Here is a 95,357-nt window from a genome sequence, read left to right as displayed (position 1 = left end):
GGCGGGTCCTTGTCGGGGGCGGGCCGGCCGACAACTACACTGATGTGTGCCTTCACCGGCAGACCGGAGACCACGTGTGTCCCGGTGACCCCCGAAAGGAGCATGGTGCACGCAGTCGGCATTGACATCGGCGGGACCAAGATCGCCGGAGCCGTCATCGACGAGGACGGTGCGATCCTCGACCAGAGGCGCACGCCGACCCCCGCGGGGGACGCGGCGGCCGTCGAGGACGCCGTCGTCGAGATGATCGAGTCGCTGCGCGTGTCGACGCCGGTCAGCTCCGTGGGGATCGCGGCGGCCGGGTTCGTCGACGCCGCCAGGTCGAGCGTGTACTACGCCCCCAACATCAGCTGGCGCAACGAGCCGATCGCCGACCGCGTCGAGGCGCGGACCGGGCTGCCCGTCGTCGTCGAGAACGATGCGAACGCGGCCGGCTGGGCGGAGTTCCGTTTCGGCGCGGGCCAGCTCGTCAGCGACATGGTCATGGTCACCATCGGCACGGGCGTCGGCGGTGCCATCATCACCGAGGACCGGCTCTTCCGCGGCGGCTTCGGCGCGGCGGCGGAGATCGGCCACATGCGGGTCGTGCCGGGCGGACTGCCCTGCGGCTGCGGCCGCTTCGGCTGCTTCGAGCAGTACGGATCCGGGCGGGCCCTGCAACGCTACGCAGAGCAGATCGCGGCCGAGCCGGGCGAGGACGGCCGTGGCTTCCGCGCGGCGATCGAGGCGAACGGCTCGCTGAACGGCGGTCTGATCGCACAGCTCACCTCGGCGGGCGACCCGGGCGCGATCCGGGCTCTCCGGGAGCTCGGCACGTGGATCGGCGAGGGCTGCGCGAGCCTGAGCGCGGTGCTCGACCCGCAGATGTTCGTCATCGGAGGGGGAGTGGCGCAGTCGGACGCCCTCCTGCTCGGCCCGATCGTCGAGGCCTTCGAGGCGAGCCTGCCGGCGCGGGGCCACCACCCGGAGCCGCGCTTCGAGATCGCGCAGCTCGTCAACGACGCCGGCGTGGTGGGGGCGGCCGACCTGGCGCGCTCGCGCGGGACCGGGCGCGGCTGAACGGCCGAACGGCCGAACAGCGAAGAGGAGGGGAGGGCGCGAGTGTTCTACTGGTTGATGAAGTACGTGGTCGCCGGACCGCTGGTCAAGGCGCTGTTCCGCGTCTGGGTGGTCGGCGCGGACCGGGTCCCCGAGCGGGGCGCGGTGATCCTGGCGAGCAACCACCTCTCCTTCATTGACTCGGTCATCCTGCCGCTGTACCTGCGGCGTCGGGTGTCCTTCCTCGCCAAGAGCGAGTACTACTCGGGCACGGGTCTCAAGGGGTGGGCCACGAAGGCGTTCATGACCGCCACGGGGCAGCTGCCCATCGACCGCTCGGGCGGCAAGGCCTCGGAGGCGTCGCTCAACACCGCGCTGCAGGTGCTGGGGCGCAACGAGGTCCTCGGCATCTACCCCGAGGGCACCAGGAGCCCCGACGGCCGGCTCTACCGCGGCCGCACGGGGATCGCCCGTATGGCGCTCGAGTCGGGGGCGACCGTCGTCCCCGTGGCGATGGTCGACACGGAGAAGGTCATGCCCCTCGGCAGCAGGCTCCCGCGGATCCGCCGGATGGGGATCGTCTTCGGCGAGCCGATCGAGTTCAGCCGCTTCGCCGGCATGGAGAACGACCGCTTCATCCTCCGGGCCATCACCGACGAGATCATCCACGATCTGCAGGACCTCGGTGCACAGGAGTACGTGGACGTCTACGCCTCGAGCGTCCGGCATCTGCGCCCGGTGGGACTCCGCTAGGCTGGTTTTCGGTTGGGCCCGGAGCGGGCCTCGAGGGTGAAGGAATCTCCGTGTCTCACAATGCACCGCTGTCCGACGTGCCCCTGTCCGACGTGCTTGCCGGACTCGACGAGTGGATGTCCCTCCCGATCAAGCAGCAGCCGAACTGGCCCGACCCCGTCCGCGTCGCCCGCGTCCGGCAGGAGCTGGCCACGCAGCCGCCCCTGGTGTTCGCCGGTGAGGTCGATCAGCTCAGGGAGCGTCTCGCGGCCGCGGCCGCGGGCAAGGCGTTCGTCCTCCAGGGCGGTGACTGCGCGGAGACGTTCGAGGGCGCCACGGCGGACAACATCCGCAACCGGGTGAAGACGATCCTGCAGATGGCCGTGATCCTCACCTACGGAGCATCGACGCCCGTCGTGAAGATGGGCCGCATGGCCGGTCAGTTCGCGAAGCCGCGATCCAGCGACTCCGAGACGCGCGACGGCGTGACGCTGCCCGCGTACCGCGGCGACATCGTGAACGGCTACGACTTCACCGAGCAGTCCCGCACCCCCGACCCGCAGCGCATCCTCGACGGCTACCACATGGCCTCGTCCACGCTCAACCTGGTGCGTGCGTTCACGCAGGGCGGCTTCGCCGATCTGCGCGAGGTGCACAGTTGGAACTCCGGTTTCGCCGCGACCCCGGCCAACCAGCGCTACGAGCGGGTGGCGAAGGAGATCGACAGGGCCATCAAGTTCATGGAGGCGGCCGGCGCCGACTTCGACGCGCTCAAGCGCGTGGAGTTCTACACCGGTCACGAGGCCCTGCTGATGGACTACGAGCGCCCGATGACGCGCGTCGACTCGCGCACGCACCAGCCGTACAACACCTCGTCGCACTTCCTCTGGATCGGCGAGCGGACCCGCGACCTGGACGGCGCGCACGTGGACTTCCTGTCCAGGGTGCGGAACCCGATCGGCGTCAAGCTCGGCCCGAGCACCACTCCCGACACGATGCGCGAGCTCGTCGAGCGCCTCGACCCGCACCGCGAGCCGGGAAGGCTCACGTTCATCACCCGGATGGGCGCAGGGAAGATCCGCGACGCCCTGCCCCCGCTGCTCGAGGCGGCCGCCGGTCTGGAGTCGACCCCGCTGTGGGTCACGGACCCGATGCACGGCAACGGCATCACCACGCCGAGCGGCTACAAGACCCGACGCTTCGACGACGTCGTCGACGAGGTCACCGGGTTCTTCGAGTCGCACCGCGCGGCCGGAACTCACCCGGGTGGCATCCACGTGGAGCTGACCGGAGACGACGTCACGGAGTGCCTCGGCGGCTCCGAGCACATCGACGAGGAGACGCTGTCCACGCGCTACGAGTCGCTCTGCGACCCGCGCCTCAACCACAAGCAGTCGCTCGAGCTCGCGTTCCTCGTCGCGGAGCAGCTGAGCGCCTGAGGCGTCGGCGGCGCGACCGCGCCGTCGGGATCAGATGTTGGCGGTCAGCGTGATCGTGGACCCGGTCGGCGCGTCCTCTCCGGCGTCGGGGCTCATCTTCTCGACGGTCAGCCGCGCCACGTCCCAGAAGGACTGGGGAAGCGCCGAGTCGATGCTCACCGTGAAGCCGGCGTCCTCGAGCGTCTTCTTCGCATCGGAGATCGTGTCACCGACGACGTCGGGCACCTCGACCGGCTCGGGCCCGATCGACACGATCAGCGTCACGCTGTCCCCCGGCTTGAGCACGAGGGAGTCGTCGTCGATGAGCTCAGAGATCCCGATGACCTCTCCGTCCGCGCGCGTGTCGCTGTACCAGCGCTTGACGTCGTCGTTGACGGTGAGCCCCGCCTCGGTCAGCCGGGCCCTGGCGTCGTCGGTGGGCAGCGCGACGACGGAGGGGAGTGCGCCGGCGGACAGCGTGAGGTCGATGCTGTCGCCCTCGTGCGCCGTGCCGCCGTCCGTGACGGTGTCGTCCCCGAAGCGCGCCGACACCACACTGTCCACAGAGACGGAGTCGTCGAACGCCCGGTCGACCGTGCCTTCGACCAGGCCCGCCTTCGTCAAGGCCGCGGTCGCGTCGGAGTGGCTGCGTCCGCCGAGCGCGGGGATGTCGACGGGGCGTGCGCCCTGTGAGACGACGAGGGTGACGGACGAGCCGGCCGGTAGATGGCTGCCGGTGTCAGGCGATGTCGCCATGACCACGCCCTCGGCGACCTCGCTGCTGTAGTCCTCGTCGACGTCGGCGCGCAGGCCCAGCGAGGCCAGCTGCTCCTCGGCCGCGGACTGCTCGAGTCCCGTGAGCTCGGGCAGCGCCACCTGGGCGCCGGGGCCGAAGCCGAAGTACCAGCCCGTGCCGGCGGCGATGCCGCCGAGTGCGAGCACGAGCGCGAGGAGCAGCCCCCCGCGCCGTCTGCGACGGTTGGCCGTCGCGGTCAGGGTGGTGACGGCGTCGTCCGGGTCGATCTCCTCGGTCGCGCCGGTCCGTGGGGTGAGGATCTGCGTCTCGTCGCCGGCGTGCTGACGCACCTCGGGCGGGAGGGCGACGGTGTGCCTGCTCGCCGCAGAGGTGAGCCCGAGCATCTGCTCGATCTCGCGCAACCGGTCGAGCAGAACGGTCGCATCGGCGGGGCGCTCGTCGGGCTCACGCTCCGTCGTCCACAGCACGAGGTCGTCGAGCGAGTCGGGGATGGACGGCACCGTGGCGCTCGGGCGGGGGACGGACTCGTTGGCGTGCTGGTAGGCGATCTGCATCGGCTGCTCGCCACGGAACGGCTGAACGCCGGTCATCATCTCGTACATCATGATGCCGAGCGCGTAGATGTCGCTGCGCGCGTCGGCGACACCGCGGGTGACGAGCTCGGGGGAGAGGTAGGCGATGGTGCCCAGCAGCGCCTGGCCCGTGGACGTGTGCGCACTGGCCGCACGGGCCAGCCCGAAGTCGCCGATCTTGATCCTGCCGTCGTCGGCGAGGAGGACGTTCTCCGGCTTCAGGTCCCTGTGCACGATGCCGGCCCGGTGCGCAGCGGCGAGTCCGCTGGTGACGGCGTCCATGATGTCGACCACCTGCGTCGGCGTGAGCCGGCCGTGGTCCCGGATGAGCTCCCTCAGTGTGATGCCGGGGAGGTACTCCATGACCAGGTAGGCGATGTCGTCGTCCTGCCCCTGGTCGAAGACGCTGACCACGTTGGGGTGCGCCAGCCGCGCGGCCGAGCGGGCCTCCTGGATGAACCGCGTGGTGAAGGTGGAGTCGTCGGAGAGGTGGCCGTGCATGACCTTGATCGCGACCCGTCGCTCCAGGCGGATGTCCGTGGCCAGGTAGACCGTGGCCATGCCACCGCGCGCGATGCGCGAGCGCACCTCGTAGCGGTCGTCGATGAGCCGACCGATGACGGGGTCGCCTGAGGAGGTGCTGGTCACGCTAGCGAGTCTATGGTCGGCGGTGCGGCTGGACGCGGCAAAACACCGTGAACGCGGCGATGTTCCCGGTCGCGCGAGGTCGCCGTCTCCGGAGCCGACGTGCCATCATTGACGGGTGAGTGATTCTTCTGATGCCCCCGTCCGCTGGTTGACCGTTCCCGAGATCGCCGACCTGCTCGGCGAGAGCGTGTCCCGTGTTCGTCGGCTGATCGAGGACCGTCAGTTCATCGGTGTCAAGCGCGACGGTGTCTTCGCCGTGCCGGAGCTGTTCTTCCTCGACGGTGAACCGCTGTCGGCACTGCGGGGCACCATCATCGTGCTCTCCGACGTCGGCTTCTCCGACGAGGAGGCCGTCGAGTGGCTGCTGAGCGTCGAGGACAGCGTCGGGGACACCCCGATCGCGGCGATCCGTGCGGGGCGCAAGACGGAGATTCGCCGGATCGCCCAGGCCCTGGCGTGACGGGCTGCCGGTAGCTCGGCCGTCCCCGGCTCCGTCGGCGTCGGCGGGTGCCGGCGGGAACGCTCGGCGATCAGCGGCCGTGCCGCGCCCGCCGGGCAGGCGGTCGCCGCTCGGCTCCGCAGAACGCGGGGAGCTCAGGCCTCGCGACGCGTAGCCTCGTGGGCGAGCTCGGTGAGCCAGAGCGCGCTCGACCTGTGCGTGGTCGCTCGCGGCACGGCGGCCAGGGCGGTGTCCAGCTCGTCGGCGATCATGGTCTCGACGTCGGAGGCGGCGCCGGTGGAGCGGATGAGCTGCGTGAGCTCGGCGACGGCAGCGTCGTCGAGAGACCGGTCGCCGAGCGCCGTGTTCAGTCGCGACCGCGTCGCGGCGTCGCCCTGCTCGATGGCCCGTGCGATGAGCACCGTGCGCTTTCCCTCCGTGAGGTCGTCGCCGCTCGGCTTGCCCGTCAGCGCACTGTCGCCGAACACACCGAGCTGGTCGTCCCTGAGCTGGAAGGCGATGCCGAGCGGGAGCGCGTAGTCCCGGAGCGCCGTTACCTGTGAATCCTCCGCGCCCGCGGCGAGTGCGCCGAGAACCAGCGGGTGCTCGATGCTGTACCTGGCGGACTTGTGGGTGAGGACGTCGAGCGCCCGGGGCACGCGTTCCCCATCGACGCGTGTGGGCCAGGCCTGCTCCTCGACGATGTCGAGGTACTGCCCCAGGGTGACGCCCTGGCGCATGGTCGAGTACTCCTCGCGGACGGAGGTGGCGCGGACCGCGCCGAGCGTGCTCGCGGCGGCATCAAGGGCGTCGTTGCTCCACGCCAGGATCACGTCGCCGAGGAGCAGGGCGGCCGAGCGGCCGAAGGCGTTCGCGTCCCCGGCCCAGCCCCGAGCCCTGTGCTCGTCGGCGAGCTGAACGTGCGCGGCGGGGTGGCCTCGGCGGGTGTCCGAGTTGTCGATGAGGTCGTCGTGAACCAGGGCGGCGGCGTGGAAGAGCTCCAGGGCAGCGGCGAGCTGGTCGAGGACTCTGCCCTCCGGGGTGCCCGCCTCGGGGACGTCGCCGGTGACGGCCTCCCAGCCGCGGTAGCAGAACAGGGCGCGCAGCCTCTTGCCACCGCTGAGAAAGCGCAGGGAAACGGCGGACACGGCGTCGAGTTCGTCGCTCATCGCGCGGAGAATGGGGGTGCGCGCGTCGATCAGTTCGGTGATGGTCGAGTCGACGCGCTGGCGGAGGAGGCTGCTTTCGGTCACGTGGCTAGCCTAGCCTCCGGCGGGAACGGTAGAATTGGTGCGATCGGCACGGACCGCATCGGGAAGAGGGAGACCATGCCACTGTCAGAGCAGGAGCAGCGACTTCTGAACGAGATGGAGCGCAACTTCTACAGCAGCGACGCCGACGTCGTCTCTCCGATGGGCTCGGGACGCGGTCGGCCCAGCTACCGCAACATCGTCATCGGCGCTCTCATCGTCCTCGTCGGCATCGGCGGGCTCATCGCCGGTGTCGGGCTCTCCAGCCCCATCATCGGGATCGTCGCCTTCGTCCTCATGCTCGGCGGTGTGCTCTTCGCCATCACCCCCTCGAAGTCGTCGTCGTCGACGCCGGCACAGTCGGAGAAGCCGCGCGCCGCCGCTCGGGCCGCATCGTCGGCCACCTTCATGGACCGGATGAACGACCGCTGGGACCGCCGCAACGAGCGCTGATCCCGAACCCCACCTCTGAGACGGGCCCGCTTCGGCGGGCCCGTTTTTTCTGCCCGGACGGCGGTGCCGCCGTTCCAACGGGCCTACCTCCCGGTGCGGACGCCGCCGCTCCCGCCGGTCCGACTTCCGGTGCGGACGCCGCCGAGGCCGCTGGCCCCGTGGACTGTCGCTGACCGCGCTCGGTGCGGTGCAGGCCGCTCCGCTCGTCGCGCGAGCTCCTCCACTGCGCTCCACCGCGCCGTCCTCCACTGCGCTCCACGGCGGTCGGCGCCGGGCGCGGCAAAGACTCCGTTCGCCCCGGCGGTGGAGCGATCGACGGTCGTCGTCGCCGTGATCCGCGATTTCTGCGGCCGGAACCGGGCCGCCGCGGCACCGACCCTCGGCGCGGCGCGGCGTCGAGTGGTGGAGGCTGCTTTTTCACTCCACTTATCTCCACCGGCATTCTCGCCCGTAAATACAGCGATCATGATCGGACGGCTCGCGTTTTTCTGCGCGTTTGTCGAGCTTTTTCCCATGAGGTGGAGTAAAGTGGAGCCAACGGGAAGCTTGGTGGAGCGAGAGGGGTGGACATGCTGCTCGGCACGTACTCGCCCAAGCTCGACGAGAAGGGGCGCATCATCCTTCCCGCCAAGTTCCGTGACGAGTTGGCTGGGGGAGTGGTGATGACGCGAGGGCAGGAGAACTGCATCTACGTGTTCAGCCAGCGCGAGTTCGAGCAGATGCACGAGAAGATCCGCCAGGCGCCCGTCACGAGCAAGCAGGCACGCGACTACCTGCGCGTGTTCCTTTCCGGTGCGCACTCCGAGAGCCCCGACAAGCAGAACCGGATCACCGTCCCCTCCGCCCTGCGCGGCTACGCCGGGCTCGACCGCGAACTGACCGTGATCGGGGCGGGCAACCGCGCCGAGATCTGGGACAGCGAGGCATGGGACACCTACCTGGCCGCCCAGGAGGCGGCGTTCTCCAACACCGATGAGGAGGTGATCCCCGGACTGTTCTGATCTGGACTCAGACGCCCAGCCATACGCCCTGGCACTCTTCCCCGATGCCAGGTCGGGATGGATGGGGATCTGGGACCAGATCGGTCCGAACGACCATGGCTCTCTCAGACATCCACATCCCCGTCATGCTCGAGCGCTGCATCGAGCTCCTCGCCCCCGCGATCGGGCACGAGGGCGCCGTCGTCGTCGACGCCACGCTCGGCATGGGCGGTCACACCGAGGTGCTGCTCGAGCGTTTCCCCTCGCTCCGGGTCGTCGGCCTCGACCGGGACACGGACGCGCTCGACATCGCCTCGCGGCGTCTGGAGCGCTTCGGCGACCGGCTGATCCCCGTGCACACGGTGTACGACGGCATCGACGAGGCACTCGAGGTCGCCGGCGTCGGCGAGGCCGACGGGTACCTCTTCGACCTCGGCGTCTCCTCCTTCCAGCTCGACGAGGACGGCAGAGGGTTCTCCTACTCCCGGAACGCGCCGTTGGACATGCGCATGGACCGCACGGCCGAGCTCACCGCCCACGAGGTGGTCAACGGCTACGACGAGCACGAGTTGCGGCGCATCTTCTACGAGTACGGCGAGGAGAAGCTCGCCCCGCGCTACGCCAGGGCGATCGTCTCCGCGCGTCGTACCGCTCCCATTGCGGACTCGGCGGCGCTCGTCGACATCATCCAGAACGCCACCCCTCGCGCCGTTCAGCGTGCGGGGCACCCGGCGAAGCGGGTGTTCCAGGCGGTGCGCATCGAGGTGAACCGCGAGCTCGAGGTCCTCGAGACCGCCATCCCGCTCGCGCTCGAGCGGACCGTGCTCGGCGGCCGGGTGGTCGTCATGTCGTACCAGTCCCTCGAGGACCGGATCGTCAAGCGGGCCTTCGCGGCCGCGACGGCCTCGACGGGACCGCGCGACCTCCCAGTGGAGCTTCCCGAGCACGCGCCCCGGTTCCGGGCGCTGGTCAGAGGAGCCGAGCTGGCCGATCAGGACGAGCAGGACAGGAACCCACGATCGAAGCCGGTGCGCCTGCGCGCCGTCGAACGAGTCAGGAAGGACCGCGCATGAGCGCCACATCCACCGCTCTCGCACCCGAGCTGCTTCCCGGCGGGCTTCCGGTCGACAACCCCGCGCCCGAACGGCACATCACCGCCGTGCCCGACGCGCCCGGCTCACGCCGACGGCCCCGGCTCACCGCGACGCTGACCGCGCTCGGCGGGCTCGGACTGATCATCGTCGCGCAGCTCGTGCTCGGGACGGCGCTCAGCCACGGGGCCTACGAGATCTCCGCGCTGCAGACGCAGGAGCGCAACCTGGGCTGGACGCTGCAAGACCTCAACGAGGACGTTCAGACGATCTCCTCGCCGCAGAACATCGCCAGGCAGGCCCAGGAGATGGGCATGATCGTCGACGGCTCTCCCGCCTACCTCCGCCTGAGCGACAGCGCGGTGCTCGGCGTGCCCGGAGCGGCGACCGACGACGCCGCCGTGCCGTTCGGTGACGCCGGCATGGTCGGCAACTCCCTCCTCGACGCCGAGGATTCGGCGAAGACGGCGCCGGTCGACGGCTCGTCGTCGACGGCCACCGCCAGCGGAGACGTATCGTTGGACGACGGTCTGCCCACTCCCGTCACGCGCTGATCAGCGCGATCGAGGGCAGGGGGAGGAAGGTACCGCCATGGCACGATCCGCGCTCGTCACCGCCAGGCGCCGGGGATTCCTGATCATCGCCGGCGTGATGGCGATGATCCTCGTGTTCTCGTTCCGGCTGTTCGACCTGCAGGTGGTCAGGGCCGACGCGCTGGTCGCGGCAGCCCACGAGAAGACGACCGGGGTGACAAGGATCCAAGCGCACAGGGGCGACATCGTGGACACGAACGGCGAGGTGCTCGCCGAGTCGGTGACCCAGTTCAGCCTGACCACCTCGCCCAAGGACGTCGCCGACCAGAAGGTGCGCAACGCCGACGGCACCACGACGACGGTGACCGTCGACGAGATGCTCGACTCGGTCGCCGAGATCACGGGCACCTCTGCGTCCGACATGCGGGACACGATCGACGCGGCGCTGGAGAAGGACCCCGCGTCGAACTACGCCGTCCTGGCGACGGGCCTCGACTCCGAGCAACGGCTCGCGCTGCCCGAGCTGGGAATCCCGTGGCTGTACTACGAGCAGGCCGACAAGCGCGTCTACCCCGACGGGGCGGTGGCGGGGAACGTGGTGGGGTTCCGCTCGGGTGACAACGAGGAGTCCCTCGCCGGGGTCGAACTCATGGCCGACTCCTGCCTGTCGGGGACCAACGGCCAGACCAGCTTCCAGCGCACGACCGACAACGTCGCCCTGCCGGGCACCACGCAGATCGACCACGAGCCGGTCGATGGCGGAACGGTCACGCTGACCATCGATAGCGACCTCAACTGGTACATGCAGCAGCTGGTGTCCTCGCAGGTCGAGCAGACGAAGGCCGAGTACGGCATCATCGTCGTCACCGAGGCGAAGACGGGCAAGGTCAGGGCCATCGCCGAGTCGAGTGCCGTCGACCCCAACGACTTCACCGCCACGGACAGCAAGTACCAGGGCTCGCTGGCCTTCCAAGGCACCTTCGAGCCCGGCTCCGTGTTCAAGGCGCTGACGGCGGCATCGCTGGTCGACGCCGGCGTGGCCGACCACAGCTCCCGCGTCGTGGCCGACTACTGGTACCACGCCCCCAACGGCGCGAACATCAAGGACGCGCTGCCGCACGATCCGGAGAACCTCACGCTCGCCGGCGTGCTCCAGCAGTCCTCGAACACGGGGCTCAGCCAGCTCGGTGAGAAGCTCAGCCCGGAGAAGCGCTACGAGTACCTGACGAAGTTCGGCTTCGGCCAGCCGACGGCGATCGGATTCCCCGGTGAGGCCTCGGGGATCCTCCGGCCCGTCTCCGAGTGGACGGGGCAGAGCTACTACACTCCGATGTTCGGGCAGGGCGTCTCGACGTCGGCGATGCAGGTGGCGAACGCCTTCCAGGCCGTCGCCAACGACGGCGTCAAGCTGCCCCTGCAGCTCATCGAGGGCTGCGAGACGGCCGACGGTGAGACGAGCATGACCACGGACGACTCCGACGGCGAGCGGGTCATCTCCGCGGCGGCCGCGCAGGAGACCCGCAAGATGATGGAGACGGTGGTTACTGACGGGTTCCTCGCCGACGACCTGACGCTTCCCGGCTACCGTGTCGCCGCCAAGTCGGGGACCGGCGAGCAGTTCGACGAGGCCGGTACCCTGAAGACGACGTTCTTCGCCTCGATGGCGGGCATGGTCCCCGCCGACGATCCGGAGTACGTGGTCACGGTTCACCTCAAAGACCCCCTCACCCTGCTGTCCTCCGCGGCGGCGGCGCCCGTGTTCAAGCAGGCCGTGACCCAGGTGATCAAGCACTACGAGATCCCGCCCTCGACCACCCCGGGATCTGACTATCCCGGCTATTGGAAATAGCATGATGAGCGGGCGGACCACAGCACCGCCCCTGACGTCCGGGCGCGCACGGCGCACCGGACGGGAAGAACGGAAATGATACAACTGAGCATCGCCGAGATCGCCGAGATCGTCGGCGGAACCCTCGTCACCAGTGAGAGCACCCTCCCTGCGGACGCCGTCGTCGACGGGGTCGTGGACACCGACTCCCGGCTCATGCGGCCCGGGGGGATCTTCGTCGCCAAGCCGGGGGAGGAGACCGACGGTCACCTGTTCGTCGGCGCCGCCCGCGAGGCCGGCGCCGTGCTCGCGATCGTCGAACGCGAGCTGGACGAGGAGATCGCGCAGATCGTCGTCGCCGACGTCGTGCTCGCGCTCGGCGAGTTCGCCCGGGCGGTCGTCGCCAGGGTGCACGCGGGGGGTGCGCTCCGCGTCGTGGGGATCACCGGGTCGAACGGCAAGACCACGACGAAGAACATGCTCGCCGCGATCCTCGAGCGCCACGGCGAGACCGTGGCCGCGAAGGCCTCGTTCAACAACTGGGTCGGCGCACCCCTGACGATGCTGCGCATCACCGAGTCGACCCGCTACCTCGTCGCCGAGATGGGGGCGAGCGCACCGGGCGAGATCGCGAAGCTCGTGCGGATGGCCGTCCCCGACATCGGAGTCGTGCTCAAGGTCGGCCTGGCCCACGCCGGCGGCTTCGGCGGCATCGAGGCGACGGCGAAGGCGAAGACCGAGATGGTGGCCGACCTGGCTGAGGACGCGGTCGCCGTCCTCAACGCCGACGACCGCCGCGTTCTGGCGATGCGTGACGCCACCTCGGCACGCGTGCGCCTGTTCGGGCTCGGCGCCGACGCCTCTGTGCGAGCGGAGGACGTCGTCTCGGGCAGGGACGGCACCCGTTTCACGCTCGTGATCGATGACCAGACCGCACCCGTCCACCTGCGGGTGCTCGGCGAGCACCACGTCTACAACGCCATCGCGGCGGCGGCGGCGGCAACCGAGCTCGGGGTTCCCACCGCCGACATCGCGGCGACCCTGTCCGAGATCACCCGAGCCGAACGCTGGCGGATGGAGGTGCTCGGCGGGGGCGCCGACGGCGTCACCGTCATCAACGACGCGTACAACGCGAGCCCCGACTCGATGGCCGCCGCCCTGCGCACGCTCGCGCAGATCACCGGGCCCGACCGCCGCAGCATCGCCGTGCTCGGCGTGATGAGCGAGCTCGGCGAGTTCTCCGGCGAGGAGCACGACCGCGTCGCGCTCCAGCTCGTCCGTCTCGGAATCGACCAGCTCGTGGTCGTCGGACCCGAGGCTCGCCGACTGCATATCACGGCCATCAACGAGGGTTCGTGGGATGGTGAGTCGGTGTACACAGACACTCAGGACGAGGCCTTCGAGCTGCTCCGACGCATCCTCCGCCCCGGCGACACCGTGCTGGTGAAGTCGTCCAACTCCGCCGGGCTCCGTTTCCTCGGTGACCGGCTCGGGGAGGCGTTCGCGTGATCGCACTGCTCACCGCCGCCGGGCTCGCGCTGCTGTTCACGCTGACGCTCACCCCGGTGTTCATCAATCTGTTCCACAAGCTGCAGTGGGGCCAGTTCATCCGCTCCGACGGCCCCAAGTCGCACTACTCCAAGCGGGGCACCGCCACGATGGGCGGCATCGTCGTCATCCTGGCCTCCATCTTCGGCTACGTCGCGGCGATCCTCATCACCGGCGACTCGTTCACGGTGTCCGCCCTGCTCGTGCTCCTGATGATGGTCGGACTCGGTCTCGTCGGCTTCATCGACGACTTCATGAAGACGCGCAAGCAGCAGAGCCTCGGTCTCGGCGGCTGGGCGAAGATCGTCGGGCAGGTGCTCGTGGCGGTCGTCTTCGGTTTGCTCGCGATCAACTTCCCCAACGCTCAGGGCGCGACACCGGTCAGCGGGGCGATCTCGTTCACCCGCGACCTCGACCTCAACCTGCTCCTGATCAGCCCGATCGCGATCGGCATCGTCGTCTACCTGCTTTGGACGACCCTGCTCGTGACGGCCACCTCGAACGCGGTCAACCTGACCGACGGGCTCGACGGCCTCGCGACCGGCGCGTCGATCCTCGCGGTCGGCTCCTACGTGATCATCGGGTTCTGGCAGTACAACCAGTCGTGCTTCTCGCCCGCCCTCGCCGAGGAGCTGGCGTACAAGTGCTACGACGTCCGCGACCCGCTCTCCGTCGCCGTCGTCGCCGCGGCCATCTGCGGCGCCCTCGTCGGCTTCCTGTGGTGGAACACCTCTCCCGCCCAGATCTTCCTCGGCGACACCGGCTCGATGGCCCTCGGCGGCGCGGTGGTGGCGCTGGCGATGGTGACCCGCACCGAGCTGCTGCTGCTGCTCATCGGCGGACTGTTCATCATCGAGGCCGGATCGGTCATCGTGCAGCGGGCGTACTTCAAGGTCACCCACGGCAAGCGCATCTTCCGCATGAGCCCGATCCACCACCACTTCGAGCTGAAGGGCTGGGCCGAGGTCACCGTCGTCGTGCGGTTCTGGATCGTCGCCGGGCTGTTCGTCTGCGCCGGTGTCGGAGCCTTCTACGTCGAGTGGATCTCCCGATGAGCCGCGACCTCGGCGCGCTCGATAGCTGGCACGCCGACTGGTCGGGTCTGCGGGTCGGCGTGATCGGCCTCGGCGTGACCGGTTTCTCGGTCGCCGACACCCTGACCGAGCTGGGTGCCGAGGTGCTGGTCGTCGCCCCCGAGGGCGAGTCGGAGCGTGCGCGCCTCGTACCGGTGATTGGGGCGGAGCTGCTCGTCGACCCGCTCGGCGACGTCGTGCCGGCCGGGCTCATCGACTTCGCGCCCGAGGTCCTCGTCGTCAGCCCCGGCTTCACCCCGCGGCACGGGGTCGTGCGCTGGGCGGCGGAGTCGGGTGTGCCCGTCTGGGGCGACATCGAGCTGGCCTGGCGGGTGCGCGACAAGCATGGAGACCCCGCCGAGTGGATCCTCGTCACCGGCACGAACGGCAAGACCTCGACGACCGAGCTGACGGCGAGCATGATCGCCGCGGCGGGACTGCGCCCGGCGCCGTGCGGCAACATCGGCGTCCCCGTGCTCGACGCGGTGCGCGACCCGGCAGGCTTCGACGTCTTCGTCGTCGAGCTCTCCAGTCACCAGCTGCACTACCTGGGCAGCTCGCCGAGCGCGATCGCCGTGACGCCGCTGGCCTCCGTCTGCCTCAACCTCGCCGACGACCACCTCGAGTGGCACGGCGGCGCGGCCGCCTATCGCGACGCCAAAGCCCTCGTGTACCGCAACACCCGCGTCGCGTGCGTCTACAACCGTGCCGACGCGGCGACCGAGCGGATGGTCGCCGAGGCGGACGTGGTCGAGGGGGCGAGGGCGATCGGATTCGGCCTCGACGTCCCCGGCCCGAGCGGCATGGGACTGGTCGACGGCATCCTCGTCGATCGGGCGTTCCTCGACGACAGGCGCACGAGTGCGCTGGAGATCACCACCCTGGCGGAGCTCGACAGGCTCGGCCTCGCCGCGCCCCATATCGTCGCCAACATCCTCGCCGCCAGCGCCCTGGCACGGGCCGCGGGCGTGCCGGTGCAGGCGATCGCCCAGGCACTGGAGACGTTCCGGCTCGACCCGCACCGCATCGAGCTCGTCGCCGACGCGGACGGCGTCCGCTGGGTGGATGATTCCAAGGCGACGAACCCCCACGCCGCGCACGCCTCGCTGTCGGCCTACCCCTCGGTGGTGTGGGTGCTCGGCGGTCTGCTCAAGGGCGTGGAACTGGACGAGCTCATCGCCCGGCACCGCTCCCGGCTGAAGGGCGCGGTCGTCATCGGCATCGAGCGGGACGGGATCCTGCGCGCCTTCGCGGACAACGCGCCGGGCGTTCCCGTCGCCGAGGTCATCGGCGCCGACGGCGTCGACGTGATGGCGGAGGCGGTCTCGATCGCATCGGGTCTGGCCGCGCCGGGCGACGTCGTTCTCCTGGCGCCCTCGGCCGCGTCCATGGACCAGTTCCGCGACTACGCAGACCGGGGCGAGCGCTTCGCCGACGCCGTGCGGTCGCGCACGCGGAAGGACGGCGATGACCGAGCAGCAGACGACCTCTAAGCGCAGCGTCGCCTCGGCGGTGAAGGTCCGGGTCGACCGGCTGTTCCGGGTTCAGTCGGTCGACTTCTACCTGCTGCTCGGCGTGACCGGCCTGCTGCTGGTGATCGGCCTGATCATGGGGATCTCGGCGAGCACCGGCCGCAGCTACGGCAACACGGGCGGCTTCGTCTTGACCATCGTCAGGCAGATCGCGTTCGTGGTCGGCGCACTCATCGTCCTCGTCGTCTCCTCGCTGGCCCCTGTCCGCTTCTGGAAGCGCATCGCGTGGCCGATGCTCGGATTCGCCCTCCTGCTCCAGCTGCTCGTTTTCACGCCGCTCGGCGAGGAGATCGACGGCAACAGGGCCTGGATCACGATCGGCGACTCCTTCAGCCTGCAGCCGGCCGAGCTGGTCAAAGTCGCTCTCGCCGTCTGGATCGGAGCGGTCCTCGCGGCGAAGCAGCCGTTGATCGGGCAGTTCCGGCACGTGCTCATCCCCGTCGTTCCGGTCGCGGCCCTCGCGCTCGGTCTCGTCCTGGCCGGGCACGACCTCGGCACGGTGATCGTCATGACGTTCGTGGTGTTCGGTTGTCTGATCTTCGCCGGGGTCAAGGTCAGGCACCTGCTCATCCCCGTCGTCCTCGGCGGCATTGTCGCGGCGTATTTCGTGATGACCAGCCCCAACCGCCTCAACCGCATCAGCACCTTCCTGCAGGAGGGGTGCTCCGACTACACGAACCTCTGCTTCCAGCCGCTGCACGGGACCTGGGCGCTGGCCAGCGGGGGAGTGTTCGGCCTGGGGCTGGGCAACTCGCGCGAGAAGTACTGGCTGCCCGCGATCCACAACGACTACATCTTCGCGCTGATCGGCGAGGAACTCGGCCTGATCGGGGCGGTCGCCGTGCTGCTGCTGTTCGGCCTGCTCGCCGTCGTCTTCATGCGCATCATCACGCGGTCGTCCGACCCGTTCGTCCGGATCGTGACCGGCGGCGTGTCCGTGTGGCTGCTGAGTCAGGCGGCGGTGAACATCGCCGTCGTGCTCGGTTTGCTGCCGGTCCTCGGCGTCCCGCTGCCGCTATTGTCGTCGGGTGGGACCGCGCTGCTGACGACGGCGCTGGCCATCGGGATCGTGCTCTCGTTCACCAGGGAGAGATCGACGCCCGACCACGACACGATCACCGTCACGTCGACGACACGGAAGGCCACCGAGTGACCAGATACCTCCTCGCGGGCGGCGGAACTGCCGGCCACGTCAACCCCCTCCTCGCCACGGCCGACGAGCTGATGCGCAGGGAGCCGGGTGCGGAGGTCGTGGTGCTCGGGACGGCGGAGGGCCTCGAGGCGCGACTCGTCCCCGAGCGGGGCTACGAGCTGGCGACGATTCCCAAGCTGCCGTTCCCCCGCAGGCTGAACGGAGACGCCCTGCGTTTCCCCGGTCGTTACCGGCGGGCGGTGGCGACCGTCTCCGCACTGATCCGCGATCGCGGGATCGACGCGGTCGCCGGGTTCGGCGGCTACGCCGCCGTTCCGGCGTACGCCGCCGCCAAACGCACGGGCGTCCCGCTGAGCATCCACGAGGCCAACGCGAAGCCCGGCCTCGGCAACAAGCTGGGGCAGCGGTACACGCCCTTCGTCGGCGTGGCCTTCCGCGGCACGCCTCTGCGCAACGCCCGCTTCGTCGGGATGCCGCTCCGTCCGGAGATCACCGGTCTCGATCGTGCGTCGGTGCGCGGAGAGGCGGCCGCGGCCTTCGGCCTCGATCCGTCGCGACCCGTCGTGCTTGTCACCGGGGGCTCACTGGGCGCGCGCAGCGTCAACTCCACGGTGTTCACCGGGCGGGGCGATCTGATGGCGGCCGGATATCAGGTGCTGCACATCGTGGGCGGGCGCAGCGACATCCGCCAGCCGGAGGGGGATGACGACTACCGCGTCCTGTCGTACTGCGATCGCATGGACCTCGCCCTGGCCCTCGCCGACCTGGTGATCTCGCGGGCGGGGGCGTCGACGGTGAGCGAGCTGTCGGCCCTCGGCATCCCCGCGGTCTACATCCCGTACCCCGTCGGCAACGGCGAGCAGCGGTTCAACGCGGCGGAGTCGGTTGCCGCGGGCGGCGCGGTGCTCGTCGACGACGCCAACTTCACTCCGGAGTGGCTGCGCGGGACGGTCGTCCCGATGCTGACCGACCCCGACCGTCTCCGAGTGATGGGGGAGAGGGCTGCCTCGACCGGCACACGGCACGGGTCGGAGCTCATGGCCGATCTGATCGCAGACAGTATCGCCGGCCGCTGAGCGAACGGGGCTCCCAGACCCGCGTAATACCCTGGGACACAACGGCGACGAGCACGAGCAGAGAGCTAGACCATGATCAAACCAGACCTTGAGATGACGATCCCCGACGATCTCGGACGTGTGCACTTCGCCGGTATCGGCGGGTCGGGGATGAGCGGCATCGCGCAGATGTTCCATCGCGCGGGCATCGTCGTCACCGGCTCCGACACCCGCGACTCCGCGGCGGTTCAGGCGCTGCGCGCCGACGGCGTTCCGGTTGCGATCGGGCACGCGACCGAGAACCTCGGCGACGCCGACACCCTGGTCGTCACCGGGGCCCTCTGGCTGGACAACCCCGAGTACGTGGAGGCGCTTCGCCGCGGGATCCCCGTGCTGCACCGCTCGCAGGCGCTCGCCTGGCTCATCGGCCGCACCCGGCTGGTCTCCGTCGCCGGCGCCCACGGCAAGACGACATCGACGGGGATGATCGTGACCGGGCTGCTCGGTCTCGGTGCCTCGCCCAGCTTCGTCAACGGCGGCGTGATCGAGTCGCTCGGGGTGTCCAGCGGCGCCGGAACCGACCCGCTCTATGTGATCGAGGCCGACGAGTCGGACGGCTCGTTCCTGCTCTACCACACCGCGATCGCGTTGATCACGAACGTGGACGCCGACCACCTGGACCACTACGGCACGCGCGAGGCGTTCGACGACGCCTTCGTCCGTTTCGCCGACCACGCGAGCGAGCTCGTGGTGATCTCCGCGGATGACGCGGGGGCCACGCGTGTGCGCGAGCGGCTCACGCACCGCAACGTGGTCACCTTCGGCGAGGCGGAGGGGGCAGACGTGCGCCTCGTCGAGGTCGCTGACTCCGGCCTGGCGTCCTTCACGGTGGAGATCGGCGGTCGCCGGCTGAGCGCGACACTCCGTGTGCCTGGCCGTCACAATGCGGTGAACGCCGTCGGTGCGCTGGCGGTTCTCGTCGGTCTCGGCTTCGACGCCGAGCCCGCACTCGAGGCGATCGCCGGTTTCGGCGGCACCAAGCGGCGTTTCGAGCTCCACGGTGTCCGCCGAGGGGTCAGCGTCTACGACGATTACGCCCACCACCCGACCGAGGTCGCGGCCGCGCTGTCCGCCGCACGGGACGTGATCGGCTCGGGACGGATCATCGCGGTGCACCAGCCGCATACCTACTCGCGCACGCAGGCGATGTCCGCGGAGTTCGCGGAGGTGCTCGAGCGCTACGCCGACCACACGATCGTTCTCGACGTCTACGGTGCCAGGGAGGACCCGGTGCCCGGAGTGACGGGCCGCCTGGTGTCCGAGCGTTTCGTCGACCAGGACCGGGTCTCCTTCGTCCCCGACTGGGACGAGGCGGCGGTCCGTACCGCCGAGGTCGCCGGGGACGGCGACTTCGTGATCACCCTCGGCTGCGGTGACGTCTACCGCATCGTGCCTCAGCTGCTGCAGGCCCTCGGCACCGACGGGGCCTGATCGGTGAAGCGTCCCCCCGGTTTCGGACCCCGCCCCGGCGACGAGCCCGGTGACGAGGAGCAGAGTGCACCCTCCGGGTCGGCGCCGGATCAGGCGCCTGAGCAGGCGCCGGTCGACCTGCTCTCGGCCAGGGCCAGGTCACGACGTGCGGCGTCGGCGATCCCGACCGTTCCGACGTCGCCCGATGCCGACCGGTCGCCGGGGGCGTCCGGCTCGACGAGCGACGCGTCTGCCCGCTTGCCGCGGGGAGAGTCGCCGTCCGGAACGCGTATCGGGCGGAGTGAACCGACCACCGATCCGATCGTCGTCGACGCGGGTCGGGGGCACACCGCGGATGAGCGGTTCAGCGGGCCCACGGACGCGCCCCGCCTTCCCCGGAGGCGCCGTGCGTCTCGTGCGCCGCGCCCGGTCCGCCGGGAGGCGCGACGGTTCACCTCGCGGTCGAGGGGCCCGCGCCGCTGGTGGCTGGTGGGTGCCGCTGCCGTCGCGGGGGTCGGCGCGCTGGCGCTGGCGCTCAGCTACACGCCGATCTTCTCGGTGCGCGAGGTCAGTGTCATCGGCGCGGACCGTGTCGACGTCTCGCGAGTCGAGGCAGCGCTGTCGGACCAGCTCGGTCGCCCCTTCCCGTTCGTGGACGAGGCCGAGGTGAAGGCCGCGCTCATCTCCTTCCCCCTGATCGAGACCTACCAGTTGGAGGCCCGCCCTCCGAGCGAGCTCGTGGTCCGGATCGTCGAGCGCACGCCGATCGGCGCGCTCGAATCGGACTCGCGTTTCTCGGTCGTCGATGGGGCCGGCGTCGTCGTCGAGGTGACAGGGGACAGGCCGGAGGGCGTCCCGCTCATCGTGGTCGACGGGGGGACGCAGGGGCGTGGCTTCGTCGCGGCGTCCGAGGTGCTTCGTTCCCTGCCCGAGGATGTGGCGTCCCGTGTCGATCGTGTCCAGGCGGCGACGACGGACAGCGTGACGCTGAGTCTGGACGGCGGGCAGACCGTGGCGTGGGGGAGCGCGGAGGAGTCGGCGCTGAAGGGGCGCGTGCTCGAGGCGCTGCAGGCGAACTTCCCGGATGCGAAGGGCTACGACGTCTCGTCTCCGGACGTGCCGCTGACCTCGTAGGGGCGAGTTGCGCCGCAATATTCGCGACACGCCTACTCGCGCCTGCCGCGGTGGTCACGCTGGCCCTACCGTCGGTTATGGAAATGCATACTCAGCATAACTTTAAGCCTTAGGTAAAGGTTGAAGGTTATCTACGGAGGCCCGACGTGACAAACAATCAGAACTACCTTGCGGTCATCAAAGTCGTCGGCATCGGCGGCGGTGGTGTCAACGCGGTCAACCGAATGATCGAGCTCGGCCTCCGGGGTGTGGAGTTCATCGCCATCAACACCGATGCGCAGGCGCTGCTCATGAGCGACGCCGACGTCAAGCTCGACGTCGGCAAGGAGCTCACACGAGGGCTCGGCGCCGGTGCGGACCCCGAGGTCGGGCGCCGTGCGGCAGAGGACCACGCGGAGGAGATCGAGGAGGCCCTCGCCGGTGCCGACATGGTCTTCGTCACCGCGGGTGAGGGCGGCGGGACCGGCACCGGTGGTGCGCCGGTCGTCGCACGCATCGCCAAGTCGATCGGCGCGCTGACCATCGGTGTCGTCACCAAGCCGTTCGGTTTCGAGGGCCGTCGCCGTCAGGCACAGGCCGAGCAGGGCGTCGCCACGCTGAAGGAAGAGGTCGACACCCTCATCGTGGTGCCGAACGACCGGCTCCTCGAGATCAGCGACCGCGGCATCAGCATGCTCGAGGCCTTCTCCACCGCCGACCAGGTGCTACTCGCCGGTGTTCAGGGAATCACCGACCTCATCACCACTCCCGGCCTGATCAACCTGGACTTCGCCGACGTGAAGTCGGTCATGCAGGGCGCAGGCTCGGCCCTGATGGGAATCGGCTCGTCGCGTGGCGCCGACCGTGCGATCAAGGCCGCGGAACTCGCCGTCGCCTCGCCCCTGCTCGAGGACAGCATCGAGGGCGCACACGGTGTGCTTCTGGCGATCCAGGGCGGATCGAACCTCGGAATCTTCGAGATCAACGACGCGGCGCGTCTGGTCCAGGAGGCGGTGCACCCCGAGGCGAACATCATCTTCGGTGCCGTCATCGACGACACCCTCGGCGACGAGGTCCGCGTCACGGTCATCGCTGCGGGCTTCGACGGCGGCGAGCCGCAGAGCCGTCACGTCGTGGTCGAGGAGACCGTGTCCGGTGCCATCGAGACCCCCGCCGACGAGGCGGGGGAGTCGTCTGAGCAGGCCGCCCCGGCGAAGACCTGGAGCGTTCGCGAGGAGCGCTCGTCGACCCCGCAGGCTGCGGCCGACCCCGGCTTCGCGGACGACGACGATCTCGACATCCCCGACTTCCTGAAGTGACCTCCGGCACGGTGGCGGAGCGCCTGGCGGATGTCCGCCAGCGCGTCTCCGCCGCTGCGCGTCTCGCCGGTCGCGACCCATCCGAGCTGACGACCATCGCGGTCACCAAGTTCCATCCCGCATCACTGGTCCGTGAACTCGCCGAGGCCGGGCTCCTCGACGTCGGCGAGAACAGGGAGCAGGAGGCGACCGCGAAGTCGCAGGAGCTCGAGGATCTGGATCTGCGCTGGCACTTCATCGGCCAGCTGCAGTCCAAGAAAGCGCGGCGCGTCCAGAGGTTCAGCCGGTGGATCCACTCCCTCGACCGCGAGAGCCTGCGAACCGCGCTCGCGCATGATGACGGGCCGTCGACGAGCGTGTTCATCCAGGTGAACCTGACGAGCGACCCCGGTCGGGGCGGACTGTCGTCCGGCGAGCTGTCGGCGTTCGCCGATCGCGTCGCGGGCACCCCCGGGCTCGACCTCGTCGGCGTCATGGGCGTCGCGCCGCTCGACGAGGAGCCGCGTCGAGCCTTCGCCCGGCTCAAAGCACTCTCCGACGCGCTCGTGCGGAGTCATCCCGGTGCGGCCTCGATCTCGGCCGGCATGTCGGCTGACTTCGAAGACGCCATCGCGGAGGGCGCGACACACCTGCGGATCGGGAGCGCCATTACCGGCAACCGGCCCGAGCGCCGATAGCCTCGAAACGAAGACCTGCAAACACGGAGGACGCGATGAGCAACCCGCTGAAGAAGACGATGGTGTACCTGGGACTTGCCGAGGAGGAGCTGGTCGAGCAGCAGGAGGCTGCCGAACGCCCCGCGGCGAAGCAGCCCGTCGCCGAGCAGCCGGCGGCTGCGCCCGCCGCGGTGCCCGCGCCTGCGCCGCGCGCGTCCGTCACGCCGCTGCGTAAGACGACGGTCACCCGTCAGGCGGCCCCGGCCGGTCTCAACGAGATCCTCACGGTGCACCCCAAGCAGTACAAGGACGCGCAGGGCATCGCCGCGACCTTCCGCGACGGCATTCCCGTCATCATCAACCTGTCGCAGATGAGCGAGGGCGATGCGCGTCGCCTGATCGACTTCGCCAGCGGACTGTCGCAGGGGCTCAACGGCAAGATCGAGCGCGTCACGGGTAAGGTCTTCCTGCTGTCTCCCGAGCACATCTCCGTGCTCGGCGACGAGGCCGCTCCGGCCGACGCGCAGGACCCCAGCACCTTCTTCGCGCAGTAGCGCCGCGCCGCTGTGACACTCGTGCGGGTCCTTCTGGGCAACGTCCTGTATTTCGCGTTGCTCCTGTACTTCTTCATCATGTGGGCGAGGTTCATCCTCGAGCTGATGCGTTCGGTGAACCCCGGCTGGCGGCCCAAGGGCGCCGGCGTCGTGGCAGCCGAGATCGTCTTCACGGTGACCGATCCTCCGATCAGGTTCTTCCGCAAGCTCCTCCCGCCGATGCGCTTCGGCCAGGTGGCGTTGGACTTCGGTTGGAGTATCACAATGCTCGGTGTTATCGTCGCGATGACCATCGCCAACGTGATCAGAAGCGGTGTGTGACCGGGTAGTAATGTAAGAGGTGGCTGGTTGAACCCGGGTTCAGCCGGTCATGCGTACCGTTTGCTAGCGTGAACGCGTTTGCAACAAGTCAATCGAAGTAAAGGGTGGCAAAGCCATGGCGCTGACTCCGGAAGATGTCGTTAACAGGCAGTTCCAGCAGACCAAGTTCCGTGAGGGATACGACCAGGACGAGGTGGACGACTTCCTCGACGAGGTGGTCGTCGAACTCCGTCGACTCAACCAGGAGAACCAGGAGCTGACCGAGCGCCTCGCGCAGGCCGAGCAGTCGACGGGCACCGCCGAGACCCCCGCGCCGGTCTCCGCCGTTCCCGCCACGCCCGCCCCCGTGGCCGCGGCTCCGGTCGCCGCTTCCTCGGGCGAGGACGACTCCGAGAGCTCCGCCAGCCTGCTGCAGCTGGCCCGCCGTCTGCACGACGAGCACGTCCGCGAGGGCGCCGAGAAGCGCGACCAGCTCGTGGCCGAGGGGCACGCGACCGCCGCACGCGTGATCGCGGAGGCCGAGGCCACGCAGCGCGAGCAGATGGCCAAGCTCAACGAGCAGCGTGGTGTTCTCGAGAAGAAGATCGATCAGCTGCGTCAGTTCGAGCGGGAGTACCGTCAGAAGCTGCGCTCCTACATCGAGTCGCAGCTGAGCGAGCTCGACGAGGACAAGCAGTCGCCGTCCGCCTTCGCGGGCAGCGACTCCGCCTCGGCGTGACCGAAGCTTCACAGAGGAGGGCGGGGCGTGTAGCCCTCGCCCTCCTCGGCGTTGTCGCCGTCGTCGCGTACCTCGTCGACCAGCTGACCAAGCAGGCCGTCGTCACGTCGATGACCGAGGGGGAGAGGATCCCTGTTCTCGGTGAGGCGCTCGTCCTCCACTTCGTCCGCAATCCCGGAGCAGCGTTCTCGATGGCGTCGGGCTCCACCTGGATCTTCTCGATCCTGGCGTCGGCCGTGGTCGTGTTCATCATCGTCTTCGCCCGCAGGATCGCCTCGCCGGCGTGGGCGGTCGTTTTCGGTCTCTTGCTCGGGGGAGTGCTGGGCAACCTCACCGACCGGCTCGTCCGCGAGCCGTCGTTCGGTCTCGGACACGTCATCGACTTCATCTCGACACCGTGGATGATGCCGGCGATCTACAACGTGGCCGACATCTGCATCGTGTCGAGCATGATCCTGCTCGTGCTGCTCACGCTGCGCGGCGTCAATCTGGACGGCAGTCGCGAGACGTCGCGACAGACTGCATCTCCTGCCGCCGGAGACGACGAGCGTCCCGGCACGGGGACGGACGTGTCCTCCTGATGGAGAGCAGATCCTTCGTCGTGCCCGACGAGCTGGACGGCGCGCGTGCCGACCAGGCGATCGCCCACCTGACCGGTCTGTCGCGCAGTTTCGCCGCGGAGATCCTGGTATCGGACGGCGCGGCGATTGCCGGCAGGCTGGCCGTCAAGTCGGACAGGGTTCACAGCGGCGACACCCTCGACGTCGCGTGGGAGCCGCGACGAGAGCCGGAGGTCGTCGCGGAGTCGGTCGCCGGGTTCGGCGTCGTGTACGACGACGACGACATCGTCGTCGTCGACAAGCCGGCCGGCGTGGCTGCCCACCCCAGCGTCGGCTGGTCGGGCCCGACCGTCCTCGGTGCCCTCGCGGCCGGCGGGTATCAGGTGGCTCAGCTGGGGCCGTCCGAGCGCGCGGGAATCGTGCATCGGCTCGACGCGGGCACGAGCGGGCTGATGGTCGTCGCTAAGAGCGAGCGTGCCTTCATCGGGCTCAAGCGGGCGTTTCACGACCGCGAGGTCGACAAGATCTACCACGCGGTCGTCCAGGGGCACCCCGACCCGTTCAGCGGGACGATCGACGCGCCGATCGGGCGTCATCCGCGCCACGACTGGAAGTTCGCGGTCACGGCACAGGGCAAGCCCTCGGTGACGCACTACGAGACGCTGGAGGCGTTCCCGTACGCCACCCTCCTCGAGGTCCACCTGGAGACCGGCCGTACCCACCAGATCAGGGTGCACATGGCAGCGCAGCGGCATCCCTGCGTCGGCGATCCTCTCTACGGTTCCGACCCGAGCCTGGCGGAGCGTCTCGGGCTACACCGGCAATGGCTGCACGCCCACCGGCTCGGCTTCGTGCACCCGGGCACGGGCGAGGACGTCGTCTTCGAGTCGCCCTACCCCGTGGATCTCAGGGACGCCCTGACGATTCTCGAACGCGACTGAGCCCTCCGGCCCGATCGCGTCGACGGGGCACGGCATCCGGCGCGCGGACCGGTGTGCTCGCCTCGCCGACGACCGGGGCGAGCGGTTAGGATTGACACTTACCGCGAGCTGAATTCGGAGTGTGGTGGCCACGTCTTCCCAGTCTTTCGTGCATCTGCACGTCCACAGTGAGTACTCGATGCTCGATGGGGCGGCGCGGATCTCGCCGCTCGTCGACGCCGCCGTCGCCCAGGGGATGCCCGCCGTCGCCGTGACCGACCACGGCAACATGTTCGGCGCCTTCGACTTCTGGCGCACGGCGACGAACGCGGGCCTCAAACCGATCATCGGGACGGAGGCCTACCTCACACCCGGAACCGCGCGCGGCGACAGGACCCGGGTGCGCTGGGGAGACGGCGGGGGAGACGACGTCTCCGGCAGCGGCGCCTACACGCACATGACGCTGCTGTCCTCGACGAACGAGGGCATGCACAACCTGTTCCGGATGTCGTCGCTCGCGTCGATCGAGGGGTACTACTTCAAGCCCCGCATGGATCGTGACCTGCTCAGCACGTACTCCAACGGGCTCATCGCTACGACGGGGTGTCCTGGTGGCGAGATCCAGACCCGGCTGCGTCTGGGACAGTACGCGGAGGCGCGTCAGGCGGCCGCCGACTTCCGGGACATCTTCGGGCGGGAGAACTTCTTCTGCGAGCTCATGGACCACGGGATCGGCATCGAGAAGCGCGTCAGGGCGGACCTGCTGACGTTGGCGAAGGACCTGCGGCTCCCGCTCGTCGCCACGAACGACCTGCACTACACGCACGCGGAGGACGCGAAGAGCCACGCGGCACTGCTGTGCGTCCAGTCGGGGAGCACCCTCGACGACCCCAACCGCTTCAAGTTCGACGCGGACGAGTTCTACCTCAAGTCGGCCGAGCAGATGCGGCACCTGTTCAGGGACTTCCCCGACGCCTGCGACAACACCCTCGCGATCGCCGAGCGCTGCAACGTCAGCTTCAACACCAAGGCGAACTTCATGCCCCGCTTCCCCGTCCCCGAGGGCGAGAACGAGGAGAGCTGGTTCGTCAAGGAGGTCGAGAAGGGGCTGCACTTCCGCTACCCCAACGGCATCCCCGACGCGGTGAGGCGGCAGGCCGACTACGAGGTTGGCGTGATCGTGCAGATGGGGTTCCCCGGCTACTTCCTCGTCGTCGCCGACTTCATCAACTGGTCCAAGGACAACGGCATCCGCGTCGGACCCGGTCGTGGTTCGGGTGCGGGCTCGATGGCGGCGTACGCGATGCGCATCACCGACCTCGACCCGCTCGAGCACGGTCTGATCTTCGAGCGCTTCCTCAACCCCGACCGTGTCTCCATGCCCGACTTCGACGTCGACTTCGATGACCGGCGGCGCGGCGAGGTCATCCGCTACGTCACCGACAAGTACGGCGACGCCCGCGTCGCCCAGATCGTCACCTACGGCACGATCAAGGCCAAGCAGGCACTGAAGGACTCCTCCCGCGTTCTCGGGTTCCCCTTCGGCATGGGGGAGAAGCTGACGAAGGCGATGCCGCCGCCCGTCATGGGCAAGGACATCCCGCTGACAGGGATCTTCGACCCCTCCCACCCGAGGTACAAGGAGGCGGTCGACATCCGGACCGTCGTCGAGACGGACCCCGAGGCGAAGACCGTCTTCGACACGGCTCTGGGCATCGAGAACCTCAAGAGGCAGTGGGGCGTCCACGCGGCGGGCGTCATCATGTCCTCCGATCCGCTCATCGACATCATCCCGATCATGAAGCGGGAGCAGGACGGCCAGATCGTCACCCAGTTCGACTACCCGGCCTGCGAGTCGCTCGGGCTGATCAAGATGGACTTCCTCGGGCTGCGCAACCTGACGATCATCGAGGACGCGCTGAACAACATCGAGTCCAACCGCGGCTTCCGCCCCGTGCTCGAGGAGCTCGAGCTCGACGACCGCCCGGCGTACGAGCTGCTGTCCCGCGGTGACACGCTCGGCGTGTTCCAGCTCGACGGCGGGCCGATGCGGTCGCTGCTCCGACTGATGAAACCGGACAACTTCGAGGACATCTCCGCCGTCATCGCGCTGTACCGTCCGGGCCCGATGGGGGCGAACTCGCACATCAACTACGCGCTGCGCAAGAACGGCCAGCAGGACATCACGCCGATCCATCCGCAGCTGGCCGAGCCGCTCAAGGACATCCTGTCGACCAGCTACGGCCTCATCATCTACCAGGAGCAGGTGATGGCGATCGCGCAGAAGGTCGCCGGCTTCTCGCTCGGCCAGGCCGACATCCTGCGTCGTGCCATGGGAAAGAAGAAGAAGTCGGAGCTGGACAAGCAGTTCGCCGGCTTCGAGGGTGGGATGAAGAGCAACGGCTACTCCGACGAGGCCGTGAAGATGCTCTGGGACATCCTGCTCCCGTTCTCGGATTACGCGTTCAACAAGGCGCACTCCGCGGCCTATGGCCTGGTCTCCTACTGGACCGCGTACCTGAAGGCGCACTTCCCCGCCGAGTACATGGCCGCACTGCTGACCAGCGTCGCCGATTCCAAGGACAAGATGGCGCTCTACCTGAACGAGTGCCGCCGGATGGGAATCCAGGTGCTGCCGCCGGACGTCAACGAGTCCATCGGCTTCTTCCGCGCCGTCGGTGAGGACATCCGTTTCGGAATGGGCGCCGTCCGCAACGTCGGCTACAACGTCGTCGACGGCATCGTCCAGGCGCGGACGGAGAAGGGGCGGTTCGACTCCTTCTCCGACTTCCTCAAGAAGGTGCCGCTCCAGGCGGCCAACAAGCGCACGGTCGAATCGCTGATCAAGGCGGGAGCCTTCGACGACATGGGCTCATCGCGTCGGGCGCTGGTCGAGGTGCACGAGGGCATGGTGGAGTCGGCCGTGTCGGAGAAGCGCAACGAGGCGAAGGGGCAGGTCGGCTTCGACTTCGACAGCCTCTTCGACGAGGGCGAGAAGGACGAGGCGATGTCCGCCATCCCCGTCCGTCCCGAGTGGAGCAAGCGCGACAAGCTCGCCTTCGAGCGGGACATGCTCGGGCTCTACGTCTCCGATCACCCCCTGGCGGGTCTGGAGGTGCAGCTGGCGAAGGCGGCCTCGACGGGCCTGGCGGAGCTGCTCGCCTCGGAGACCGTGGCGGACGGCGAGCAGGTCACGATCGCGGGGCTCGTCACCTCCGTGCAGCACCGGACGGCGAAGACCTCGGGCAACCAGTACGGCATGATCCAGGTCGAGGACTTCGGCGGCGAGATCACCGTGATGTTCATGGGCAAGGCGTACCAGGAGTTCCAGCACGCGCTCGTCGCGGACAACATCGTCGTCGTGCGCGGACGGGTGAGCCGACGTGACGACGGGATGAACCTGCACGCGAACAGCATCTCCACCCCGGTCATCGAGCAGCAGGGCGACGTCGCGCAGGTCAGTTTCTACGTGTCCGAGACCCGCGCCACCCACGCGACCGTGTCGGCGTTGGCAGAGATCCTCGATCGGCACAGCGGCCCGACCGAGGTCAGGCTCAAGCTGGTGAAGGGCGAGACGGCCCGCGTGTTCGAGATCCCGCATCCGGTCAAGGTCAGTGCCGATTTGTTCGGGGAGCTGAAGTCTCTGCTCGGCCCGAACTGCCTGGGCTGAGCTAGGATCTGGGTGGGCGACCGGGGGGTCGCCGTCGCAGTGTGTCGGGGTGTGCAGCGTGTCACCGTGCGGTGTTCCCGGGGCTGCGGAACGTCAGGGTTTTTCGGGGGGACAATCGTGGTGATGGCGGACGTATCGACGTCGGAGGCGCCCGTGGCGGCCGTCGTCGCGGGCGGAGTCGGGCAGGGCACACGGCGTGGTGATGGGCTCACCCCGCGTGAGACGGTGGCCGTGTTCGCCTCCGCGGTGCTGATCGGTCTCGGGGTGTTCACGGTCGTCGATGCGCACGGCACGGATGCCGGTGCCGCGATCGTCTCCGTCGTCCTGCTGGCGCTGGCGGCGTCGATGCTGGTGCTCCGTCGGATCAGACCGAACAGGAGCTGGCGGTGGGGGTCGTTCTCTCCCGACCAGATGATGTCGGTCGCGGCGTCCGTCGCCACGGTCGCCGTCGCCCTCGACGCGGGCGACGGGCGGTCTGCGGGGGGACTGCTCACGGCGCGAGCGGTTCTCGCGGTCGTGCTCCTGACGGTCACCGTCGTCGCGCCGGTGCTCCCGGCGTTCCGGGCGGAGTTCGCGTCCCGTCCCGCCTCGCAGGCGCACCCGGTGGCCAGGCGCGCCGCGTCGGGGTCGATCGTCCGTGGTGCGGGGCTCGTTCCCGGCGGGCGCTGGCGTCAGCCGGCGCCGCGCTATCGGCGCCGCGCGAGCGACGGCTTGACGGCGGAGGAGTCGGTGCGTGTCCTCGCCGAGGCCGACGCCCGCATGGCGGCAGACGCGGCGGCCCACAGCGGTGCGGGCGACGACGGCGAGATCTTCGACGGCGAGGTCGACGGTCCGGCGCCGATGCCCGCGGGCGGTCACGTCTCGGCCGAGTCGGGCACGACCGGACTCGCGGACGTCTCCGAGTCGGCGGCCCCGTCGGTGCTGCCGCCGGAGCCGTTCTGGGTGCTTCCCCCCGTTCCCCGGCAGGTGGTCGACGAGGCGACGGGGCGGCCGTTGTTCATGATCACTCCCGCCGCGTGGGCGCTCGTCGTCGCCGAGCGGGGGAACGAGTTCGTCATCCGGAGCGAGGACGGTCAGGTCGGTGTCGTCGACGAGCTGGACGGGTTCGTCCGCGCCTGACCCCGTCGCGGCGCGGACGGCTGTCCGGCGGCGCGAACCGTGTCGCCGGACAGCCGTGTGAAGGACGGACCGGGCCGCCCTCCAGCGCGGGCGAGGCCCGGTCGCGCGCACGCGGCACGATAAGATGGGCCGGTCATGATGAATCTCATCGATCTGCGTTCCGCGCCGGCCCACACGCTCGCGTTGTCCCTTCCTCGACCAGAGCTCGACGTCGCCGCCGCCTCCGCCGCGGCGGCCGAGTTGATCGACGAGGTCAGCTCGGAGGGCGTTACCGCGCTCCGGCGGCATGCGGCCCGTTTCGACGGCGGCGCCCCCGAGCACCTCAGGGTGCCGACGAGCGAGATCGCCGAGGCGGTCGCGTCCCTCGACCCCGAGGTCGCCGACGCCGTGCGCGTCGCCGTCGAGCGCGTCCGCGCGGTCAGCGCTGCCCAGGTCCCGCCGGCCAGCACGACCGTGATCGGGGACGGCCAGGTGGTGCGTCAGCGCTGGCAGCCGGTCGGCCGGGTCGGTCTCTACGTCCCCGGCGGGAAGGCGGTCTACCCCTCGAGCGTCGTCATGAACGTCGTTCCCGCACAGGTGGCCGGCGTCTCGTCGATCGCTCTGGCGTCACCGGCGCAGTCGGAGTACGGCGGCTCCGTCCACCCGACCATCCTCGCGGTCGCGGGGATCCTCGGCGTCGACGAGGTGTACGCCATCGGGGGGGCCAGCGCGATCGGCGCCTTCGCCCACGGCGTGCCCGAGCTCGGGCTCGCCCCTGTGGACGTCGTCACGGGCCCGGGCAACATCTTCGTCGCGGCCGCCAAGCGCCTGGTCAGGGGAACGGTGGGCATCGACTCCGAGGCGGGGACCACGGAGATTCTCGTGATCGCCGACGACAGCGCCGATGCGGGCTTTGTCGCGGCCGACCTCGTCTCCCAGGCCGAGCACGACGAGGCCGCCGCGTCGGTTCTCGTCACCGACTCGGCCGAGTTCGCCGAGCGGGTCCGCGCCGAGCTGGCGCCCCGTCAGCGCCGTACCGCCCACGCGGACCGTGTCGCTGCCGCCCTGTCGGGTCCCCAGTCCGCGATCGTGCTCGTCGACGACCTCGACACCGCGGCGACGGTCAGCAACCACTACGCTCCTGAGCACCTCGAGATCCAGACCAGGGACGATGCGGCGGTGCTCGAGCGCATCACCAACGCCGGCGCGATCTTCCTCGGTGCCTACTCGCCGGTCAGCCTCGGCGACTACATGGCTGGATCGAACCACGTCCTGCCGACGGGGGGACAGGCGCGCTTCTCCGCCGGGCTCGGAGCCATGAGCTTCCTCCGCTCCCAGCAGGTGATCGAGTACTCGCGCGACGGCCTGCGCTCCAGCGCGGGGCTCATCACGGCGCTGGCCGACGCGGAGGGCCTTCCCGCTCACGGCGAGGCCGTCACCGAACGTTTCGGCGGAGCCGGACGAGAACAGCGAACGGAGTAGCACCGTGCATTGCCCCTTCTGCCGCCATCCCGACTCCCGCGTCATCGACTCGCGGACGAGCGACGACGGCCTCTCCATCCGACGACGGCGTCAGTGCCCCGAGTGCGGGCGGCGGTTCAGCACGACCGAGACCGCGAGCCTCAGTGTCATCAAGCGCAGCGGCGTCGGCGAGCTCTTCAGCAGGGACAAGGTCGTCGCCGGTGTGCGAAAGGCCTGTCAGGGTCGCCCGGTCACGGACTCGGACCTGGCCATCCTCGCTCAACGGGTCGAGGAGAGCATCCGTCAGACCGGTGCCTCGCAGATCGATGCGAACGAGATCGGTCTTGCGATCCTCACCCCGCTGCGCGAGCTGGACGAGGTCGCCTACCTCCGCTTCGCGAGCGTCTACCAGGCATTCGACTCGCTCGACGACTTCGAGGCGGCGATCGGAGCACTCCGAGCGTCGCACACCGCGTCCGATGCCGTGTCCGACGCCTGACCCCTAAGGATCCCGCTGGCATGTACGAGTTCTTCTTCCGCCACGTCCTCACGCGTATCGATCCGGAGCGTGCACACCACCTGGCGTTCTCCGTGATCCGCGCGATTCCGCGCGTCGGCGCTGGCTCGCTGGTGCGCCGGCTGACGGTGCCCCGCGCAGATCTGCACGTCGACGCGCTCGGTCTGCGCTTCGAGACGCCCTTCGGCATGGCGGCGGGCTTCGACAAGGAGGGCAGGGGAGTGGAGGGGCTCGCCGCGCTCGGCTTCGGGCACGTCGAGGTGGGTACGATCACCGCCCATGCTCAGCCGGGCAACCCGAAGCCGCGGCTGTTCCGGCTGGTGCCCGATCGTGCGGTCATCAACCGGATGGGCTTCAACAACGACGGCGCACCTGCGGTCGCCGACCGTCTCGCGGCGCTCAGGCGGCGTCGTCCGCGGACCGTGCTTGGGGTCAACATCGGCAAGAGCAGGGTCACCGATGTCGAGGATGCGCTCGGCGACTACGTCGCCAGTGCGCGGCTGCTTGCGCCCCACGCGGACTATCTGGTGGTGAACGTCAGCTCGCCCAACACTCCCGGCCTCCGCGGCCTCCAGGAACTCGATCGGCTCGAGCCGCTGCTCAGGGCCGTCGCCGAGGCCTCCGGGGCCACGCCGCTGCTGGTGAAGATCGCCCCCGACGTGCTCGACGAGCAGATCGATCGGATCGCCGAGCTCGTCGTCCGGATCGGACTCGACGGCATCATCGCGACGAACACCACGATCTCCCGCGAGGGACTCGAGACGGACGAGTCGGTTGTCGAGGCGGCGGGCGACGGGGGGCTGTCCGGCGCGCCTCTCGCTGACCGGTCCCTGCAGGTCCTCCGTCGTGTCAGGGCTCGCGTTCCCGCCGAGCTCTGCGTGATCTCGGTCGGCGGTGTCGACTCCGCGGCGGACGTCGCCGAGCGGCTTGACGCCGGGGCGACGCTGGTCCAGGGCTACACCGCGTTCCTGTACCGCGGGCCGTTCTGGGCTCGCCGCATCAACAGGGGGCTCGCCGTCCGGGCATCCGGCACCGCCGCCGGGAGCGCCTGACCTCGGCGGACGATCGACAGCGGGGTGCACCGCCGCGGGGCAGGGGATTTGACGCGTCACACGACTCCGCGGGGCAAACGATACGGCGGGACAGACCGAGTGGTCTGTCCCGCCGTGTGGTTCTCTCGGGCCGGCCCGATCAGGCCTTGAGGTCCTCGATGGGCTTGAAACGCTTCACGCGGGGCTTGGGCAGCCGGAGCAGGCGCAGCTGGAACGCGCGCATCGCCGCGTACCAGCGCACGCCCTTCTCCACGCGATCAACGCCCACCGCCTGGGCGATCCTCCGCTTGACGCGTCGACCGAGGAACACCGCGTCGAGCACGGAGAGCAGGAAGTACGCCCACAGTACGAGCATGACGATCGACTGGAACTGGGGGGAGGGGATCACTGTCGCCAGAATCACGACGAACATCACGGGGATGAGGTACTCGCCGACGTTGAACCTCGAGTCGACGTAGTCCCTGATCCACTTCTTCTGCGGCCCCTTGTCCCGTGCCGGAAGGTAGCGCTCGTCACCCGCCGCGAGACCGACCCGCGCACGCTCGCGCTCCTCGGCGAGCTGGGCCTTCGCCTGCTTGCTCGCCTCCTTGCGGTCGGAGGGGACGAGCGGGCGCCTGTTCGCCGCCTCCCTCTCCTTGCGGGTGGGCGTCGCCTTGCCCTTGCCCTGGGCCTCGTGACCCGTGCTGGCGATGCCGTCCGGCTGGACGGTCTCGGGGGCGCTGTCGTCGGTGCTTCGTCTGCTCACGTGTGGTCCTCGTTTTCGCGGTCCTTCTAAGATTACTCGCATGAACGACGTAGCTTCGAACCCCGAACCGTTCGACTCCTCTGTGCTGGGCGCGGCGGTCAGGGACGAGTTCCCCCGCATCGTGAACGACCTCGGCGACCTCGTGCGGATCCCCAGCGTCGCATGGAGCGCCTTCGACCCCGCCGAGGTGCAGCGAAGCGCCGAGGCGGTGGCCCGTCTCGCCCGCGACACCGGCGCCTTCTCGATGGTCGACATCAGGCGTGCCCCTGTCGGGGACGGTGACGAGCTGGGGCAGCCGGCTGTGGTCGCCCGCCGTGACGCCGCACCCGGTTACCCGACGGTGCTGCTGTACGCGCACCACGACGTTCAGCCGCCGGGCGACAGAGACCACTGGGACACGGAGGTCTACGAGCCGACGCTGATCGACGGCCGGATCTACGGCAGGGGCGCCGCCGACGACAAGGCGGGCGTCATGGCGCACATCGGCGCGATCCGGTCGCTCGTGAGCGTGTTCGGTGACGATCTGCGCGTCGGCATCCGACTCTTCATCGAGGGGGAGGAGGAGTTCGGATCGCGCTCCTTCGCGGCGTTCCTCGAGCAGAACGCGGACGACCTCGAGGCAGATGCGATCGTCGTCGCCGACTCGGGCAACTGGGACGAGCAGACTCCAGGGCTCACCGTGGCGCTGCGGGGCAACGTGACCTTCGCCCTCACCGTCCGCACGCTCGCGCACGCCTCGCACTCGGGGATGTTCGGCGGCGCGGTGCCGGACGCGATGCTCGCCGCGGTCCGCACCCTCGACACGATGTGGGACGCCGAGGGGGCGGTGGCGATCGACGGCCTCACCCGGCACGAGGCCGACACGCCCGACTACGCATCTGAGCGGCTGCGGGACGAGGCGGGTCTTCCGGAGGGCGTCAGCGAGATTGGTCGGGGATCGGTGGCGTCGCGCCTGTGGTTCCAGCCGAGCGTCACCGTCACGGGAATCAATGCGCCGAGCGTCGACCAGGCGTCCAACACTCTGCTCCCCGCCGTGACGGTCAGGGTGAGCGTACGCGTCGCACCGGGCCAGCCGGCGGCCGAGGCGTACGCGCACATCCGACGGCACCTCGAGGCGAACGCCGCGTTCGGAGCGCAGCTGGAGTTCGCCGACGTCGATCTCGGCGACCCCTTCCTCGTTGACACGACGGGGCCAGCCGTCGCCGCCATCACGACGGCGATGACGAGCGCCTGGGGCGTCGAGCCCGTCGAGCTCGGCATCGGCGGTTCGATTCCGTTCATCGCCGACCTGGTTCAGACGTTCCCGTCGGCGGAGATCCTGGTCACGGGTGTGGAGGACCCCAACTCCAGGGCCCATTCGCCGAACGAGTCGTTGCACGTCGAGGGTTTCCGCAAGTCGGTCACGGCCGAGGCGCTGTTCCTGGCCGCGTTGCGTGCACGGGGTGCTGACGCGTCGGCCGCGGACGCGTAGGATCGATCCACAGGGGCGCGGGACATCCGCACCGTGACAGAGGAGGCAGCATGACCGACACCGTGATCGAGGAGCGTGCGCACGGCGTGCTCCTGAGCGACGCAGCCGCGGACAAGGTCCGCTCGCTTCTCACCCAGGAGGGACGTGACGACCTGCGCCTGCGCGTCGCCGTCCAGCCCGGCGGGTGCTCTGGGCTCATCTACCAGCTCTACTTCGACGAGCGTTTCCTCGACGGCGACGTGGCCGTCGACTTCGACGGGGTCGAGGTCGTCGTCGACAAGATGAGCGTCCCGTACCTGGACGGGGCCTCCATCGACTTCGAGGATACCATCCAGAAGCAGGGCTTCACGATCGACAACCCGAACGCGCAGGGCAGCTGTGCGTGCGGGGACAGTTTCCACTAGGGAACGCGCAGAAGCGGCGGGTCCGGGGGCTGATGGCCCCTGGGCCCGCCGTCGTCGTGGGGACCCACGTTCGGATCGCCGCACCCGGGCCCAATGCGGCGACCCGCCTAGCGGGTGGTCACGACGGGGTGTTCGCTTCCGGCTAGACTGCTAGGGAACGAACAGCGTTTTCGAAAGGTCCCAGGTGCGTACGAATCGTCGACTTCGATGGGCAGCGATCCCGGTAGCAGCAACGCTCACCGTGTTCCTGGCCGGTTGTACACAAACGGAGCTCAGTGGCTTCCTCCCCGGTTTCGAGGATGTGAACGCCTCGCCGGTGACCAATCACACCGAGACTGTGCGCTCGCTCTGGGTCGGCGCCTGGGTCGTCCTGCTCGGTGTCGGCATCCTCACCTGGGGGCTGACGATCTGGGCCATGGTCGCGTACCGCCGCCGTAAGGGCCAGACGGGCCTGCCGCCACAGATGCGTTACAACATGCCGATCGAGATCTTCTACACGGTCGTGCCGCTCATCCTCGTCGTCGGCTTCTTCGCCTTCACCGCCAGGGACCAGCAGGCGATCGAGACGCAGTACGAGGACCCTGACGTCAGCATCACCGCGTACGGCAAGCAGTGGGCGTGGGACTTCGTCTACAACGACTCGGTCGACGGCGACGACGTCTGGTACGCCGGCAAGCAGGCGGAGCCGGCCGAGGACGGCTCCGTCGACCAGGACTCCCTGCCGACACTCGTCCTCCCCGTGGACCAGACCGTCAAGATCCAGCTGGAGTCGCGCGACGTGGCGCACTCGTTCTGGGTGATCGACTTCCTCTACAAGAAGGACATGATCCCCGGCAAGACCAACTACATGTCGTTCATCCCGACCAGGGAGGGGACGTTTGCGGGCAAGTGCGCCGAGCTCTGCGGCGAGTACCACTCCCTCATGCTGTTCAACGTCAAGGTCGTTTCCGAGGGCGAGTACGAGGACTACCTCGAGTCGCTCGCTGCCGAGGGCAACAAGGGCGACTTCGGCTCCGACTACAACCGCAACCAGAACCTGCCGGGCGTGACCGCTCCGGCCGGCGAGAGCCACGAAGGCTAAGGACACCTCAGTTCATGTCTGTAATCACTGATATCCCCGAGGGCCAGAAGTCGGTGCTCAACCGATCGAAGGTCGCCCGCAAGGGCAACGTCTTCGTCAACTGGATCACCTCGACCGACCACAAGACGATCGGGTACATGTACCTGATCGGCTCGTTCACGTTCTTCTGCATCGGCGGCGTGATGGCCCTCATCATCCGCGCCCAGCTGTTCGAGCCCGGCCTGCACCTGCTGGCCTCGCGTGAGCAGTACAACCAGATGTTCACGATGCACGGCACGATCATGCTGCTGATGTTCGCGACGCCGCTGTTCGCCGGCTTCGCCAACATCCTCGTTCCGCTGCAGATCGGTGCGCCCGACGTGGCGTTCCCGCGACTGAACGCCTTCGCGTACTGGCTGTTCATGTTCGGATCGCTGATCGCCATCGGCGGGTTCCTGACGCCGTCCGGTGCGGCGTCCTTCGGCTGGTTCGCCTACGCGCCACTGTCGAGTCAGACGTTCTCGCCCGGCATGGGAGGGAACCTCTGGGTCCTCGGTCTCGGCCTCAGCGGATTCGGCACGATCCTCGGTGGTGTGAACTTCATCACCACGATCATCACTATGCGTGCGCCCGGAATGACGATGTTCCGCATGCCGATCTTCACGTGGAACGCCCTCGTCACCTCGCTGCTCATCCTCATGGCCTTCCCCGTCCTCGCGGCGGCGATGTTCGGCCTCGGCGCCGACCGCATCTTCGGCGCGCATATCTACGACGCCGAGAACGGGGGAGCGATCCTCTGGCAGCATCTGTTCTGGTTCTTCGGCCACCCCGAGGTGTACATCATCGCGCTGCCGTTCTTCGGAATCGTCTCCGAGATCCTTCCGGTGTTCAGCCGCAAGCCGATCTTCGGTTACAAGACCCTGATCTACGCGACCATCGCCATCGCGGCGCTGTCCGTGACGGTGTGGGCTCACCACATGTACGTGACCGGATCGGTGCTGTTGCCGTTCTTCTCGTTGATGACGATGCTGATCGCCGTGCCGACGGGTGTGAAGATCTTCAACTGGATCGGAACGATGTGGCGGGGATCGGTGACGTTCGAGACGCCGATGCTCTGGACCATCGGCTTCCTCATCACGTTCGTCTTCGGCGGTCTGACCGGAGTCATCCTGGCGTCGCCGCCGCTCGACTTCCACGTGTCCGACACCTACTTCGTCGTCGCCCACTTCCACTACGTGGTCTTCGGAACCGTCGTGTTCGCGATGTTCGCCGGCTTCTACTTCTGGTGGCCGAAGTGGACCGGCAAGATGCTCAACGAGCGCTTGGGATACTGGCACTTCTGGATCCTGTTCATCGGCTTCCACATGACCTTCCTCATCCAGCACTGGCTCGGTGTGATGGGCATGCCGCGCCGCTACGAGTCCTACGCTCCCGAGGACGGCTTCACCTGGATGAACCAGCTCTCCACGGTGGGATCCATGGTCCTGGCCGCGTCGATGATCCCGTTCTTCCTGAACGTGTACATCACGGCGCGCAAGGCACCGAAGGTGACCGTCGACGACCCGTGGGGTTACGGCGCGTCGCTCGAGTGGGCGACCAGCTGCCCGCCGCCGCGACACAACTTCACCTCTATCCCGCGTATCCGTTCTGAGCGTCCCGCGTTCGATCTGAACCACCCGGAGGCCGCCGCGGCGACACACGGGATCGGCCCGGCGAAGGACGCCCCCGATGCGCCCGTCACCGACAAGGAAACCGGAGAGGTCAAGTAATGCGTTCGAACACGGTGATCCTCTGGGTCCTGGCTGTCTTCTGCCTGGTCGTCGGTGCGATCTACACGGTCTGGAACCTGATCGACCCGGAGTACGGTCGCGTGGAGTGGGCCGGGACGGTCACGCTGACGCTGACGGCCGTCCTCGCGGCGTTCCTCGCGTTCTACCTGGAGTTGGTGCAGCGCAAGCAGGGCGGGACGCTTCCCGAGGATTCGCTCACCGCGGACATCGATGACGGCGACCCCGAGATCGGGCACTTCAGCCCGTGGAGCTGGTGGCCGCTCATGCTCGGTGGGTCCGCGGCCGTGGTCTTCCTCGGTCTCGCCGGAAACTTCTGGCTGTCGATCATCGGAGTGGTCTTCCTGGTCGTCTCCGTTGTGGGCTGGACCTACGAGTACTACCGCGGGAACTTCGGGCGCTGAGCGTGGCCGACATCGTGGTCCGACGCGGTCTCCAGAGCGATCTGGAGGCCGTGTTCGGCTTGAGCACCCAGCTGGTCACCGGTCCGCAGGGTCCCCAGCTAGACGACTTCGTGACGGTGTTCAACAACGTCGTCCGGTGGCGTGAGAACGAGACCAACGTGCTGTACGTCGCCGAGGAGGACGAGGTGGTCATCGGCTACACCCTGATGACGGTGTCGCGGCTCCTGCACACACCCGGTCTCACGGCGCAGATCCAGGAGCTCGTGGTCGACGAGTCCGCCCGCGGCCGCGGTGTCGGTTCCGCACTGGTTCGAACCAACGAAAGCTATGCGCAGCAGCGCGGGATCCGTCGGATCACCATGGGGACTGCACGGCTCGGTGGATTCTACCGCCGGCTCGGATACCAGGTGACGGCCGAGTTCTACAGCAAACAACTGCCCATCGGCTGATACCTCGCCCGATCGCCGGAGCCACACGCAGGGACCCGCTCGAAACGAGCGGGTCCCTGCGTGTATGACCGGTGCGACGGTGTTGACCACGGACCAACGCGAGCCCAGACGGCGGCGGCGTCTGCCGGCAGGCGCCGCAGGCAGGGGGCATCTCGGAGCCCGGCGCCCGGTGCCCGGTGCCGGGTGCCCGGTGCGAGAGCATCTTCGCAGCGACACCGGCCGGGATGCATCACGGTCCGGGCGGGCCCAACTCTCGAAGCGAGTCTGGCGGCGCCCGCGGTCATGGGCGTGCTCGTGGTCGTGCCTGTGGCCATGTCTGTGATCCTGTCCTCGTCGTGCTCGTCCTCGTCCTCGTCCTCGTGCCGGCCCGAGTTCTCCGGGCGGGATCTGCCGGGTTCTTCCTGGCGTCGTCGACGCGCGGAGCCGTGAGCTCAGCGTTCTGACGTCTGGCGTCGGGCATGCCGCGCCAAGCGACGAGCGCCAAGAACCAGGCTCCTCGCGGCAGACGGGTGTGCGTGGCTCGCACCGGGAGTGCAGACAGGGACCGTTCGGCCGACGGACCGGGCTCTCGACCGTCAGGGCTCACGACCGTCCGCGCCTCGGACGGGGAGTGCCCGCGCGGGCTTTCACCCTCATGACGGAGACCGCGACGGTGCCCGTGGTGTGATGCGGTGTCAGCAGCGACGATGAAGCCGCCGTGCGGTGGAACCCTGCATCGTCGGGAGGCTCGCACTGGTGCAGCTCGCCAGGGTCGGACGCCACGATGTCACGTTCACCGTCGTCGCAGGGACAGGGCCTCGCGCTCGTCGTCAGACGGCTCCGACCCCGTGCTCGCATCCGTGGCACAGGAGCTCGCTCCAGTTACATCGATGTGCTCGCACCCACAAACCCGGCTGGGCCCCGGCCGTCTCACAGACGGTCGGGGCCCAGCGGTGCTCCTGCGGTGGCGATCAGTGGCCGTCGTGGCCGCTCTCGAGCTCCTTCTTGGTGGCCGGCGCGATCCGGTCCTCGAAGAACCAGCGGGACAGGGCCGAACGCAGCCGCGCCTTGTTCGTGATCTTGCCCTCGGCGTTGGGCCGGAGGATCACGGGTGCGTGCGACTCGAAGCTGACCAGGCGCCACCTCTCGTACTCGTCGAGGGGCTCGTGCACCTCGATGAATTCGCCTCCGGGCAGGCGAACGATGCGGCCCGACTCGAAGCCGTGCAGAGCGATCTCGCGGTCCTTCTTCTGCAGTGCGAGGCAGACGCGCTTCGTGATGAAGTACGCCACGAACGGTCCGAGGATCAGCATCGCCTGCAGCGCATGGATCACGCCCTCCATCGTCAGATGGAAGTGTGTCGCGATCAGGTCGGAGCTGGCCGCCGCCCACATGGCCGCGTAGAACGTGACACCGGCTGCACCGATGGCCGTACGGGTCGGGGCGTTGCGGGGACGATCGAGGATGTGGTGCTCGCGCTTGTCACCGGTGATCCAGGCCTCGATGAACGGGTAGATCAGCACAAGCACGATGAAGATGCCGATGATGATCAGCGGGGCGAGGATGTTGAACGACCAGGTCCGGTCGAACAGCACGAACTCCCAGTGCGGCGGTACGAGTCGGAGCGCGCCATCCGCGAACCCGATGTACCAGTCCGGCTGCGTACCGGCTGACACGGGGGAGGGGTCGTACGGGCCGTAGTTCCAAATCGGGTTGATGGTGAAGAACGACGCGATGAGCGCGATCACACCGAAGACGATGAAGAAGAAGCCGCCGGCCTTCGCCGCGTACACCGGGAGGATCGGGAAACCGACGACGTTCTTCTCGGTGCGGCCCGGCCCGGCGTACTGCGTGTGCTTGTGCACGATCACGAACACGAGGTGCAGGGCGAGGAACAGGACGAGGATCGCCGGTAGCAACAGGATGTGCAGGGTGTAGAGGCGTCCGACGATCGCCGTCCCGGGGAACTCGCCGCCGAAGAGCAGGAACGAGATCCAGGTACCGACGAGGGGGATGCCCTTGATGATGCCGTCGATGATGCGCAGGCCGTTTCCGGAGAGCACGTCGTCGGGGAGCGAGTACCCGGTGAAGCCCTCAGCCATGGCCAGGATGAACAGGACGAAGCCGATCACCCAGTTGAGCTCGCGCGGCTTGCGGAACGCACCCGTGAAGAACACCCGCAGCATGTGCAGGCCGATCGACGCGACGAACAGCAGGGCCGCCCAGTGGTGCATCTGGCGCACGAGGAGCCCGCCGCGGATGTCGAAGGAGATGTCGAGGGTCGAGGCCATGGCGATCGACATCTCGACGCCCTTGAGCGGCACGTACGACCCGTCGTAGTGCACCTCGGCCATGGACGCCTGGAAGAAGAACGTCAGGAACGAGCCGGTCAGGAGGATGACGACGAAGCTGAACAGCGCGACCTCGCCGAGGAGGAAGGACCAGTGGTCGGGGAAGACCTTACGGCCGAACTCCTTGACCGCACCGGAGATGCTCGTCCGCTCGTCGAGGTAGTTCGCGGCCTTGCCGGTGAAGCCACCCGACTTCTTCGCGGTCGAGGCTGACGCCTGTGATGCTGTGGCGGTACTCAATGACGCTCCCAGAAGCTCGGTCCGACGGCCTCCTGGAAGTCGCTCTGCGCGATGAGGTAGCCCTCATCGTCGACGGCGATCGGAAGCTGCGGAAGGGGACGGGCGGCCGGTCCGAAGATGACGGCGCAGTGGTTGGTGACATCGAACTGTGACTGGTGGCACGGGCACAGCAGGTGGTGCGTCTGCTGCTCGTACAGGGCGACGGGGCATCCGACGTGCGTGCAGACCTTCGAGTAGGCGACGATGCCGTCGTACGACCAGCCCTTGCGGTCCTCGCGCTCGTTGAGGTCCTCCGGCTTGAGCCGCATGAGGAGGACGATCGCCTTGGCCTTCTCCTCGAGCATGTGGTCCATCTCGCTGAGGCCCTCGGGGATGACGTGGAACGCGGAGCCGAGCGTCACGTCCGATGCCTTGATGGGCACACCGGAGGGGTCGCGCGCCAGCCGGGTGCCGGCCTCCCAAGCGGTCTCGTTGAGCAGTGCGACCGGGTCCTGGCCCTCGGGCGCAAGGCCGCGGAAGAGCACGACGGCGGGGAGCGGGAACGCCACGAGCGCGCCGAGCAGGCTGTTGCGGATCAGGGTGCGACGGCCGAAGCCGGACTCCTCGTTCGCGGTCTCGAAGATCTCGACGGCGCGCGCGCGGGTCTCATCGGTGCCGCGCACGGGGTGGCGCTCGTCGATCGTCTCGTGATCGGCCATGAGCGCCTTCGCCCAGTGCACGGCACCGATGCCGATGCCGAGAAGGGCCAGCGCGACGCCGACACCGATGAAGAGGTTGTTCAACCGGACGGAGAGCAGGTTCTCCGGCTCGATCGGGAACAGCATGTACGCCGCGATGGCCCAGACGCTGCCGATGATCGAGAGGTAGAAGAGGGTGTAGACGGTCCGCTCGGCGGTCCGCTCCTTCTTCGGGTTGAGGTCCGTGACCCGCTGACGGTGCGGGGGGAACCCGGGGTTCTCGACTGCATCGTTGGCGACGACCGCCGTGCCCGTGGAAACGTTGTTCTCGGGGCCGTGGTCTGACGAGGCGGCAGCGGCGAGCTCCGCGCCGCTGTTGTCGTCGTGTGCCATTGTGCTCCTTACTCCTGCTGTGCTGTGTGTGGGTGTCTGGGGGATCTAGTTCGACTTCGCGGTGATCCACACCGTGACGGCGATGATCGAGCCCAGACCGAAGATCCAGATGAACAGACCCTCGGCGACGGGGCCGAGAGAGCTGAGGGGGTGCCCACCGACCGAGACCTCGTTCTCCATGAACTTGAGCGCGGTGATGATGTCGCGCTTGTCTTCGGGGGAGAGGTTCATGTCGTTGAAGACGGGCATGTTCTGCGGGGCGGTGATCATGGCCTCGTAGATGTGTGCCTCGGACACGCCCATGAGCGAGGGGGCGTACTTGCCCTCGGTCAGTGCGCCACCGGCGCCGGCCACGTTGTGGCACATCGCGCAGTTGATGCGGAACAGCTCGGCACCGTTCGCGGCGTCGCCGTCGGCGTCGAGGTACTGCTCCTCCGGGATCGCGGGGCCGGGGGCCACCGAGGCCACGTACTCGGCCAGCGACGAGATCTGGTCGTCGGTGAACTGCACCGGCTTCTCCGGTGCCTGTACGTTGTGCGCCTGCATCGGCATGCGTCCCGTCCCGACCTGGAAGTCGACGGCGGCGGCGCCGACGCCGATCAGGCTGGGCGCCTCGTCCGAGCCCTCGAGGTTGAAGCCGTGGCACGTCGCGCAGTTGGCCTGGAACAGCTTCTCGCCGTCCTCGACGCTGGCCTGGCTGACGACGGTCGACTCGGTCTGCGCGGTGGCCGAGGAGATGCCGGCGTAGGCGCCTCCGGTGGCGATGAGCCCGATGGCGATCAGAGCGACGTTGGCCAGGGGGTGACGTCGGCCCCTCTTGGCAGCGGAGTCCTGGCGCTTCTTCTTCGTAAACATGGTTGATGTGCTCCGGTGTTATTGCAGGAAGTAGATGACGAGGAAGAGGCCGATCCAGACCACGTCGACGAAGTGCCAGTAGTACGACACGACGATCGCGCTCGTGGCCTCCTTGTGACCGAAGTTCTTCACCGCGAAGGCGCGACCGATGACGAGGAGGAAGGCGATGAGGCCACCGGCGACGTGGAGGCCGTGGAACCCGGTCGTCAGGTAGAAGGCGGAGCCGTACGCGTCGGAGGCGATCGTGACGCCCTCCGAGACCAGGGTGGCGTACTCCCAGATCTGACCGGCGACGAACATCGCGCCGAGCGTGTAGGTGAGGAAGAACCACTCGACCATGCCCCACTGCGAGGGCTTCGGGCCCGTCGAACGCGCCTGCAGGCGCTCGGCGGCGAAGACGCCGAACTGGCAGGTGACGGAGGACAGCACGAGGATCGTGGTGTTCACGAGAGCGAACGGCACGTTCAGCAACGCGGTGTTGTGCTCCCAGAGCTCGGGGGCGACCGACCTGAGGGTGAAGTAGATCGCGAACAGCCCGGCGAAGAACATAACCTCGCTGCCGAGCCACACGATCGTCCCGACCGCAACGGTGTTGGGCCTGTTGATCTTGGGCGCTCTTGTCGCATAGTTCACTGAAGTGCTCGTCACATGCTCCATTATGGCTGATAGTTCGACGTGGTTTTTGCACCTGGCTCTCGCGTTTCGCTGTTCTCTGGATTAGGCTCACCTAAGTTTGGGCCGTTTCCGCCCGTCGTGGTGCGCGAGGACCGGGGGAGTGGCTCGATAGACTGGGCACATGATTGCTGCTCCCACGTGGTCCTCTGTTCTTCTCGCGCTTCTCGACGGCACTGATCTCACTGTCTCCGAAGCGAGCTGGGCCATGGAGCAGGTCATGAGGGGCGAGGTCACGCCGGCTCAGCTCGCCGCGTTCCTCGTCGCCCTGAGCGCGAAGGGCGAGACCGTCGACGAGATCGTGGGGTTCCGCGACGCGGCGCTCGACCACGCGGTGCCGCTTCCCGTCTCACCGTGGGGCGTCGACATCGTCGGAACCGGGGGAGACCGGTTCGGAACGGTGAACGTCTCGACCATGGCCGCTCTGGTCGTTGCGGGGTCCGGCGTGCCGGTGATCAAGCACGGCAACCGTGCGGCGAGTTCGCTGTCGGGATCGTCGGACGTCCTCGGGGCGCTGGGCATCCCCGCGCAGCTACCGGCGGAGAGGGTCGCAGCCGTTCTCGAGGACATCGGGATCACCTTCGTCAACGCCTCGGCCTTCCACCCGGGATTCCGGCACGCGGCAGCGGTCAGGGCGGAGCTTGGCGTACCGACCGTCTTCAACTTCCTTGGTCCGCTGTGCAACCCGGCGCGTCCGGAGGCCTCGGCGATCGGCGTCGCCAAGCTCTCGGTCGTGCCGCTCATGGTCGGCGTGTTCCAGACCAGGGGGGCGACCGCTCTGGTGTTCCGCGGCGACGACGGCCTCGACGAACTGACCACAACGGGGCACAGCCACATCTGGGAGGTCAACCGCGGCTCGGTCACCGAGCACGACCTTGACCCGAGGGATCTCGGCATCCCGCTGGTCGACATCTCCGCGCTGATCGGGGGGACTCCGGACGAGAACGCCGCCGTGGTCCGGCGGGTGCTGGACGGGGAGAAGGGGCCGGTCAGGGACATCGTCCTACTCAACGCGGCCGCCGGGATCATCGCGTACGAGCTGTCGCTCGACGCGACGCTCGCGCAGGAGCCCATGCGTGATCGCTTCGTCGCGGCGATGGCGACGGCGGCCGGGTCGATTGACAGTGGCGCGGCGCAGGCCAAACTGGACTCGTGGGTGCGTTCGGTCCAGAGCTGACGGCCCGCCCGGACGGGCAGTGGCGCCCTCCGGTGGGACCTGACCCAGGGAGTGGAGCATGAAGAAGCTGATCAACGATCCTCACAACGTTGTCGCGGAGTCGATCGCGGGGTTCCTGCGGGCCGAGTCCGGCCGGGTCGCACGGGTGGGGGACACCCTGGCGGTCCGGCGCGTCGACGCCCCCGTCCAGGGCAAGGTCGCGCTCCTCAGCGGGGGAGGGAGTGGACATGAGCCGCTCCATGCCGGCTTCGTCGGGCGCGGGATGCTCGACGCCGCTGTCCCCGGTCCGGTGTTCACCTCGCCGACGCCCGACCCGATCGTCGCCGCGGCGCAGAGCGTCGACTCCGGGCGCGGTGTCCTGTTCATCGTCAAGAACTACACGGGTGATGTGCTGAACTTCGAGACCGCGGCCGAGCTCGCCGAGCTCGAAGGCGTCACGGTGGAGAGCGTGCTCGTCGACGACGACGTGGCCGTCCGCGACTCGCTGTACACGGCGGGCAGGCGCGGCGTCGCCGGGACGCTTCTCGTCGAGAAGATCGCCGGTGCGGCGGCGGAACGGGGAGACGACCTCGAGGCCGTCGCCTCGGTCGCGCGCACGGTCGTGTCCAGGGTGCGAAGCATGGGGGTGGCGCTCAGTGCCTGCACGGTGCCGCACGCCGGGGTGCCGAGCTTCGACCTCGCCGACGACGAGATCGAGATCGGCATCGGCATTCATGGCGAGCCCGGACGGGCTCGCATCCCCGCTGAGGACGCCGACCACATCGCGGCGCGACTGCTCGCCCCGATCCTGGAGGACCTCGAGGTCGCGAAGGGTGAGCGTGTCCTGGTGCTGGTGAACGGCATGGGCGGGACGCCGTTGTCCGAGTTGCACCTGTTGTTCGGCTCGGTCGCCGCGCTCCTCGACGAGCGCGGCATCATCATCGACCGCTCGCTCGTCGGCAACTACGTGACGGCCCTGGAGATGCAGGGCGCGTCCGTGACGATCCTCCACCTTGACCCGGAGCTCACCGAGCTGTGGGATGCACCCGTCGATACGCCCGCTCTGGTCCGGCGCGGCCCGCACGGGGAATGACCGATCACCGATCAGGGACAGAGAAGAGGCAGGGAACGATGACACTTGACACGGCATGGGCTCGACGCTGGATCGCGGAGGCGGCAGCGACACTGGTGGGGGAGAGGGATCGCCTGAACGGTCTCGACCGCGCGATCGGTGACGGGGACCACGGGGAGAACCTGGACCGAGGCTTCCAGGCGGCGGCGGACCGTGTCTCCGGACTGGCCGACGCGACGACTCCCGCCGAGGTTCTCAAGGTCGTCGCCTCGGCCTTGATCTCGACGGTCGGGGGCGCCGCCGGCCCGCTGTACGGCACGGCCTTCGCGCGGGCCTCCCGGGCGACGGCGGGGGAGCCGGAGTGGAGTGCCGAGACCCTCGCGACCGCACTCACCGCTGCAGCCGAGGGTGTCGCCGAGCGTGGAAAATCCACGCGGGGGGAGAAGACCATGAATGACGCCTGGGGTCCGGCAGCCGATGCGGCATCGGCTGCGTCGGGGGCGGGGGAGTCCGCGGAGAAGGCGCTCGTCGCCGCCGCGGACGCAGCGCGCGCCGGCGCAGAGGCGACCGAGCCCCTCGTCGCGACGAAGGGGAGGGCCAGCTATCTCGGTGACCGCTCGGCCGGCCACAGGGATCCGGGTGCCGAGTCCACCGCTCTGCTTCTGGCTGCCGCCGTGACGGCTGTGTCGTGAGCGTCTCCGTCATCCTGGTCTCGCATTCGGCTCTGGTGGCCGAGGGGACGCGGGACATCGCCGCGCAGATGGCGGCCGATGTCCGCCTGATCCCGGCCGGAGGCAGAGCCGACGGGGGGATCGGCACGGACTACGCACTGATCGAGGCCGCCTGCGAGAGCATCGGCGACGGCGAAGCGGTGATCATCGCCGACCTCGGCTCCGCCGTGATGACCGCGGAGTCGGTGCTGGAGCTCATCGACCGTCCCGAGAGGTTCGTGATCGCGGACGCCGCCTTCGTCGAGGGTGCCGTGGCGGCGGCCGTCGCCGCGCAGACGGGGCAGGGCTTGGCCGAGGTCGTCGCGGCGGCGGAGAGCTCCCTGCGGCGCACCGCAGGGGACGACGCGCAGGGGAAGCCGACGGCATCGGCTGTTGAATCGGCGGCGGTTGGGCCGCAACCGACTCCGACGGGCGCGGCATCGACTGGTTCGGCGTCGGATTCGTCTGGGGCCGTGCACGGTGAGGCGACCCTGGTCAACTCCGAGGGATTGCACGCGCGCCCTGCCGCGGATTTCGTGCGCCTGGCGAGCACCTTCGACGCCGATGTGACGATCAACGGGGTCAACGCCAGGAGTCTGCTCGGCATCATGGGCCTGGGGCTCGTCTCCGGGGCGACGGCGTCGATCGAGGCCACCGGCCCGCAGGCCGCCGACGCGGTCGACGCGTTGTGCGAGCTGATCTCCTCCGGTTTCGGCGAGGCGTGACGCATCCGTGGTCCGCGACGGCCGCGTCGCGGACCACGGATCTGCGGAGCTCGGGGAGGGGAAGGACCCGTTTCCCGATCGCGTAGTTGACATAATGTGCATTATCGGACAACGCGCACGATGGAGCGCCGCCGACGGCGGACCGATCCCGGCGTATCCGTCGTCGTGCGTCGCACGGAGCAACTCCCGAGCCTGTGACTCGCTACGGTTGGCAGAGGACGGCCGATCGCCGTCCCAGAAATCAGGAGGGTTCAGACATGAGTGACACACAGCACGAACGTCAGACGATCGCCGATGACCTCGGCCTCGGCAATCTGGTCGGCGGCGTCCGGCAAGGAATTCGACTCGGCCTCGCACTATCGGGAATCGCCGCTCTGGTCATCGGAGTGTTGCTGACGTTCTGGCCCGGGGCGAGTCTGACCGCGGTCGCAATCCTGTTCGGCCTGTACTTCGTCGTGACCGGCGTGGTCTACGTCGCCATCGGAGCGTTCGTGACGGGCACGAGCGGCGGGACGCGAGCGCTTAACGTGATCCTCGGCATCCTCCTCGTGATCGTCGGCGTGATCGCGATCAAGAACATCGAGGCCACCCTGCTGGCGATCGTCCTGATGGTCGGCATCGGCTGGATCGTCGAGGGCGTGCTCGCCATCACGGTCGCCGGACGCAGCGCGTCGTGGGGATGGTCCGTCGCCTTCGGTGTCGTCAGCGTGATCGCCGGCCTCGTCGTCCTGTTCACGCCGGGGCTGTCCCTGCTCACCCTCGCGCTCGTCGGCGGCATCTCCCTCATCGTGATCGGAATCGCCCAGCTGGTGCGCGCCATCACCCTCGGGCGTGGTGCCTGACGCACAGCAACAGACGCCACGCGGGCGGGAACCTCGCCGACGAGGTTCCCGCCCGCGTGGCGTCCGGTGTGGTGGTCAGCCGCGGAAGTCCGTGACGTCACCGACGTAGCGTGTGTTGTCCGCGGGGACGGGCTCGACCGCGGCGAGGGACACCTCTGCAGCGAACTCGTTCACGTTGTAGAGGCGGCCGGCCGACTCCTTGCGGGCGCCGATGGCGCCGGGGTTCGCCCGCTCCAGCAGCGTCGCCGTGATGGTGCCCTCGATCATGTCACCGGACACGACGACGAACCCGATACCCCGCTCGGCCAGCGCAGGAATGCGCTCGCGCAGGGCATCCTCGCCCGCCCGCTTGGACAGGGCGACCGGGAGGTACTCCGGCATCGTCTCGACCTCGCGGATGAAGTGGGCCTGGTGGCTGGTGACGAACACGACACGCGAGCCCTCGTGCAGCAAGGGCAGCGCGGCATCGAGGACGTTCAGCTGTGCGTCCCTGTTCAGCACCATGGCGTAGTCCTCCGCCATGCCCGACTCCATACCGCCCGAGGCATTGAGGACGAGGATGTCGAGCGAGCCGAACGCGTCGGCGACGGTGCCGAAGATGTCGGCGACGGAGGCCGGGTCGGTGAGGTCTCCCCCGACGATGATCGCCTCGCCGCCGTCCGCGACGATACTGTCGGCGAGCTTCCTCGCCCTGGCCTCCTTGTTGCGGTAGTTGATGGCCACGCGTGCGCCCGCCGCGGCGAGGTTGCTCACGGTGTCGGCGCCGATGCCGCGTGACGAGCCGGTGACAAGGGCGGTCTTGCCGGTCAAGGATCCGACGGGCAGAGGTGACGTCACGTGATCTCCTGGGGTCTGTGTAGGGGTGCTGCGGCCCGGATTCGAGCGCCGTACGAGCCTAACAACTCCCCCATGCCCCCGCCGAACTGCTAGCGTCGAGGCAGACGCATAGGGCGAGACGTGGGGCGACGGAGGCTGTGTTGATCGAATTCCTTACCGAGCACAGCTGGATCGTCTGGGTCGGCCTGATCCTCATCCTGCTCATCGTCGAGATGCTGACGCTCGACTTCATCTTCGTCATGATGGCGACCGGCTCCGCCGTCGGCCTGCTCGCCGACATCCTCGGCGCGCCCTGGTGGCTGGCGATCACGATCGCTGCGGTCACCGCCCTGCTGCTCATCCTCTTCCTGCGCCGACCGCTGCGCCGCGCGCTGCATCGGAACGGAGACGATCCGACGTCCAACGTCGATGCTCTCGTCGGTTCCGTCGGGGTCGCCGTCTCCCCCATCACGTCACTGTCGGGCCAGGCCAGGCTCGGCAACGGCGAGACCTGGACGGCGCGCAGTGCAGGCGACGACATCGCCGCCGGTGGCGTCGTCGTCGTGGAGTCCGTCTCCGGCGCCCACGTCATCGTTCGAGCCCGCCCGCAAGGAAAGTAGGAGTACATGGTCGAGCAACCCGTCAACATCGCGGCCGTCGTCGGCTGGATCGTCGTCGCGATCGTCGTCGTGCTGGTGATCGTCGCCCTGTTCAAGTCGGTCAGGATCATCCCGCAGGCGAACGCAGGGATCGTCGAGCGGCTCGGCAAGTACCACAAGACGCTGCAGCCGGGGCTGAACATCGTCGTGCCGTTCATCGACCGGCTGCGTCCCCTCATCGACATGCGCGAGCAGGTGGTGTCCTTCCCGCCCCAGCCGGTGATCACGGAGGACAACCTCGTCGTGTCGATCGACACCGTTGTGTACTTCCAGGTGACCAACGCCAAGGACGCCACCTACGAGATCGCGAGCTACCTCGGCGCCGTCGAGCAGCTGACCACGACGACACTGCGCAACGTCGTCGGTGGCCTAAACCTCGAAGAGGCGCTGACCAGCCGGGACAACATCAACGGTCAGCTGCGGGTGGTGCTCGACGAGGCGACCGGCAAGTGGGGCATCCGTGTGGGACGCGTCGAGCTGAAGGCGATCGAGCCGCCCGTGTCCATCCAGGACTCGATGGAGAAGCAGATGCGCGCCGAGCGGGACCGCCGCGCGGCCATCCTCATCGCGGAGGGGACCAAGCAGTCCGCGATCCTGGAGGCAGAGGGAGCCCGCGAGTCGGCCATCCTCCGGGCCGAGGGAGACGCCAAGGCGCAGGTGCTCCGTGCGAACGGTGAGGCGGAGGCCATCACGACCGTGTTCGCCTCGATCCACGAGGGCAAGCCGGACGAGAAGCTCCTCGCCTACCAGTACCTGCAGACCCTGCCGCAGCTGGCCGACGGCAGCGCGAACAAGCTGTGGATCATCCCCTCGGAGCTGACCGAGGCGCTCAAGGGCATCGGCAAGGGCTTCCTGCCCGGAGGGCCGGCCGCCGGACCCGACGCCGGACCGCACAGGTCCCCCTCCCCGGCCGGTGCCACGGATCACGACACCGGTTCGGCCGGGCCCGCCGCCGACGACGCCGGTCCGGGGCTGAACGCCGACCGGCTGCAGGAGATCGCGCGACAGCTGATCTCGGGTCGCCGTTCCGCGCGGAACGACGCGGCGGCACGCGACGCGGCCGAGCCCACTCCCGGCGCGGCCGGTCCCACGACGGACGCCCCTGCGGAGGATCGTCCGACGGACTGACCTCCGCTCCCCCGCCGTGAGCCCATGAGCGGGTTCCGTCGCCGCCCCGTCCGTCCGGACGGGGCGGCGACCGTTCCGGACGGCCACGGAATCTTTCGTCCGGTCCGCTCGTTGTGACAGATGAGGGGCTGACGCGCGCCGTCCTGGTACTTGACTGTGAGAACCGCTGGTCGAACCGACGTTTTCGCGTCCGTCGCGTCATTGTTAAGAGGCGAGGCGAGAGGAGTCACACAATGGCAGATCGCAGTTTGCGTGGGATGAGGCTGGGCTCACAGAGCCTGCAGAGCGAGGACGGCGTCATCTTCTCTGAGCGGACGGAACAGCACTACCGGTGCCCCGAGTGCTCCAGGGAAATGATCCTGATGTTCGCGGCCGACGCCGAACCGCCGGAGACCTGGACGTGCCGATTCTGCGGTGCCGAATCCGTCCTCCTCGTCGATTCGAAGCCGGTCGACGTCACGCACGAGGACGGCAAGCATGCGAGGACGCACTGGGACATGCTCCTGGAGCGCCGAAGCCGCGAGGAGCTCGAGGAGCTGCTCGAGGAGCGGTTGCAGTACCTCAGAGAACGTCGCGGACAGGCCAGCGCCTGAGCGCGGTCATCCGCTGATTCCCGGCCCCGCGTCGAGGGGGCCGAAACGATGCCGTCGACCGTCTCGCGGTCGGCGGCATCGTCATTCCTCAGGCCGCTCCCCCGCCGACGGCGGGGGGACGGTCGCCTCGCAGCACGTCGCCGCGTCGGCGTGCGGCGACGACCACTGCCGCGGCGAGGGCGGACAGGCCGCCGACCGTGACGAGCGTGCTCACCGCCGGCCCGATCACGATCGCGGGGGTGGTGCTGCGTGACAGCGGGAGATCGACCGCCATCTGCGTGGCCGTGTACGCGGGAAGCGCGGCGATCGTCGTTCCGTCCGGGCCGATCGCCTGCGACGTCCCCACCGTCGAGAGGTTGAGCAGGCTCCTGCCCGTCTCGATCGCCCGCATCCGTGCGATCGCGAGCTGTTGCTGGTTCTCGTCGGTCTCGCCGAAGTCCGCGTTGTTGGTCTGGGCGATGATCACCGATGCGCCGTCGCGGACCGCGTCCCTGGTGAGCGCGTCGTCGACGATGTCGAAGCAGATCGACACCGCGGCGGTGAGCTGGCCGATCCGCAGCGCCGCCGAACCGGTGCCCGGCGTGTACTCACGCTGGATCAGCCCGATCAGCTCGGGGGCGAAGGGCTCCCAGAACGCGCGATCCGGAACGTACTCGCCGAACGGGACGGGGCGGTGCTTGTCGTACTGGGCGCTGACGCCGGTGCCCTCGTCGTCGCTCTCGACGAGCAGCGAGGAGTTGAACAGCTCGCCGTCGCGCTCAGTGATGGCGCCGACGAGCAGCGGTGCGCCGATGCTCGAGGAGAGGTAGCCGAGCATGGCCTCCGTCGTCGCGTCGCGTCGCGGGTCCAGCTCGGCTGACGCCTCCGGCCACACCACCAGGTCCAGGTCCTCGCCGATCAGAGGGAGCGTCGCTTCGAACTGCGCGTCCCTGACCTCGCCCTGCTCCGCCCGGTCGAAGTATCCTGCGGGCCCGTTGCCCTGGACGGCACCGACCCGGAGCGAGCCGGCCTCGGCCACATTCCAGGCGGGCCAGGCGGTCAGTGCGACCACGGTGATCGCCGGGACCAGCACGCGCCAGAGTCGACCCGGCGTGCTCCGGGAGCGGACCGGCTCGACCGCGTCGGCGGGGCGGTCGGGGAAAGGGACCCGGGGCACGCGTGTCGCGGGGAACGGCGCGCCGACCGTCAGTCTGGCCCCGCCGACGGCCGCCTCGACCAGCGCGGCGGTGAGGAAGACGAGCAGGAAGCCGAGTCCGTCGAGGCCGACCCAGGCCACGAGCGGGGCGAGCGGGCTCTCCGACTGACTCAGCGCTACCCGACCCCAGGCGAACCCGCCGTAGGGCCATGCGCCGCTGACCGACTCCCTGGCGATCCAGAGCCCGGCCACGATGGCAGGCAGAAGCAGCATCCGTCCGGCACTGCCCGGCCAGTGGCGCGGGACCACGCGGTAGGCGAGCGCGATCAGGCCGGAGCCCACGCCGACGAAGAGAGCCTCGAGGATGCTGAGCGCCGCCCACGGGACCACGCCGAGGAACAGCGTCGCCCACTGGATGTGGATGAGGTAGAACGATGCCCCCGCGAGCGTCCCCAGGCCCATGCCGCCCCAGAATCCCCGACCGCGCAACGCGACCAGCAGGACGGCGATGCCGGGGACGATGAGCGGCCACAGGTCCGCGTCAGGGAAGGCGAGGTCCGTGAGGGGGCCGTATCCGACGGCGAGGACGACGGCCGCCCACACCGGCACGATCGGCCCGCCCTCGGCGGCGGGGACATCGAGCGGGGCACGGCCGGAACGGCGCGCGGTCGCGCGCGGGGAGCCGCTCACAGCGAGCTCGACGCGACGATGCCTCGCCGCAGGGAGTCGACGGCTGTGCGGGCGTTGCGTCCGACGCCTCCGGGCGCGACCTGGGCGATCTGGTCGAGAAGGTCGATGGTCTGCTTGGTCATCCGCACGAAGTCGCCCGCGGCGAGGTTCGCGCGCCGCAGCACGTCGTCGAGGTCTCCGCCACGCGACCAGCGGTGCATCGCCGGGGCGAGCGAGGCGTTGACCGGCGCCGTTCCCGGCAGCCTGTGGGCTCGCTCGATGCCGTCGAGCCGCTCCCAGAGGGCCACGGTCGTCGCCAGCGCCTCCCGGAACGCCCCCTTCGGAAGGAACTGCTCCGGCACCTCGTCGTCGTCGCGCCGGGGCTCGTACACCATGCACGCCGCCATCGCGGCCAGGGACGCCGGGTCCAGGTCGCGCCAGGTGTGCCGCCGCAGTGCCTCGGCGACGAGGAGGTCACGCTCGCCGTAGATGCGGGCGAGCATGCGACCGGTGTGACTGGCCTCCACCTCGCCGTCCGGTGTCGTGATGAGGTACTCGGCCTCGTGAAGCACCTCGGTCACCCGGTCGAACACGGCGGCGACCGCGCCCGTCCGTGCGGCGATGTCGCGCCGCAGCTGCGCCGTGCTCGCGGACAGCGTGTTCCAGCGGTTGGCCCAGCGCGCGTGGTCCTCCCGCTCGGAGCAGGCGTGGCACGGATGGGTCTTCAGGCGCCGCCTGTCGCGGTCGATCTCCGCCTGCAGCTCCTGCGCCTGGCCGCGGTTGCGCGTTCTGCCGAGCCGCTTCTCCGCGTCGGAGAGCCGGGAACGGATAGCGATGTACTCGGTGAAGTCGCCGAGGTGGCACTGCATCGCCTCGCGATAGCCGTCGAGCGTGCGCTCCTGCTCCCTGACCTTGCGGGCAACGCCGACGACCTGACGGTCGGCCTGGAACTGGGCGAAGGACGACTCGAGGATCTCGCGGGAGCGGTCCCTGCCGAACCTCTCGATGAGGTTGATCGCCATGTTGTAGCTGGGGCGGAAACTGGAGGTGAGCGGGTAGCTTCGCCGCGAGGCCAGCTGGGCGACGGCCTCGGGCGCGAGTGAGTCCCTCCACTGCACGACGGCGTGTCCCTCGGCGTCGATGCCCCTCCTGCCCGCGCGCCCGGTCAGCTGGGTGTACTCCCCCGGCGTGATCGGCACGCGCGACTCGCCGTTGAACTTGTCGAGTCGTTCGAGCACGACCGTCCTGGCCGGCATGTTGACGCCGAGCGCCAGCGTCTCCGTGGCGAAGACCACCTTCAGCAGGCGCTCCTGGAACAGTTCCTCGACGACCGACTTGAACTGAGGGAGCATGCCGGCGTGATGTGCCGCGACACCCCGTTCGAGCGCGTCCCTCCACCCCCAGAACCCCAGAGTGGACAGTTCCGACTCCGTCAGCGTGAGCCGGACCCGGTTGACGATCGCCCTGGTGCGCTCCCGCTCGGCCGGCGTCGTCAGCTCGATGCCGGAGCGAAGCACCTGCTCCACGGCGTCGTCGCACCCGGCCCGGCTGAACACGAAGAAGATCGCGGGCAGGAGATCGTGCTGCTCGAGGATGTCGACCACCCGCCACCGCGGGGCACGCGCGATGCGTGGACCGCGACGCTCGCGGGTGTCCTGGCGGGACCGGCGGCCCCGTCCCCTGCCGCTGCGTGCCGAGGCGGCACCGCGGTTGAGCTGGACGAGCTCGGGGTTCACCCGTCGGTCCTCGGGGTCGCCGTCGAAGAGGTCGATGAGCTGGGTGCCAAACAGCGCGTGCTGTTCCAGCGGAACGGGCCGGTGCTCGGAGACGATGACCGCCGTGTCCCCCCGGACGGTTTGGATCCAGTCGCCGAACTCCTCGGCGTTGGAGACCGTGGCGCTGAGGGCGACGAGGCGGGTCTGCGGGGAGAGGTGGATGATGATCTCCTCCCAGACGGCGCCCCGGAAGCGGTCGGCGAGGTAGTGCACCTCGTCCATGACGACGAATCCCAGGTCGTCAAGCAGATCGGAGTCGGCGTAGATCATGTTGCGGAGCACCTCGGTCGTCATGACCACGATGCGGGCGCGCGGGTTGATCGAGGTGTCCCCCGTGAGCAGCCCGACCTCCGCCGCGCCGAAGCGTTCGGCGAACTCCTGGTACTTCTGGTTGCTGATCGCCTTCATCGGCGCGGTGTAGAAGACCTTGTCGTGCGTGGTGCGCAGGGCAAGGAAGATCGCGAACTCGGCGACGATCGTCTTCCCCGCCCCCGTCGGTGCCGCGACGAGGACGCCGTCACCGTCCTCCAGCCGTGCACACGCCTCGAGCTGGAAGGGGTCGAGGTCGACGGTGAGCGAGGCCTGGAACGCCTGGAGGCCCGGCCGGGTCGTCAGCCTCGAACGGGCGTAGCGCTCGGCGGGGCTGGGGGTGGCGTCAGGGGTCACAGGGGGGCCGTTTCCGCCGCGAGGGCATCGGAGCGCCGACGCGCCCGCCGGTCATGCAGCCAGGCGACGCCGTACGCGGCGAAGTAGAGCACGATCATCGGGATCGCCAGCAGGAACATCGAGATCACGTCGGCCGCGGGCGTCGCCAGCGCGCAGAACAGCACGATCACGAGGATGGCGATCCGCCAGCCGCCGATGATCGCAGCTGCGGAGAGCACACCGACGAAGTTGAGCAGGACGAGGAACACCGGCAGGACGAAGGCGATGCCGACCGCGAGCATGAGCTTCAGGACGAAGTCGTAGTAGTAGGACGCCTGGTACAGGTTGGTCGCGTTCTCGGACGGGGTGAACCCCGCCATGAGTTCCACGATGTGCGGCATGACCAGCCAGCCGGCCGAGCAGCCGATGAGGAAGAGCGGGACCGCGCTGCCGAGGAAGCCGAGCGCGTAGAGCACCTCCTTGCGCGTCAGACCGGGGACGAGGAACGCCCAGATCTGGTAGAGCCACACGGGTGAGGACGCCACGACCCCGACCGTCAGCGCCACCTTGAGCCGGAGGTCGAAGCTCGAAGTGACGGTGTCGAAGTTGAGGGAGGCGTTGCGGGACTCGGCGATCGTCTCGATCGGGATGGTGATCTGCTCGATCACCCAGCCGGAGACGACGAAACCGAGGACCATTCCCAGGCCGACGCCGATGGCGGCCAGCACCAGACGTTTGCGGAGCTCGACCAGGTGGGCTCCGAGGGACATCCGGCCCTCGCGGTTGCGGGTGGCGCGGGGACTCACCGACGCTCGCTAGGCGCTGGGTCGGGTGTCGCCGCCGGTCGTGTCGCTCGTCGCGGTCGGTCCGGGGGCGGTGTTCTCCGTCGGAGCCGCCGGCGTGCTCGTCGTCCCGTCAGCGGCGTCCGTGCCGGATGCGGCACCGTTCTTGGTGCTCACCTCGCTGCGGAAGATCTTCATCGACTGGCCGAGGCTGCGCGCCAGCGCCGGCAGCTTGGGCGCGCCGAACAGCAGGATGATGATGAACAGGATGATGATCAGGTGGGGTCCACCGAGGTTGCTAAACATGAGAGTCCTCCGGGTCGTCAGTGCAGTCTACCCGCTCAGTCCGCCCGGTCGCTGGACGGCGGCACCGTCTCGTAGGCGTCCAGAGCGGACTGCGCCCAGGAACGCACCTCATCGCGAAGCTCGACCGGGTCGACGACCTCCATCAGGCCGGCGAAGCGCGCCGCGATCCGCGAGACCACGTCCGGGTGCGCCAGGCGGAGGCCGATCTCGACGCGGCCGGCCGCGGGCACCTCATCAGGCACGGAGTCGACGTACTCGCCGAGGAACGGCAGGATCTGGACGTCGACGAGGACCGTCACGCAGGTGTCCTGATCGGACGGGGAGAACAGCGCGTCGGGCACCGCGACGTCGCCGGGGCGCGTGCTGATCGCCTGACTGCCCTGCGTCACCGCCGACATCCGGTCGACGCGGAAGGTCCGCACGGCCTCGCGGCGCCTGTCCCACGCGCGCAGGTACCAGTCCGAGTCGACCGAGTCGACGCGGAGCGGGTCGACGACGCGGCGCTCGCTCGTGCCCCGTGCGGTGCGGTAGTCGAACTCGACGCTGAGGCCGGCGTCCACCGCCGCTGCGACGGTCGCGAGGATGCGATCGGCATCGCCCGCGCTCTGCACGGCGAGCTGGCTGGGCTCGGCCGAGGCACTGCGCGAGAGCTTCGTCATCACGGAGTCGAGGACCTCGTGTCCTCCGGCCGAGGGAAGCGCCGACAGGTACTGGAGCCCGGCCAGCAGCGCCGCGGCCTCCCGCGAGGAGAAACGCGGTGGCTCGTTGATGACGACCCGGTGCGTGATGACGATCTCGTCGTCGTCCTCGAACGCTCCCCAGTCGATGTCGAAGAGATCGCCGGGCAGGTACGCGTCGGTCTCCCCCGGCACGCCCGACACCGCGATGAGCCGGACCGCCTGGCGGACCTCGGCCTCGCTCACGCTGAAGTGCTCCGCCACCTCCGCGACGTCGGCCCGCTCCCTGTCGAGAAGGTACGGAACGAGAGCGAGCAGGAAGGCGAGCTTGTCCCTGGCACCCTGCGGTGCGCGCGCGGCCATCAGCGGTCCCCCCTCTGCTCGGACGCAGCCGGAGCACCAGGGCGCTGCGTCGACCCGGCGCCCGCGGAGTGAAGGGCGCGGACACGTCCGAGGCGCAGCCGCACCGCGTCGACGAGCGACGCCGGCGAGTGCACGACGATGTCGGGCCCGTACCCGGCCAGTTCATCGGCGAGAAGCTCACCGTCCGTGTAATGGACCCGGAGCGTGCCGTCGTCGTCGGCATGGGCCCTCGCGCCGAGCCGCAGCCGGGCGTCGCTTCCCTCGCTCGCGACGATCACGGCCTCCTGGCGCTCCCAGAGCCGGTCAAGGCCCTCGAGCGCCGCGGCCGCCGCCCCGTCGAGCGGCCAGGTGTGGGCGGTGGTGAGCTCGCGAACCGGACCGACGATCCGGGACAGAAGGAAGGTCCGCGGCGCGTCCGCGGACGCGTCGTGCGCGTACAGGTGCCAGCGGCCGTGGTGCTGCACGAGTGCCAACGGAGCGACCCGGCGCACCTCGGCGTCGAGACGGCCGGGCTTGAGGTACCGGAACTCCGCCAGACGCTTGCGGTCGAGCGCACTGGAGAGCGGGGCGAAGGAGTCCTCGGCGATCGAGACGCGCGGGGCGTAGCTGATCGGCGTCTGCGCGGTGTGGGCGCCGAGGGAGCGCAGCTTGAGCAGCGCCCGCTGCGACTGCGATGACAGCGCCCCCTCGCGCCAGACGGTGCCGGCCAGGCTGAGCACGGCCATCTCCTCCGGGGTGAAGGTGAGCTCGGTCGGCAGCTCGTACTCCCCGCGTGGAATGCGGTAGCGCAACAACTGGTTGTTGCCCTGCTCCCCCGGGGGCTCGGTCGTCTCGATGGGGATGCCGAGCTCCCTGAGGTCGTCCTTGTCCCGCTCGAACTGCCGCTCCAGGCTCTGGTTGCCTCCGGAGGAGTCATAACGCTGACGGTATCCCTGCACCGTCGACAGGATGTCCGACTTGCTCAGGCCGTGCTCACTGGCCAGCAATGCCAGCACCAGCGAGAACAGGCGCTCCTGCGCCGGAATGCCGGGACTCCGTGCCGCCATCTGGTCGCCGCTCCCCTGCTACTGTCCGTCGCCGAGGTTGCCCAGGACGTCGAGGACGATGATCTGGGTCGCTCCGCCGGGGATCTGCCCGGCGCCCTCCGCACCGTAGCCGTTCTCCGGCGGGACGACCGCGACGACGCGGGAGCCCGCGGTGCGGTCGCTGAGCATGGTGGTGAAGGTCTGGCCCATGGCATCGTCCGCGGCGATGCTGCTGACGTCGAGCAGGCTCGGCGTGTTGTCCTGCCAGCTGGAGCTGACGATCTGGCCGTCGTCCCACAGCACGATCATCGCGTTGACCAGGACGGGGCGGTCGGTGTCCACCGGTGCGCCGTCGCCGGCGATGAGCTCCGCCACCCGGAGCGTGGACGGGGCGGGGGTTGAGGGGATGTTGATGCCGGGTGTGCCCTCGGCGTCCTGCACGACGGCGGGCAGACCGGAAGCGAACACGGCCTGCGGCGACCCGGAGGCCACGCGCGGCAGCACATCGTGCACGTCGATCGCGACGACGATGGTCGAGTCGGCGGCGACACCGTAGCCGGCGAACGCCTGGGCCAACGGTGCCGCGTCCTCGCCGCCGAGGGTGACGACGAGGCGGGACCCGCCGGTGGCGCACTGGAGGGCGTCGTCGATGACCGGCGCCTGCGCCGCGAGGGCCGTCGCCAGCGTGGGCGCGTCGATGCCGGTGGAGACGACCTCGTCGCCGGTCGTCCCGTCGTAGATGCTGAACGTCACCGACGGAAGCGTGTCCTCGGTGACGACCGGGCCGTCACCGGCGACGGCGACGGTGCGCTCGGTGACCGTGCCGTCCAGCGGTGCGCTGAAGTGCGCGTCCGGCTCCTCGGCGAGGTCGGACGACACCCGGACGGCCGTCGAGGTCGAGCCGCCCTGGACGACGGGCTCGCAGTCCGACGCCGACGTCGCGGGCGCCGTCGAGCACGCGGTCAGGCCGGCGAGCACGAGGACGGAGGACAGCAGGACGGCGGGAACCTTGGACACGTAACCTCACTTCGACGGCGGTCGGCGATCACCGACGACACGAGTTTAGTCGCCGGAGGGGACAGAGCCCGCATCGGGGCCCTGCTGTTCCTTCGACAGCGACAGGGCGGCTGCCTTCGCGGCCTCCCTCTGACGCTTCCGGATGCTCTTGTCGCTCATGGTGCGCTCCCCCAGCGCCCCGGGCGTCCAGATCTCGACGTCCGCGTCGCTGTAGGACGACTTGCTCGCCCTGCGCTTGAGCTCGGGCAGCACGGCACCGTCGGCGAGGCGCCTGGCCGTGAGGAGGAACCCGGTATGACCGATCATGCGGTGCTCCGGGCGCACGGCGAGACCCTCGACGTGCCACCCCCGCACCATGGTCTCGGTCGACTGCGGGTTCGTGAACCTGCCGGACGCCCGGATGGCCTCCGCGACCCTCGAGAGCTGGGTGACGGTCGCGATGTAGCACAGCAGCACCCCTCCGGGCGTCAGCGCGTCGGCCGCGGCCTCGATGCAGTCCCAGGGCGCGAGCATGTCCAGCACGACCCGATCGGCCTCGCCGTCGGGCACGGTGCCCGGCAACGCCTCGGCCAGGTCGCCGACCGTGACGGTCCAGTTGTCCTGGGCGTGCCCGAAGAACGTGGTGACGTTGTCGACGGCGACATCGGCGAACTCCTCACGGCGCTCGAACGAGAACAGCCGCCCCTGCGGTCCGAGGGCGCGCAGGAGCCACATCGACAGCGCGCCGGAGCCGACCCCCGCCTCGACGACGCGCGCGCCGGGGAAGATGTCTGCCTGCGCGATGATCTGCGCGGCGTCCTTCGGGTAGATGATCGCGGCGCCGCGCGGCATCGACATGACGAAGTCCGACAGCAGCGGACGCAACGCGAGGTGCTCGACGCCGACCGAGTTGCTGACCACGGAGCCGTCCGGCAGCCCGACGAGGTCGTCGTGGTTGATGAACCCGCGATGGGTGTGGAACGACGCGCCCGGCTTGAGGGCGATGGTGTGCAGTTTGTTCTTGGGTCCGGTGAGCTGGACCCGGTCGCCGTAGCGGAACGGCCCGCTGTTGGCCGGTGAAGCGGTGGTCATGCTCGGGGGGGTTCCTTCGTTCGTGCGGCCCGTGTGCAGGGCGATCAGACGGTCGGCATCCACGCCGGCGAGCGTGGGAAGTGTGTGGTGGTCGGGGCCGGAGGGGATCGGCACGGCGTGCGGCACGGCGACGGCCGTTGCCCCGGACGCGACGGCGGCACGCAGGCCCGTCGGCGAGTCCTCGAGCGCGATGCAGTCCGCGATGTCGACGCCGAGGCGCTCCGCCGCGAGCAGATAGGGATCGGGGTGGGGTTTCGGCAGCGGGACGGCATCGCCGGTGACGAGCGTGTCGAAGGTGCCCTCCGGCAGCAGCGCCGCGACGGCGCGCGCCATCGGCAGGATCGACATGGTGACGATCGCCTGGGGCACGCGGCGCTCCGCGAACTCGGCGATGAGCTCCCGTGCGCCGGGACGGAACGGAAGTCCCCTCTCGGCGATGAGGCCCATGACACGTCCGGTCAGTGTGGTGACGAGGTCGTCCGGCTCCAGGTCGACGCCGGCGGCGCGGAGGACCTCCGCGCTCTCCCACAGCCCCGATCCGACCATTCGCATGGCCTGCTCGTGGCTCCAGGTGCCGCCGTGCTCCTGAACGAGCGCGGTCTCGCACTCGATCCAGAACGGCTCGGTGTCGACGATGGTGCCGTCCATGTCCCAGAGGACTGCGGCGGGTGCGGGAATGCTCACGGGGCACCATGCTATCTGGTCCCGCGGGGCCTATCCTGGTCAGATGCGGGAACGGATTCGGCGGACGGCTGCGTGAACGGCCGGGTACTCATCGTGGCCTTCGACGGCTGGACCGACGCCGGCGAGGCGTCCACGCGCGCCGCCACGGAGCTGAGGGACAGGGCCGGCCTCCGTCTGGCCCGCTCGATCGACCCCGAGCCGTACTACGACTACCAGTTCTCCCGGCCCCGGATCAGCATCCGCGGCGACGGCACCAGAGAGATCGTCTGGCCGGGGGCTCAGCTCTACACGCCGGCGGACGACGGACGGCTCCTCGTCCTGCTCGCGCAGGAGCCGGCGCGCAGCTGGCAGGCCTTCGTCGCCGAGATCCTCGACATCGCGCTCGCCCATGACGTGGAGCACATGATCCTGCTCGGCAGCCTGCTGGCCGACGCCCCGCACACCAGGGAGACCCCCATCACGCTGAGCTCCGACAACGAGGAGGTCAGGGACCGGCTGCAGCTGGAGCGCAGTCAGTACGAGGGACCGGTCGGGCTGTCCTCCGTGCTGGCAGACAGCGCGGAGACGGCGGGCATCCCGACGCTGATGATGTGGGCCCAGGTCCCGCACTACGTGCACAGCACGCCCAACCCGAAGGCCGCGCTCGCCCTCGTGCGCAAGGTGGCCTCCCTGGTCGGCGTGGCCGTCGAGCCGGAGGCGCTGGCGCGCGAGGCCGAGCAGTGGCAGCAGGGGGTGGACACCATCGCCGACGACGACGAGGAGATGGCCGAGTACATCCAGCAGCTCGAGCACACCAGGGACACGGTGGAGTCGCCAGAGGCGAGCGGTGAGGCCATCGCCGAGGAGTTCGAACGCTACCTGCGCCGCGACGACGACAGGGGCAAGGGCGACAGGGGCGAGGGGCCGCTCGGGTCCTGACCGTCAGCCCGTCACCGGCACCGATCACTCAGCTGGGAAGGGCCACCCCGAGCAGCGCGAGCACGGCGTGACGGAGCACTCCGGTGTCGTCGGTGCCGCGCTCGGCCGCCTCATCGAGGATCGCCAGCGCCCGCGGCGTGTCCAGGTCGTCGGCGAGTGCCTCGCGAACCGAGCGGAGCGTCGTCTCGACCGCGGCCGGCAGCGTCGGGGACGCGCGTTCGGCGGTGCGGAACGCCACGGACCAGCGGGCACTGCGGTCGCGAGCACTGTCCAGCCGCGCGTCCGACCAGTCCTGGTCGGCGCGGTAGTGGCGCTCCAGCAGCGCGAGCCGGATCAGCGCGGGCGCGACCCCTGCCGCACGAAGCTCGGACACGAGCACGAGGTTGCCGAGGGACTTCGACATCTTCTCGCCGTCGAGGCCGACCATGCCGGTGTGCAGGTAGGCGGCGGCGAACGGGGCCGGTGTCAGGTTGCTGGCGTGCGCTGCGCTGAGCTCGTGGTGCGGGAACACCAGATCGCTTCCGCCGCCCTGGACCGTCACGGGGGCGCCGAGCGCCTCGGTCGCGATCACCGCGCACTCGACGTGCCATCCGGGGCGGCCGTGCCCCGCGGCTGTGGTCCAGCTCGGCTCGCCCTCGCGGGCGGCCCGCCAGAGCAGCGGGTCGAGCACGTGCCGCTTGCCCTCCCGCTGGGGGTCGCCCCCTCGCTCGGCGGATAGCCGGATCATCTCCCCCAGATCGAGCCGGCTGGTCGCCCCGAGATGCCAGTAGGCGTTGCGGGCGGCGTCGACCGAGAGGTACAGGTCGTCCCCGTCGGCGTCGTCGGTCGCGACCCGGTAGCCGATCCCGGCCCGTTCGAGCTCGGCCGCGGCGTCCGCGATGCGCTGCACGGCATCCGTCACCCGGACAAAGTGCTCGGGAGGGATGACGCCTAGCGCGGTCATGTCCTCGCGGTAGAGCCGGGTCTGCGACTCGGCCAGCTCGCGCCAGTCCAGTCCCCTCTGCTCGGCGCGTTCCAGCAGTGGGTCGTCGACGTCGGTGACGTTCTGCGCAGCCGTCACGTCGACGCCCGCGTCCTGCCAGACACGGCGGAGCACGTCGAAGGCCAGGTAGGTCGCCGCGTGCCCGAGGTGCGTCGCGTCGTAGGGGGTGATCCCGCAGACGTAGAGGGTGGCGGTGTCGCCCTCCACCGGGTCGACGAGCGCGTCGCGTGCGGTGTCGTGCAGGCGCGGGCGGAGGCCGACGCCGGGGAGGACGGGGATGTGGGGGCTGGTCCAGCTGGGCACGGGAACGGTCGGATTCCTTCGGCGATCAGGCGGCGATGACGCCAGTGGAGAGCAGGACGACGAGCGTCCCGCCGAGCAGGATGCGGTACACGACGAAGGGCATGAAGCTCTTCTTCGAGATGTAGCTCATGAAGAACACGATGACGACCAGTCCGATGACGAACGCCACCACCGTCGCGATCAGGGTCTCGAGCGGACCGTACACCTCGGGCAGACAGCCGGTCGCCCCGGCCACGCACGGCGAGCTGATCGACTTGTACACCTGGTACAGCCCGCTGGCGAACACGGCGGGGATCGCCAGGAGGAACGCGTAGCGCGCGGCGGCGGCGCGCTCATAGCCCATGAGCAGGCCGGCGGTGATCGTTCCGCCGGAGCGCGACACCCCGGGGATGAGCGCGAGAGCCTGGGCGAAGCCGTAGCCGATGCCGTGCCCGAGCCCCAGCGACTCGAGTTTTCGGTTCTTCGCGCCGATCCGGTCGGCGACGCCCAGCAGCACCCCGAACACGATGAGCATGATCGCGACCCACCACAGCGAGCGGAAGGTGGTCTCGATCTGGTCCTGGAAGACCAGGCCGAGGACGCCGATCGGCAGCGAGCCGAGGATGATCAGCCAGCCGAGCCGTGCCTGGGGGTCGGTGCGCGGCACCGCTCCGACCAGCGACTTCGCCCAGTTGCCGATGATGCCGGTGATGTCCTTCCAGAAATAAACCACCACCGCCAGCTCCGTGCCGATCTGCGTGATCGCGGTGAAGCGGGCACCGGGGTCCTCCCCCGTTCCGAGCATCTCGCCGACGATGCGCAGGTGCGCGCTCGACGACACGGGGAGGAATTCGGTCAGGCCCTGGACGATGCCCAGGATGATGGCGTTGATGACGTCCACGCGACTCGCTTTCTTGGCGTGCTTCTGACGGTGCGGCTGTCAGTAGGAGAGCAGCAGGTCCCTCAGGACCTGCCTGCCAAAGACTAGTGCGTCCAGGGGCACGCGCTCGTCGACCCCGTGGAAGAGGGAGGGGAAATCCAGCTCGGCCGGCAGGCGCAGCGGGGCGAAGCCGTAGCCGGCGATGCCGAGCCGGCTGAGCGCCTTGTTGTCGGTCCCCGCGGGGAGCAGGTACGGCAGGACCCGTGCGCCGGGGTCGTGGGCGGCGATGACCGTGTCGACCGCGTCGACGAGCGGACCGGCGAGCGGATTCTCCAGCCCGACGTCGCGGTGCAGGATCTCGACGTCGACGTGCTCGCCCACCAGCTCGTCGATCAGGGCGAGCACGGCGTCCTCCTCGCCCGGCAGGGTCCTCACGTCCACGAGCGCCTCCGCCCTGTCAGGGATCACGTTCGACTTGTAGCCGGCCGTCAGCACGGTGGGGTTCGCCGTCGTCCGCAGGGACGCCTGGATGAACGCCGAGGCGCTGCCGGTGGCGAGGGCGATCTCGTCCGGCCCGGCCTGCTGCGGGTCGACCCCGAGCAGCTCCGCGAGCTGCTCGAGCAGCGCCGTCGTCGTCCCGGTGAGGCGAAGCGGCCAGGACTGTCGCCCGATCGCGGCGATCGCCTCGGCCAGGCGCACGACGGCGTTCTCGTGCACGACGCGCGAGCCGTGCCCGGCCGGTCCGTGGGCGACCAGGCGCAGCCAGAGCAGGGCCTTCTCGCCCGTCTGCATGAGGTACGCGCGGCGGCCGCCGACCGTGATGGAGTATCCGCCCACCTCGCTGACCGCCTCGCCCGCGCCGTCGAAGAGCTCGGGGCGTTCGGTGACGAGGTGGTGGGAGCCGTAGACGCCGCCGTTCTCCTCGTCGGCGAAGAAGGCGACGATCACGTCCCTCGCGGGACGGGCGCCGGAATGGACGATCTCCTCGAGCGCGGTCACGATCATGGCGTCGACGTTCTTCATGTCGACCGCTCCCCTGCCCCAGAGCATCCCGTCCGACACGACGCCGCCGAACGGGTCGACGCTCCATGCCCCCGCCTCCGCGGGGACGACGTCGGTGTGCCCATGCAGCACGAGCGCCGGCAGCGAGCGGTCGGCGCCCGCGATCCGGCCGACGACGCTCGTGCGTCCGGGGGCCGCATCGATGAGCTCGGGGGCGGCGCCGATGCCGCGCAGACGGCCGGCGAGCAGCTCGGCGGCCTCCGTCTCCCCCGCCGACCGATCCTGGCCGTAGTTGCTCGTGTCGATGCGGATCAGGTCCCTGGCGAGCCGGACCACCGGCTCGTCGGTCAGCGGTTCGGGGGCGTCGGCGTGCTCGAGCATGACACCACCGTAACCCCGACTCTCCCGGGGCGCGCCCGATTCTGAAGGCCCTCGAAACCGTGCTAGTGTCTTCCTTGGCTCGCGGGACACCGGGAGCAGCAGGATCATCTCGCGCGGGTGGCGGAATAGGTAGACGCGCTAGCTTGAGGTGCTAGTGCCCGTATTAGGGCGTGGGGGTTCAAGTCCCCCCTCGCGCACGCGAATGATCGAGACCCCCGGCAGGAACACCGTTCCGGCCGGGGGTCTTCTGCGTGTGGGGGTGGTGTCGCGCGGCCGCGCGTGTGCTGCGTCCGTGGGCGACGTCCTCGGCCTGCGCCGTGGACCAGGGTTAGCGCCGTGGACCAGGGTTAGCGCCGCCGACCGGGGTTAGCGCCCGTTGAGCTTCTTCCGCAGGAACTCGATGCGCTGCTGCAACTGGGTGACGCTCGCCTGGGCGACGGCCGGCCCCCCGCAGACGCGCCGCAGCTCCGCATGGACGAGCCCGTGCTGCTGGTTGGTGTTCGCCGCGTACAGGCCGACGAGGGAGTTCAGCAGTGAGCGCTGCTCCTTCAGCGTGCGGTACAGCGGGGCGGGCTGCTCCTGGCTCGGTGCCGGACGGGACTCGATCCTGCGGTTCTGCCTGGCCTGCCGTTGCACCAGCAGCTCGTGCACCTGCTCGGGCTCGAGGATCCCCGGCAGCCCGATGAAGTCGTGCTCCTCCTCGGTCTCCGGCTCGGCGAGCGAGCCGAACTCCTGACCGTCGTAGATGACCCGGTCGAAGGTCGCGTCCGACCCCATCGCCTCGAAGGTGAACTCACTCGTCAGCGCGTCGGAGGCGCGGTCGGAGGCGTTCGCCTCCGCCATCATCGCGTCCTCGGGGGTGAACAGGTCGCCGTCGCCCTGCGAGATCCTGTCGAGGGCGTGCTCGCGCTCCTTGTCCATCTGCGAGGCCAGCGCCTGGAGGATGGGGACGTCGGGCAGGAACACGCTCGCCGTCTCGCCCCGGCGCCTGGCACGCACGAAGCGGCCGATCGCCTGCGCGAAGAACAGCGGTGTCGACGAGTTCGTCGCGTACACGCCGACAGCGAGACGGGGCACGTCCACGCCCTCCGACACCATGCGGACGGCGACCATCCACCGCGCGGAGCTCCGGGAGAACTCCTCGATCCGGTTCGAGGACTCCTTCTCGTCGGAGAGCACCACGGTCGCCTTCTCCCCCGTGATCCCCTCGAGGATCGCCGCGTACGCCCTCGCCGTGGTCTGGTCCGTGGCGATGACCAGGCCCCCGGCGTCGGGGATCTGCTGCCTCACCTCGGACAAGCGCCGGTCGGCGGAGCCGAGGACCTGGGGGATCCAGTCACCGTTCGGGTCGAGCGCCGTGCGCCAGGCCTGAGAAGTGATGTCCTTCGTGTTGCCCTCGCCGAGCCGGGCCTCCATCTCGTCGCCGGTCGTCGTGCGCCAGCGCATGTGCCCGGCGTACACCATGAAGAGGACCGGGCGGACGACGCCGTCCACGAGCGCGCGACCATACCCGTAGTTGTAGTCCGTGATGCTCGTCCTGATGCCCTCGGCGTCCGGGGCGTAGCTGACGAAGGGGATCGGCGCGGTGTCCGAGCGGAACGGCGTCCCCGACAGCAGCAGTCGGCGGGTCGCCCTGTCGAAGGCCTCACGGATGGCGTCGCCCCAACTGAGCGCGTCCCCGCCGTGGTGGACCTCGTCGAGGATGACCAGCGACCGGCCGGACTCGGTGATGTCCCGATGCAGCTCGGCCTTCACAGCGACCTGGGCGTAGGTCACCGCGACGCCGTGGTAGTGCGATCCGTAGCGGCGGTCGCGGTTGCTGAAGTTGGGGTCGAGCCGGATGCCGGCGCGGTGTGCCGCCTCCGCCCACTGGCGTTTGAGGTGCTCGGTCGGGGCGACGACGGTGATCCGGTCGACGACCCGGCGGGACATGAGTTCGGCGGCCAGACGGAGGGCGAAGGTCGTCTTGCCCGCGCCGGGCGTGGCGGCGGCAAGGAAGTCGCGCGGCTCGTCGCGGAGGTACTGCTCGATGGCCTCCGCCTGCCAGGCGCGGAGCTTCTGCGCGGTGCCCCAGGCGGCGCGCTCGGGGAACGCGGGAGACAGGTGCTCCGCGGCAGAGGTCCCCAGCCCCGAGCGGTACTCACCGCCCGTCGGCGCGTCGGTCACCGCGTCGAGTCGTCCGTCAGCATGATCGTCGTTCACTTGGCGAGAGTTTACCCGCCGCCGCCGACGTCACCCCCGCCGGCCGCGCGTCCGCGGAGTGTCCCCCGCGTGTCGGAGCGGGTAGTGTCGTGGTGCCCGGCCGCACGGATCCTGCGGCCGCGCAGCAGCACGATCGCGGAGGAGCACATGAGCCAGACGCAGCATCCCTGGTCCCGGTACGTCGCCATCGGCGACTCGTTCACGGAGGGGATCGGCGACCCCGAGCCCGACGCCCCCGGGGGCAACCGGGGCTGGGCCGACCGTGTCGCCGAGCAGCTGAGCCGCGGCGGCGACGACTTCGCCTACGCCAACCTCGCGGTCAGGGGCAAGCTCATCGCCCAGATCGCGAGCGCGCAGATCGAGCCGGCCCTCGAGCTCCGCCCCGACCTGATCACCTTCAGCGCCGGAGGGAACGACGTCCTCCGGCCGGGCTCGGACCCGGACGCCATCGCCGAGCTGTTCGAGGCGAGCGTCCGCCGGCTGCGGAGCGAGGGCGCCACGCTCGTCGTCTTCACCGGCGTGGACGTCGGGTTCTCCCCGGTGTTCAGGGCCATCCGCGGCAAGGTCGCCATCTACAACGAGAACGTCCGCGCCATCGCCCAGAAGTACGACTGCATCGTCGCCGACATGTGGGCCCTGCGTGAACTCCAGGACCAGCGGTACTGGTCGATCGACCGGCTGCACATGAATCTCCTCGGCCACCACACCGTGGCCATGATGGTCCTGGAGGCGCTGAACGTGCCCCACGACCTCACCCCGCTCGAACCGGAGCCGCTGCCCGCCTCCAGCTGGCGGCAGGCGAGGAGCGACGACCTGAGCTGGGCGCGCGAGTACCTCGTGCCGTGGGTCGTGCGGCGGATCAGGCACCAGTCCTCCGGGGACCACATCACCGCGAAGCGCCCGAACCCCTCCGCCTTCGCGGCCAGGGCGCGGGACGAGTCGGCGCCGCCGACCGAGTGATGCGGGCAGGGCCGCCTAGCCGAGGTTCGGGTTCGCCAGCCGCCACCACGGGGACGGCTCGTTCAGCCCACCCCTGACCGCGACGGGCACGGAGGTGCGATGCCCGGGCACGGTGGAGACGAGCGTGCCGACCTCGTCGCCGCTATCGGCCGTGCTGACCGGCTCCGCGTCGACCGTGATCGTCGGCTGCTCGTCGCGCCAGAGCACCTCGACGAGGTCCGCCGTGATGTACAGGCTCGCCCTGTCGCCCCACGCGCTGCGGTACTCGCCCACCGCGGTGCCCGCGGGGATGAGCGTCTCCGCATGCAGCGAGCCGGTGGTCGACTCGATCGCCGTCCTGACGGCCTCCGACCGCGCGGAGGGGGTGTCCTGGCCGAGGACGGCACCGACAAGCGTGACGTCCCGACCGTCGACGTCGACCTCCGCCGAGAACAGCAGCCCGGCGCCCGCGGCGTTCGAGGTGCCGGTCTTGATCCCGGTGACGCCGGAGACGCCGAGCAGCTCGTTCGAGTTCTCGATCGTGCCGATCATCGGCAGCTCCGCGCTCGTCTGGGACGCGATCGCGGACAACGCGGTGTTCTGCATGGCCAGCCCGGCGAGGGTGAGCAGGTCACGGGGGGTCGAGACGCTTCCCGCGTCGAGCCCGCTCGCGTCGGTGACGACGGTGTCGTCCATGCCGTGCTCCTCCAGCCAGCTCCGGGCGGCCTCCAGGAAGGCGTCGTCAGACCCGAACGCCCACCGCGACAGGGAGATGGCGTAGTTGTTGGCCGAGGGAAGCATGATCGCCTCGAGCACCTGCCGCTGGGTCAGGCTCGTGCCCGGATACACCGGCGCTGAGGTGCCGTCCGCCGCGAGCACGTCCCAGAAGAGCGCCGCGTCGTCGGCGGTGATCGCGATGTCCGGACCGTCCTCGTCCGCGGCCAGCGGGTGCTTGTCGAGGATGACCAGGGCAGTGATGACCTTCGTGATGCTCGCGATCGGACGCGGGGACGCGTCACCGAACTCCGACAGCGGCTCCGAGCGCGACAGGATGCTGATGGCGCCGGCGCCGGTGTCCGGCCAGTCGGTGTCCGGCAGCGCGGAGGCCGCGGACGTCGTCGTCGAGGGGAGGGCGATCGACGCCGACGCCGCGGGCAGGGGTGCGGTCAGCGCGGTGTAGCCGTAGTAGCCGGCCCCGCCGAGGACCAGAACGGTCGCGAGCGCCCCGGCGACGGCGCTGATCGTCCGGCGTCGGCGTGTCCCGGTCGCGCGGCGGTCGGTGGCGCTCATCGGTCACGCCCGTCCTGCTCGCCGTCGCGCGGTCTCAGCGCCCAGAGCGCGACAGCGCTCGCCGCGGCCACGTTGAGCGAGTCGACGCCGTGCAGCATGGGGATCATCACGGTGCTGTCGGCGCTGGCCAGGGCTCGCCTGCTCAGACCGTCGCCCTCCGAGCCGAGGACGAGCGCGATCCGCTCCGGAGCGTTCGCCGCGGCCTCGTCCAGTGTGACCGCCCGCTCGTCGAGAGCGAGAGCCATGATGTGGAAGCCCGCGTCGTGCAGGATCGCCTCCGCCTCCGGCCACTCGGGCAGGCGCGTCCAGGGCACCTGGAGCACGGTCCCCATGCTGACGCGGACGCTGCGCCGGTAGAGCGGGTCGGCGCAGCGCGGCGTCACGAGGACGGCATCCGCGCCGATCCCTGCCGCCGCGCGGAAGATCGCACCGACGTTGGTGTGGTCGACGACGTCCTCGATGACGACGACGCGTCGGGCGTCGCGGAGAAGGTCGGCCGGGTCGGCCAGCTCGGGGCGGTGCATCGCGGCCAGTGCGCCCCTGTGCAGGTGGAAGCCGGTCAACGACTCGAGGAAGTCGTCGTCGCCGACGTAGACCGGGACGTCGGGGCTCGCCGCGAGCGCCCTCTCGATCTGCGGGAGCCAGCGCTCCCTGGCCAGGACAGAGCGGGGCCGGTGGCCGGCGGAGATGGCGCGGTCGATGACCTTCGCCGACTCGGCGATGTAGAGCCCTCCCTCCGGCTCGAGCGCCTTGCGCAACGCCACGTCGGTGAGTGAGGTGTAGTCGAGGAGGGCCTCGGGGGGCGCCTCCGCGGCGGGGATGATGTTCACGGGTTCTCCTGCCGGTCTGCCGCTCAAGTCTCCCAGCATGGGAAACAAATCAGAAACCGTCCGCGTTTATGATCGTGGCAGGAAGCGGAGGGACAGCGATGGGACGTGCGACGTCACTCCTGGACGGGGCGACCGCGGTCGACGCCGCGAGGGGCCTGCTGCACGGTCGGCGCATCGCCGTGATCACCGGGGCGGGGGTCAGCACCGACTCCGGCATCCCCGACTACCGGGGCGAGGGGTCCGAGCCGCGCAACCCGATGACGTTCCAGCAGTTCATGGCCTCGGCCGACGCCAGGAGGCGGTACTGGGCGGGGAGCCACCAGGGCTGGCGGCGATTCCGGGCGGCGCGTCCGAACCCGACCCACACCCTGCTCGCCGACTGGGAGCGGGACGGTCTGCTCAGCGGGGTCGTCACCCAGAACGTGGACGGGCTGCACGCGGCGGCCGGGTCGAGCAGGCTCGTCGAGCTGCACGGCACCATGTCGCAGGTCGTCTGCACGGCGTGCGGGCAGATGTTCGCGCGCGAGGACATCGCCGGTCGTCTCCTCCAGGACAACCCGTGGCTGCCGGGGGGCGACGGCGAGCTCCACCCCGACGGCGACGCGGAGGTCGGCGACGTGTCGGGGATGGTCGTGCCGTCCTGCACCGTGTGCGGGGGCATTCTCAAGCCCGACGTCGTGTTCTTCGGCGAGTACGTCCCCGTCGACCGTTTCGCGCTCGCCAGCGACATCGTGCACGCGGCCGACGCGCTCCTCATCGTCGGCAGCTCCCTGGCCGTGAACTCCGCCGTGCGACTGCTCGACCGCGCCAGGCGGCGGCGGGTTCCCGTCGTCATCGTCAACCGCGGGGCGACCAAGGGCGACGCGAAGGCCGACGTTAGAATCGAGGGCGGCGCAGCGGAGACCCTCGCGGCGCTCGATCCTCGATGACCACGGCACCACGGCGGTGACCGGGAAGGACACCGCATGACCAGCTTCACCCTCGTCCGTCACGGTGAGACCGAGTGGAACAGGCAGGGGCGCATCCAGGGCCAGACCGACATCCCGCTCAACGACACCGGTCGCGCGCAGGCGGTCCGCGCCGCGGAGGCGCTCGCCGGCTCGGAGTGGCACGCCGTGGTGTCGTCCGGGCTGTCCCGCGCGGACGAGACCGCGAGCATCATGGCCGAGCGTCTCGGCATTGACGGGCCGGTGGCCGTGCCGGGACTCCGTGAGCGCGCCCACGGCGAGCTGGAGGGACTCACCGTCGAGGAACGTCGTGCGCGCTTCGAGGCCGATGAGGCGGTGCCGGGTCTGGAGAGCAGGGAGGCCGTCGTGGAGCGCACCCTCGACGCCCTCGGCGCGCTGGCGGCCGACTTCCCCGCGAGCCGGGTCCTCGTCGTCACCCACGGGGGTCTCATCGGGTCGCTCGTGCGTCATCTGAGCAGGGACGAGTCCGTTTGGGACGGCCGGCTCATCCCGAACGGTTCGGCCTACGAGCTGTCCTGGGACGAGCGGGGACCGCAGCTGGTCTCGGCCGCCGGTGCGCCCTGGCGTGAGACCGACCGGGCTCCGCTGGCCGAGCCCAGGGTCTGACAGGCCGGTCGCCGTTTCTCTGGCCGCACGGGACGCGTTCCGTTGATCGCTGCACCGGTCGCCGCGGCCCTTCTCGCGGTGCACCCGTCCTGCCCGCGCGTGCGACGTCTCGCCCCCGCCGTGTCGCGGCGTCCCGACCGGTTCAGAGCGGTGAGGAGAGGAACGCCTCGATCAGCGCCGCGGCCGTCGTCGGGGCCTCGTAGTGGATGAGGTGCCCGACGCCGGGGATGACCTCGAGCCGCGCGTCGGGGATGCTCCGCTGCAGGACCCGCTGGTCCTCGACGGTGGAGATGTCGTCCTTTTCCGCGGCGATGAGCAGGGTCGGCGTGTGGTTGGCCGTGGCGTCGTCGAGGCAGGTCCGCGACACGCTCGCCCTAAACGCCTCGAGGACGACGTCCCTGGTGGCGAAGGCGCTGAAGTGGGCGGCGTGCTGCTCGTTGATCCAGCGGCGCAGCTCCCGGTCGGGGGTCTTCGCCATGACCTCGCTCATGACGCGGACGATGATCGGGCTGCTCAGGATGGCGTTGCCTGCGCGTGCGGGCAGGGCCGCGCCGACGCGGTAGTAGGCGACGGCGAGGGCCGTGAGCACGGATCGCGGCCCGGACAGCGCCGGCGAGGCGATCGGGTTCACCAGCACGGTTCGCCGGGGGGCGAGTCCTTTCGCGATGGCCGCCGACACGATGATCGATCCGAAGGAGTGGCCGAGGACGTCGGAGTCGCCCTCCGGATCGACGGCGGCGTGGAAGCCGACCAGCCACTCCGCGTAGGCCTCGACGCTGTGCTCACGGTGCAGCGGCGGCGCCTCGCCGAATCCGGGAAGGTCCGGCACGATCACGTTCCTGCCGCCGAGCTGCTCGGCGATGAGCTCCAAACCGTGGTGGTCGCCGCGGAAGCCGTGGACGAGGATCAGCGCACGGCCCTCCGGATCGCCGTAGTGCCACGCAGGGAACGCCTCGCCGTCGACGTCCCAGAGGCGACGGACGGGGGCTGGGGGCGTGGACGAGCTCATCGGCTCATCGTAGGGGACGTCGCCGCGCGACCCGCCGAGGCGCGACGGGGCGGCCGCTTCCCCGCGGCGCGTGCGGCGGTGCGCGTCACGGAGCGCGATGTCGGCTGTCGGCCGCGGCCCGTAGAGTGGATGCCGTGAACAACAGCGACAGCCTGCCGGCCTGGGCGAGCACCCTGGGCGTCTTCGACCTCGAGACCACGGGCATCGACGTCCGAAGCTCCCGCATCGTCAGCGCCTTCGTCGGCGTCATCGGTCCCGACGGACGGACGGTCGAGTCCCGCAGCTGGCTCGCCGACCCTGGGGTCGAGATCCCCGAGCAGGCCAGCGCCGTGCACGGGATCAGTACGGAACGTGCCAGGGCGGAGGGGCGTCCCGCCGCCGAGGTCGTCGCCGAGATCGCCGGTGCGCTCGGTGAGCTCTTCTCTCGCGGACTGGCGGTCGTGGCGTACAACGCGCCCTACGATTTCAGCCTGCTCGCCGCGGAGACCGACAGGTACGGCGTTCCGGCGGTCACCGCGCATCCCGTCGTCGACCCCCTCGTGATCGACAAGCAGGTCGACCGCTATCGCAAGGGCAAGCGCACCCTCGAGGCCGCCGCGCAGTGCTACGGCGTGGAGCTTCACGACGCTCACGACGCCGGTGCCGACGCGATCGCCGCGGGGAGGGTCGCTCAGGCCATCGCTCGGGCGCATCACGACGCACTCGAGTTGCCGGCGCCGGAGCTTCACCTCGCCCAGCAGACGTGGTTCCGTGAGCAGTCGGAGCGTTACCAGGACTTCGTGCGTCGCACGCGCGACCCCACGTTCACCGCGTCGACCGGCTGGCCCGTCCGCGGCTGACGGCCCCGACGGGGCCCGGCGTCGAGGACGTCGCACCGCCGCGCCGCGCCCATCCGGGATCCGCGGGTTGTGACCCCGTGTGTTGTGAACCCGTGTGTGGTGTCCCTTCCCGGACACGTTGTCGGGTGTGCACGCGGACTCCAACGGCACGCAGGTCCCGGTGGTGGCGCCGGCCCTCGGTTCCCGGTGGGCGACATCCCATCGCACAACGACGGCGGGGCGGTCACCCGATGGTGACCGCCCCGCCGTCTGCCGCCGCTCGCTGAGCGACGATGGTGGCTACTTGCCGAAGTTCTTGAAGCGCTGGTTGAACTTCTCGACGCGGCCGGCCGAGTCGAGGATGCGCTGCTTGCCGGTGTAGAACGGGTGCGACTCCGAGGAGATCTCGACGTCGATCACGGGGTAGCTGTTGCCGTCTTCCCACTCGATCGTCTTGTCGCTTGACACGGTCGAACGGGTCAGGAACGTCGAGCCCGAGGCGAGGTCACGGAACACAACCGGGGCGTACTCGGGGTGGATGGCGGTCTTCATAGGGACTTCCTTGTTGATCATCGGGGATAGAGACGTCTGCACCTGAACGGCCAGAAAGAATCGCGGCACCAGGCCACTGAGCTACTTTAGCAGACGTGAGGGCGTCATGCTCGGCGGGCGCGCGCGGCGAAACGGCCGTCGGAGACGGACAGCTCGACGGGGAGCCCGAACGTCGACTCGAGGCTCGCCTCGGTGATGGCCTCGTCGAGGGGGCCGGCGGAGACGATCCTGCCGTCGGCGATGAGCAGGCCGTGGGTGAAGCCGACGGGGATCTCCTCGACGTGGTGCGTGACCATGACGATCGCCGGCGCCGCGGCGGAGCTGGCGTAGCCGCCGAGCAGGCCGATCAGCTCCTCCCTCGCGCCGAGGTCGAGGCTCGCGGCCGGCTCGTCGAGCAGCAACAGCTCGGGGTCGGTCATCACGGAGCGGGCGATCTGGACGCGCTTCTGCTCGCCGTCGCTGAGGGTGCCGAAGTTGCGGTCGGCGAGATCGGTCAGGCCCCACTCGGCCAGGACCCGACGCGCGCGGCGGATGTCGAGCTCCTCGTAGTCCTCGTTCCAGCGGCCGGTGACGGCGAACGCCGCCGTGACGACCGCGTTGAGGACCGTCTCGTTCTGCGGGAGCCGCCGGGCCAGCGTGGAGGTGGCGAAGCCGATGCGGGGCCGCAGCTCGAACACGTCGGACTGGCCGATCGTCTCGCCGAGCACGTCGACTCGGCCGGAGCTGGCGTGCAGCTGAGTGCTGGCGACCTGCAGCAGCGTGGACTTGCCCGCACCGTTTCGCCCGAGGATCACCCAGCGTTCCCCGTCCGCCACGCTCCAGCTCACGTCGTCGAGGATGGTCGTCCCGGATCGGACGACGGACACGTCACGCAGCTGCAGAACATTCGCCATGGTCTCTAGCCTAGCGATCCCCGGCGGCCGGACGCTGCTGCTGTGCGGAGCGTCGGCGCCATCGGACGCGATCGGTCGGGACGGTTTCCGTGCGCGCTATTGTCGAGCTGGTCGCGTGCGCCCGGCTGCCCGTCGTGCGGTCGCGTGACCATTCGATCGAGAGGACTCCCCCGATGACCACTCCCCCGTCAGCCCCGGCCCGCTTCCTCGTCGTCCTCGACGCCGACTCGACGCTGTTGGCCTCGGAGGCGATCGAGGAGCTCGCGGAGGAGGCGGGGACCAGGGACAGGGTCGCGGAGGTGACGACGCGGGCGATGCGGGGGGAACTGGACTTCGCCGCGAGCCTCCGCGAGCGGGTGGCGACACTCGCCGGACTCGACGAGGGTGTCTTCGCCCGCACGATCGCTCGGGTCGAGCCGAACCCCGGTGCGCATGAGCTCATTGCGGCGGTGCACGATGCCGGCGGTCGTGTCGGTGTCGTGTCGGGGGGCTTCCACGAGGTGCTCGACCCGATCGCTGACGGCCTGGGGGTCGACGTCGTCAGGGCGAACCGGCTCGAGGTCGAGGGCGGGCGGCTGACCGGACGTGTCACCGGGCCGGTCATCGATGCGGCGGCGAAGGCGGAGACGCTGATCGAGTGGACTGCGCGATACGGGCTGCCCCCGGTGAGGGCTGTGGCGGTCGGCGACGGCGCCAATGACCTGGAGATGATGGCCGTGGCCGGGCTCTCCGTGGCCTTTAACGCGAAGCCGGCCGTGCGCCGGCGCGCGGGCATCGTCGCGGGGCGCGTCGACCTGGCCCAGCTGATCTCCGTGCTGGGGATCTGAGCCGGAGAGTCACCACCGTCGCCGGGCATCGCCCGCCCCGGCCCTCAGCGGGGGCGGGTAGCCCCGCATCGGGGCGCCCCTCGCGGGGGATCCCTTAGTGCCCCATGCCGAGACCGCCGTCGACAGGGATCACGGCGCCGGAGATGTAGCCGGCCTCGTCGCCTGCGACCCAGCGGACCACGCGCGCGACCTCGTCCGGCGTGGCGAAGCGCGCGGCGGGGATCGTGCTGAGGTACTGCTTCTGGGTGTCCTCGGGCAGCGCGTCGGTCATGTCCGTCTGGATGAAGCCGGGGGCGACGACGTTCGCCGTGATCCCCCGTGCACCGAGCTCACGGGTCAGCGAGCGCGCCATCCCGACCAGGCCCGCCTTCGAGGCGGCGTAGTTGACCTGTCCGGGCGAGCCGTACAGGCCGACGACGGAGGAGATCAGCACGATGCGGCCGAAGCGCTTGCGGATCATCCCGGTCGCGGCGCGCTTGACGACGCGGAAGGCGCCGCCGAGGTTGGTGTCCACGACGTCGGTGAAGTCCTCGTCGCTCATCCGCATGAGCAGGGTGTCCCTGGTGATGCCCGCGTTGGCGACGAGGACCTCGACCGGTCCGAGTTCGGCCTCGATGCGGGTGAACGCCGCGTCCACGCTCGCGCTGTCGGTGACGTCGGCGGCGACGGTGAGCGAACCGGCGGGGCCTTCCCCGCTCCTGGCCGTCACGGCGACCCGGTGCCCCTCGCGGATGAACTCCTCGGCGATGGCGTAGCCGATGCCGCGGTTTCCGCCGGTGACGAGAACGGTTCGGGGCGTCGTGGTGGTCATGGTCCTCTTCTCTCGGGTGGGCAATGGCGGGCGCGCATCCCGTCCATCGTGTCGGATGGACGTAGGCTGGTCATGGAATGAAACGCCCATCGATCACATCGCTGCCCGCGTCGCCGAGCGACGACCGCAGGGCCAGGATGCGAACCTACTCCATCATGATGGCGATCAGGCTCGTGTGCCTGTTCGCCCTGCTCTTCGTGCGCGGATGGTGGGTGTGGATCTGTGTGGCCGGTGCGGTCTTCCTTCCCTACATCGCCGTGATGCTCGCCAACGCGACAGCCTCCCCCGTCGGCTCCGAGGTCGACACGCCGGGCAGCATCGTCCGTGCCGGCGCCGGCGCTGGCGCTGAAACCGGGCTCGGCGATGACGGGCCGGGCTCGGACGGGGCTGCCGCCGACCCCGCAGGCCAGGCTCCCTCCCCTGACGACGGCGCGTCGTCCGGTGACGGTCCGCACGGCACCCCCGGCGAGCGGGGTCGATCGTGAGCCTGCTCAACGCGCTCGGCGGGGCCCCCGAGCGGTACACCTGCTCCCGTGCGCGGTGCACCGCGCGGGCGCGGACCACGATCCTCTGGCGCAACCCCGCGATCCACAGCGAGGACAGGACGAAGGCCTGGCTGGCCTGCGACGAGCACCTGGAGTACCTGGACGGCTTCCTGCGCTCCCGCGGCTTCCCTGTGCGGCACGAGCGCATCCCCGACGGGGTTCGCGCGGGCGACGACGGGGCAACGACGACGGAAGAGGAATCGCGATGATCGGTTGGAGGTTCCTCCTCTCCGCGCGCTGGGGCGGCTACCTGGCGCTCGCGATGGTGTTCGCCATCGTGTGCTGCCTCCTCGGCAACTGGCAGTTCGCCCGCAGAGCGGAGGCGCGGATCGAGATCGACCGCATCCTCGGCAATTACGACGCGACCCCCGTCCCGCTCGCCGACGCCATGCCGGACGCCGACAGCTTCTCCCCCGACGACAAGTGGCTGCCCGTAGAGGTGACGGGCGAGTATCTCGTCGACGAGCAGATGCTCGTGCGCAACCGGCCGCGCAGCGGAACACCGGGGTTCGAGGTGCTCGTGCCGTTCCAGACGACCGGCGGCGCGGTGTTCCTCGTGGACAGGGGATGGCTCACCATCGGCAACCTTCAGGACACGCCCGACGTGGTTCCGGAGGCCCCCGGCGGTGAGATCACCGTGGTCGCCCGGCTGAAGGCGGCCGAGCCGGCGCTCGCCGGGCGGACGGCGCCGGAGGGCCAGGTCGCGACGATCGAGGTCCCGGCGATCCTCGATGAGCTGGGCCACGACGGCTACACCGCCGCGTACGGTCTCCTCGTCTCCGAGACACCCGCCCCCGGCGGCGTCCAGCCCGCGCTGAACCTCGAGCCCGTCCTCGACGAGGGGCCGCACCTGTCCTACGCCGTGCAGTGGTACATCTTCGCCCTGCTCGGCTTCGGCGGCCTCGCCTATGCCGCCAGGCAGGAGTACCGCACGCTCAACGAGGACGACCCCGCGGAGCAGGAGCGGGCCAGGCAGCGCAGGGAGAAGCGCGAGCGCGGCCCCCGCAGCGACGCGGACATCGAGGACGCCCTGCTGGACGGCGACCGCGAACGCTGAGCCCGTCGGCTAGGCGCCCGGCGATCCTGCGGACAGCTCGTCGCGGAGCAGCTGAGCGCCCTGCACGAGCGCGACCATCTTGTCCCTGGCGACAGCACGGGAGAGCGGGGCCATGCCGCAGTTCGTGCTCGGGATCAGCTTGTCCGCGTCGACGTAGGGCAGGGCACTGCGCAGCGTCGCGGCGACGTCCTCCGGTGACTCGATGTCAGAGCTGGCGACGTCGATCGCGCCGAGCATGACCTTCTTCCCGCGCAGCAGCTCGACGACCTCCACGGGGACACGCGAGTTGTGGCTCTCCAGCGACACGATGTCGAGCGTGGAACGCTGCAGCAGGGGGAACGACTCCTCGTACTGGCGCCACTCGGCCCCGAGGGTCGCCTTCCAGTCGGTGTTGGCCTTGATGCCGTAGCCGTAACAGATGTGCACGGCCGTCTCGCAGCGCAGGCCCTCGGTCGCCCGCTCCAGCGCCGCGACGCCCCAGTCCTTCAGCTCGTCGAAGAACACGTTGAACGCCGGCTCGTCGAACTGGATGATGTCGACGCCCGCGGCCTCGAGCTCCTTCGCCTCCTGGTTGAGGATCGTGGCGAACTCCCACGCCAGCTGCTCACGGCTGCGGTAGTGGTCGTCGTAAAGGGTGTCGATCATCGTCATCGGGCCGGGAAGGGCCCACTTGATCGGCTGGGAGGTGAGCGCCCTCAGCCGGGCGGCGTCCTCGGCGAAGACCGGGTGCTCGCGGCTGACCGCGCCGACCACCGTGGGCACGCTCGCGTCGTAGCGGTTGCGGATCCGCACCGTCTCGCGCCGGTCGAAGTCGACGCCGCTGAGGTGCTCGATGAAGGTGGTGACGAAGTGCTGCCGGGTCTGCTCGCCGTCGCTGATGATGTCGAGCCCCGCACGGCGCTGCTCGTCGGCGGCGAGAGCCAGCGCATCGAGGCGGCCCTCGGCGAGCTCGTCACCGGAGAGCTTCCACGGCGACCAGAGCTTCTCCGGCTCGGACAGCCAGGACGGCTTGGGGAGACTGCCGACGAGAGCGGTGGGCAGGAGAGCGTTCATCTGTGGGTCCTCGTGTGTGTGGTGCGCGTCTGCGCGGGCGATGCGGTGCGGTGGTGCGGTGGTGCGCGCGGTCGCTCAGACCGCGGCGGCGGTGGCGTTCGCGCCGTCACTCGCGGCGACCCATTGCTCCAGCACGGTGCCGTACGGCTGCATCAGGTTGAGCTCGGTGAAACGGCCCTGCGTCGTGGCGAGCTGGCTGCGCTCCACGCGGTCGTACTCGACCTGCGTCGGCGAGAAGTCGTCGTTGCTCAGGCTCGGACGGTAGATCGCGGGCGCGGCCGCGTTCGCGTTGTAGATCTCCGGGCGGTAGATCCGCTGGAACGACTCCATGGTGGCGATGGTGCCGGCCAGCGCGAGGTTGCTGTAGTCGTTCAGCAGGTCGCCCCGGTGGTAGAACGCCAGCGGCGCGACGGCTCCGCGCGGCATGAAGTAGCGCACCGTGAGGCCCATCCGGCCGAAGTACTGGTCGGTCAGCGAGTAGTCGTCCTGCTGGTACTCGACGCCGAGGACCGGGTGCTCGTTGGCGAGCCGGCGGTAGCTGCGCGAGGTCGACACGCTGATGCAGATGACCGGCGACTGCGGGAACCGGGCGCGGTACGCCTCCGAGTCGAGGAAGCGCTGGAACAGCCGGCCGTGCAGCTCGCCGAAGTCGGCGGGGATCCCCGCATCCGGCGCGCCGGCCCTGTGCTCGGGCAGGAGGACGCTGAAGTCGTAGTCGCGGATGTAGGAGGAGAAGTTGTTGCCGACGATCCCGGGCGACCGCTCCCCCGTCGTCGTGTCGAGGACGGTGACGTCCAGGACCTCGATCAGCGGGAAGGCGGTCTCGGCCCCCGCCTGGTCGATGTGCAGGTCGACCGAGACGATGTCCAGTTCGAGCCGGTAGCGGTCGCGGGTCGGGTTGTCCCAGTTCGCGAGGTCGTTGAAGCGGTTGTCGATCATGGCGACGGCGTTGCGGAGGTTCTGCTTCCGGTGCTCGCCACGCGCCAGGTTGGCGAAGTTGGTGGTGCTGCGCGAGCTGGCGGACGGCGAGTAGTCCTCGTCGAAGCGGGTGGTGCTGATGCTGAACGTACAGTCGCTTGTCATGGTGGTCTGCTGCCTCAATCTCTTCGGGCGGTCGGCGAATCCGGCGGTCGGGGAATCCGGCCGTCACGCTCGCACCGCGCACGTCTGGGTGACGGCGCCGCGTGGGTCCGCACCCCGGGTGACTGAGGGCTCTCGGCCCGGGATTTCGCCGTCATCTGCCGCGTTCCGCGGCGTGATTTCAGTGTATGGGCAGGCGCGAGCCATAGCCTCATCGGGAGTAACGATGCGTAGCTCTAGTGAACGACTATGGGGTGTCGTCGCCGAGGAGCTGGACGCCGAACCCCGAGACGACCGCGCGCATCTCCTCGACGAAACGCTGCGCCTGCGCCGACAGCGCGGTCGCCGACTGGCCGATCCAGCCGATCTCGATCCGCTCGTCCACCTCGAGCGGGACGGCGACGATCGAGGGGTCCAGGTCGTCCGAGATGATGCCGGTCGAGATGGTGTACCCGCCCAGCCCGATCATCAGATTGAAGATCGTCGCACGATCGCTGACCCGGATGTCCTGCCGCGACGACCGGGTGGAGAGGATCTCCTCCGCGAAGTAGAAGGAGTTGTTGGCCCCCTGGTCGAAGGTGAGCCGCGGCAGCTGCTCGAGGTCGTCGAGCGTGACCTGATCGCGGCCGGAGAGCGGGTTCGACCTGGCGATGAAGATGTGCGGCGTCGCGAGGAACAGCGGCCGGAACACCAGGCCGGAGTCGCGCAGAAGCTTGTCGATGACGTTGCGGTTGAAGTCGTTGCGGTACAGCACGCCCAGCTCGCTGCGCAGCGTGCGGACGTCCTCGATGATGTCCCAGGTGCGCGTCTCTCGCAGGCTGAAGGCGTACTCGGGGGCGTCGGTGGCCTTCACCATCCGAACGAAGGCGTCGACGACGAAGGAGTAGTGCTGCGTCGAGACCGCGAGAAGCCGCTTCGACGGGGGTCGGCCGAGGTACCGCTGCTCCAGCAGCTCAGCCTGCTCGACCACCTGACGGGCGTAGCCAAGGAACTCCGCCCCGTCCTCCGTGAGCGTCACCCCGCGGGCCGAGCGGACGAACAGCACGGCGCCGACCCGGGCCTCGAGGTCCTTCAGTGCCGCCGACATCGTCGGCTGTGACACGTAGAGCAGGTCGGCGGCGGCACTGATCGAGCCCTCCGCGGCCACCTCGACGAAGTACCTGAGCTGCTGGAGCGTGATCCCCCGCCCCGTTCCCAATCTGTCCTTCGCCATAGCTCAACGCTATCCCACGGCGCCGCGGGGGCGAGCCGACCGATGGGCGGGGCGGGTGCTACGCGAGTGAGATCAGGTCCGCGTAGTCCTTGTTCCAGTGGTCCTCGACGCCGTCGGGCATGATGAGCACCCGCTCCGGGTTGAGCGCCTCGACGGCGCCCTCGTCGTGGCTGACCAGGACGACGGAGCCCTCGTAGTGCGCGAGCGCGTCGAGGATCTCCTCGCGGCTGGCGGGGTCGAGGTTGTTCGTCGGCTCGTCGAGGAGTAGCACGTTCGCCGCCGAGACGACGAGCATCGCCAGGGCGAGCCGGGTCTTCTCCCCACCGGAGAGGACCCCGGCCGGCTTGTGCACGTCGTCGCCGACGAACAGGAACGAGCCGAGCACCTTGCGGGCCTCCGTCTCGGTCAGGTTCGGCGAGGCGGACACCATGTTCGACAGGACCGAGCGATCGGTGTCGATGGTCTCGTGCTCCTGGGCGTAATAGCCGACCTTCAGGCCGTGACCGGCGATGATCTCGCCCGTGTCCGGCGTGTCCACTCCGGCGAGGATGCGCAGCATCGTGGTCTTGCCCGCACCGTTGAGACCGAGGATCACGACGCGGGAGCCCCGGTCGATGGCCAGGTCGACCGCCGTGAAGATCTCGAGCGATCCGTAGCTCTTCGACAGCTCCCTGCCCAGCAGCGGCGTCTTCCCGCTCGGCGCCGGCTTCGGGAAGCGCAGCTTGGCCACGCGGTCCGCGGCCCGCACCTCCTCCAGGCCGGAGAGCATCTTCTCCGCCCTGGCGACCATCTGGTGCGCCGCCGCGGCCTTGGAGGCCTTCGCCCCGAACTTCGCCGCCTGCTGCTGCAGGGCCGTGGCCTTCTTCTCGACGTTGGTGCGCTCCTTGCGCCTGCGCTCCTCGTCGGCGGCGCGCTGCCGCTGGTAGTTCTTCCAGTTCATGTTGTAGACGTCGATGACGGTGCGGTTCGCGTCCAGGTAGAACACCCGGTTCACGGTCTCGCCCACCAGCTCGACGTCGTGGCTGATCATGACGACCCCGCCGGAGTACGCCTGGATGAACTCGCGCAGCCAGACGACGGAGTCGGCGTCGAGGTGGTTGGTCGGCTCGTCGAGGAGCATCGTGTCCGCGCCGGAGAACAGGATGCGTGCCAGTTCGATGCGGCGACGCTGACCGCCGGAGAGGGTCTTGAGCTCCTGGTCGAGGATGTGGTCGGGCAGGTTGAGGTTGGAGGCGATCGATGCGGCCTCAGCCTCGGCAGCGTAGCCGCCGAGCGCCATGAAACGGTCCTCGGACCGGGCGTAGCGCCGCATCGCCTCGTCCGCGACGGCGGCATCCGGGTCACCCATGCGCTCGGTCGCCTGACGCATCGTCTCGACCAGGTGCCCGAGCCCCCTGGCGTCGAGGATTCGCTTGCGCGCGGTGTCCTCCGGGTTGCCCGACCGGGGGTCCTGCGGCAGGTAGCCGATCTCCCCCGAGGTGGTGATGGTGCCCGCGTTGGGCTGCAGCTCGCCGGCGAGGGTCTTCGTCAGTGTGGTCTTTCCGGCACCGTTCCTGCCGACGAGACCGACCTTGTCGCCCGCGGCGACGCGGAAGTTGACCCCCTCCATGAGCGTTCGCGCGCCCACGCGGATCTCGAGGTCCTGCACTGCAAGCACAGTCGTGCTCCATTCCTTTGTGGCGTTTCGACAACGGGGTGCCGGGGGTCAGCCTCCTAGTATAAAAGCTGCACCGGCCCCCGGATGACCGCTGCACCCCGATCACCCAGAAGAAGGAGCTGCCTGTGAGCTACGCCCCCGCCCTGACCCGTCCGGTTCTCGCCGACGTCCTGGTCCGCAACCGCAGCCTCGTCAGCGATGTGGCGCTCGTCGGTGCGGGTGCCGCGCTGGTCGCTCTGCTCGCGCAAGTCGAGGTCCCGATGTTCCCCGTGCCCATCACCGGGCAGACGCTCGGCGTCGTGCTCGTCGGCGCGGCGCTCGGTGCCAAGCGTGGTGCCATCGCGATGACGACGTACATGCTCCTCGCGGTTGCCGGCGCCCCCGTTCTGGCCGGATTCAGCGGCGGGCCCGCGAGTGTCCTTCTGCCGTCCTTCGGCTTCGTCCTCGGCTTCATCCCCGCCGCCGCCATCGCCGGCTGGTTCGCCGAACGCCGCTGGGACCGCTCCCTCGGCTGGGGCTTCCTCGGCTTCATCGCCGCGAGCGTCGTGCCGTTCCTCGTCGGGGTCCCCTACATGATGCTGATCCTCTCCACCGTCTTCGGCACGCCTGTCGGGCTCGGTGGCGCAATCGAGATGGGCGTGCTCCCCTTCGTCATCGGCGGTGTCGTCAAGGCAGCCCTCGCCGCTGCGTTGCTTCCGCTGGCCTGGCGGGGCGTCGCCGCGCTCGACCGCGACTCCGAGTAGCCGGACACGGCGGCACGCCGCCGATCGACCACGATGCGCCGTCCCCGAGGGGGCGGCGCATCGTCGTTGACGCGTGAAGTCGGGGTAGCTCGTCGGTTGCGTCTCGGGGTCTTCGTGCTCGGTGCCCCCTGTGCCGTGCCCCGGCCGGACTGCCCATTCGGCCCCCGCGTTGTCCCGGTGAGCAACCGCACCCGTGCCGGCACCACGCGGCCCGTGCCGGCACCACGCGGCCCGTGCCACAACCGGCGGCCCCCGGCCGCAACCGGTCAGACCCGCTCGGCGGCCCCCGGACGCAGCGAGGCGAGGCGTTCGACGACGACGCGGATGGTGTCAGGGTGGCAGCCGAGGTTGAGCCGGATGCAGCCCTCGCCCTCCCCGAAGGTCGGGCCGTGCCCGACGGCGACGCGTCCCTCGTCGAGGATCCGTTCTGCCGGGTCGCTCCCCCACCGTTCCGCGCCGAGATCCACCCAGGCCAGATAACCGGCCTCGGGGGTCCGGTACTGGGCCTCGGGAAGGTGCTCGGCGAGCAGCTCCCCCAGCAGCAGGCAGTTGCGCCGGACCGCGGCCCTGATCTCCGTGAGCCAGGCATCCCCGGAGGCGAACGCGGCCGAGGTCGCGATCGCGCCGAACTGACTCGTCCTCCACACCACCTCCTGCGGGAGGCCCAGGGCGACCGCACGGGTGCGCTCGGACTGCGTGACGATGAGCGCGCACTTCAGCCCGGGGATGTTGAAGCCCTTCGAACCGGCGTGCAGGGCGATGCCGTGCTCCCGTGCGGCCGGCGAGACGCTCGGGTAGGGAGGGAACACGACGCCGGGATGGGTGAGCGGAGCATGGATCTCGTCGCTGACGACCCACCCGTCGTGCCTCTCCACGACGGCGGACAGCGCGGCGAGCTCGGTGGCGGTGTGGACCACCCCGGTCGGGTTGTGCGGGTGGCAGAGCAGGAACACGCTGGCGCCGTCGGCGAAGGCCGCGTCGATGCCGTCGATGTCGAGCCGCAGCGCACCGTCCCGCTCCACGAGCGGGACGTGGACGGGCGTCGACCCGGCCTCGACGATCAGGTCGACGAAGGGGGCGTAGACGGGAGGCGTGATGACGACCCGACCGCCCTCGGGAAGGATGCGGCGGAGCGTCTCGACGATGGCGACGCTCACGTCCGTCGTCGCGGTCACGTCATCGGCGTCGACCGCCCAGGCCCAGTGCCGCTGAGCGAAACCGGCGAACGCGGCACGAACCGGGTTCGACGGCCCGTGGTACCCGCCCGTGTCGCCGAGCTCGACGGCCGCGTGCAGTGCCGTGCGGATCGGGGGCGCCAGCTCCACATCGAGCTCGGCCACGTGCAGGGGGATGACGTCCGCGGGGAATGCCCGCCACTTGCTGCTTGTGCGCTCACGCGCCTGTGCCTCGGTGAGAAAGATCGAACAGTCATCCATGTCTCGAGCGTATTGACGTGGCACGGCGGCAAGCCGCGGGGGTGTCATCTGACGAAACAGTGCGGGAGGGACGACGATCGTCTTCCCTCCCGCATCCTGGCCGCCCCGCGGCGTCCGCGCGTCCGCAGCGTCAGATGGCGAAGCCGAGCGCCCGCATCATGTCGCGGCCGTCGTCGGTGATCCGTTCGGGACCCCACGGCGGCATCCAGACCCAGTTGATGCGGAAGGAGTCGACGACCCCCTGCAGCGACTGGGCCGTCTGCTCCTCGAGCACGTCGGTCAACGGGCACCCGGCGGACGTGAGCGTCATGTGGATGACGAGCGCGTCATTCTCGTCGTCCCAGGCGAGGTCGTAGATCAGGCCCAGGTCGACGACGTTGATCCCCAGCTCGGGGTCCATGACGTCCTTCAAGGCCTCCTCGACCTCGTCGAACTTCTGCGGTGACAGCGTGGTGGTCATGCGGGAAGCCTACGCGTCCGTCGCTGCGCTGAGGTAGCGGTCGTAGCCCTCGTCCTCGAGCCGGTCGGCGAGCTCGGGGCCGCCCTCCTCCGCGACCTTGCCCGCGACGAAGACGTGCACGTGGTCGGGCTTGATGTAGCGGAGGATACGCGTGTAGTGGGTGATGAGGAGCACGCCGAGGTCGGTGTTCTCCTTGGCGCGGTTGACGCCCTCGGAGACGATCTTCAGCGCGTCGACGTCGAGCCCGGAGTCGGTCTCGTCGAGCACGGCGAAGTGGGGCTTGAGCAGCTCGAGCTGCAGGATCTCGTGGCGCTTCTTCTCGCCTCCGGAGAAGCCCTCGTTGACGTTGCGCTCGGCGAAGGACTTGTCCATGCGCAGCTTCGCCATGGAGGCGTTGACGTCCTTGATCCAGGAGCGGATCGCCGGCGCCTCGCCGTCGACGGCGGTCTTTGCGGTGCGGAGGAAGTTGGTCACGGTGACGCCGGGGATCTCGACGGGGTACTGCATCGCCAGGAACAGGCCCGCCCGCGCGCGCTCGTCGACGCTCATCTCGAGCACGTCCTCGCCGTCGAGCGTGATGCTGCCCGAGTCGACGGTGTAGCGCGGGTGCCCGGCGATCGTGTACGCGAGCGTGGACTTGCCCGAGCCGTTGGGGCCCATGATGGCGTGGGTCTCGCCGGAGCGGATGGTCAGGTCGACGCCGCGCAGGATCTCCTTGGTGCCCTGGTCGGTGTCGATGCTGACGTGGAGGTCTCGGATCTCGAGGACAGACATGATTAGGAAATCTCTTTCGTTACGGTCGGGTCGATGAAAATATCGCCGTCGGTGATCTGGACCACGTAGACGGGAACGGGTTCGTAGGCCGGAAGCGTGAGCGGCTTCCCTGTGCGGAGTGAGAACTGCGAGCCGTGCGCCCAGCACTCCAGGGTGTCGTCCTCGACGAACCCCTCGGACAGCGAGATGTCGCCGTGCGTGCAGGTGTCGCCGATCGCGTGGACGTCGCCCTGCCCGTCGAGCACCAGGGCGATCGGCACGCCGTCGACGAGGACGCGCTTGGCCTGGTTGACGGTGAGGTCGGTCACCGCGCAGACGCGGAGGCTCACGGTGCGGTGGCCGCGGAGCCGCCGCGCAGCTCGGCCTCGATCGCCTCCTCGAGGCGTGCCTCGAGCGCGGAGTCGCCGATCTGCTGGACGATCTCGATGAGGAAGCCGAGCACGACGAGCCGCCGCGCCTGGTCCTCGGGAATCCCCCTCGCCTGCAGGTAGAACAGCTGCTCGTCGTCGAAGCGGCCCGTCGCGCTCGCGTGGCCGGCGCCGGCGATGTCGCCCGTCTCGATCTCGAGGTTGGGGATCGAGTCGGCCCTGGTGCCGTCGGTGAGGACCAGGTTGCGGTTCTGCTCGTAGCTGTCGGTCGCGGTGGCGTCGCGCCCGATGAGCACGTCCCCGATCCAGACGGTGCGCGCGCCCGTCCCCTGCAGGGCGCCCTTGTAGCTGACGCGGCTGCGCGAGTTGGGGGCGTCGTGGTGTACGTAGACCTGCTGCTCGAGGTGCTGGCCGGCGTCGGCGAAGTACACGCCGAGCGCGTCGACGCCCGAGCCCTGCTCGGCCAGGTGGGTCGAGGGGTTCACCCTGACGACGCCGCCGCCGAGCGAGACGACCACGTGCTTGAGCGTGGCGTCACGCCCCACCCGGGCGAAGTGCGACGACAGGTGCACGGCGTCGTCGTCCCAGTCCTGCACGGTGACGACGGTGACGTGCGCGCCCTCGCCGACGACGACCTCGACGTTCTCGGTCAGGCGCGCGGTGCCGCTGTGGTCGAGGATGACGGTGCCCCGGCTGTGCGGGAGCGCCTCGACGACCACGTGGGCCGCCCGGGGGGCGCTGCCGAAGCCGTGCCGCCGAACGGTGGTGTTCTCGTCGCTCTCACCGTCGACCGTGATCGCGAGGACCTGCTCCGTGTTCGTCCACGCGGCGGCGGCGGCACGGTCCTCCGGGGTGCCGGCACGGCCGGTGCGCGCCTCGGTGCGGTCGACCCACGCGACGGTGGTGCCGGGCGCCGACACGACGTCGATGGGGGTGGGCCCTCCGTCGAGCGTCTCCGCGAGCAGGTCGCGGAAGCGGTCGACGGGGCTGAGCTTCCAGACGGCCTCGCGGCCGGTGACCTCGTCGAAGTCGCCGACAGAGGTGGAACGGAACCGCTCCGAGCGCGTCTGCACCGGGACGAACGCGCCGGCGCCGTCACTGTGCCGACGCAGGCCGTGCTGTCCCTCGGGAAGGGCAGTGGGTGATTCGGGGGCCTGGGTCGACATTAACCGACGGATCCTTCCATGCCCATCTCGATGAGCTTGTTGAGTTCGAGTGCGTATTCCATGGGCAGCTCACGGGCGATCGGCTCGATGAAGCCGCGCACGATCATCGACATGGCCTCCGTCTCGTCGAGGCCTCGGCTCATCAGGTAGAACAGCTGCTCCTCGCTGACGCGCGAGACCGTGGCCTCGTGCCCGAGCTGGACGTCGTCGACGCGGATGTCGATCGCGGGGTACGTGTCGCTGCGCGAGATCGTGTCGACGAGCAGGGCGTCGCAGACGACCGAGTTGGCGGAATGGTGCGCGTTCGGCTCCACGCGGACCTCGCCGCGGTAACCGGCCCGTCCGCCGCCGCGGGCGATCGACTTCGAGACGATCGACGACTGCGTGTACGGCGCCATGTGGATCATCTTCGCGCCGGCGTCCTGGTGCTGGCCGGGGCCGGCGAAGGCGACGGAGAGCGTCTCGCCCTTGGCGTGCTCCCCCATCAGGAAGATGGACGGGTACTTCATCGTCACCTTGGAGCCGATGTTGCCGTCGACCCACTCCATGGTCGCGCCCTCCGCGGCCGTGGCGCGCTTGGTGACCAGGTTGTAGACGTTGTTCGACCAGTTCTGGATCGTGGTGTACCGAACGCGGGCGTTCTTCTTCACGATGATCTCGACGACGGCAGAGTGCAGCGAGTCCGACTTGTAGATCGGCGCGGTGCAGCCCTCGATGTAGTGCACGTAGCTGCCCTCGTCGGCGATGATCAGCGTGCGCTCGAACTGACCCATGTTCTCCGTGTTGATGCGGAAATAGGCCTGCAGCGGGATCTCGACGTGGACGCCCTTGGGCACGTAGACGAAGGAGCCGCCCGACCACACCGCGGTGTTGAGCGCCGCGAACTTGTTGTCGCCGGAGGGGATGACGGTGCCGAAGTACTCCTCGAAGATCTCCGGGTACTCCTTGAGCGCCGTGTCCGTGTCGAGGAAGATCACGCCCTGCTCCTCCAGGTCCTCGCGGATCTGGTGGTAGACGACCTCGGACTCGTACTGCGCGGCGACACCGGCGACCAGGCGCTGGCGCTCGGCCTCGGGGATGCCGAGCCGCTCGTAGGTGTTGCGGATGTCCTCGGGCAGGTCCTCCCAGCTCTGGGCCTGCTTCTCCGTGGAGCGGACGAAGTACTTGATGTTGTCGAAGTCGATCTCGCTGAGGTCGGCGCCCCAGGTGGGCATCGGTTTGCGGTCGAACTGGGCGAGGGCCTTCATCCGGCGCTTGAGCATCCACTCGGGCTCGTCCTTGCGCGCCGAGATGTCGGCCACGACCTCGGGCGAGAGTCCGCGGCGGGCGGACGCGCCTGCCGCGTCCGAATCCGACCAGCCGAACTCGTAGACGCCGAGGCTCTCGAGTTCGGGTCGGTCAATGAGTACCTCTGACATGACTCCCTCTTTCTGCCGCTCACAAACAGGATCTCTGTCCGCGGCTGTCCCGCGCTGTCATCCGAGCGGGCTGTTCTGCGTCCCGCGCGGCGGAACTTACACTTGGTGTGACGGTGCCCGATCGAGTGCGTTGCGGAGCAACCACGCTCTCAGGCATCACCAGCCTCCGATTCTATCGCGTTTGGCTGGTGCCCGACAGGGCGACCGGCCGGTCGGGCCGGTCATTTCGAGGAGTTAAGGAAAGGCGCAATCGTGTCCACAGCATCCCCGACACCCCGGAGGCTCGCCCGCTGGCTGCCCGCGTCGATCGGCCCCGCCGCCCGCCGCTGGGGCTGGGCCAACCTCGTCGCCCAGACCGGCATCGTCGGCACCGGCGGACTCGTGCGCCTGACCGGCTCCGGCCTCGGCTGCCCGACCTGGCCCCGGTGCACCGCCGACTCCTACGTCGCGACCGCCGAGATGGGCATCCACGGCGTCATCGAGTTCGGCAACCGGCTGCTCACCTTCGTCCTGGTGATCATCGTGATCGGGCTGTTCCTCTCGGTCGTGCGATCGCGCCGTGACCGCCCTGAGCTGTTCGTGCTCACCATCCTCATCGGCGCGGGGATTCCGGCGCAGGCCGTGATCGGCGGCATCTCCGTCTGGACACAGCTGAAGCCGTACGTGGTTGGCCTGCACTTCGTCGTCAGCGTCGGTCTCGTCGCGCTCTCGACGGTGGTGCTCTTCCGCATCTACGGTCGCCCCGGCCCCCGGGCCCTGGCGGTGCCCGGGTGGTTCTTCGGTGTCACCCACCTGATGTCGGTCGCCGTCACGGTGACGATCCTCGTCGGCATCGTGACGACCGGCTCCGGTCCGCACGCCGGCGACGCCGGCGCCGCCAGGAACGGCCTCGACAGCGAGCTGCTGCAGCACATCCACAGCTGGCCGGCCTACCTGACTCTCGCCTTGACCGTCGTGCTGCTCGTCGCGGCGCAGGCGCGTCGGCTGCCGCCGCTGCGGTGGCTGTGGGCGCTGCTGGGCGTCGAGGTCGTCCAGATCGTCGTGGGGATCGTCCAGGCGCGGCTCGGGCTGCCCGCCTTCCTCGTCGGAGCGCACATGGTGCTCGCCTGCGTGCTGACCGCGGCCATGGTCGCGGTGATCATGAGCCTCAAGCAGCCGGTACGCCGGCTGGACGGGTCGGAACCCGCCCGGGTCGCCGAGACCGTCTGATCGTCCGGACTCGCCCCGGCCCCGCAGTCCGATTCCGGGGCTCGGACCTCGCGGCCGGGCCTCGCCCGACCGGACCGCCGTCGCGATTGCCGGCGGAGCGTGTCACGTTCAATCGCGCTGGCCGGGCTCAGCCCTGACGCCGGGGTACGGCGGCGCTGCGGGTCAGCGCGAACAGGCCGGCCCCCGCGGCAGTGAAGACGATCGCCAGGATGCCCCAGCCGACGGCCCCGAGCTCCACGGCGGTGCCGGTCACGAGTAGCGGAGCGACCATGATGCCTAACGCGGTTCCCGTGCCGAAGACACCCTGGTAGGCGCCGATGCTTCGCTGATCCGCCAGCTCGAAGCTCAGCGTCCAGCCGGCCGCCGCCGACATGACCTCGGTGAGCGAGTACCACACGGCCGTTCCGACCAGCAGGATCGTCACGCCGACGACGTCGAGCGACCCGGCCGCGGCCCACAGGCCGAAGGTGACGGCGAAGCCGATCCCGCTGAGAAGCATGATCCGGCCCGATGCGGCCACCGAGTCCGCGCGTCGCGACAGGGGAATCTGCAGTGCGATGACGACCACGGTGTTGATCACCAGCTGAGCGGCGACGAGGACGTCTGGTGCCCGCGTGTGGGCGACGAGCCAGAGCGGCACCCCCACCTCGAAGATCCCGAAGTGCAAGGAGACGACGCCGCACAGCACGGTGACGGCGAGGAACCGCGGGTCTTGCAGCGGTGAGCTCCCTCGCTCCCGCGCGCCATCGTTCCCGTCGCCCCCTCCGTCGCCCGCACGAACCCGACGGCTGTGCGGCGCATCCACCCGCCGGGAGTCGAGTCTGACGAGCAGAAAAGCCGCGGCGAGGTACACGATGCCGGCGAGGAAGAGCGCCACGCGGTACGACGCCGCTGTGCCGAGCGCGAGCGGGACGGCGGCGAGCCCCGTTCCCACGGCGATTCCCGCGTTCGTGATGGTGCGCAGCGTCGCCCTCACGCTCACGCGCATCGGTCCGGAGAAGCCACGCCCGATGATCGCGGACCGGACGGAGCCGGCCGCCTGCTGGCAGGCCGTCGCCAGGGAGGCGACGAGGATCAGGCTGACGATGTCGGTGATGAGGAGGTAGGCGGCCAGCGAGAGCCCCTGCGCGACGCTCACGCTGATCAGCAGTCGCCGTGCGCTGAGCCGATCCGCGAGGGCGCCTCCGAGGAACGACGAGACGACGCCGACTCCCCCGGCGACGCTCAGTGCCGCGCCGACGGTGAGCGGCGTGAGGCCGACGATCTGGTTGAGGTACAGCGCGGTCAGGGCGAAGAAGGCACCTCTGCCGACGGTCGACAGGGCGGTCACCGCGGCGAGGACACGCAGGGTGGGGTCGGCCCGGAGCAGCGATCGGAGTGTCCCGGCGGAGGGCGCTTCCTGTTCGGGGATCGGGACGGCCCCCGTCGTCGGCTCGGCCGTCGTCGGTGTGGCGGCACGGTCAGAGCGGTGCGTGTCGTTTGCGGGGTCGCGGCGGGTTCGGGGCATGTGTCAGTTCTGCCCTGGTCGCACGCCGTCCGCCACCGATGTAGCGTATAGCTTCATGCTCCGGTACCAGTTCGACGCCGCCGCGCTCTCCGCGGTGCGCTTCGGTATCTCGCCGCTGAACGAGATGGGCCTGGGCCTGCGCGCATTCCGCGCGCCGGAACGCTATCCGCTGCAGCACGGCTGGCTCCAGCGGATCGCCGACGTCCGACATCTTCTCGACGAGGAGATGCTCGCCGCACTCGTGGACGACCGTCGCTGGGTCGCCGATTTCGTCACTCCCCGGCCGACCGCCCCCGTCGGCGACATCGACGATGAGCTGGACACGCTCGCCTCCCTCACCCCCGAGCAGCTGGAGCGTGACCTCCGCGTCGTCCACGGTCGGATACCCCCGCCGTTCGTCGGCCGTCACGCCGACGTCATGGACCGGCTACTGACTGCACTGCGCCGCGCATGGCGGCTGTGCTTCGAGCCGCACTGGTCGCGGATGCGTGCCGTGCTCGAGGCCGACATCGCGCACAGGGGCAGGGTCATGGCGCGCGAGGGGATGATGTCCATGGTCGGAGGGCTCACCCCCGCCGTGCACTGGGCGGGGCACAGCCTCGACGTGACGTTGAG

The 95,357-nt window shown here is 69.5% G+C and carries 92 protein-coding genes, 1 tRNA gene and 1 pseudogene (1 of these 94 only partly in view); 55 read left to right on the top strand and 39 right to left on the bottom strand.

The window, feature by feature from the left end; all coding sequences use genetic code 11:
- Positions 1-105 precede the first annotated feature (105 nt).
- The 3 genes from FM119_RS05920 to FM119_RS05910 all read left to right on the top strand — a co-directional run bounded on the left by FM119_RS05920 (position 106) and on the right by FM119_RS05910 (position 3,209).
- Complete coding sequence (locus FM119_RS05920; RefSeq protein ID WP_087136769.1) at positions 106-1,059, top strand: ROK family glucokinase; 954 nt, start codon at positions 106-108, stop codon at positions 1,057-1,059.
- Positions 1,060-1,101: 42 nt separating this feature from the next.
- Positions 1,102-1,791 (top strand): lysophospholipid acyltransferase family protein, encoded by a 690-nt coding sequence (locus FM119_RS05915; RefSeq protein ID WP_087136751.1) that lies wholly within the window; start codon positions 1,102-1,104, stop codon positions 1,789-1,791.
- 116 nt (positions 1,792-1,907) lie between these two features.
- On the top strand, positions 1,908-3,209 hold the full coding sequence (locus tag FM119_RS05910; protein ID WP_087136768.1) for a class II 3-deoxy-7-phosphoheptulonate synthase: 1,302 nt from the start codon (positions 1,908-1,910) through the stop codon (positions 3,207-3,209).
- Positions 3,210-3,239: 30 nt separating this feature from the next.
- Here the strand turns inward: FM119_RS05910 and pknB are convergent, their stop codons facing one another.
- Positions 3,240-5,165, bottom strand: a complete 1,926-nt coding sequence (pknB, locus tag FM119_RS05905) for a Stk1 family PASTA domain-containing Ser/Thr kinase (protein ID WP_087136750.1) — start codon at positions 5,163-5,165, stop codon at positions 3,240-3,242.
- 115 nt (positions 5,166-5,280) lie between these two features.
- Between pknB and FM119_RS05900 the strand changes: the two genes are divergently transcribed.
- On the top strand, positions 5,281-5,625 hold the full coding sequence (locus FM119_RS05900) for an Rv2175c family DNA-binding protein (protein ID WP_087136749.1): 345 nt from the start codon (positions 5,281-5,283) through the stop codon (positions 5,623-5,625).
- A gap of 134 nt (positions 5,626-5,759) precedes the next feature.
- On the opposite strand, the gene FM119_RS05895 is transcribed toward FM119_RS05900, so the two are convergent.
- Positions 5,760-6,857: a polyprenyl synthetase family protein gene (locus tag FM119_RS05895; RefSeq protein WP_087136748.1), complete on the bottom strand. Its 1,098-nt coding sequence runs from the start codon at positions 6,855-6,857 to the stop codon at positions 5,760-5,762.
- A 75-nt stretch (positions 6,858-6,932) separates the two neighbouring features.
- Between FM119_RS05895 and FM119_RS05890 the strand changes: the two genes are divergently transcribed.
- The 11 genes from FM119_RS05890 to murC all read left to right on the top strand — a co-directional run bounded on the left by FM119_RS05890 (position 6,933) and on the right by murC (position 19,591).
- Positions 6,933-7,307 carry a DUF3040 domain-containing protein gene (locus FM119_RS05890; protein ID WP_087136747.1) on the top strand — a complete coding sequence of 125 codons (375 nt, stop codon included), beginning with the start codon at positions 6,933-6,935 and terminating at the stop codon, positions 7,305-7,307.
- A gap of 569 nt (positions 7,308-7,876) precedes the next feature.
- A complete protein-coding gene (gene mraZ / locus FM119_RS05885) occupies positions 7,877-8,308 on the top strand; it encodes a division/cell wall cluster transcriptional repressor MraZ (protein ID WP_087136767.1) in 432 nt (143 codons plus the stop codon).
- A gap of 95 nt (positions 8,309-8,403) precedes the next feature.
- Entirely contained in the window at positions 8,404-9,360 is a 957-nt protein-coding gene (gene rsmH / locus FM119_RS05880; protein WP_087136746.1) for a 16S rRNA (cytosine(1402)-N(4))-methyltransferase RsmH, read from the top strand.
- Positions 9,357-9,932: a cell division protein FtsL gene (gene ftsL, locus FM119_RS05875; RefSeq protein ID WP_087136745.1), complete on the top strand. Its 576-nt coding sequence runs from the start codon at positions 9,357-9,359 to the stop codon at positions 9,930-9,932. Before rsmH ends, ftsL begins: the two co-directional genes overlap by 4 nt.
- Positions 9,933-9,969: 37 nt before the next feature.
- Positions 9,970-11,760, top strand: a complete 1,791-nt coding sequence (locus FM119_RS05870; protein WP_087136744.1) for a peptidoglycan D,D-transpeptidase FtsI family protein — start codon at positions 9,970-9,972, stop codon at positions 11,758-11,760.
- 75 nt (positions 11,761-11,835) lie between these two features.
- On the top strand, positions 11,836-13,248 hold the full coding sequence (locus FM119_RS05865; RefSeq protein ID WP_087136743.1) for a UDP-N-acetylmuramoyl-tripeptide--D-alanyl-D-alanine ligase: 1,413 nt from the start codon (positions 11,836-11,838) through the stop codon (positions 13,246-13,248).
- Positions 13,245-14,342 (top strand): phospho-N-acetylmuramoyl-pentapeptide-transferase, encoded by a 1,098-nt coding sequence (gene mraY, locus FM119_RS05860; RefSeq protein ID WP_087136742.1) that lies wholly within the window; start codon positions 13,245-13,247, stop codon positions 14,340-14,342. Before FM119_RS05865 ends, mraY begins: the two co-directional genes overlap by 4 nt.
- Positions 14,339-15,853: a UDP-N-acetylmuramoyl-L-alanine--D-glutamate ligase gene (gene murD / locus FM119_RS05855; RefSeq protein ID WP_087136741.1), complete on the top strand. Its 1,515-nt coding sequence runs from the start codon at positions 14,339-14,341 to the stop codon at positions 15,851-15,853. Before mraY ends, murD begins: the two co-directional genes overlap by 4 nt.
- Entirely contained in the window at positions 15,828-17,045 is a 1,218-nt protein-coding gene (locus tag FM119_RS05850) for a peptidoglycan glycosyltransferase FtsW (RefSeq protein ID WP_087136740.1), read from the top strand. The genes murD and FM119_RS05850 overlap by 26 nt, the downstream gene beginning before the upstream one ends.
- Positions 17,042-18,121: a UDP-N-acetylglucosamine--N-acetylmuramyl-(pentapeptide) pyrophosphoryl-undecaprenol N-acetylglucosamine transferase gene (locus tag FM119_RS05845; protein WP_087136739.1), complete on the top strand. Its 1,080-nt coding sequence runs from the start codon at positions 17,042-17,044 to the stop codon at positions 18,119-18,121. The genes FM119_RS05850 and FM119_RS05845 overlap by 4 nt, the downstream gene beginning before the upstream one ends.
- Before the next feature lie 72 nt (positions 18,122-18,193).
- Positions 18,194-19,591 (top strand): UDP-N-acetylmuramate--L-alanine ligase, encoded by a 1,398-nt coding sequence (murC, locus tag FM119_RS05840; protein ID WP_087136738.1) that lies wholly within the window; start codon positions 18,194-18,196, stop codon positions 19,589-19,591.
- An 89-nt stretch (positions 19,592-19,680) separates the two neighbouring features.
- On the opposite strand, the gene FM119_RS13865 is transcribed toward murC, so the two are convergent.
- Positions 19,681-19,884: a hypothetical protein gene (locus tag FM119_RS13865; protein ID WP_179205225.1), complete on the bottom strand. Its 204-nt coding sequence runs from the start codon at positions 19,882-19,884 to the stop codon at positions 19,681-19,683.
- A 175-nt stretch (positions 19,885-20,059) separates the two neighbouring features.
- Between FM119_RS13865 and FM119_RS13860 the strand changes: the two genes are divergently transcribed.
- From FM119_RS13860 to FM119_RS05775, 13 genes are all read left to right on the top strand, one after another.
- Positions 20,060-20,704, top strand: coding sequence for a cell division protein FtsQ/DivIB (locus FM119_RS13860; protein WP_179205223.1), 645 nt, complete (start codon positions 20,060-20,062; stop codon positions 20,702-20,704).
- Between the two features lie 146 nt (positions 20,705-20,850).
- A complete protein-coding gene (ftsZ, locus tag FM119_RS05830; RefSeq protein WP_087136736.1) occupies positions 20,851-22,002 on the top strand; it encodes a cell division protein FtsZ in 1,152 nt (383 codons plus the stop codon).
- Complete coding sequence (locus FM119_RS05825) at positions 21,999-22,679, top strand: YggS family pyridoxal phosphate-dependent enzyme (protein ID WP_087136735.1); 681 nt, start codon at positions 21,999-22,001, stop codon at positions 22,677-22,679. Before ftsZ ends, FM119_RS05825 begins: the two co-directional genes overlap by 4 nt.
- A 35-nt stretch (positions 22,680-22,714) precedes the next feature.
- Entirely contained in the window at positions 22,715-23,212 is a 498-nt protein-coding gene (locus tag FM119_RS05820) for a cell division protein SepF (protein WP_087136734.1), read from the top strand.
- A 12-nt stretch (positions 23,213-23,224) separates the two neighbouring features.
- Entirely contained in the window at positions 23,225-23,533 is a 309-nt protein-coding gene (locus FM119_RS05815) for a YggT family protein (RefSeq protein ID WP_179205221.1), read from the top strand.
- 115 nt (positions 23,534-23,648) lie between these two features.
- Positions 23,649-24,251 carry a DivIVA domain-containing protein gene (locus tag FM119_RS05810; RefSeq protein WP_087136732.1) on the top strand — a complete coding sequence of 201 codons (603 nt, stop codon included), beginning with the start codon at positions 23,649-23,651 and terminating at the stop codon, positions 24,249-24,251.
- Complete coding sequence (lspA, locus tag FM119_RS05805) at positions 24,248-24,832, top strand: signal peptidase II (protein WP_087136731.1); 585 nt, start codon at positions 24,248-24,250, stop codon at positions 24,830-24,832. The genes FM119_RS05810 and lspA overlap by 4 nt, the downstream gene beginning before the upstream one ends.
- Positions 24,832-25,752 (top strand): RluA family pseudouridine synthase, encoded by a 921-nt coding sequence (locus FM119_RS05800; RefSeq protein WP_087136730.1) that lies wholly within the window; start codon positions 24,832-24,834, stop codon positions 25,750-25,752. The genes lspA and FM119_RS05800 overlap by 1 nt, the downstream gene beginning before the upstream one ends.
- A 178-nt stretch (positions 25,753-25,930) precedes the next feature.
- On the top strand, positions 25,931-29,401 hold the full coding sequence (gene dnaE / locus FM119_RS05795) for a DNA polymerase III subunit alpha (RefSeq protein WP_087136729.1): 3,471 nt from the start codon (positions 25,931-25,933) through the stop codon (positions 29,399-29,401).
- A gap of 123 nt (positions 29,402-29,524) precedes the next feature.
- A complete protein-coding gene (locus tag FM119_RS05790; protein ID WP_087136728.1) occupies positions 29,525-30,520 on the top strand; it encodes a hypothetical protein in 996 nt (331 codons plus the stop codon).
- Between the two features lie 135 nt (positions 30,521-30,655).
- On the top strand, positions 30,656-31,981 hold the full coding sequence (gene hisD / locus FM119_RS05785) for a histidinol dehydrogenase (RefSeq protein WP_087136727.1): 1,326 nt from the start codon (positions 30,656-30,658) through the stop codon (positions 31,979-31,981).
- Positions 31,982-31,985: 4 nt separating this feature from the next.
- Positions 31,986-32,459 carry a transcriptional regulator NrdR gene (gene nrdR, locus FM119_RS05780; protein WP_087136726.1) on the top strand — a complete coding sequence of 158 codons (474 nt, stop codon included), beginning with the start codon at positions 31,986-31,988 and terminating at the stop codon, positions 32,457-32,459.
- Between the two features lie 20 nt (positions 32,460-32,479).
- Entirely contained in the window at positions 32,480-33,529 is a 1,050-nt protein-coding gene (locus FM119_RS05775) for a quinone-dependent dihydroorotate dehydrogenase (protein ID WP_087136725.1), read from the top strand.
- A gap of 139 nt (positions 33,530-33,668) precedes the next feature.
- On the opposite strand, the gene FM119_RS05770 is transcribed toward FM119_RS05775, so the two are convergent.
- Positions 33,669-34,274 carry a DUF3043 domain-containing protein gene (locus FM119_RS05770; RefSeq protein ID WP_245827306.1) on the bottom strand — a complete coding sequence of 202 codons (606 nt, stop codon included), beginning with the start codon at positions 34,272-34,274 and terminating at the stop codon, positions 33,669-33,671.
- Positions 34,275-34,314: 40 nt separating this feature from the next.
- Between FM119_RS05770 and FM119_RS05765 the strand changes: the two genes are divergently transcribed.
- The 6 genes from FM119_RS05765 to FM119_RS05740 all read left to right on the top strand — a co-directional run bounded on the left by FM119_RS05765 (position 34,315) and on the right by FM119_RS05740 (position 39,849).
- Positions 34,315-35,745 carry a dipeptidase gene (locus tag FM119_RS05765; protein WP_087136723.1) on the top strand — a complete coding sequence of 477 codons (1,431 nt, stop codon included), beginning with the start codon at positions 34,315-34,317 and terminating at the stop codon, positions 35,743-35,745.
- Between the two features lie 50 nt (positions 35,746-35,795).
- Positions 35,796-36,149 carry an iron-sulfur cluster insertion protein ErpA gene (gene erpA / locus FM119_RS05760; protein ID WP_087136722.1) on the top strand — a complete coding sequence of 118 codons (354 nt, stop codon included), beginning with the start codon at positions 35,796-35,798 and terminating at the stop codon, positions 36,147-36,149.
- A gap of 184 nt (positions 36,150-36,333) precedes the next feature.
- Positions 36,334-37,230 (top strand): aa3-type cytochrome oxidase subunit II, encoded by an 897-nt coding sequence (gene ctaC, locus FM119_RS05755; RefSeq protein ID WP_087136721.1) that lies wholly within the window; start codon positions 36,334-36,336, stop codon positions 37,228-37,230.
- Positions 37,231-37,244: 14 nt separating this feature from the next.
- Complete coding sequence (gene ctaD / locus FM119_RS05750) at positions 37,245-38,978, top strand: aa3-type cytochrome oxidase subunit I (RefSeq protein WP_087136720.1); 1,734 nt, start codon at positions 37,245-37,247, stop codon at positions 38,976-38,978.
- Entirely contained in the window at positions 38,978-39,400 is a 423-nt protein-coding gene (locus FM119_RS05745) for a cytochrome c oxidase subunit 4 (protein WP_087136719.1), read from the top strand. The genes ctaD and FM119_RS05745 overlap by 1 nt, the downstream gene beginning before the upstream one ends.
- 2 nt (positions 39,401-39,402) lie before the next feature.
- Positions 39,403-39,849, top strand: coding sequence for a GNAT family N-acetyltransferase (locus FM119_RS05740; RefSeq protein WP_245827305.1), 447 nt, complete (start codon positions 39,403-39,405; stop codon positions 39,847-39,849).
- Between the two features lie 950 nt (positions 39,850-40,799).
- Here FM119_RS05740 and qcrB read toward each other — a convergent pair.
- The 4 genes from qcrB to ctaE are packed head-to-tail and all read right to left on the bottom strand — an operon-like array spanning position 40,800 to position 45,001.
- On the bottom strand, positions 40,800-42,419 hold the full coding sequence (qcrB, locus tag FM119_RS05735) for a cytochrome bc1 complex cytochrome b subunit (protein WP_087136718.1): 1,620 nt from the start codon (positions 42,417-42,419) through the stop codon (positions 40,800-40,802).
- Positions 42,416-43,489, bottom strand: coding sequence for a cytochrome bc1 complex Rieske iron-sulfur subunit (gene qcrA, locus FM119_RS05730; RefSeq protein ID WP_087136717.1), 1,074 nt, complete (start codon positions 43,487-43,489; stop codon positions 42,416-42,418). The genes qcrB and qcrA overlap by 4 nt, the downstream gene beginning before the upstream one ends.
- Positions 43,490-43,534: 45 nt before the next feature.
- Positions 43,535-44,344, bottom strand: a complete 810-nt coding sequence (qcrC, locus tag FM119_RS05725) for a cytochrome bc1 complex diheme cytochrome c subunit (protein WP_087136716.1) — start codon at positions 44,342-44,344, stop codon at positions 43,535-43,537.
- An 18-nt stretch (positions 44,345-44,362) separates the two neighbouring features.
- Positions 44,363-45,001 (bottom strand): aa3-type cytochrome oxidase subunit III, encoded by a 639-nt coding sequence (ctaE, locus tag FM119_RS05720; RefSeq protein WP_087136715.1) that lies wholly within the window; start codon positions 44,999-45,001, stop codon positions 44,363-44,365.
- A gap of 139 nt (positions 45,002-45,140) precedes the next feature.
- Between ctaE and trpD the strand changes: the two genes are divergently transcribed.
- From trpD to FM119_RS05695, 5 genes are all read left to right on the top strand, one after another.
- Positions 45,141-46,193 carry an anthranilate phosphoribosyltransferase gene (trpD, locus tag FM119_RS05715; protein ID WP_087136714.1) on the top strand — a complete coding sequence of 351 codons (1,053 nt, stop codon included), beginning with the start codon at positions 45,141-45,143 and terminating at the stop codon, positions 46,191-46,193.
- Between the two features lie 58 nt (positions 46,194-46,251).
- Positions 46,252-47,265 carry a dihydroxyacetone kinase subunit DhaK gene (gene dhaK / locus FM119_RS05710; RefSeq protein ID WP_087136713.1) on the top strand — a complete coding sequence of 338 codons (1,014 nt, stop codon included), beginning with the start codon at positions 46,252-46,254 and terminating at the stop codon, positions 47,263-47,265.
- A gap of 38 nt (positions 47,266-47,303) precedes the next feature.
- Entirely contained in the window at positions 47,304-47,936 is a 633-nt protein-coding gene (gene dhaL / locus FM119_RS05705) for a dihydroxyacetone kinase subunit DhaL (protein WP_087136712.1), read from the top strand.
- The gene (dhaM, locus tag FM119_RS05700) at positions 47,933-48,679 is read left to right on the top strand and encodes a dihydroxyacetone kinase phosphoryl donor subunit DhaM (RefSeq protein ID WP_087136711.1); all 747 of its coding nucleotides are present in this window, start codon (positions 47,933-47,935) and stop codon (positions 48,677-48,679) included. Before dhaL ends, dhaM begins: the two co-directional genes overlap by 4 nt.
- Before the next feature lie 257 nt (positions 48,680-48,936).
- Entirely contained in the window at positions 48,937-49,521 is a 585-nt protein-coding gene (locus FM119_RS05695) for an HdeD family acid-resistance protein (RefSeq protein WP_087136710.1), read from the top strand.
- A gap of 75 nt (positions 49,522-49,596) precedes the next feature.
- Here FM119_RS05695 and FM119_RS05690 read toward each other — a convergent pair whose 3' ends face one another.
- Positions 49,597-50,358 (bottom strand): SDR family oxidoreductase, encoded by a 762-nt coding sequence (locus FM119_RS05690; RefSeq protein WP_087136709.1) that lies wholly within the window; start codon positions 50,356-50,358, stop codon positions 49,597-49,599.
- 140 nt (positions 50,359-50,498) lie between these two features.
- Here FM119_RS05690 and FM119_RS05685 point away from each other — a divergent pair, with 140 nt between their 5' ends.
- The 3 genes from FM119_RS05685 (at position 50,499) to FM119_RS05675 (ending at position 52,717) form a co-directional block, all read left to right on the top strand.
- A complete protein-coding gene (locus FM119_RS05685) occupies positions 50,499-50,957 on the top strand; it encodes an NfeD family protein (protein WP_245827303.1) in 459 nt (152 codons plus the stop codon).
- 6 nt (positions 50,958-50,963) lie between these two features.
- On the top strand, positions 50,964-52,124 hold the full coding sequence (locus FM119_RS05680; RefSeq protein ID WP_218778728.1) for an SPFH domain-containing protein: 1,161 nt from the start codon (positions 50,964-50,966) through the stop codon (positions 52,122-52,124).
- 233 nt (positions 52,125-52,357) lie between these two features.
- Positions 52,358-52,717, top strand: coding sequence for an RNA polymerase-binding protein RbpA (locus tag FM119_RS05675; RefSeq protein WP_087136708.1), 360 nt, complete (start codon positions 52,358-52,360; stop codon positions 52,715-52,717).
- An 88-nt stretch (positions 52,718-52,805) separates the two neighbouring features.
- Here the strand turns inward: FM119_RS05675 and lnt are convergent, their stop codons facing one another.
- The 9 genes and pseudogenes from lnt to FM119_RS14165 all read right to left on the bottom strand — a co-directional run.
- Positions 52,806-54,542 carry an apolipoprotein N-acyltransferase gene (gene lnt / locus FM119_RS05670; RefSeq protein ID WP_245827301.1) on the bottom strand — a complete coding sequence of 579 codons (1,737 nt, stop codon included), beginning with the start codon at positions 54,540-54,542 and terminating at the stop codon, positions 52,806-52,808.
- Entirely contained in the window at positions 54,539-56,962 is a 2,424-nt protein-coding gene (locus tag FM119_RS05665) for a DEAD/DEAH box helicase (RefSeq protein WP_087136707.1), read from the bottom strand. Before FM119_RS05665 ends, lnt begins: the two co-directional genes overlap by 4 nt.
- Complete coding sequence (gene tatC, locus FM119_RS05660; RefSeq protein ID WP_087136706.1) at positions 56,959-57,711, bottom strand: twin-arginine translocase subunit TatC; 753 nt, start codon at positions 57,709-57,711, stop codon at positions 56,959-56,961. Before tatC ends, FM119_RS05665 begins: the two co-directional genes overlap by 4 nt.
- A gap of 45 nt (positions 57,712-57,756) precedes the next feature.
- On the bottom strand, positions 57,757-58,029 hold the full coding sequence (tatA, locus tag FM119_RS05655; RefSeq protein WP_087136705.1) for a twin-arginine translocase TatA/TatE family subunit: 273 nt from the start codon (positions 58,027-58,029) through the stop codon (positions 57,757-57,759).
- Positions 58,030-58,064: 35 nt separating this feature from the next.
- A complete protein-coding gene (locus FM119_RS05650) occupies positions 58,065-59,069 on the bottom strand; it encodes a helix-turn-helix transcriptional regulator (protein WP_087136704.1) in 1,005 nt (334 codons plus the stop codon).
- Complete coding sequence (locus FM119_RS05645) at positions 59,069-60,115, bottom strand: helix-turn-helix transcriptional regulator (protein ID WP_087136703.1); 1,047 nt, start codon at positions 60,113-60,115, stop codon at positions 59,069-59,071. Before FM119_RS05645 ends, FM119_RS05650 begins: the two co-directional genes overlap by 1 nt.
- An 18-nt stretch (positions 60,116-60,133) precedes the next feature.
- Positions 60,134-61,111, bottom strand: coding sequence for an FKBP-type peptidyl-prolyl cis-trans isomerase (locus FM119_RS05640; RefSeq protein WP_087136702.1), 978 nt, complete (start codon positions 61,109-61,111; stop codon positions 60,134-60,136).
- A gap of 45 nt (positions 61,112-61,156) precedes the next feature.
- The gene (locus tag FM119_RS14170) at positions 61,157-62,182 is read right to left on the bottom strand and encodes a tRNA (adenine-N1)-methyltransferase (RefSeq protein WP_245827308.1); all 1,026 of its coding nucleotides are present in this window, start codon (positions 62,180-62,182) and stop codon (positions 61,157-61,159) included.
- A 135-nt stretch (positions 62,183-62,317) separates the two neighbouring features.
- Positions 62,318-62,866: pseudogene (locus FM119_RS14165) on the bottom strand (HAD family hydrolase); the annotation flags it as partial.
- Positions 62,867-62,938: 72 nt separating this feature from the next.
- On the opposite strand from FM119_RS14165, the gene FM119_RS05630 reads away from it, so the two are divergent.
- Positions 62,939-63,784 (top strand): PAC2 family protein, encoded by an 846-nt coding sequence (locus FM119_RS05630; protein ID WP_245827300.1) that lies wholly within the window; start codon positions 62,939-62,941, stop codon positions 63,782-63,784.
- 28 nt (positions 63,785-63,812) lie between these two features.
- Here the strand turns inward: FM119_RS05630 and mshC are convergent, their stop codons facing one another.
- From mshC to FM119_RS05615, 3 genes are read right to left on the bottom strand one after another with little or no spacing between them, the layout of a single operon-like run.
- Complete coding sequence (gene mshC / locus FM119_RS05625; protein ID WP_087136700.1) at positions 63,813-65,069, bottom strand: cysteine--1-D-myo-inosityl 2-amino-2-deoxy-alpha-D-glucopyranoside ligase; 1,257 nt, start codon at positions 65,067-65,069, stop codon at positions 63,813-63,815.
- A 25-nt stretch (positions 65,070-65,094) separates the two neighbouring features.
- Positions 65,095-65,949, bottom strand: coding sequence for an undecaprenyl-diphosphate phosphatase (locus tag FM119_RS05620; RefSeq protein WP_087136699.1), 855 nt, complete (start codon positions 65,947-65,949; stop codon positions 65,095-65,097).
- A 39-nt stretch (positions 65,950-65,988) separates the two neighbouring features.
- Complete coding sequence (locus FM119_RS05615; RefSeq protein ID WP_087136698.1) at positions 65,989-67,311, bottom strand: M20/M25/M40 family metallo-hydrolase; 1,323 nt, start codon at positions 67,309-67,311, stop codon at positions 65,989-65,991.
- Between the two features lie 111 nt (positions 67,312-67,422).
- On the opposite strand from FM119_RS05615, the gene FM119_RS05610 reads away from it, so the two are divergent.
- Positions 67,423-67,508, top strand: a tRNA-Leu gene (locus tag FM119_RS05610).
- A 169-nt stretch (positions 67,509-67,677) separates the two neighbouring features.
- On the opposite strand, the gene FM119_RS05605 is transcribed toward FM119_RS05610, so the two are convergent.
- Positions 67,678-69,438, bottom strand: coding sequence for a DEAD/DEAH box helicase (locus FM119_RS05605; protein ID WP_087136762.1), 1,761 nt, complete (start codon positions 69,436-69,438; stop codon positions 67,678-67,680).
- Positions 69,439-69,660: 222 nt separating this feature from the next.
- Here FM119_RS05605 and FM119_RS05600 point away from each other — a divergent pair, with 222 nt between their 5' ends.
- Entirely contained in the window at positions 69,661-70,473 is an 813-nt protein-coding gene (locus FM119_RS05600) for an SGNH/GDSL hydrolase family protein (RefSeq protein WP_087136697.1), read from the top strand.
- Positions 70,474-70,488: 15 nt separating this feature from the next.
- Here FM119_RS05600 and FM119_RS05595 read toward each other — a convergent pair whose 3' ends face one another.
- Both FM119_RS05595 and FM119_RS05590 read right to left on the bottom strand, forming a co-directional pair.
- The gene (locus FM119_RS05595; RefSeq protein ID WP_087136696.1) at positions 70,489-71,742 is read right to left on the bottom strand and encodes a D-alanyl-D-alanine carboxypeptidase family protein; all 1,254 of its coding nucleotides are present in this window, start codon (positions 71,740-71,742) and stop codon (positions 70,489-70,491) included.
- Positions 71,739-72,572, bottom strand: a complete 834-nt coding sequence (locus tag FM119_RS05590; protein WP_245827298.1) for a TrmH family RNA methyltransferase — start codon at positions 72,570-72,572, stop codon at positions 71,739-71,741. The genes FM119_RS05595 and FM119_RS05590 overlap by 4 nt, the downstream gene beginning before the upstream one ends.
- 98 nt (positions 72,573-72,670) lie before the next feature.
- On the opposite strand from FM119_RS05590, the gene FM119_RS05585 reads away from it, so the two are divergent.
- Both FM119_RS05585 and FM119_RS05580 read left to right on the top strand, forming a co-directional pair.
- A complete protein-coding gene (locus FM119_RS05585; protein ID WP_087136694.1) occupies positions 72,671-73,501 on the top strand; it encodes a Sir2 family NAD-dependent protein deacetylase in 831 nt (276 codons plus the stop codon).
- Between the two features lie 36 nt (positions 73,502-73,537).
- On the top strand, positions 73,538-74,146 hold the full coding sequence (locus tag FM119_RS05580) for a histidine phosphatase family protein (RefSeq protein ID WP_087136693.1): 609 nt from the start codon (positions 73,538-73,540) through the stop codon (positions 74,144-74,146).
- 142 nt (positions 74,147-74,288) lie between these two features.
- Here the strand turns inward: FM119_RS05580 and FM119_RS05575 are convergent, their stop codons facing one another.
- Positions 74,289-75,155, bottom strand: coding sequence for an alpha/beta fold hydrolase (locus FM119_RS05575; protein WP_087136692.1), 867 nt, complete (start codon positions 75,153-75,155; stop codon positions 74,289-74,291).
- A gap of 134 nt (positions 75,156-75,289) precedes the next feature.
- On the opposite strand from FM119_RS05575, the gene FM119_RS05570 reads away from it, so the two are divergent.
- Complete coding sequence (locus FM119_RS05570; protein ID WP_245827296.1) at positions 75,290-75,994, top strand: exonuclease domain-containing protein; 705 nt, start codon at positions 75,290-75,292, stop codon at positions 75,992-75,994.
- 279 nt (positions 75,995-76,273) lie between these two features.
- On the opposite strand, the gene FM119_RS05565 is transcribed toward FM119_RS05570, so the two are convergent.
- Positions 76,274-76,525 (bottom strand): type B 50S ribosomal protein L31, encoded by a 252-nt coding sequence (locus FM119_RS05565; protein ID WP_087136690.1) that lies wholly within the window; start codon positions 76,523-76,525, stop codon positions 76,274-76,276.
- A gap of 104 nt (positions 76,526-76,629) precedes the next feature.
- Positions 76,630-77,418, bottom strand: coding sequence for an ABC transporter ATP-binding protein (locus FM119_RS05560; protein WP_087136689.1), 789 nt, complete (start codon positions 77,416-77,418; stop codon positions 76,630-76,632).
- Positions 77,419-77,591: 173 nt separating this feature from the next.
- On the opposite strand from FM119_RS05560, the gene serB reads away from it, so the two are divergent.
- Positions 77,592-78,245, top strand: a complete 654-nt coding sequence (gene serB, locus FM119_RS05555) for a phosphoserine phosphatase SerB (RefSeq protein ID WP_087136688.1) — start codon at positions 77,592-77,594, stop codon at positions 78,243-78,245.
- Positions 78,246-78,339: 94 nt separating this feature from the next.
- Here the strand turns inward: serB and FM119_RS05550 are convergent, their stop codons facing one another.
- Entirely contained in the window at positions 78,340-79,056 is a 717-nt protein-coding gene (locus FM119_RS05550) for a beta-ketoacyl-ACP reductase (RefSeq protein WP_087136687.1), read from the bottom strand.
- A 77-nt stretch (positions 79,057-79,133) separates the two neighbouring features.
- On the opposite strand from FM119_RS05550, the gene FM119_RS05545 reads away from it, so the two are divergent.
- The 3 genes from FM119_RS05545 to FM119_RS05535 are packed head-to-tail and all read left to right on the top strand — an operon-like array spanning position 79,134 to position 80,658.
- On the top strand, positions 79,134-79,541 hold the full coding sequence (locus FM119_RS05545; protein ID WP_087136686.1) for a DUF3099 domain-containing protein: 408 nt from the start codon (positions 79,134-79,136) through the stop codon (positions 79,539-79,541).
- Positions 79,538-79,810, top strand: a complete 273-nt coding sequence (locus FM119_RS05540) for a hypothetical protein (protein ID WP_245827295.1) — start codon at positions 79,538-79,540, stop codon at positions 79,808-79,810. Before FM119_RS05545 ends, FM119_RS05540 begins: the two co-directional genes overlap by 4 nt.
- Complete coding sequence (locus FM119_RS05535) at positions 79,807-80,658, top strand: SURF1 family cytochrome oxidase biogenesis protein (RefSeq protein WP_087136685.1); 852 nt, start codon at positions 79,807-79,809, stop codon at positions 80,656-80,658. Before FM119_RS05540 ends, FM119_RS05535 begins: the two co-directional genes overlap by 4 nt.
- 9 nt (positions 80,659-80,667) lie before the next feature.
- Here the strand turns inward: FM119_RS05535 and FM119_RS05530 are convergent, their stop codons facing one another.
- From FM119_RS05530 to FM119_RS05515, 4 genes are all read right to left on the bottom strand, one after another.
- On the bottom strand, positions 80,668-81,711 hold the full coding sequence (locus FM119_RS05530; protein ID WP_087136684.1) for a methionine synthase: 1,044 nt from the start codon (positions 81,709-81,711) through the stop codon (positions 80,668-80,670).
- A 75-nt stretch (positions 81,712-81,786) separates the two neighbouring features.
- Complete coding sequence (locus FM119_RS05525; RefSeq protein ID WP_087136683.1) at positions 81,787-82,794, bottom strand: putative oxygenase MesX; 1,008 nt, start codon at positions 82,792-82,794, stop codon at positions 81,787-81,789.
- Positions 82,795-83,038: 244 nt separating this feature from the next.
- On the bottom strand, positions 83,039-84,004 hold the full coding sequence (locus FM119_RS05520; protein ID WP_087136682.1) for a LysR family transcriptional regulator: 966 nt from the start codon (positions 84,002-84,004) through the stop codon (positions 83,039-83,041).
- Between the two features lie 58 nt (positions 84,005-84,062).
- Positions 84,063-85,661, bottom strand: a complete 1,599-nt coding sequence (locus FM119_RS05515; RefSeq protein WP_087136681.1) for an ABC-F family ATP-binding cassette domain-containing protein — start codon at positions 85,659-85,661, stop codon at positions 84,063-84,065.
- Between the two features lie 125 nt (positions 85,662-85,786).
- On the opposite strand from FM119_RS05515, the gene FM119_RS05510 reads away from it, so the two are divergent.
- Complete coding sequence (locus tag FM119_RS05510; RefSeq protein WP_087136680.1) at positions 85,787-86,404, top strand: biotin transporter BioY; 618 nt, start codon at positions 85,787-85,789, stop codon at positions 86,402-86,404.
- A gap of 266 nt (positions 86,405-86,670) precedes the next feature.
- Here the strand turns inward: FM119_RS05510 and FM119_RS05505 are convergent, their stop codons facing one another.
- From FM119_RS05505 to sufB, 6 genes are all read right to left on the bottom strand, one after another.
- A complete protein-coding gene (locus FM119_RS05505) occupies positions 86,671-87,840 on the bottom strand; it encodes a MalY/PatB family protein (RefSeq protein ID WP_087136679.1) in 1,170 nt (389 codons plus the stop codon).
- Positions 87,841-87,970: 130 nt separating this feature from the next.
- Positions 87,971-88,300, bottom strand: coding sequence for a metal-sulfur cluster assembly factor (locus FM119_RS05500; protein ID WP_087136678.1), 330 nt, complete (start codon positions 88,298-88,300; stop codon positions 87,971-87,973).
- A gap of 9 nt (positions 88,301-88,309) precedes the next feature.
- Entirely contained in the window at positions 88,310-89,074 is a 765-nt protein-coding gene (gene sufC, locus FM119_RS05495; protein WP_087136677.1) for a Fe-S cluster assembly ATPase SufC, read from the bottom strand.
- A 2-nt stretch (positions 89,075-89,076) separates the two neighbouring features.
- Positions 89,077-89,382: a non-heme iron oxygenase ferredoxin subunit gene (locus FM119_RS05490; RefSeq protein ID WP_245827293.1), complete on the bottom strand. Its 306-nt coding sequence runs from the start codon at positions 89,380-89,382 to the stop codon at positions 89,077-89,079.
- A gap of 17 nt (positions 89,383-89,399) precedes the next feature.
- Positions 89,400-90,608 carry a Fe-S cluster assembly protein SufD gene (sufD, locus tag FM119_RS05485; protein ID WP_087136675.1) on the bottom strand — a complete coding sequence of 403 codons (1,209 nt, stop codon included), beginning with the start codon at positions 90,606-90,608 and terminating at the stop codon, positions 89,400-89,402.
- Positions 90,608-92,026 carry a Fe-S cluster assembly protein SufB gene (sufB, locus tag FM119_RS05480; protein WP_087136674.1) on the bottom strand — a complete coding sequence of 473 codons (1,419 nt, stop codon included), beginning with the start codon at positions 92,024-92,026 and terminating at the stop codon, positions 90,608-90,610. The genes sufD and sufB overlap by 1 nt, the downstream gene beginning before the upstream one ends.
- Before the next feature lie 252 nt (positions 92,027-92,278).
- On the opposite strand from sufB, the gene FM119_RS05475 reads away from it, so the two are divergent.
- Entirely contained in the window at positions 92,279-93,235 is a 957-nt protein-coding gene (locus FM119_RS05475) for a COX15/CtaA family protein (protein ID WP_218778727.1), read from the top strand.
- A gap of 127 nt (positions 93,236-93,362) precedes the next feature.
- Here the strand turns inward: FM119_RS05475 and FM119_RS05470 are convergent, their stop codons facing one another.
- Positions 93,363-94,742 (bottom strand): MFS transporter, encoded by a 1,380-nt coding sequence (locus FM119_RS05470; RefSeq protein WP_087136673.1) that lies wholly within the window; start codon positions 94,740-94,742, stop codon positions 93,363-93,365.
- A gap of 55 nt (positions 94,743-94,797) precedes the next feature.
- Here FM119_RS05470 and FM119_RS05465 point away from each other — a divergent pair, with 55 nt between their 5' ends.
- Positions 94,798-95,357 carry the 5' portion of an ArsR/SmtB family transcription factor gene (locus tag FM119_RS05465; RefSeq protein WP_087136672.1) on the top strand. The gene runs 409 nt beyond the window's last position, so the window shows 560 of its 969 coding nt (coding positions 1-560); its start codon is at positions 94,798-94,800; the stop codon falls past the right edge of the window.

This window comes from Mycetocola reblochoni REB411, assembly GCF_900163835.1.
GTDB classification, from domain to species: Bacteria; Actinomycetota; Actinomycetes; order Actinomycetales; family Microbacteriaceae; genus Mycetocola_B; species Mycetocola_B reblochoni.
This window is presented reverse-complemented; position numbering and strand designations above follow the sequence as displayed.

What these genes read in the sequence shown, in the direction of transcription:
- tatC (WP_087136706.1), bottom strand. Translation starts at nt 57,711, where the DNA reads ATGTCCCTCGGAGCCCACCTGGTCGAGCTCCGCAAACGTCTGGTGCTG.
- FM119_RS05765 (WP_087136723.1), top strand. Translation starts at nt 34,315, where the DNA reads ATGAACGACGTAGCTTCGAACCCCGAACCGTTCGACTCCTCTGTGCTG.
- FM119_RS05850 (WP_087136740.1), top strand. Translation starts at nt 15,828, where the DNA reads ATGACCGAGCAGCAGACGACCTCTAAGCGCAGCGTCGCCTCGGCGGTG.
- FM119_RS05820 (WP_087136734.1), top strand. Translation starts at nt 22,715, where the DNA reads ATGAGCAACCCGCTGAAGAAGACGATGGTGTACCTGGGACTTGCCGAG.
- FM119_RS05500 (WP_087136678.1), bottom strand. Translation starts at nt 88,300, where the DNA reads ATGACCACCACGCTGTCACCGCAGAAGTTCGACGAGGTCGAGGAGGCC.
- tatA (WP_087136705.1), bottom strand. Translation starts at nt 58,029, where the DNA reads ATGTTTAGCAACCTCGGTGGACCCCACCTGATCATCATCCTGTTCATC.
- FM119_RS05505 (WP_087136679.1), bottom strand. Translation starts at nt 87,840, where the DNA reads ATGGATGACTGTTCGATCTTTCTCACCGAGGCACAGGCGCGTGAGCGC.
- sufB (WP_087136674.1), bottom strand. Translation starts at nt 92,026, where the DNA reads ATGTCAGAGGTACTCATTGACCGACCCGAACTCGAGAGCCTCGGCGTC.
- FM119_RS05615 (WP_087136698.1), bottom strand. Translation starts at nt 67,311, where the DNA reads ATGCTCGAGCACGCCGACGCCCCCGAACCGCTGACCGACGAGCCGGTG.
- FM119_RS05675 (WP_087136708.1), top strand. Translation starts at nt 52,358, where the DNA reads ATGGCAGATCGCAGTTTGCGTGGGATGAGGCTGGGCTCACAGAGCCTG.
- sufC (WP_087136677.1), bottom strand. Translation starts at nt 89,074, where the DNA reads ATGTCTGTCCTCGAGATCCGAGACCTCCACGTCAGCATCGACACCGAC.
- FM119_RS05890 (WP_087136747.1), top strand. Translation starts at nt 6,933, where the DNA reads ATGCCACTGTCAGAGCAGGAGCAGCGACTTCTGAACGAGATGGAGCGC.
- FM119_RS05565 (WP_087136690.1), bottom strand. Translation starts at nt 76,525, where the DNA reads ATGAAGACCGCCATCCACCCCGAGTACGCCCCGGTTGTGTTCCGTGAC.
- FM119_RS05790 (WP_087136728.1), top strand. Translation starts at nt 29,525, where the DNA reads ATGGCGGACGTATCGACGTCGGAGGCGCCCGTGGCGGCCGTCGTCGCG.
- FM119_RS05775 (WP_087136725.1), top strand. Translation starts at nt 32,480, where the DNA reads ATGTACGAGTTCTTCTTCCGCCACGTCCTCACGCGTATCGATCCGGAG.
- FM119_RS05530 (WP_087136684.1), bottom strand. Translation starts at nt 81,711, where the DNA reads ATGAACGCTCTCCTGCCCACCGCTCTCGTCGGCAGTCTCCCCAAGCCG.
- FM119_RS05535 (WP_087136685.1), top strand. Translation starts at nt 79,807, where the DNA reads ATGATCGGTTGGAGGTTCCTCCTCTCCGCGCGCTGGGGCGGCTACCTG.
- hisD (WP_087136727.1), top strand. Translation starts at nt 30,656, where the DNA reads ATGATGAATCTCATCGATCTGCGTTCCGCGCCGGCCCACACGCTCGCG.
- trpD (WP_087136714.1), top strand. Translation starts at nt 45,141, where the DNA reads ATGATTGCTGCTCCCACGTGGTCCTCTGTTCTTCTCGCGCTTCTCGAC.
- FM119_RS05560 (WP_087136689.1), bottom strand. Translation starts at nt 77,418, where the DNA reads ATGGCGAATGTTCTGCAGCTGCGTGACGTGTCCGTCGTCCGATCCGGG.
- dhaK (WP_087136713.1), top strand. Translation starts at nt 46,252, where the DNA reads ATGAAGAAGCTGATCAACGATCCTCACAACGTTGTCGCGGAGTCGATC.
- FM119_RS05470 (WP_087136673.1), bottom strand. Translation starts at nt 94,742, where the DNA reads ATGCCCCGAACCCGCCGCGACCCCGCAAACGACACGCACCGCTCTGAC.
- FM119_RS05595 (WP_087136696.1), bottom strand. Translation starts at nt 71,742, where the DNA reads ATGAGCGCCACCGACCGCCGCGCGACCGGGACACGCCGACGCCGGACG.
- FM119_RS05550 (WP_087136687.1), bottom strand. Translation starts at nt 79,056, where the DNA reads ATGACCACCACGACGCCCCGAACCGTTCTCGTCACCGGCGGAAACCGC.
- mraZ (WP_087136767.1), top strand. Translation starts at nt 7,877, where the DNA reads ATGCTGCTCGGCACGTACTCGCCCAAGCTCGACGAGAAGGGGCGCATC.
- FM119_RS14170 (WP_245827308.1), bottom strand. Translation starts at nt 62,182, where the DNA reads ATGACCACCGCTTCACCGGCCAACAGCGGGCCGTTCCGCTACGGCGAC.
- qcrA (WP_087136717.1), bottom strand. Translation starts at nt 43,489, where the DNA reads ATGGCACACGACGACAACAGCGGCGCGGAGCTCGCCGCTGCCGCCTCG.
- sufD (WP_087136675.1), bottom strand. Translation starts at nt 90,608, where the DNA reads ATGTCGACCCAGGCCCCCGAATCACCCACTGCCCTTCCCGAGGGACAG.
- FM119_RS05575 (WP_087136692.1), bottom strand. Translation starts at nt 75,155, where the DNA reads ATGAGCTCGTCCACGCCCCCAGCCCCCGTCCGTCGCCTCTGGGACGTC.
- rsmH (WP_087136746.1), top strand. Translation starts at nt 8,404, where the DNA reads ATGGCTCTCTCAGACATCCACATCCCCGTCATGCTCGAGCGCTGCATC.
- FM119_RS05810 (WP_087136732.1), top strand. Translation starts at nt 23,649, where the DNA reads ATGGCGCTGACTCCGGAAGATGTCGTTAACAGGCAGTTCCAGCAGACC.
- FM119_RS05520 (WP_087136682.1), bottom strand. Translation starts at nt 84,004, where the DNA reads ATGGCGAAGGACAGATTGGGAACGGGGCGGGGGATCACGCTCCAGCAG.
- FM119_RS05910 (WP_087136768.1), top strand. Translation starts at nt 1,908, where the DNA reads ATGTCCCTCCCGATCAAGCAGCAGCCGAACTGGCCCGACCCCGTCCGC.
- FM119_RS05525 (WP_087136683.1), bottom strand. Translation starts at nt 82,794, where the DNA reads ATGACAAGCGACTGTACGTTCAGCATCAGCACCACCCGCTTCGACGAG.
- ctaD (WP_087136720.1), top strand. Translation starts at nt 37,245, where the DNA reads ATGTCTGTAATCACTGATATCCCCGAGGGCCAGAAGTCGGTGCTCAAC.
- dnaE (WP_087136729.1), top strand. Translation starts at nt 25,931, where the DNA reads ATGCTCGATGGGGCGGCGCGGATCTCGCCGCTCGTCGACGCCGCCGTC.
- murC (WP_087136738.1), top strand. Translation starts at nt 18,194, where the DNA reads ATGATCAAACCAGACCTTGAGATGACGATCCCCGACGATCTCGGACGT.
- FM119_RS05580 (WP_087136693.1), top strand. Translation starts at nt 73,538, where the DNA reads ATGACCAGCTTCACCCTCGTCCGTCACGGTGAGACCGAGTGGAACAGG.
- murD (WP_087136741.1), top strand. Translation starts at nt 14,339, where the DNA reads ATGAGCCGCGACCTCGGCGCGCTCGATAGCTGGCACGCCGACTGGTCG.
- FM119_RS05695 (WP_087136710.1), top strand. Translation starts at nt 48,937, where the DNA reads ATGAGTGACACACAGCACGAACGTCAGACGATCGCCGATGACCTCGGC.
- FM119_RS05745 (WP_087136719.1), top strand. Translation starts at nt 38,978, where the DNA reads ATGCGTTCGAACACGGTGATCCTCTGGGTCCTGGCTGTCTTCTGCCTG.
- ctaE (WP_087136715.1), bottom strand. Translation starts at nt 45,001, where the DNA reads ATGGAGCATGTGACGAGCACTTCAGTGAACTATGCGACAAGAGCGCCC.
- FM119_RS05545 (WP_087136686.1), top strand. Translation starts at nt 79,134, where the DNA reads ATGAAACGCCCATCGATCACATCGCTGCCCGCGTCGCCGAGCGACGAC.
- dhaL (WP_087136712.1), top strand. Translation starts at nt 47,304, where the DNA reads ATGACACTTGACACGGCATGGGCTCGACGCTGGATCGCGGAGGCGGCA.
- erpA (WP_087136722.1), top strand. Translation starts at nt 35,796, where the DNA reads ATGACCGACACCGTGATCGAGGAGCGTGCGCACGGCGTGCTCCTGAGC.
- FM119_RS05865 (WP_087136743.1), top strand. Translation starts at nt 11,836, where the DNA reads ATGATACAACTGAGCATCGCCGAGATCGCCGAGATCGTCGGCGGAACC.
- serB (WP_087136688.1), top strand. Translation starts at nt 77,592, where the DNA reads ATGACCACTCCCCCGTCAGCCCCGGCCCGCTTCCTCGTCGTCCTCGAC.
- FM119_RS05600 (WP_087136697.1), top strand. Translation starts at nt 69,661, where the DNA reads ATGAGCCAGACGCAGCATCCCTGGTCCCGGTACGTCGCCATCGGCGAC.
- FM119_RS05650 (WP_087136704.1), bottom strand. Translation starts at nt 59,069, where the DNA reads ATGGCCGCGCGCGCACCGCAGGGTGCCAGGGACAAGCTCGCCTTCCTG.
- FM119_RS05645 (WP_087136703.1), bottom strand. Translation starts at nt 60,115, where the DNA reads ATGGCGGCACGGAGTCCCGGCATTCCGGCGCAGGAGCGCCTGTTCTCG.
- FM119_RS05680 (WP_218778728.1), top strand. Translation starts at nt 50,964, where the DNA reads ATGGTCGAGCAACCCGTCAACATCGCGGCCGTCGTCGGCTGGATCGTC.
- FM119_RS05800 (WP_087136730.1), top strand. Translation starts at nt 24,832, where the DNA reads ATGGAGAGCAGATCCTTCGTCGTGCCCGACGAGCTGGACGGCGCGCGT.
- ftsL (WP_087136745.1), top strand. Translation starts at nt 9,357, where the DNA reads ATGAGCGCCACATCCACCGCTCTCGCACCCGAGCTGCTTCCCGGCGGG.
- qcrC (WP_087136716.1), bottom strand. Translation starts at nt 44,344, where the DNA reads ATGTTTACGAAGAAGAAGCGCCAGGACTCCGCTGCCAAGAGGGGCCGA.
- FM119_RS05870 (WP_087136744.1), top strand. Translation starts at nt 9,970, where the DNA reads ATGGCACGATCCGCGCTCGTCACCGCCAGGCGCCGGGGATTCCTGATC.
- FM119_RS05585 (WP_087136694.1), top strand. Translation starts at nt 72,671, where the DNA reads ATGGGACGTGCGACGTCACTCCTGGACGGGGCGACCGCGGTCGACGCC.